Origin of the sequence: Curtobacterium sp. MCLR17_059, from assembly GCF_003234665.1 — a bacterium.
Classification (GTDB): Bacteria; Actinomycetota; Actinomycetes; order Actinomycetales; family Microbacteriaceae; genus Curtobacterium; species Curtobacterium flaccumfaciens.
The window spans coordinates 55,675-171,017 of record NZ_QKSU01000006.1; the positions used below are offsets into that span (position 1 = coordinate 55,675).

Annotated in this window: 100 protein-coding genes and 1 tRNA gene (2 of these 101 only partly in view); 43 read left to right on the forward strand and 58 right to left on the reverse strand. The window is 71.2% G+C overall.

Translation table 11 applies throughout. The features are described from left to right. The 3 genes from DEJ12_RS09935 to DEJ12_RS09945 all read left to right on the forward strand — a co-directional run. Positions 1-324, forward strand: partial view of a MoxR family ATPase gene (locus tag DEJ12_RS09935; RefSeq protein WP_071406487.1) — the 3' end only. 681 nt of this gene lie to the left of the window's left edge; 324 of the gene's 1,005 nt are visible here — the last part of the coding sequence; its start codon lies off the left edge, out of view; its stop codon occupies positions 322-324. 89 nt (positions 325-413) lie between these two features. Next, positions 414-1,655 (forward strand): DUF58 domain-containing protein, encoded by a 1,242-nt coding sequence (locus DEJ12_RS09940; RefSeq protein WP_181433057.1) that lies wholly within the window; start codon positions 414-416, stop codon positions 1,653-1,655. Positions 1,656-1,660: 5 nt separating this feature from the next. Continuing rightward, positions 1,661-4,012 (forward strand): DUF3488 and transglutaminase-like domain-containing protein, encoded by a 2,352-nt coding sequence (locus DEJ12_RS09945; protein ID WP_146245559.1) that lies wholly within the window; start codon positions 1,661-1,663, stop codon positions 4,010-4,012. Positions 4,013-4,490: 478 nt separating this feature from the next. Here the strand turns inward: DEJ12_RS09945 and DEJ12_RS09950 are convergent, their stop codons facing one another. Continuing rightward, positions 4,491-5,093, reverse strand: coding sequence for a TetR/AcrR family transcriptional regulator (locus DEJ12_RS09950; RefSeq protein ID WP_111029886.1), 603 nt, complete (start codon positions 5,091-5,093; stop codon positions 4,491-4,493). A gap of 247 nt (positions 5,094-5,340) precedes the next feature. Continuing rightward, the gene (locus tag DEJ12_RS09955) at positions 5,341-6,102 is read right to left on the reverse strand and encodes a trimeric intracellular cation channel family protein (RefSeq protein WP_071406483.1); all 762 of its coding nucleotides are present in this window, start codon (positions 6,100-6,102) and stop codon (positions 5,341-5,343) included. A gap of 69 nt (positions 6,103-6,171) precedes the next feature. Here DEJ12_RS09955 and efeU point away from each other — a divergent pair, with 69 nt between their 5' ends. The 3 genes from efeU to efeB are packed head-to-tail and all read left to right on the forward strand — an operon-like array spanning position 6,172 to position 10,287. Further along, positions 6,172-7,782, forward strand: coding sequence for an iron uptake transporter permease EfeU (efeU, locus tag DEJ12_RS09960; RefSeq protein ID WP_111029887.1), 1,611 nt, complete (start codon positions 6,172-6,174; stop codon positions 7,780-7,782). After that, on the forward strand, positions 7,769-8,986 hold the full coding sequence (gene efeO, locus DEJ12_RS09965) for an iron uptake system protein EfeO (protein WP_111029888.1): 1,218 nt from the start codon (positions 7,769-7,771) through the stop codon (positions 8,984-8,986). Before efeU ends, efeO begins: the two co-directional genes overlap by 14 nt. Then, positions 8,983-10,287: an iron uptake transporter deferrochelatase/peroxidase subunit gene (gene efeB / locus DEJ12_RS09970; protein ID WP_111029889.1), complete on the forward strand. Its 1,305-nt coding sequence runs from the start codon at positions 8,983-8,985 to the stop codon at positions 10,285-10,287. The genes efeO and efeB overlap by 4 nt, the downstream gene beginning before the upstream one ends. A 334-nt stretch (positions 10,288-10,621) precedes the next feature. On the opposite strand, the gene DEJ12_RS09975 is transcribed toward efeB, so the two are convergent. The 4 genes from DEJ12_RS09975 to DEJ12_RS09990 all read right to left on the reverse strand — a co-directional run bounded on the left by DEJ12_RS09975 (position 10,622) and on the right by DEJ12_RS09990 (position 17,155). Continuing rightward, positions 10,622-13,006, reverse strand: a complete 2,385-nt coding sequence (locus DEJ12_RS09975) for a bifunctional UDP-sugar hydrolase/5'-nucleotidase (protein WP_111029890.1) — start codon at positions 13,004-13,006, stop codon at positions 10,622-10,624. 101 nt (positions 13,007-13,107) lie between these two features. Then, a complete protein-coding gene (locus tag DEJ12_RS09980; RefSeq protein WP_111029891.1) occupies positions 13,108-14,922 on the reverse strand; it encodes a thiamine pyrophosphate-requiring protein in 1,815 nt (604 codons plus the stop codon). Between the two features lie 152 nt (positions 14,923-15,074). Then, positions 15,075-16,001, reverse strand: coding sequence for a sugar phosphate isomerase/epimerase (locus DEJ12_RS09985; RefSeq protein ID WP_111029892.1), 927 nt, complete (start codon positions 15,999-16,001; stop codon positions 15,075-15,077). Next, positions 15,998-17,155: a Gfo/Idh/MocA family protein gene (locus DEJ12_RS09990; RefSeq protein WP_035808774.1), complete on the reverse strand. Its 1,158-nt coding sequence runs from the start codon at positions 17,153-17,155 to the stop codon at positions 15,998-16,000. Before DEJ12_RS09990 ends, DEJ12_RS09985 begins: the two co-directional genes overlap by 4 nt. Before the next feature lie 76 nt (positions 17,156-17,231). On the opposite strand from DEJ12_RS09990, the gene DEJ12_RS09995 reads away from it, so the two are divergent. The 3 genes from DEJ12_RS09995 (at position 17,232) to DEJ12_RS10005 (ending at position 19,651) form a co-directional block, all read left to right on the forward strand. Next, complete coding sequence (locus DEJ12_RS09995) at positions 17,232-18,653, forward strand: glucose-6-phosphate dehydrogenase (protein WP_111029893.1); 1,422 nt, start codon at positions 17,232-17,234, stop codon at positions 18,651-18,653. 29 nt (positions 18,654-18,682) lie between these two features. Further along, entirely contained in the window at positions 18,683-19,468 is a 786-nt protein-coding gene (locus DEJ12_RS10000; RefSeq protein WP_111029894.1) for a dienelactone hydrolase family protein, read from the forward strand. Between the two features lie 110 nt (positions 19,469-19,578). Next, a tRNA-Arg gene (locus DEJ12_RS10005) sits at positions 19,579-19,651 on the forward strand. A 186-nt stretch (positions 19,652-19,837) separates the two neighbouring features. On the opposite strand, the gene DEJ12_RS10010 is transcribed toward DEJ12_RS10005, so the two are convergent. The 5 genes from DEJ12_RS10010 to DEJ12_RS10030 form a co-directional block, all read right to left on the reverse strand. Further along, positions 19,838-20,470 carry a TetR/AcrR family transcriptional regulator gene (locus DEJ12_RS10010; RefSeq protein ID WP_111029895.1) on the reverse strand — a complete coding sequence of 211 codons (633 nt, stop codon included), beginning with the start codon at positions 20,468-20,470 and terminating at the stop codon, positions 19,838-19,840. Between the two features lie 92 nt (positions 20,471-20,562). Continuing rightward, positions 20,563-21,243 carry a gamma subclass chorismate mutase AroQ gene (gene aroQ, locus DEJ12_RS10015; RefSeq protein WP_258370525.1) on the reverse strand — a complete coding sequence of 227 codons (681 nt, stop codon included), beginning with the start codon at positions 21,241-21,243 and terminating at the stop codon, positions 20,563-20,565. Then, entirely contained in the window at positions 21,240-21,461 is a 222-nt protein-coding gene (locus DEJ12_RS10020; protein ID WP_111023582.1) for a hypothetical protein, read from the reverse strand. The genes aroQ and DEJ12_RS10020 overlap by 4 nt, the downstream gene beginning before the upstream one ends. A 29-nt stretch (positions 21,462-21,490) precedes the next feature. Further along, a complete protein-coding gene (locus DEJ12_RS10025) occupies positions 21,491-23,161 on the reverse strand; it encodes a glycoside hydrolase domain-containing protein (RefSeq protein WP_111029896.1) in 1,671 nt (556 codons plus the stop codon). A 172-nt stretch (positions 23,162-23,333) separates the two neighbouring features. Continuing rightward, positions 23,334-25,448: an acyltransferase family protein gene (locus DEJ12_RS10030; protein WP_181433058.1), complete on the reverse strand. Its 2,115-nt coding sequence runs from the start codon at positions 25,446-25,448 to the stop codon at positions 23,334-23,336. 81 nt (positions 25,449-25,529) lie between these two features. On the opposite strand from DEJ12_RS10030, the gene DEJ12_RS10035 reads away from it, so the two are divergent. Next, positions 25,530-26,612 carry a hypothetical protein gene (locus DEJ12_RS10035; RefSeq protein ID WP_111029898.1) on the forward strand — a complete coding sequence of 361 codons (1,083 nt, stop codon included), beginning with the start codon at positions 25,530-25,532 and terminating at the stop codon, positions 26,610-26,612. Between the two features lie 94 nt (positions 26,613-26,706). Here DEJ12_RS10035 and DEJ12_RS10040 read toward each other — a convergent pair whose 3' ends face one another. The 5 genes from DEJ12_RS10040 to DEJ12_RS10060 form a co-directional block, all read right to left on the reverse strand. After that, positions 26,707-27,828: an alkene reductase gene (locus DEJ12_RS10040; RefSeq protein WP_111029899.1), complete on the reverse strand. Its 1,122-nt coding sequence runs from the start codon at positions 27,826-27,828 to the stop codon at positions 26,707-26,709. Between the two features lie 37 nt (positions 27,829-27,865). Continuing rightward, positions 27,866-28,078, reverse strand: a complete 213-nt coding sequence (locus DEJ12_RS10045) for a hypothetical protein (RefSeq protein WP_027466129.1) — start codon at positions 28,076-28,078, stop codon at positions 27,866-27,868. A gap of 51 nt (positions 28,079-28,129) precedes the next feature. Beyond that, a complete protein-coding gene (locus DEJ12_RS10050; protein ID WP_071406464.1) occupies positions 28,130-28,573 on the reverse strand; it encodes a MarR family winged helix-turn-helix transcriptional regulator in 444 nt (147 codons plus the stop codon). Between the two features lie 134 nt (positions 28,574-28,707). Continuing rightward, positions 28,708-31,359, reverse strand: coding sequence for an MMPL family transporter (locus DEJ12_RS10055; protein ID WP_111029900.1), 2,652 nt, complete (start codon positions 31,357-31,359; stop codon positions 28,708-28,710). An 86-nt stretch (positions 31,360-31,445) separates the two neighbouring features. Further along, entirely contained in the window at positions 31,446-32,084 is a 639-nt protein-coding gene (locus tag DEJ12_RS10060; protein WP_027466131.1) for a TetR/AcrR family transcriptional regulator, read from the reverse strand. A gap of 161 nt (positions 32,085-32,245) precedes the next feature. On the opposite strand from DEJ12_RS10060, the gene DEJ12_RS10065 reads away from it, so the two are divergent. Continuing rightward, a complete protein-coding gene (locus tag DEJ12_RS10065; RefSeq protein WP_111029901.1) occupies positions 32,246-33,727 on the forward strand; it encodes a mannitol dehydrogenase family protein in 1,482 nt (493 codons plus the stop codon). A gap of 160 nt (positions 33,728-33,887) precedes the next feature. Here the strand turns inward: DEJ12_RS10065 and DEJ12_RS10070 are convergent, their stop codons facing one another. After that, positions 33,888-34,445 carry a GNAT family N-acetyltransferase gene (locus DEJ12_RS10070; RefSeq protein WP_111029902.1) on the reverse strand — a complete coding sequence of 186 codons (558 nt, stop codon included), beginning with the start codon at positions 34,443-34,445 and terminating at the stop codon, positions 33,888-33,890. A gap of 102 nt (positions 34,446-34,547) precedes the next feature. Between DEJ12_RS10070 and bla the strand changes: the two genes are divergently transcribed. Further along, positions 34,548-35,444, forward strand: coding sequence for a class A beta-lactamase (gene bla / locus DEJ12_RS10075; RefSeq protein ID WP_375334582.1), 897 nt, complete (start codon positions 34,548-34,550; stop codon positions 35,442-35,444). Positions 35,445-35,476: 32 nt separating this feature from the next. On the opposite strand, the gene DEJ12_RS10080 is transcribed toward bla, so the two are convergent. The 4 genes from DEJ12_RS10080 to DEJ12_RS10095 all read right to left on the reverse strand — a co-directional run bounded on the left by DEJ12_RS10080 (position 35,477) and on the right by DEJ12_RS10095 (position 37,687). Then, entirely contained in the window at positions 35,477-36,466 is a 990-nt protein-coding gene (locus DEJ12_RS10080; protein ID WP_111029904.1) for an alpha/beta hydrolase, read from the reverse strand. Between the two features lie 91 nt (positions 36,467-36,557). Continuing rightward, the gene (locus DEJ12_RS10085) at positions 36,558-36,749 is read right to left on the reverse strand and encodes a hypothetical protein (protein WP_111023553.1); all 192 of its coding nucleotides are present in this window, start codon (positions 36,747-36,749) and stop codon (positions 36,558-36,560) included. Positions 36,750-36,804: 55 nt separating this feature from the next. Further along, positions 36,805-37,374 (reverse strand): GNAT family N-acetyltransferase, encoded by a 570-nt coding sequence (locus DEJ12_RS10090; RefSeq protein WP_071414699.1) that lies wholly within the window; start codon positions 37,372-37,374, stop codon positions 36,805-36,807. Positions 37,375-37,450: 76 nt separating this feature from the next. Beyond that, entirely contained in the window at positions 37,451-37,687 is a 237-nt protein-coding gene (locus DEJ12_RS10095) for a hypothetical protein (RefSeq protein WP_111029905.1), read from the reverse strand. 158 nt (positions 37,688-37,845) lie between these two features. Between DEJ12_RS10095 and DEJ12_RS10100 the strand changes: the two genes are divergently transcribed. After that, a complete protein-coding gene (locus DEJ12_RS10100; RefSeq protein ID WP_258370527.1) occupies positions 37,846-39,900 on the forward strand; it encodes a transglycosylase domain-containing protein in 2,055 nt (684 codons plus the stop codon). Between the two features lie 81 nt (positions 39,901-39,981). Here DEJ12_RS10100 and DEJ12_RS10105 read toward each other — a convergent pair whose 3' ends face one another. Genes DEJ12_RS10105 through DEJ12_RS10120 form a run of 4 tightly spaced genes read right to left on the reverse strand, consistent with a single transcriptional unit; the run spans position 39,982 to position 44,196 of the window. After that, a complete protein-coding gene (locus DEJ12_RS10105) occupies positions 39,982-41,001 on the reverse strand; it encodes an ABC transporter substrate-binding protein (RefSeq protein WP_111023547.1) in 1,020 nt (339 codons plus the stop codon). Between the two features lie 11 nt (positions 41,002-41,012). Beyond that, positions 41,013-41,942, reverse strand: a complete 930-nt coding sequence (locus DEJ12_RS10110) for an ABC transporter ATP-binding protein (protein ID WP_111029906.1) — start codon at positions 41,940-41,942, stop codon at positions 41,013-41,015. After that, positions 41,939-43,081, reverse strand: a complete 1,143-nt coding sequence (locus DEJ12_RS10115) for an iron chelate uptake ABC transporter family permease subunit (protein WP_111029995.1) — start codon at positions 43,079-43,081, stop codon at positions 41,939-41,941. The genes DEJ12_RS10110 and DEJ12_RS10115 overlap by 4 nt, the downstream gene beginning before the upstream one ends. Positions 43,082-43,092: 11 nt before the next feature. Continuing rightward, the gene (locus tag DEJ12_RS10120) at positions 43,093-44,196 is read right to left on the reverse strand and encodes an iron ABC transporter permease (RefSeq protein ID WP_258370529.1); all 1,104 of its coding nucleotides are present in this window, start codon (positions 44,194-44,196) and stop codon (positions 43,093-43,095) included. Positions 44,197-44,224: 28 nt separating this feature from the next. Here DEJ12_RS10120 and DEJ12_RS10125 point away from each other — a divergent pair, with 28 nt between their 5' ends. Beyond that, complete coding sequence (locus tag DEJ12_RS10125) at positions 44,225-45,055, forward strand: siderophore-interacting protein (protein WP_111029908.1); 831 nt, start codon at positions 44,225-44,227, stop codon at positions 45,053-45,055. Between the two features lie 818 nt (positions 45,056-45,873). Here the strand turns inward: DEJ12_RS10125 and DEJ12_RS10130 are convergent. From DEJ12_RS10130 to DEJ12_RS10140, 3 genes are all read right to left on the reverse strand, one after another. Next, on the reverse strand, positions 45,874-46,785 hold the full coding sequence (locus DEJ12_RS10130) for a carbohydrate ABC transporter permease (RefSeq protein WP_027466145.1): 912 nt from the start codon (positions 46,783-46,785) through the stop codon (positions 45,874-45,876). A 1-nt stretch (position 46,786) separates the two neighbouring features. Continuing rightward, positions 46,787-47,758: a carbohydrate ABC transporter permease gene (locus tag DEJ12_RS10135; RefSeq protein ID WP_027466146.1), complete on the reverse strand. Its 972-nt coding sequence runs from the start codon at positions 47,756-47,758 to the stop codon at positions 46,787-46,789. Between the two features lie 84 nt (positions 47,759-47,842). Further along, a complete protein-coding gene (locus DEJ12_RS10140) occupies positions 47,843-49,198 on the reverse strand; it encodes an extracellular solute-binding protein (protein WP_111029909.1) in 1,356 nt (451 codons plus the stop codon). 295 nt (positions 49,199-49,493) lie between these two features. Here DEJ12_RS10140 and DEJ12_RS10145 point away from each other — a divergent pair, with 295 nt between their 5' ends. Then, on the forward strand, positions 49,494-50,999 hold the full coding sequence (locus DEJ12_RS10145; protein ID WP_110865198.1) for an alpha-N-arabinofuranosidase: 1,506 nt from the start codon (positions 49,494-49,496) through the stop codon (positions 50,997-50,999). 497 nt (positions 51,000-51,496) lie between these two features. On the opposite strand, the gene DEJ12_RS10150 is transcribed toward DEJ12_RS10145, so the two are convergent. Continuing rightward, the gene (locus tag DEJ12_RS10150; RefSeq protein WP_181433062.1) at positions 51,497-52,522 is read right to left on the reverse strand and encodes a LacI family DNA-binding transcriptional regulator; all 1,026 of its coding nucleotides are present in this window, start codon (positions 52,520-52,522) and stop codon (positions 51,497-51,499) included. Positions 52,523-52,718: 196 nt separating this feature from the next. On the opposite strand from DEJ12_RS10150, the gene DEJ12_RS10155 reads away from it, so the two are divergent. From DEJ12_RS10155 to DEJ12_RS10170, 4 genes are all read left to right on the forward strand, one after another. Beyond that, the gene (locus DEJ12_RS10155; protein WP_071404236.1) at positions 52,719-53,663 is read left to right on the forward strand and encodes a carbohydrate ABC transporter permease; all 945 of its coding nucleotides are present in this window, start codon (positions 52,719-52,721) and stop codon (positions 53,661-53,663) included. Beyond that, the gene (locus tag DEJ12_RS10160) at positions 53,660-54,631 is read left to right on the forward strand and encodes a carbohydrate ABC transporter permease (protein ID WP_220034793.1); all 972 of its coding nucleotides are present in this window, start codon (positions 53,660-53,662) and stop codon (positions 54,629-54,631) included. The genes DEJ12_RS10155 and DEJ12_RS10160 overlap by 4 nt, the downstream gene beginning before the upstream one ends. A 96-nt stretch (positions 54,632-54,727) precedes the next feature. Then, positions 54,728-56,062: a sugar ABC transporter substrate-binding protein gene (locus DEJ12_RS10165; RefSeq protein ID WP_181433059.1), complete on the forward strand. Its 1,335-nt coding sequence runs from the start codon at positions 54,728-54,730 to the stop codon at positions 56,060-56,062. A gap of 87 nt (positions 56,063-56,149) precedes the next feature. Next, positions 56,150-57,979: a beta-galactosidase family protein gene (locus DEJ12_RS10170; RefSeq protein WP_111029912.1), complete on the forward strand. Its 1,830-nt coding sequence runs from the start codon at positions 56,150-56,152 to the stop codon at positions 57,977-57,979. A 99-nt stretch (positions 57,980-58,078) separates the two neighbouring features. Here the strand turns inward: DEJ12_RS10170 and DEJ12_RS10175 are convergent, their stop codons facing one another. Next, positions 58,079-58,543, reverse strand: a complete 465-nt coding sequence (locus DEJ12_RS10175; protein ID WP_111029913.1) for a hypothetical protein — start codon at positions 58,541-58,543, stop codon at positions 58,079-58,081. Further along, the gene (locus DEJ12_RS10180; protein WP_111029914.1) at positions 58,540-58,839 is read right to left on the reverse strand and encodes a biopolymer transporter Tol; all 300 of its coding nucleotides are present in this window, start codon (positions 58,837-58,839) and stop codon (positions 58,540-58,542) included. Before DEJ12_RS10180 ends, DEJ12_RS10175 begins: the two co-directional genes overlap by 4 nt. Before the next feature lie 44 nt (positions 58,840-58,883). On the opposite strand from DEJ12_RS10180, the gene DEJ12_RS10185 reads away from it, so the two are divergent. Beyond that, entirely contained in the window at positions 58,884-59,957 is a 1,074-nt protein-coding gene (locus DEJ12_RS10185) for a spore photoproduct lyase family protein (RefSeq protein ID WP_111029915.1), read from the forward strand. A 16-nt stretch (positions 59,958-59,973) separates the two neighbouring features. Here DEJ12_RS10185 and DEJ12_RS10190 read toward each other — a convergent pair whose 3' ends face one another. Next, positions 59,974-61,074 carry an SDR family oxidoreductase gene (locus tag DEJ12_RS10190; RefSeq protein ID WP_111029916.1) on the reverse strand — a complete coding sequence of 367 codons (1,101 nt, stop codon included), beginning with the start codon at positions 61,072-61,074 and terminating at the stop codon, positions 59,974-59,976. Between the two features lie 122 nt (positions 61,075-61,196). On the opposite strand from DEJ12_RS10190, the gene DEJ12_RS10195 reads away from it, so the two are divergent. Then, positions 61,197-61,790: a nucleotidyltransferase domain-containing protein gene (locus tag DEJ12_RS10195; protein WP_111029917.1), complete on the forward strand. Its 594-nt coding sequence runs from the start codon at positions 61,197-61,199 to the stop codon at positions 61,788-61,790. Beyond that, positions 61,790-62,107 carry a hypothetical protein gene (locus tag DEJ12_RS10200; RefSeq protein ID WP_111029918.1) on the forward strand — a complete coding sequence of 106 codons (318 nt, stop codon included), beginning with the start codon at positions 61,790-61,792 and terminating at the stop codon, positions 62,105-62,107. Before DEJ12_RS10195 ends, DEJ12_RS10200 begins: the two co-directional genes overlap by 1 nt. Before the next feature lie 128 nt (positions 62,108-62,235). Here the strand turns inward: DEJ12_RS10200 and DEJ12_RS10205 are convergent, their stop codons facing one another. Further along, the gene (locus DEJ12_RS10205; RefSeq protein ID WP_111029919.1) at positions 62,236-62,634 is read right to left on the reverse strand and encodes a DUF3253 domain-containing protein; all 399 of its coding nucleotides are present in this window, start codon (positions 62,632-62,634) and stop codon (positions 62,236-62,238) included. Between the two features lie 81 nt (positions 62,635-62,715). Here DEJ12_RS10205 and DEJ12_RS10210 point away from each other — a divergent pair, with 81 nt between their 5' ends. Continuing rightward, positions 62,716-64,056: an alpha-amylase family glycosyl hydrolase gene (locus DEJ12_RS10210; RefSeq protein WP_258370534.1), complete on the forward strand. Its 1,341-nt coding sequence runs from the start codon at positions 62,716-62,718 to the stop codon at positions 64,054-64,056. 102 nt (positions 64,057-64,158) lie between these two features. Here DEJ12_RS10210 and mmsB read toward each other — a convergent pair whose 3' ends face one another. The 3 genes from mmsB to chvE all read right to left on the reverse strand — a co-directional run bounded on the left by mmsB (position 64,159) and on the right by chvE (position 68,110). Continuing rightward, complete coding sequence (gene mmsB / locus DEJ12_RS10215; protein WP_027466160.1) at positions 64,159-65,340, reverse strand: multiple monosaccharide ABC transporter permease; 1,182 nt, start codon at positions 65,338-65,340, stop codon at positions 64,159-64,161. Beyond that, positions 65,327-66,880, reverse strand: a complete 1,554-nt coding sequence (mmsA, locus tag DEJ12_RS10220) for a multiple monosaccharide ABC transporter ATP-binding protein (RefSeq protein WP_027466161.1) — start codon at positions 66,878-66,880, stop codon at positions 65,327-65,329. The genes mmsB and mmsA overlap by 14 nt, the downstream gene beginning before the upstream one ends. 102 nt (positions 66,881-66,982) lie before the next feature. Next, entirely contained in the window at positions 66,983-68,110 is a 1,128-nt protein-coding gene (gene chvE, locus DEJ12_RS10225; RefSeq protein WP_111029920.1) for a multiple monosaccharide ABC transporter substrate-binding protein, read from the reverse strand. 179 nt (positions 68,111-68,289) lie between these two features. On the opposite strand from chvE, the gene DEJ12_RS10230 reads away from it, so the two are divergent. Next, positions 68,290-69,339, forward strand: a complete 1,050-nt coding sequence (locus DEJ12_RS10230; RefSeq protein WP_071404246.1) for a substrate-binding domain-containing protein — start codon at positions 68,290-68,292, stop codon at positions 69,337-69,339. Positions 69,340-69,591: 252 nt separating this feature from the next. Here the strand turns inward: DEJ12_RS10230 and DEJ12_RS10235 are convergent, their stop codons facing one another. From DEJ12_RS10235 to DEJ12_RS10250, 4 genes are all read right to left on the reverse strand, one after another. Continuing rightward, positions 69,592-70,545, reverse strand: coding sequence for a carbohydrate ABC transporter permease (locus DEJ12_RS10235; protein WP_111029921.1), 954 nt, complete (start codon positions 70,543-70,545; stop codon positions 69,592-69,594). 4 nt (positions 70,546-70,549) lie between these two features. Next, a complete protein-coding gene (locus DEJ12_RS10240) occupies positions 70,550-71,518 on the reverse strand; it encodes a carbohydrate ABC transporter permease (protein ID WP_071247863.1) in 969 nt (322 codons plus the stop codon). A 78-nt stretch (positions 71,519-71,596) separates the two neighbouring features. Next, a complete protein-coding gene (locus tag DEJ12_RS10245) occupies positions 71,597-72,904 on the reverse strand; it encodes a sugar ABC transporter substrate-binding protein (protein ID WP_258367200.1) in 1,308 nt (435 codons plus the stop codon). A 5-nt stretch (positions 72,905-72,909) separates the two neighbouring features. Next, positions 72,910-74,985, reverse strand: coding sequence for a glycoside hydrolase family 127 protein (locus DEJ12_RS10250; RefSeq protein ID WP_111029923.1), 2,076 nt, complete (start codon positions 74,983-74,985; stop codon positions 72,910-72,912). 164 nt (positions 74,986-75,149) lie between these two features. On the opposite strand from DEJ12_RS10250, the gene DEJ12_RS10255 reads away from it, so the two are divergent. From DEJ12_RS10255 to DEJ12_RS10300, 10 genes are all read left to right on the forward strand, one after another. Beyond that, positions 75,150-76,148 (forward strand): LacI family DNA-binding transcriptional regulator, encoded by a 999-nt coding sequence (locus DEJ12_RS10255; RefSeq protein ID WP_111029924.1) that lies wholly within the window; start codon positions 75,150-75,152, stop codon positions 76,146-76,148. A 721-nt stretch (positions 76,149-76,869) separates the two neighbouring features. Further along, complete coding sequence (locus DEJ12_RS10260; protein WP_111029925.1) at positions 76,870-78,573, forward strand: xylulokinase; 1,704 nt, start codon at positions 76,870-76,872, stop codon at positions 78,571-78,573. Next, a complete protein-coding gene (locus tag DEJ12_RS10265) occupies positions 78,570-79,280 on the forward strand; it encodes an L-ribulose-5-phosphate 4-epimerase (protein ID WP_071247850.1) in 711 nt (236 codons plus the stop codon). The genes DEJ12_RS10260 and DEJ12_RS10265 overlap by 4 nt, the downstream gene beginning before the upstream one ends. Further along, a complete protein-coding gene (gene araA / locus DEJ12_RS10270; RefSeq protein ID WP_111029926.1) occupies positions 79,277-80,812 on the forward strand; it encodes an L-arabinose isomerase in 1,536 nt (511 codons plus the stop codon). Before DEJ12_RS10265 ends, araA begins: the two co-directional genes overlap by 4 nt. Before the next feature lie 17 nt (positions 80,813-80,829). Next, complete coding sequence (locus tag DEJ12_RS10275; protein ID WP_111029927.1) at positions 80,830-82,104, forward strand: FAD-binding protein; 1,275 nt, start codon at positions 80,830-80,832, stop codon at positions 82,102-82,104. A 511-nt stretch (positions 82,105-82,615) separates the two neighbouring features. Further along, positions 82,616-83,569, forward strand: a complete 954-nt coding sequence (locus DEJ12_RS10280) for a cation-transporting ATPase (protein WP_111029928.1) — start codon at positions 82,616-82,618, stop codon at positions 83,567-83,569. Between the two features lie 204 nt (positions 83,570-83,773). Continuing rightward, the gene (locus tag DEJ12_RS10285) at positions 83,774-85,441 is read left to right on the forward strand and encodes an ABC transporter substrate-binding protein (RefSeq protein WP_110865217.1); all 1,668 of its coding nucleotides are present in this window, start codon (positions 83,774-83,776) and stop codon (positions 85,439-85,441) included. After that, positions 85,438-87,198, forward strand: a complete 1,761-nt coding sequence (locus DEJ12_RS10290) for an ABC transporter ATP-binding protein (protein WP_111029929.1) — start codon at positions 85,438-85,440, stop codon at positions 87,196-87,198. Before DEJ12_RS10285 ends, DEJ12_RS10290 begins: the two co-directional genes overlap by 4 nt. Next, entirely contained in the window at positions 87,195-88,130 is a 936-nt protein-coding gene (locus tag DEJ12_RS10295; RefSeq protein WP_017888404.1) for an ABC transporter permease, read from the forward strand. Before DEJ12_RS10290 ends, DEJ12_RS10295 begins: the two co-directional genes overlap by 4 nt. Beyond that, the gene (locus DEJ12_RS10300; protein ID WP_111029930.1) at positions 88,127-89,131 is read left to right on the forward strand and encodes an ABC transporter permease; all 1,005 of its coding nucleotides are present in this window, start codon (positions 88,127-88,129) and stop codon (positions 89,129-89,131) included. The genes DEJ12_RS10295 and DEJ12_RS10300 overlap by 4 nt, the downstream gene beginning before the upstream one ends. A 154-nt stretch (positions 89,132-89,285) precedes the next feature. Here DEJ12_RS10300 and DEJ12_RS10305 read toward each other — a convergent pair whose 3' ends face one another. The 7 genes from DEJ12_RS10305 to DEJ12_RS10335 form a co-directional block, all read right to left on the reverse strand. Beyond that, entirely contained in the window at positions 89,286-90,275 is a 990-nt protein-coding gene (locus DEJ12_RS10305; RefSeq protein ID WP_111029931.1) for a squalene cyclase, read from the reverse strand. A gap of 177 nt (positions 90,276-90,452) precedes the next feature. Beyond that, positions 90,453-91,772, reverse strand: coding sequence for a GNAT family N-acetyltransferase (locus DEJ12_RS10310; RefSeq protein ID WP_111029932.1), 1,320 nt, complete (start codon positions 91,770-91,772; stop codon positions 90,453-90,455). A 577-nt stretch (positions 91,773-92,349) separates the two neighbouring features. Next, positions 92,350-92,781 (reverse strand): hypothetical protein, encoded by a 432-nt coding sequence (locus DEJ12_RS18025; RefSeq protein WP_111029933.1) that lies wholly within the window; start codon positions 92,779-92,781, stop codon positions 92,350-92,352. Beyond that, complete coding sequence (locus DEJ12_RS10320) at positions 92,747-93,535, reverse strand: signal peptidase I (RefSeq protein ID WP_258370607.1); 789 nt, start codon at positions 93,533-93,535, stop codon at positions 92,747-92,749. Before DEJ12_RS10320 ends, DEJ12_RS18025 begins: the two co-directional genes overlap by 35 nt. After that, entirely contained in the window at positions 93,532-94,428 is an 897-nt protein-coding gene (locus DEJ12_RS10325) for a hypothetical protein (RefSeq protein ID WP_110865287.1), read from the reverse strand. Before DEJ12_RS10325 ends, DEJ12_RS10320 begins: the two co-directional genes overlap by 4 nt. Continuing rightward, on the reverse strand, positions 94,425-95,003 hold the full coding sequence (locus tag DEJ12_RS10330) for a TasA family protein (protein WP_111029935.1): 579 nt from the start codon (positions 95,001-95,003) through the stop codon (positions 94,425-94,427). Before DEJ12_RS10330 ends, DEJ12_RS10325 begins: the two co-directional genes overlap by 4 nt. A 45-nt stretch (positions 95,004-95,048) precedes the next feature. Next, on the reverse strand, positions 95,049-95,603 hold the full coding sequence (locus tag DEJ12_RS10335; RefSeq protein WP_111029936.1) for an alternate-type signal peptide domain-containing protein: 555 nt from the start codon (positions 95,601-95,603) through the stop codon (positions 95,049-95,051). Between the two features lie 393 nt (positions 95,604-95,996). On the opposite strand from DEJ12_RS10335, the gene pnuC reads away from it, so the two are divergent. The 4 genes from pnuC to DEJ12_RS10355 all read left to right on the forward strand — a co-directional run bounded on the left by pnuC (position 95,997) and on the right by DEJ12_RS10355 (position 98,209). Continuing rightward, positions 95,997-96,662, forward strand: a complete 666-nt coding sequence (pnuC, locus tag DEJ12_RS10340; RefSeq protein WP_111029937.1) for a nicotinamide riboside transporter PnuC — start codon at positions 95,997-95,999, stop codon at positions 96,660-96,662. Positions 96,663-96,752: 90 nt separating this feature from the next. Further along, positions 96,753-97,385, forward strand: coding sequence for a hypothetical protein (locus DEJ12_RS10345; protein ID WP_071404264.1), 633 nt, complete (start codon positions 96,753-96,755; stop codon positions 97,383-97,385). Positions 97,386-97,469: 84 nt separating this feature from the next. Further along, complete coding sequence (locus DEJ12_RS10350) at positions 97,470-97,904, forward strand: chemotaxis protein CheY (protein ID WP_111029938.1); 435 nt, start codon at positions 97,470-97,472, stop codon at positions 97,902-97,904. Then, positions 97,901-98,209: a transcriptional regulator gene (locus tag DEJ12_RS10355; RefSeq protein ID WP_111022077.1), complete on the forward strand. Its 309-nt coding sequence runs from the start codon at positions 97,901-97,903 to the stop codon at positions 98,207-98,209. Before DEJ12_RS10350 ends, DEJ12_RS10355 begins: the two co-directional genes overlap by 4 nt. A 10-nt stretch (positions 98,210-98,219) precedes the next feature. Here the strand turns inward: DEJ12_RS10355 and DEJ12_RS10360 are convergent, their stop codons facing one another. The 6 genes from DEJ12_RS10360 to DEJ12_RS10385 form a co-directional block, all read right to left on the reverse strand. Then, positions 98,220-99,440 (reverse strand): ABC transporter permease, encoded by a 1,221-nt coding sequence (locus DEJ12_RS10360; RefSeq protein WP_111029939.1) that lies wholly within the window; start codon positions 99,438-99,440, stop codon positions 98,220-98,222. After that, a complete protein-coding gene (locus tag DEJ12_RS10365) occupies positions 99,437-100,372 on the reverse strand; it encodes an ABC transporter ATP-binding protein (RefSeq protein ID WP_111029940.1) in 936 nt (311 codons plus the stop codon). The genes DEJ12_RS10360 and DEJ12_RS10365 overlap by 4 nt, the downstream gene beginning before the upstream one ends. Positions 100,373-100,613: 241 nt before the next feature. Further along, the gene (locus tag DEJ12_RS10370) at positions 100,614-102,272 is read right to left on the reverse strand and encodes a glycoside hydrolase family 13 protein (protein WP_111029941.1); all 1,659 of its coding nucleotides are present in this window, start codon (positions 102,270-102,272) and stop codon (positions 100,614-100,616) included. 32 nt (positions 102,273-102,304) lie between these two features. After that, the gene (locus DEJ12_RS10375) at positions 102,305-103,219 is read right to left on the reverse strand and encodes a carbohydrate ABC transporter permease (RefSeq protein WP_071405176.1); all 915 of its coding nucleotides are present in this window, start codon (positions 103,217-103,219) and stop codon (positions 102,305-102,307) included. Beyond that, a complete protein-coding gene (locus DEJ12_RS10380) occupies positions 103,219-104,175 on the reverse strand; it encodes a carbohydrate ABC transporter permease (protein ID WP_110865283.1) in 957 nt (318 codons plus the stop codon). Before DEJ12_RS10380 ends, DEJ12_RS10375 begins: the two co-directional genes overlap by 1 nt. A gap of 12 nt (positions 104,176-104,187) precedes the next feature. Next, positions 104,188-105,486 carry an ABC transporter substrate-binding protein gene (locus DEJ12_RS10385; RefSeq protein ID WP_110865282.1) on the reverse strand — a complete coding sequence of 433 codons (1,299 nt, stop codon included), beginning with the start codon at positions 105,484-105,486 and terminating at the stop codon, positions 104,188-104,190. Positions 105,487-105,618: 132 nt separating this feature from the next. Here DEJ12_RS10385 and DEJ12_RS10390 point away from each other — a divergent pair, with 132 nt between their 5' ends. Next, positions 105,619-106,848, forward strand: a complete 1,230-nt coding sequence (locus tag DEJ12_RS10390) for an ROK family protein (RefSeq protein ID WP_111029942.1) — start codon at positions 105,619-105,621, stop codon at positions 106,846-106,848. Here the strand turns inward: DEJ12_RS10390 and DEJ12_RS10395 are convergent. Then, positions 106,760-107,452: a CoA pyrophosphatase gene (locus DEJ12_RS10395; protein ID WP_258370608.1), complete on the reverse strand. Its 693-nt coding sequence runs from the start codon at positions 107,450-107,452 to the stop codon at positions 106,760-106,762. The genes DEJ12_RS10390 and DEJ12_RS10395 overlap by 89 nt on opposite strands. Before the next feature lie 183 nt (positions 107,453-107,635). On the opposite strand from DEJ12_RS10395, the gene DEJ12_RS10400 reads away from it, so the two are divergent. The 4 genes from DEJ12_RS10400 (at position 107,636) to DEJ12_RS10415 (ending at position 112,612) form a co-directional block, all read left to right on the forward strand. Continuing rightward, positions 107,636-108,967 carry an esterase family protein gene (locus DEJ12_RS10400; protein WP_111029943.1) on the forward strand — a complete coding sequence of 444 codons (1,332 nt, stop codon included), beginning with the start codon at positions 107,636-107,638 and terminating at the stop codon, positions 108,965-108,967. 44 nt (positions 108,968-109,011) lie between these two features. Then, positions 109,012-111,471, forward strand: coding sequence for a bifunctional lysylphosphatidylglycerol flippase/synthetase MprF (locus DEJ12_RS10405; RefSeq protein WP_111029944.1), 2,460 nt, complete (start codon positions 109,012-109,014; stop codon positions 111,469-111,471). A 38-nt stretch (positions 111,472-111,509) separates the two neighbouring features. Beyond that, entirely contained in the window at positions 111,510-112,043 is a 534-nt protein-coding gene (locus tag DEJ12_RS10410) for a hypothetical protein (protein ID WP_146245593.1), read from the forward strand. Positions 112,044-112,141: 98 nt separating this feature from the next. After that, positions 112,142-112,612 carry a hypothetical protein gene (locus DEJ12_RS10415; RefSeq protein ID WP_146245594.1) on the forward strand — a complete coding sequence of 157 codons (471 nt, stop codon included), beginning with the start codon at positions 112,142-112,144 and terminating at the stop codon, positions 112,610-112,612. Positions 112,613-112,660: 48 nt separating this feature from the next. Here DEJ12_RS10415 and DEJ12_RS10420 read toward each other — a convergent pair whose 3' ends face one another. From DEJ12_RS10420 to DEJ12_RS10435, 4 genes are all read right to left on the reverse strand, one after another. After that, positions 112,661-113,020, reverse strand: coding sequence for a hypothetical protein (locus DEJ12_RS10420; protein ID WP_111029947.1), 360 nt, complete (start codon positions 113,018-113,020; stop codon positions 112,661-112,663). A 79-nt stretch (positions 113,021-113,099) separates the two neighbouring features. Further along, complete coding sequence (locus DEJ12_RS10425) at positions 113,100-114,350, reverse strand: MFS transporter (RefSeq protein WP_111029948.1); 1,251 nt, start codon at positions 114,348-114,350, stop codon at positions 113,100-113,102. Beyond that, positions 114,335-114,907 carry a transcriptional regulator gene (locus tag DEJ12_RS10430; RefSeq protein ID WP_111029949.1) on the reverse strand — a complete coding sequence of 191 codons (573 nt, stop codon included), beginning with the start codon at positions 114,905-114,907 and terminating at the stop codon, positions 114,335-114,337. Before DEJ12_RS10430 ends, DEJ12_RS10425 begins: the two co-directional genes overlap by 16 nt. A 71-nt stretch (positions 114,908-114,978) precedes the next feature. After that, a protein-coding gene (locus tag DEJ12_RS10435) for an FAD-dependent monooxygenase (RefSeq protein ID WP_111029950.1) crosses the window boundary here: on the reverse strand, positions 114,979-115,343 show its final stretch. The gene runs 763 nt beyond the window's last position; the window shows 365 of its 1,128 coding nt (coding positions 764-1,128); its start codon lies beyond the right edge, outside the window; the stop codon is at positions 114,979-114,981.

Below are 115,343 nucleotides of genomic sequence, written 5' to 3' on the forward strand. Positions count from 1 at the left end.
GGGGTGCACATCGCCCCCGACGTCGAGGCGTACATCATCGCGATCGTCCGGTCGACGCGCACCCACCCCGACCTCGTGCTCGGTGCGAGCCCCCGCGCGACGCTGCACCTGGCGCAGGCGGCCCGTGCGCACGCCGCTCTGCTCGGCCGCCCGTTCGTCACCCCCGACGACGTCGCGACGCTCGCCCCGATCGTGCTCGCGCACCGGCTCGTGCCGGTCGCCCGTGGGCTCGGCGGCACCGGCGAGGACACCGTGCGCGAGATCGTCGTCCGCATCGTCTCCGACACCGCCATCCCGTTCACGGCCACCCCCGTCCGCTCCTGATGGCCGGTCCATCGGCACCGCCGTCGCTGCTGCGACGTGTCGGTGCCGCGCGGTCCACGGCGGCGCGATTCGGCCGCCGGGGGCTGTCGTTGGCCCGACGCACCCCGTTCCCGCGCCCGACGATCCGGGGCTGGACGGTCATCGCCGTCGGCATCGGCCTGGTCGGCGGCGGTCTGGTCGGCACCACGAGCGTGGCCGTCACGGCAGGCCTGCTGCTGCTCGTGCTGGTCGTGCTCGGCATCGGGATGGCGTTCGTCGTCGCCACCCCGCTCCGCGGCAGCCGCAGCACCGTACGGGCGATCGTGCAGGTGGGCGAGGTCTACCGGGAACGCATCACCCTCGGCAGCACCAGCCTGCCGATCGGCCCGCGGGCGACGCTGCTCGTGCGCGAACAGCTCGAGGACGCCTTCGCCAGCCTGGCCGAGGCGGAGACCTACGCCGAGGTCGGGCCGAACCTGCCGCCGGCAGTGCTCGACGTCGAGGCACTCGCGATGCACCGTGGCCGCTCGCTGGTCGGCCCCGTGACGATCCGGGTCGAGGACCCGTTCGGCCTGCTCCGCATCGACCGTCCCGTCGTCCCTGCTGAGGAGGTCGTCGTCGTCCCCGCCTCGGCCCCCCTCGGGGCGATCGACGCCGGGGCGCTCGCCGGTGCGGTCTCGGCCGACGAGGGCCGGGTCGGACAGGGTGGCTCGGCCGACGACAGCGAACTCCGCCCGTACCGACCGGGTGACCCGATCCGCCGGGTGCACTGGGCCCAGAGCGCTCGGCGCGGTGAACTGCACGTCCGCCAGACCACCCAGGCCCAGCCGCCCGAGGCCGTGATCGCCCTCGACGTCCGGCGTGAGTCCTACCAGCGGCTCGGCCGAGAGGACCTCGCCGAGCTCTCCGACCTGGGCGGCGACCAGGCCTTCGAGCACGCCGTCGTGGTGGCCGCCAGTGTCGCCCGCGCGCTCGCAGCCCGGACCTCCCGTGTCGTGCTCGTGTTCGACGGTCCCGAAGGCGCGACCCGGCACGCGGGCGACGTCGGTGGGCTCACCGACGTGCTCGTCGGGCTCGCCGACGTCCGGCTCCGCTCCGACGCCCGCGAAGTCACCGACGTCCTGCCCGAGGTCCGCGGCCGCGACGTGCACGGCATGACCGCCGTCGTGACGGGCACCTGCACCGCGGAGGAAGCCGCCGAGCTCGTCAGCGCGACCAGCGGTTCGAGCCGCGGCATCCTGGCGACGATCGTGCCGCCGGACCCGGCCGTGCGGGGCATCCTCGACCGCGGCGGCTGGCGGACCCTCGTGGTACCGGTCGTCGGCGCGACGCCGTCCGGGGCCGCACGGTGACCGGGGTGAGCGCACCGGCGCGTGGCCGTGCCGACGTGCGCGAGATCCTCGACCGCGACGACGACCTGCGTGACGTCCCGAGCGCCTGGGTCGTGGCCCTCGCGCCGGTGCCCGTGCTCCTCGCCGCCCTCGCCATCCGGCCGCTCGTGCAGGGCATCGCCTGGTGGGCATCGGGTGTCGTCGTCGTCGCCGTGCTCGTCGCCGTGATGCTCGCCGTGCGCCGCCAGACGCCCGGCATCCGCTTCGTCGTCCTGGTCGGCACGGTCATCGCCTGCTCGTGCGCCGCCGCCCTGGTGAACGACATCCAACCGCTCGGGTGGCTCGACGCCGACGGGGCCCTCGGGGAGACGCTCGCCGCGATCCGCCTGAACCCCGCACCACTGCCGCAGACCGACGCGATCCGGCTCGTCGTCACCGCGTCGATCGGCTGGGTGGCGGCGGTCTCGCTGTTCCTCGCCGCCATCGCGCGGATCCCGTCGCTCGCCGCGGCTCCGGCCCTCGTCATCCTGATCGTGCCGGGTGTCATCACCGGGCAGCCCGCCGGCACCCCGCTCGTCATCACCACGGCGGTGGCGTTCCTCGCCCTGCTCTGGCTGTCCGTGCGTCCGGTGCAGCGGGCACTGCCGGCCGCGGTCGTCGGGGCGATCGGGCTCGTCGTCGCCATCGGGCTGCCGACGATCGTGCCGCTCAACGCCAGCTGGTTGTCCGGCGTGACCGGTGCGATCCAGTCGCCGATCCAGCCCGGACGGCCCGGCACCCTGCTCGAACTCGGCAACGACCTGCGCCGTCCGAGCGAGCTCGAGGTGTTCCGGTACCGCTCGTCCGACGGGCAGCCCGAGTACCTCAAGCTCGCCGACCTGGACGAGTTCGGCACGGGGGACTGGGTGCCGACCGTGACGAACGCGGCCGAGGCCGACACTGCCGACGAGCAGCAGTGGGCCGAGGGCGTCAACCCGCGCCTGGCGAGCCGTGGCGACGTCACGGTCCGGATCACCGGGCTGTCCAGCACCTACCTGCCGGTGCCGTCGGGTGCGGTGTCGATCGAGTCGCAGTCCACCAACCTCGACCTGTCGCAGTGGCGGTGGATGGGGAACTCGAGCACCGTCCGGTCGACCGGAGCCGCGACCGCCCGCGGCGCGATGTACGAGGTCTACGGGGCCTCGACGTTCGCTAACGACTACCTCGACGCGGTCGCCGCCTCGGGGGTGCTCGCCCGCTCCGACGGCCGTGGCTTCCGGGAGCCCAGCCGTGAGCAGCTGCGCACCGACCTCGCCCTGCCCGACGACCTGCCCGCCAACATCTCGACCACCGCGACCCGCGTCGCAGCAGCCGCGACCGACGACTACGGGCGGGCGCGGGCACTCGAGCAGTGGTTCCGCAGCGACCTGTTCACGTACTCCGAGACGGCCCCCGTCGAGCAGGGCTACGACGGCGACAGCATGGACGTCGTCTCGACGTTCCTGAAGGTCCGCGACGGGTACTGCGTGCACTTCTCGTCCGCGATGGCCGTGATGGCCCGCACGCTCGGCATCCCCTCGCGCATCGCGGTCGGGTACCGGGCCGGGTCGCCGCAGCCCGACGGCGAGTACTCGGTGTCGAACCGGCAGCTGCACTCCTGGCCGGAGCTGTACATCCAGGGCGCCGGGTGGGTCGCCTTCGAGCCGACGCCCGACTCCGACGAGGCCGCACCGTCCGAGGAGCCCTCGGCCTCGCCGACCGCAGCGGCACCGGAGACCCCGCTGCCGGCGCCCGAGCAGACCACCCCGGCGGACGAATCAGCGTCACCGACCCCGTCGGCGTCCCCGGTTCCGGGTGCCACGGGTGCGTCCGGCACCGGCGGCGGCGGAGGACCGGTCGGGCTGCTCGTGGGCCTGCTGCTCGTGCTCGCGGTCCTCGTCGCCCCGGGCCTCGTGCGTGCGGTTCGCCGCAGGTCGAGGCTGTCGGCGATCGCTGCCGGGCGCTCACCCGCCGTGCAGGCGTGGCGCGAGTTGCTCGACGACGTCGCCGACCACGGGTACGCCCCGGGCCTCGCGCCGCCGGGTGTTGCCGCCGCCGTGGCCCGGACCGCCCGAGCCGTGCTCGGACGCCTGCGTCCCGGGTTGCCGGAGTCGGTCGTGCCGCACCTGGAGGCCGCGGTCGATGCGGTCGATCGCGAGCGCTTCGCCGCCGACGGGGCCGCATCGGTGGACACGGCGGCGTTGGAGCGTCACGTCCGTGACGCTCGGGAGGCGCTCGACGCCTCGGTCCCCACGGTGCGCGTCGTGCGGTCGCGCCTGTTGCCGCCGAGTCTGCTGCCGTCGTCCGCCTGGTCCCACGACGGGCCGAAGCCCCGCCGTCGCGATCGTCGCACGGCCTGACGCGGGCGCGTGCCGGCTGTCGGGTGCTGCACGGTGCGGGGTTCGTCGGGTGGTGCGTGGTTGGTGGCTCGGTGCGGGGCTGTAGGCGGGCACCGGGCGGTCGAGCGGGCACGGGGTCGTGAACCTCGCACGGTGCGGGCTCTGCTGGGCGATGGCTCGGCGGGTGTTGCACGGTGCGGGGTTCGTCGGGTGGTGCGTGGTTGGTGGTTCGGTGCGGGGCTGTAGGCGGGCACGGGGCGGTCGAGCGGGCACGGGGTCGCGAACCTCGCACGGTGCGGGCTCCGTCGGGCGATGGCTCGGCGGGTGCTGCACGGTGCGGGGTTGGTCGGGTGGTGCGTGGTTGGTGGTTTGGTGCGGGGCTGTGGGCGGGCACGGGGCGGTCGTGCGGGCACGGGGTCGCGAACCTCGCACGGTGCGAAGCCCCGCCGCTGCCGCCGCACGCCGCCCGCGCCCGCGCCGCCGAGCGCGGCACCCCGCGTCAGCGCCGGCGGATGACCGCCTCGACCAGGGTCGCGACGAGCTCGCCCGGATCGACCCCGGGCAGCGCCGGCGCGTCGAACACCAGGCCGACGTTCGCCCCGATGAGCACGGTCGCGAACTCCTCCGGGGTCATGCCGACCTCGACCTCGGGGTGGGCACCGAGCCACAGCCGCACCAGCTCGAGCACCCCGTCCTGCAGGATCCGGCGCTGCCGGATGAACTCGGGCAGCAGCTCCGGGTGCCGCACCGCGTACCCGCGGAACGCCGAGAGCAGCGCGAACTGCTCGCTCTGGTCGTTCTGCCCGAACGCGGCGCGCAGGACGTCCCCGACGTCGACCGCGGCGATGTCCGCGTGCACGAGTTCCTGCAGTGAGCCGAGCACGACGTTCGTGGACCGCTGCATGACCTGGGCGAGCAGGTCTTCCTTGGACGAGAAGTTCGAGTAGACCGCACCCTTGCTGAACCCCGCGCGCGCGGCGACGTCGTCGAGCCGTGCGCCGTACACACCCTGTTCGGCGAAGACCGCGGCTCCGGCGGCGAGCAGGCGTTCCCGGACCTCGGCGCGCGGAATGCGTTGGGTGGGGGAAGCGTCGTCGCTCATCGGTTGCTGCTCCGACCTGTGGTGGTGGTCGTCGGGGAGAGCATCGTGGTGGAGACCTGCCGCGCCGCGCGTCTGATCCCGCGCGGCATCAGCGAAGCCCCCATCCCCACGTCTGCTCGGAACCGGCGCGTTCGGGTCGCGTCGGTGCTGTGCGGACAGCGTTCACCGGGACCATCCCCGGCAGAACTGCCAGGACGATACCCGGCGGTACTGATCGTAGCGTCGCGGGGCCGCGGAGGACAGCCCCTCAGTCCTCGTGCTCTTCTCGGACACTGCCGGCACCGGTCCGACGGCCCGGGCGGCGGAGCAACCGGAGCGCGTCCGGCCGCAGGCTCCGACCCCGCCGGAGCAGCGAACCGAGGGTCGACTTCGGCTGCCAGTCGCGGCCGTTCGGCAGCCCCCAGCCCCGCCGGACCGCTCCCCAGCGCAGCCCGAGCGACAGGGTGATCGCGAGCAGGATGCCGAGCGACGGCGACCCGAGTGCCGAGGCGATCACCATCACGGCCGACGCGGCGACGGCCACGGTGGCGTACAGCGCGTTCCCGCCGAACACCGCCGGCACCCGCCGCAGGAGCAGGTCGCGCATGGCCCCGCCGCCGACCGCGGTGATGGTCCCCATGATGATCGCGGCGGGCCAGTCGAGCCCGGCGTCGTAGGTGCGCTGCACGCCGACCACGGCCCAGAACCCGATCACGGCGGCGTCGAGCACGGTGAACAGCCGGTCCCAGGTGAGCTCGGAGAACGACACGAGGAACGCGATGAGTGCCCCGGCGACGGCGACCGGCACGTACAGCGGGTCGACGAGCGCGACGGGTGGTCCGTTCTGCAGCAGGGTGTCGCGGAGCATCCCGCCGCCGAGTCCGGAGACGAACCCGACGACCAGGAACCCGAACAGGTCGAAGTCCATCGCGCGGGCGATGGAGCCGCCGAGCAGGGCGGACGCGAAGACCCCGGCGAGGTCGAGCACGTTCGTGACCGACGCCAGGCCGTCGACGGACAGCAGGTTCATGAGAACCATCAAACATCACGTCGCACGACTGGCGGGCCGTTCGACGGTTAGGTTAGCCTCACCTTCGTCATGCTCGCCACTCTCGTCATCGGTCTCCGTGAAGGCCTCGAAGCCACGCTCATCGTCGGCATCATCGCCGCGTTCCTGCGTCGCAACCGCGTCCCGCTCGCCCCGATGTGGTCGGGCGTCGGGCTCGCGGTGCTGCTCAGCATCGCCGTCGGCTTCGGGCTGCAGGCCGTCGAGCAGGCGCTGCCGCAGGCCCAGCAGGAGGGCATGGAGGCGGTCATCGGCATCGTCGCCGTCGTCTTCGTCACGGGCATGATCGTCTGGATGCGCACGCACGCGCGCACCCTGACCGCCGACCTCGAGGCCAGTGCGACCGCAGCGCTCGGCCGCGGCACTGCGTGGGCCCTCGCCGGCATGGCGTTCCTCGCCGTCCTGAAGGAGGGCTTCGAGACCTCGGTGTTCCTCCTCGCCACGTTCCAGGCGTCGTCGGACACCGGCCTCGCCGCCCTCGGTGCCGTGATCGGCATCGCGGCCGCGGTCGTCGTCGGCTTCGGCATCTACACCGGTGGCGTCCGCCTCAACCTGTCGCGGTTCTTCACCGGCACCGGGGTCTTCCTGGTCTTCGTCGCGGGCGGCCTGGTGCTGACCGTCCTCCGCCGCGCGCACGAGGCCGGCTGGATCGTCATCGGCCAGCAGCGCACCGTCGACCTGTCGTGGCTCGCCCCGAACGGTTCGGTGCAGGGCGCCCTGGTCACCGGCGTGCTCGGCATCCCGCCGGACCCGCGGGTCATCGAGGTGCTCGGCTGGGTCCTCTACGTCGTCCCCGTACTGGCCCTGACGCTCTGGCCGCGCGCCTGGCGTCCCTCGCCGGACCGCGTGCCCCGGGTGCGCGCCGTCGTCGCCGGCGCACTCGCCGTGGCGGCAGCGGCACTCGCGATCGCCGTACCGACGGGCGGGGTCGACCTGCCCCGCACCACCGCGGTCAGCGGCGACGCCAGCTCCGTCTCGGCCAGCGTCGACGGTGCGTCCGGCGTCCTCCGCGTGGCCGGCACCGGAACCGGCCAGGAGGCCCGACTCACCCTGCCGACGTCGGCCCACCGCCGCGTCACCCGCTCGGGCGTGACCGCCGACCGGTGGCGCGTCGTGCAGGACGGAAACACTGAGCAGGGGAGCGGTGCCGACCGTCCGTCGACGCTGACGCTCGACGACCTCGTCACCCTGTTCGGCCGCCTGCCCGTCGGGGTCTCCCCGTCGACGAACCCCGGCCCCTTCGCGGCGCGCTGGGCCGTGCGCGACACGGTGACCCTGTGGACCGTCCGCGGTGGGGTCCTGGACGCGACCCGCGACGAACGCGAGGTGCTGACGCTGAGCGGTGGGGGCCTCCCGTCCGCGCGCACCACGACCCTGGACCGCACCGTCTGGTCCGTCCCCGATGCCCGCGTCGAGCGGTCGGCCGCCGCGGTGGCCGCAGCGGACTCGCGATCAGCCGACCTGCTGCTCTGGAAGGCCTGGCTGCCGATCGCCCTCGGCATCGCGGCCGCCGCGCAGGCGCTGCTGGCCCTCCGTGACCGCCGTCGCCGGCGACTCCCCACCATCCCCACCCCCGAACCCGTCCCCGCTCGTGGCCCTCCGGCCGCGGACCCTGCAAGGAGCACCGACCATGTCCTTCGGTAAGCCCGTCCGACCCCTGATCACCCTGGGCGCCCTCGGCGCCGTCACCGCCCTCGCACTCACCGGGTGCGCCGGCGGGTCCACCGGAGCCGACGGCTCCGGCGACGCGAAGGTCTCCCGCGTCACCATCACGCTCACCAACGACGGGCAGGACGCCTGCGCGGTGTCCTCGACGAAGGTCCCCGCGGGCCCCGTCACCTTCACGGTGAAGAACGAGTCGTCGACCGCGATCACCGAGGTCGAGCTGCTGCAGGACCAGCGGATCCTCGGCGAGAAGGAGAACCTGGCGCCCGGCCTCGACGCCGTCCGCTTCACCGCCACGCTGACCGGCGGGAAATACCAGGTGTACTGCCCCGGTGCCGAGACCGAGCTGACGGACGTCACCGTCACCGGCAAGGCCGCGTCGACCGCGAACAGCAGTGCCTCGACCCTGCTCCGCGACGGGACGAAGGGCTACGCGACCTACGTCGACGGCCAGGTGACCGACATGGTCGCCGCGGTCGAACAGATGCAGGAGCACATCGACGCCGGCGACCTCGACGCGGCGAAGACCGACTACGCGAACGCCCGTCCGTTCTACGAGCACGTCGAGAGCGACGTCGACGGCTTCGTCAAGAAGGGCTTCAAGGCCACCGACAACGCCGGCAACCTCGACTACCTGATCGACATGCGTGCCTCGAACCTCGACCCCGCCGTCGGCTGGAGCGGGTTCCACGCCGTCGAGAAGGACCTGTTCCAGGCCGGGAAGATCACCGCGTCGACGAAGCAGACCGCCGCGGACCTGACCGAGGACGTGCAGCTGCTCGCGAAGCTCGTGCCGACGCTCGACTACAAGCCGGAGGACCTGGCGAACGGTGCCGCGGGTCTGCTCGAAGAGGTGCAGTCGAACAAGATCACCGGCGAGGAAGAGGCGTACAGCCACATCGACCTCGTCGACCTCGCTGCCAACGTCGAAGGTGCCCGTCAGGCCTTCGCGTACCTCAAGCCGGGGCTGACCAAGCTCGACCCGACCCTGACGAAGCAGATCGCGAAGCAGTTCGACGCCACGAACACGCTGATGGACGGCTACCGCGACGCCGACGACCTGGGCGGCTTCGCCACGTGGGACGCCGCCACCAAGAAGTCCGACGCGAACACGATCTCGCAGCAGATCCAGGCGCTGCAGGACCCGCTGTCCCGCCTGGCCGAGAAGGTCGCGACCGCGTGACCGAGCCGGACGAGGCACCCCGCGCGGACGAGGCACCGCGGGCGAACGTCTCCCGCCGCGGGCTGTTCGGCGCCGGCCTGGCCGTGGCCGGCGCCGGGGTCGGCGCGGCTGCGGGCATCGGCGGCGCCACCGCGGCGACCGGCGTGAACCCGTTCACGGCGGCGACGAACGGCGACGAGTCGATCGACCTGTCGCAGAGCCAGCCGTTCTACGCCACCGCGGCCCGGCAGCCGCAGGGCGGGATCCGCACCACCCCGCAGCGGTACTGCGTCTACATGACGTTCGACCTGTCGACGACCGTCACGACCGAGCTGCAGGTGCTCCTCGCCCGCTGGTCGGCCGCGATCGCCCAGCTGCAGGCCGGCAAGACCGTCGGCAGCGTCGAACCCGCGCACGGCAACGGGGTCGGAGCCGACACCGGCGAGGCGCTCGACCTCGGGCCGGCGTCCCTGACCGTCACGGTGGGCCTGGGCCCCGGCGTCTTCGACGAGCGCTTCGGGCTCGCCGACCGCCGTCCGGCCTCGCTCGCCGACATCCCGACGCTGCCGAGCGACAACCTGCAGGAGGGCCTGACCGGCGGGGACCTGTCCCTGCAGGCCTGCGCCGACGACCCCCAGGTGGCGTACCACGCCGTGCGCGACCTGGCACGGATGGCCCGCGGCACCGCGACCGTCCGCTGGACCGTGCTCGGCTTCGGCCGGGCATCGGCCGGGCCGCACCAGAGCACGCCCCGCAACCTGATGGGGTTCAAGGACGGCACCCGGAACATCACGACCGACGCCGACCACGACCGCTTCGTCTGGCTCGACCGCGACGCCGGGTGGATGGCCGGCGGCAGCTACCAGGTGGTGCGGAAGATCCGCATGAACATCGAGACCTGGGACGCGGACGTCGTCAGCGACCAGCAGCGGGTGTTCGGGCGGACGAAGATCCAGGGCGCACCGCTCTCCGGCGGGCAGGAGCACACCACCCCGGACTTCCACGCCAAGGACGACGACGGTGCGACGAAGATCGACGCGACGTCGCACATCGCCCTCGCCGCGCACGAGGCCAACGGCGGCGTGAAGATCCTGCGCCGGCCGTACAACTACACCGACGGGCTCAACGAGTACGGCCAGCTCGACGCCGGGCTGCTGTTCATCGCCTACGTAAACGACCCGGACCACTTCACGCGGCTGCAGCGGAAGCTCGGCGCCTCGGACCGGCTGAACGAGTACGTCTCGCACATCGGCTCCGCGGTGTTCGCCGTGCCGCCGGCACCGCGCAAGGGGTCGTACATCGGCGAGCAGCTCTTCCGATGAGCTGAGTCGCTGACCTGAGGCGCTGACCCGAAGGGGTGGGCGCCCTCCGCCGTTTCCCTGGAGGCGGAGGACGCCCGCGTCGCGGAGTCTCGCCGAACGGAACCACCGTCGACTTGCTGAAAGCGACCCGGCACGACGCGTCGCGGTGCGACAACCCCGAGAGTACCCCGCGGATCCGCGGATCCGCAGTGATCGACCGGGATGGGACAGCAACCGTGACCGCCGGGTCGCGCGAGGTGTGCGCCGGACGTGCTCCGGGCCTCCTGACCGACGCGAACGGGCCGCCTCACCAGGGTGAGACGGCCCGTTCGCGTGTGTGCCCGCAGGCTCGGGGTCAGTCCGTCAGGACCGTCGCGGCACGTCGTGCGCGGTTGCGGCGGAGGACCACGAGTGCCGTGATCCCGGCGAGCAGGAGCAGGCCCGCCGTGATCGCCGGAGCGGTCAGGTCCGCACCCGTGTAGGCGAGGTCGCCACCGGCGCGCGGGTCGTCGTCGGTCCCGCCGACGCCACCGATGCCGGCGTCGTCACCGTCACCCGCGCCGGGGCCGGGGATGACCCCGCCACCCGGGTTCGGGGTCGGAGCCGGGGTCGGGTCGACCGGGTCCGTGGGGTCGGTCGGGTCCGTCGGGTCGGTCGGGTCGACCGCTGCGGCGACCGGGATCGTCACGGCGAGGGTGACTGTCTGGCCACCCGGCAGGGTGACGACGAGCGGCGCGTCCGTCGTGGCGACCGGCTCGGCCACCGCGGCGAGCGAGACGGAACCGGCGGTGCGGGCGGAAGCGCGTGCGGCCGGCGCCTCGATCTCGGGGACCGTGACCGTCAGGGTCGCGCGACCCTGCTCGTCGTTCTTGTCGGTGATCGTCGGGTCGATCGCCGACGTTGCGAGCTCCTTGCCGTCCGCGGTGACCGAGACGGTGCCGGCCTTCTCGGGGTCCTCGCTGCTGAACACGAGCGACGACAGGTCGAGCTCGATCTCGTCACCGGGCTGGAAGCCACCGGCCGGGGTCGGCGTGACCGTGACACCGACGGCGCGCTGGTCCTTCAGGGGCGTGACCTTCGGGTTGGCGAGGAAGTAGTCCACCTGGGCCTGCAGGTCGACCTGGCCGGAGTCGGCGACGTTCGTGCCGGTCGCGAAGGCGGCGAAGTTGTCGCCACCGGTCGACAGGAACGAGTTGACGGTCACCTTGAGGGTGTCGGTCAGCGCGATCGCCTTGCCGTCGAGGGTCATGCCGGTGATGCGCTCGCCGCGACCCTTCGACGGGTCGTAGGTGTACGAGAAGCCGTCCGAGACGCCGAGCTTCAGGAACGGACGCTCGAGGCCGTCCGGCTGCCACTGCTGCTCGAGGGCGTTCTTGATCTGCTGGCCGGTCATGTCCTTCGTCACCAGGGTGTTGGCGAACGGCTGGACGAGCGCGGCCTCCTTGTAGGTGACGGTGCCGTCCGGGTCGCCGGCGCCGCTGGACGCGTAGACCATGTCGGTGCGGAGGCCGCCCGGGTTCATGAAGGCGACCTGCGAGCCGTTCCGCTCGGTGGCGCTGCGCTGGACCTCGGCGATGTAATTGCCCAGGACGGACTCGCCGCCGCGGTTCTCGGCCTTGCGGTCGGACTGCACGGCGCGACGCAGGTCACCCGTGATCTCGCCGAGCTTCTCGCCGCCCTTGACGTCGGCGACGGCCTTCGCGGCGGTCACGATGTCGCTCACGGCGTTGACCGAGGTGGTGTCGGCGGGGACACGCTTGTCCTCGTTGACGGAGGTGACCGAGGACGTGATGCCGGTGAGCTGCTTGTCGGCGTCCACGGTGAGCTGCAGGTGTCCGAGGTTCACCCCGTAGGACCCGGCCTGGATCACCGGACGCTTCGTGCCGTCGGGGCCCGCGATGGAGTGGTTGTACGTCGCGTGGGTGTGCGCCGACACGATGGCCGAGACCTTCGACGAGACGCCCGAGGTGATCTTGCCGAACGCGCCGGTGCCCGTGGCGTCGGAGAGCGCGCTCGTGGTGGCGCCCTCGTGCACGAGGAGGACGAGCACGTCGGCCTCGCCGTTGTCGTCCTTGCCGTCGGTGAGCTGCTCGGCGTACCGGTTGACCTGGCTGACGATCGGGGCCATCGCGAGGCCCTCGACGCCGCCGGGGCTGACGAGCCCGGGGATGAGGTCCTCGGTGGTGGCACCGATGAAGCCGACCTTGACGCCGCCCTTCTCCACGATGGAGTACGGCGTGAAGGCGGGGTCGGTGGTGCCGGCCGTGACGATGTTCGCCGAGACGTACGGCCAGTCGGCGCGGTCCTCGATGCGGCCGGTCAGGTCGTCCTGGCCCTTGTCGAGCTCGTGGTTGCCGATCGCGCTGACGTCGAGGTCCATGGCGTTCAGGGCGTCGATCGTGGGGGAGTCCTGCTGGATGAGCGAGGTGAAGGTCGAGGCGCCCACGTTGTCGCCGACGCTGGCGAAGATCGTGTTCGGGTTGGCCTCGCGGTACGACTGCACGACGCCGGCGAGCTTCGCGGCGCCGGCGGCCTTGTCGGCGGCGGTGCCCTCGGACTCGATGCGACCGTGGAAGTCGTTGACGTCGATGATGTCGATCGTCGTGTCGCCCTCGGCGGCGACGGCTGCGGACGGGACGGACAGTGCGACCAGGACCCCGGCGGTGGCGAGGGCCGCGCCGGCGCCGAGGCGTCGTCGGGTCGTCGCACCGGCGGTTCCGGTGGTGTGGGAAGTGTTCATCGCCGTCGAACCTACGAAGACGCACAGGCGACTCGCCAGACCCCTGCGCAACTCGTCACACGACGTTCACACGGCCGTCCCCTCCGCCCGCCCGACCCGGTTCAGTCGCGGCCGAGGGCGCCCTTCACCCGCTCGGTGACCTCGGTCGCCATCGCCTTGGCGGAGTCCTTCACGACGTCGAACTCGACCGGGTCACCCTTCAGCAGGCTCTTCGCCGTGTTGATCGCGTACTCCTTCGTGATGTGCGGGGGCAACGGCGGGACGCTCCGGCTGACGTACGCGTCGATCAGGGTCACCCCCTGGTGCGCGAACGCGCGCTCGACCGCCGCCTCGACCTCGGAGTCCTCGTGCACCGCGATGCCCTGGAACCCGAGCAGCGTCGCGTACCCGGCGTAGTCGATCGACTCGACGTCCTGCGAACCGCGCCACATCGGGTTGCCGTCCTCGGTGCGCATCTCCCACGACACCTGGCCGAGGTCGTCGTTGTGCATGACCACGATGACGAGCTGCTGGTTCGGCCAGGCCGCCAGGTACTTCTTCACGGTGATCAGCTCGTTCATGCCGAGCATCTGGAATGCACCGTCGCCGATCGTGCACACCGCCGGACGGTCCGGGAACGCGAACTTCGCCGTCACCGCGTACGGCATGGCTGCGAGCATCGTCGCGAGGCGGCCGGACATGTCGCCGCGCATGCCCTCGCGCAGCCGGATGTGGTGGCCGTACCAGTCGGCCGTCGTGCCGGCGTCCGCGGTGACCGTGACGCCGTCGGGCAGCCGGTCGTTCACGGCCTGGATCACCCGGCGCGGGTTCACGCCGTCGTCGTAGGCGACCTCGGACTGCGCACGCATCTCCGACTCCCACTCGCGCATCTCGTCGGCGACGGTCTGCTGGAAGGACTTGTCGGTCTTCTGCTCGAGCAGCGGGAGCACCGCGTCGAGCGTCGAGCCGACGTCGCCCCACAGGTTCAGCTCGGTCGGGTACCGCAGGCCGAGCTGCTCAGGCTTGATGTCGACCTGGATGCCCCGGGCCTGCCCCGTCTTCGGCATGTACTCGCCGTACGGGTAGTTCGTGCCGAGCAGCACGAGGGTGTCGCAGTCGCGGATCTGGTGCAGCGACGGCAGCGACCCGAGCAGCCCGAGCTGCTGCGAGTGGTAGGGCACGTCGGACGGGATCACGTCCTTGCCGCGGAGTGCCGTGATGATCCCCGCACCCGCCTTCTCGGCCGCTGCGAGCACCTGGGCCGTCGCACCGCGCGCGCCCGCACCGACCAGGAACGTCACCTTCGACCCGGCGTTGATGATCTCCGCCATCTTCCGCACCTCGTCGGCGGGCGGCGTGATCCGGGTCGACGCGGGGACGTCGCTCGACCGCGAGGCCCAGTGCTCGAGCGGCGGAGCGTCGTACGCCATCGCCTGCACGTCGTGGGGCAGCACGACGACGGCCGGCTGCTTGCGGAGCGACGCCGTGCGGAACGCGGTGTCGAGCACCACGCCGACGGCTTCGGGCGTGGCCACCGTCTGCACGTAGCAGGCGACGTCGGCGAACACGCGCTCCAGGTTCGACTCCTGCTGCGTGAACGACCCCATCGCCGCGAGCCCCTGCTGGCCGACGATCGCCACCACCGGCTGGTTGTCCATCTGCGCGTCGTACAGCCCGTTCAGCAGGTGGAAGGCGCCGGGACTCGACGTCGCGACGCAGACCCCGACCTCGCCGGTGAACTTCGCGTGCGCGGTCGCCATCAGCGCCGCGATCTCCTCGTGCGTGGGGCGGACGTACTCCAGGCCGTCGCCCTTCGAGGCCGCCTTGCCGAGCGCGCCGTCGAAGGCGCCGATCCCGTCGCCGGGGTACCCGAACACGCGGGAGACCCCCCATGCCTTGATGCGGTCGATGACGAAGTCGCTCACGGTCGTGCTCATGGCACCAGCGTGCGCGGGCGCGCACGGGTCCGTTCACAGGCACCGGTCTGGAGGCCCGGATCACGTGACCGACGTCGGTCACGTGATCCGGGCCTCCAGGCCAGGGCGCCTGTGCTAGCTGGTGCTCGGTGTCGGCTCCTGCTCGGTACCGGCTACGGTTGCTGCGCGATCAGCGGACGCAGCGTGCGGTGCGCGATGCGCAGCCCCTCGAGCACCCGGTCGTCGGTGCCGCCCCAGAGCGGGTCCTCGTGCTCGACGCTCAGCGTGCCGTCGAAGCCCGCCTCGTAGAGGCGGTCGACGACGCGCGGCCAGTCCACGACACCGCGGCCCGGCACCCGGAACCGCCACCAGCCCATGTCCCACGGGTCGTCGCCCTTGTCGACCTTGCCGAAGAACCCGTACTCGTTGCGCCGCTCGGGGAACAGCTCCAGGTCCTTCGCCTGGGCGTGCACGATGTGCTCGGCGAACGGCAGGATCGTCTCGACCGGGTCGATGCCGATCCACGTCAGGTGCGACGGGTCCCAGTTCAGGCCGAAGCCCAGGCCGGTGACCCAGCTCCAGAGCTCGGGGGAGTACGCGATGTTGCCGGGGTACCCGTCGGGGTGCCAGCCCTCCATCACGCAGTTCTCGATGATGAGCCGCACGCCCCGCTCGCCGGCGTAGTCGACGAGCTCGGGCAGGACCCGGTTCCCCTCGGCCATGTTCTCGCGGACGGACTTCGTGGTGTCGCGGCCGATGAAGGTGCCGACGTACGGGATGCCGAGCGTCTGCGCGGTGTCGATGGCGTGCTTGAGGTGGGTCCGCACCGCGGCACGGTGCTCCGGGTCCCGGTGCAGGTTGTTCTCGTAGTACGCGAGCGCCGAGATCTCGAGGCCTGTCCGGTCGAGCAGGGCGCGGGTGGCCAGGGCGTCCTCGTCGGTGAACGTGGCGACCGGCAGGTGCGCCGCCTCGAAGTCGCGACCGCCGGTGCCCGGCCAGACGGCGACCTCGAGCCGCTCGTAGCCCTGCTGCTGGGCGAACCCGGCGATCCGGTCGAGCGACCAGCCGGGCAGGCAGGCCGTCAGCATGCCGAGCTTCACCGGATCTCCCGCCAGGTCGTCTCGGCCGCGCTGCCGATCACGGCCTCGATGATGTCGGCGGAGCGGGCGCCGTCCGCGAACGTCGGCAGTCCGTCGGGGGCCACTCCGGTGCGGACCGCGGTGTAGGTGTCGGCGACGAAGGCCGCGAAGGCGTCGAGGTACCCCTGCGGGTGCCCGGCCGGCACGATCGCCAGCCGGCGCTGGTCCGGGTACCCCTGCGACGGGTCGCGGACCACGATCTGGGCGCCGCGCTCGTTGCCGAACCACGCGGACTCGGGCTGCTCCTGGTCGAACGCCGCGCTGCCACGGGTGCCGTCGACCTCGAACCACAGGCGGTTCTTCCGGCCCGACGCGACCTGCGAGATCACGACGTTGCCGATGCGGCCCGTGGCGGTGCGGAAGGTGGCGACGGCGGTGTCCTCGGTGGTGACCTCGGCACGCTCGGCCGCGTCGGCCACCGGGTCCGGGTCGGGCGAGCCGGAGAACGACGGGCCGGAGGCCGCCGGCCGCGTCGGGTAGACGATGTCGGTCGCGGCGGACACCGAGGCGAAGCGCTCACCCGTGACGAACTCGACCAGGTCGCACCAGTGCGAGCCGATGTCGGCGAACGCGCGGGACAGCCCGCTCGAGGTCGGGTCGACCCGCCAGCTCGAGGCGTCCTCGTCGAGCATCCAGTCCTGCAGGTAGTGGCCGTGCACCGCGAGCAGTCGGCCGAGCTCCCCGTCGGCGATGCGCGCCCGGATCTCGCGGACCATCGGGTGGTACCGGTACACGAACGGCACGGTGGCCACGACACCGGCTTCGGCAGCGGCGGCGACGAGTTCGGCGGCCTGCGCGGGGTCGATCGCCAGGGGCTTCTCGCACACCACGTTGATGCCGGCCGCGATCACCGCGAGCGCCTGCGGGTGGTGCTGGTCGTTCGGGGTGCAGATGTGCACGACGTCGGGGGCGTCGGCGATGACCTCGTCGAGGGAGGCGTAGCCACGGGGCAGGTCGAGCTGCGCCGCCACCTGCTCGGACCGGGCGGCGTTCCGGCCGAGCACACCGAGGACCTCGGCGCCGGAGGCCCGGGCCGCCCGGGCGTGGACGCCGGCGATCATGCCCGTCCCGACCACGGCGACACGGAGGCGTCGCCCTTCGTACCCACTGCTCATGGTGCTCCCTCGCGCCGGAATGACACCACCGTAGCGGCCCGGTCATCCACCGGGGCCGATGAGTACCGTCTGCTGCATGTCGAGCCTCCAGACCAGCCTGCTCATCCTCGGAGCCAGCGGCGACCTGTCCAAGCGCCTGCTCCTGCCCGGCCTCGCCACCCTGCTCCAGGTGAAGGACGACTGGGACGTCCAGCTCGTCGGGGCCGGTGTCGAGGACCTGTCCGACGCCGACTGGAAGGCGCAGGTGCGCGAGTCCTTCGAGAACGCGCAGGCGTCGAAGAACGAGGAGGACGAGGGCGCCTCGGGTGAGACATCGCTGCCGGAGCGGCTGCAGGCCGTGGTCGACGCCTCGACCTACCGGAAGGCCGACGTCACCGACCCGGACGACCTGCGCGCACTGCTCGCCGCGTGCGAGCACGACCCCGCGATCTACTTCGCGCTGCCGCCCGCGGTCACCGAGAAGAGCTGCGAACAGCTCGCCCACCTCGACCTGCCCGCCGGCACCCGCCTGGCGCTCGAGAAGCCGTTCGGAACCGACGCCGACAGCGCCTCGCACCTGAACGACCTGCTGCACTCGTTCATCCCCGAGGAGCGCATCCACCGCGTCGACCACTTCCTCGGCCGCTCCACCGTGCTGAACCTGCTCGGGCTGCGCTTCGCCAACCGCATCATCGAACCGCTGCTCTCGTCGCAGCACGTCGAGCGCGTCGACATCGTCTACGACGAGACCCTCGGTCTCGAGGGCCGGGCGCGCTACTACGACAAGGCCGGGGCGCTCACCGACATGATCCAGAGCCACCTGCTGCAGGTGATGGCCGTCGTCGCGATGGAGGCCCCCGCCTCGATCAAGGCCGACGACCTGCGCACCCAGAAGGAGCTCGTGCTGCGGGCCGTCCGACCGTGGGGCGGCGACGTCGTCACCGCGGGCAAGCGCGCCCGGTACACCGCCGGCACGGTCGGGGACCGCCAGTTGCCGTCGTACGTCGACGAGGACGGCGTGGACCCGTCGCTCGGTACCGAGACCCTCGCCCAGCTCACCCTGGAGATCGCGAACTGGCGCTGGGCCGGCGTCCCGTTCACCCTGCGGTCCGGCAAGGCGCTCGCCGCACAGCGCCGCGAGATCGTCATCACGTTCAAGGACTCCCCGCACGTGCCCGAGGGGCTCACCGGCACCGAGCTGCCCGACCGGCTGCGCATCTGGATCGCCCCGGACGAGATGCAGCTCGAGCTCAACGTCAACGGTGCCGGTGACCCGTACACGATCGACCACACGAGCCTCGAGGTGACGTTCAACCCCGGGCGTCTGAGTGCCTACGGCGAGGTGCTGGCCGGCGTGCTCGAGGGCGACGCCACGCTGTCGGTGCGCGGCGACAGCGCCGTGCAGGGCTGGAAGGTCGTCGGGCCGTTCCTCGACGCGTGGAAGGCCGGCAAGGCTCCCCTCGACGAGTACGCCGCCGGGTCCGTCGGCCCGGACGGCTGGGACAACATCGAGGCCTGAGCCCGAGTGGCGGCGTAGCGTCGGGCGACGTGAACACCACCGACGACGTCCTGCAGACCGTTCCCGAACCCGCCGGCGCCGACATCCGTGTCGACGACGTCCCCTACGACCACGAGGGCACCGAACTGCTCGGTGTGCTCGCGAAGGACGCCGCGATCGCGGGCCGTCGTCCTGCCGTCCTCGTCGTGCACGACTGGCACGGCGTGAACGAGCACGTCGAGGCCCGGGTGACGATGCTCGCCCGGCTCGGCTACGTCGCGTTCGGCGCGGACATCTACGGAGCCGGCGTCCGCCCCGGTGACGACACGGCGGCCCAGGTCGCCGGCGGTTTCTACCAGGACCTGCCCCTGCTGCGGGCCCGCGCCACCGCCGGGCTCGAGCGACTGCTCGCCGACCCGGACGTCGACCCCACCCGTGTCGTGGTGATGGGGTACTGCTTCGGTGGCTCGACCGCACTCGAGCTCGCACGGACCGGGGCCGACCTGGTCGGTGCCGTGGCGTTCCACGGTGGCCTCATCGCGCACGACCCCTCGGACGCCGCGGACATCCGGGCGAAGCTGCTCGTCCTCACCGGGGGTGCCGACCCCGTCGTGCCGGACGACGCCGTGCACGCGTGGCAGGACGAGATGCGGGCGGCGCCGGACGTCGACTGGCAGGTCGTGACGTATTCAGGCGCGATGCACGCGTTCGCCGTGCCGGGCACCGACGCTCCGGACCACGGCGCGCAGTACCAGGAGCGCGCCGACCGCCGATCGTGGCAGGCGCTCCGGGTGTTCCTGGCCGAGGTGTTCGACGAGGAGCCCGCGGCGCTGTGACGGTGCGGCCGTCGGAGACCGTTCGCGACACGCCGAGCACGGGGGCCGGAGGGCCTCGATTGGCGCCCGGGCCGCACCTGTTGTAGAGTCTTCCACGGCCGCAAGGCCACGCGCTCGTAGCTCAATGGATAGAGCATCTGACTACGGATCAGAAGGTTGGGGGTTCGAGTCCCTTCGAGCGCACAGGCAAGCAGAACGACGAAGGGCCCCGGTGGATTCCACCGGGGCCCTTCGTCGTTCCGGCGTTCCGGCCGGCGTGCGCGCACGGGTCCGTCGGTCGCGCGTCAGCTCCGTGCGTCGCGCGTCACGTCCGTGCGACTTCGTGAGCAGGAACGGTCGAGTCCCCGAGACGGACTCGACCGTTCCTGCTCACGAAGTGGCCGGCGTGTACGGCTGGGCCGCCTCGATGACCTCGGACGCACCGGCGATGCCGAACGACGTGAAGAGCGGTGCCCACAGCGCCTTGAGCTGCGCCACGAGCTCGTCGTCGGTCAGCTGCGTCGAACCGTCCACCATGCCCAGCGTCGTGTTGAGGAGCAGCAGGACGGACGGCTGGACCGCGGCCGCGTCGACGTCCGCCGCCGCGACCCCGGCGCTGACGAGCTCGCCCCGCGTCATCTCGAACCAGTCGAAACCGCGCGGCACCGGCACGCCGGCCTTGCCGAGTTCGTGCAGGAGCCGGACCGCGCCGCCCGCGACCGAGCCCCGGCGGACGTCCATCCCGGTGGTCAGGAGGAACACCGTCAGCCGCTCGATGCCCGGCTGCGCGGGGAGTGCGTCGAAGAGTGCACGCCACCGCTGCTGCTGCAGCTCGATGACCGCCGTCGCCAGGTCCTTCTTCGACGGGAACAGGTGGTACCCGATCGCCGACTTCGGCTTCCCCATCGCCTCGGCGACGCGGGAGAACGTGGTTGCCTCGTAGCCGAAGGCCGCGAACTGCTGGCCCGCGGCGTCGATGATGGCTCGTCGAGAGGCCTCCATGGCGAGCTGCCGCTGGTTCATCTGGCGCGGTGTCCTTCCTCGCCCGGAGCTGAGCGATCAGTGAACACCACATCCTAGGGCCGCTCACGATGACGACCCGTCCCCTGCCCGCGTCAGGCGGCGCAGAACGTGTGCCAGGCCACGTCGATCCCCTTCCGGTGCAACGAGTCGAGTCCGACGTCGAGGTGCTTCCGCTCGGCGTCCACCAGGTGTGCGCACCGGTGGTCCTGGGCGACGGTCTGGGCCTGGCCGAGCGCGGTCACCAGGTCCGTGTCGATGGCGTCGAGCTGGGGGCGGATGGTCGTCAGATCCGGGGCTGTCGTGGGTGCGGTCCACGGGTTGTGCGTCCAGTGGTTGATGAGGCCGCGCTGGACGACCTTGCTCGCGGCGATCTGCGCGCGGATCACCCGGGTGACCAGGACGGGGTCGACGCCCTGCTGCTCCGCCAGGGTCACCGCTTCGTCGACGACGGCCTGTTCGCGCACCGGGTCGGCGACCGGCTTGCCGCTGAGCCACTTCGACTCCGCCACCGGGTCGGCGAGCTCCAGCCGTCGGAGGATGAGCGCGCCGATGGTGTCGAGCTCTGCCGTCGACGCCGCGGGACGGGAACCGTCGTGGGAGATGGTCATCGTGGAACCCGTCGGTTCGGCGGACGTGGGCAGGGGGTCGGCGTTCGCCGCCGTGGTCGGCAGGGCGATGCCCGCCGCGAGCAGCCCGAGGGTCAGGGCCGTCGCGGCGGTCCGACGGCTGCGGTGCCGGGCGGTGGTCGGGGTGGTGGGGTGTGCGGTGTTCACGGGGTTTCCTTCCCGAACCGGCGCCGGACGCGTCGGGTCAGATCGTCGATGATCGGTTTGATGACCTCGTCGTAGAACGGGTAGACGCCGAAGTGGTCGGCGCCTTCGTCGCAGTAGCAGTCCATCGAGATCGCCTCCTCGAAGTTCGAGAAGACGTAGGTGGCGCGGTGCGGGAACACGGCGTACGGCTCGTCGTCACGCGGGGTCGTGGTGGTCACGGCGGTGCTCGATCCCGGTCAGCGGCCGGTCAGTCGGCCAGCAGCGCCGCGGGGACGCCCGGGTCGCGCCCGGAGTCCACCACGGCGTCGATCTCGGTGGACCCGTTGCCCGACCCGACCGTGCGGTTCTGGATCTGGTTGAGCGACCAGTTGCCCGGCAGCGGCTCGAGCTGGTTGCCCGCCCAGGCCGGCGACATCCCGGCGACGAACGAGAAGTGCGCGAGTCCGGCGCTGCTCACGGCGGTGCACGTGGCGCGGGAGCCGTAGACGCCCGCCTTGTACAGGTTCCCCCGGTCCCGCAGGCCGGCGGCGACGCCACGGAAGTACGGCACCACGAGCGACTCGTCCTGCGCCGCGGTCGCGTCGAAGTCGGCGGCGAAGTAGACGGTGGTCTGCTTCGGGATCCCGAGCTTCCGGGCCGCGTCGTGGGCGCGGTGGGCGTCGCGGACGCCCTGTTCCTCCGTGAACCACGAGGCAGCGAACCCGCCCTCCTCGAAGATCGGCCACAGCCCGAGGCCGGCGCTCGCCATCACGCGGAGTTCCTCGGGGGTCAGGGCCTTGTCGAGTGCCCCGGAACGCTGGTGGTTCGTGAGGTACCGGCCGACGCTGGTGGCACCGGACGCCCGGACGGCGGCCGCGCGGGCGTCGTCGAGGCGCACCGCGGTGTCGGCACCGGTCGTGGCGCGGTCCGGGTCACCCGTGCTCGCCGCCAGGGCTGCCCAGGTGCCCGCGTCGCACGTCCCGGTCTGCTCGGCCGGTGGGAACGCCTGGAACTGCTGGAACGCACGGACCACCGCGGCGTCCGCTGCCGAGTAGGCACTGCTGAACACGACGCGCTCGCCGTTCAGTACCAGGAGCGCCTTGACGAGCAGCACCCAGGCGCCGGTGGCCCCGACCCCGACGACGCTCGGGCCCGCCGCACGGAGCGCGGCAGCCGTCCCCGGGCCCCAGGCACCGTCGACCGTGACGCCCACTGCGACCTGCACCGCGCGGATCGCCGCCGAGTACGTGCTCGTGTCGACGAGTCCGCTCGTGCTGCCGTACGCGCCGCCGGTCGCCTCGGCGTAGGTGCGGTTGAGGTACTGCTGCACCGCGCGCACCGCTCGGGACCCGCCGGAGGCGAGTCGCACGGGGTCGACGGTCAGGAGCGCTCCGAACAGGTGGGCCGACAGCGGGAGCTCGCCGGGCTCGGCACCCAGGTCGGACCGGAGCGCCTGCACGGCCGCGACGGTGGCCGCGTCGTACTCGCCGGTGAGCGTGACGGTCGAGGCACCCTTGCAGACCAGCCCGGCCTGGACCAGTCGGCGCCAGGTCGCGGCGTCGTCGCCCGTCTCGGCCCCGACATCGCCGTGCTGCTCGAGCTTCCGACGGGTCGTCGGCCCGAACGTCGCGACGACGGGGGAGATGCCGAGCAGCGACTGGGTGGCCTGCACGATCCCGAGCACGGTGCCGCTGCCGGTCAGCCCGTCCTCGTCCACGTGCACCCATCCGTGCAGGTGCCCGAAGGTCGTGTTGAGCCAGCGCTGCACAGCCAGAACGCCCGAGTCGGCGGAGCCGGACGAGCCGGAGGAACCGGTCGACCCGGTGGAGCCGGCCTCGCCGGACTGGGTGGCGGCGTCGGCCGGAGCCGCGAGCGCGGTCGTGACGAGCGGGACGGTGGCGGTGATGCCGATGAGCGCAGTTCGGCGCGAGATGTGCACGGGGGTGCCCCTTCAGTTGCCTCGAGCGTCCGCTGGCCGTTGATCGCACTGTGCGATGCTGATGGCCGCGGCATGGTCCGAGCAACTTCGTCCCTCAACTTGGGACGGTCCTGCAATTCGGCAGACGATCGTCTGATGAAGCGCTCAGTCCGCCCGTTCCGGGGCGTCCGGCTCAGCGCGCGAAGGCCGCCAACCGGTCCTGCAGCGCACGTTCCAGGTACGGCTCGAGCGACGACGCCCACGTCGCCGTGATGTGCGTGCTGTCCCGGTAGACCAGGACGCCTCCGACGACCGCGGGGCACGTGGTGTCGGTGCAGTAGTAGCGGCTCAGGTCGATCGAGGCTGCCCTGCCCCCGGCCGCCCGGAACGCGGCGACGGCCTCGACCGACGAGTCCGTCAGGCCGAGTGCTTCGGCGCGCGACCGGTCGCAGGCGTCCGTCGTAGGCCCGGACATCGTGCTCAGGCAGGCGACGACGTCGGGGCGGGGCACCGGGTTGTCACGGACCGCGATGACGGGCAGCTCGTCACCGGCGGCCTGCTCCCACGCGTCGACCAGGCCGTTGCGGGTGGCTTTGTCGCGGGCCGTTCCGGGCGGCAGGCTGACCGGCATCTGCGTGGTGGAGTGGGTGACGACCAGGGCGTCGGCGTCGCGGTGCTCGCGGACGTAGTCGATGGCGGCGTGCTTCCACGAGTTGCAGCCCCGCATCGACGAGGGGCTCAGCGAGTCCTGCTGCGCGGTGGTGAGGTAACACCCGCCGGCGCCGGCCAGGTCGATCCGCCAGCCGTTGTCGTCGGCGATCTTCTCGTACGCACCGAGCAGTGCGTTGCTGTGCGAGTCGCCGATGACGATGAGGTGCTTCGACCAGCCGGTGGTCTTGCCGAGGACGCAGGGCCGGAACGTGCCGCTCCAGCACTCGGCGCGGTTGTCGTCGTCGTCCTTGGCCACGGCCGGAGCGGGCACACGGACGTCGGCGAGCTCGGGGTCGACGCAGGGGTCGGCGAACCCGATGCGCGCGGCGGCACCGAAGCAGGACTCGTCGTCGTCCTCCTGCTCCGCGGTGACCTGCTTCGTGACCGTGGTCGCGTTGACCTCCTGCACGTAGACGGCGGTCAGGGTGGCTGCCCCGAGCGTCACGACGGTGAAGCTGCAGATGACGGCGAGCGAGACGACACCCCGGGGCTGCAGGTCCCGCAGCCACGTCGAGAACCGGACCGGTTCCTCGAACCAGATCGTCGTCACGGTGGCCAGACCGATCGCGACGAGCAGCACCGCCGAGCTCGTCGCCCAGTCGAGCGGACGGCCGAGCATGATCGGCAGGATGACGACGAGGGGCCAGTGCCAGAGGTAGAGCGCGTACGAGATCCGACCGAAGAAGGCGACGGGCCGCAGCGCACCGACGTCCTCGAACTCGGTCCCCGCGCCGAACAGCAGCACGAGTGCCGCACCGGCGACCGGCAGCAGCGCCGCGATCCCGGGGAACGCCGTCTCCGGGGTGATCACGACGAGGGACAGTGCGAGGGCCACGACGCCGATGCCGGTGGCGACCAGGCGGACCCGTCGGGCGACCTCGGTGCGGACCTCGGGCAGGTGCACGGTGGCGACGAGACCGCCGAGTGCGAACTCCCACGCGCGGGTGCCGGTGGAGAAGTAGGCGACGCCGGGGTCGGTGGACGTCTGCACGATGCTCCACACGAGGGACAGCACGACGACGCTGCCGAGCAGCAGCCGCGCGGTCGCCAACGGCGTGAACCGACGGCGTGCGAGTGCCCCGACGCCGAGCAGCAGGAGCGGCAGGAGGATGTAGAACTGCTCCTCGACCGACAGCGACCAGAAGTGCTGGAACGGTGAGGGGGCGTCGGCCGACGCCAGGTAGTCGACGGCATTCGCCGCGAGCTCCCAGTTCTGCAGGTACACCGTCGAGGCGATCAGCTCACGCCCGTACTGCCCCCACAGCGCGCTCGGCACGGCGACGAGCACCGCGATGCCCGTGACCACGATGGTGAGGAACGCGGCCGGCAGCAGGCGTTTGGCCCGGCGCGACCAGAACCGTCCGAGCCGGATCGTGCCCGTCGCGAGCTGTTCCCGCAGCAGCAGCCCGGTGATCAGGAAGCCGGAGATCACGAAGAAGACGTCGACGCCGACGAACCCGCCGTGCAGGGCGCCCGGCCACAGGTGGTAGACGACGACCGCGAGGACGGCGAACGCGCGGAGGCCCTGGATGTCCCACCGCGTGGTGTCGCGCGCTCGGTGCGCGGGGCCCCGCTCGCCCGGCGTTGCTGTACTCACTGCGTCGATCCTAGGAGACGAGGACGGCTCCGCCGGGCGTTCTCGGCGCGGACGCTACGATCCTTCTCCAGAGGGGGGCCGATGGACCTGCGCTGGTTGACCGCGTCCGACGACGAGTTCGCGGCGGAGACGGCGCGACGACCGCGGATGCGCCGCCCGCGACAAGCCCCGTGGTGGTGGAACGCGCTGCTCCTGGCGATCGAGGTCCCGCTCGCGTGGCTCGCGTCCGCGCTCGTGATCTGGGGCACCGGGCTCGTCCACAACGGTGCGGGTGTCGGGGACGTCGTCCGCTGGGCGGCCTGGTTCGTGGTGCTCGTCGCCGGCGTGGTCGGGCTCGTCGTGCTCCTGGTCCGGGGCGAACGACCTCGGACCCTGCGTCCGGACGAGGCTCGGGCAGTGCTGACGGGGGAGGCCAGTGGGTACCCGGTGCGTCCGGTCCGTCCGAAGCCGCTCGACTCGATGATCACCCCGCGCTACTCCGGCATCCGCGTCCACCCCCGGTTCGGCACCGCCCCCGTGCACGTCGACGGCGTCCCGGACGTCGAGTTCGGCTGCGTCCTGCGGCGCTGGATGGTCTCGCGGGACTGGACGTACCTGACCGTCCGGCTGCCCGGCACGTTGCCGCACCTGCTCCTCGACGCCACGGCGAACGACGGTCGTCGCAGCGACCTCCCGGTGGTGCTCCGCCACCGGCAACGGATGTCGCTGGAGGGTGACTTCGACCGGCACTTCCGGGTCTGGGCGCCGGAGGACTACGGCCAGGACGCGCTGTACGTCCTCACCCCTGACGTGATGGCGGCGCTCGTCGACCACGCGGCCGGCTGGAACGTCGAGATGGTCGACGACCGGCTGGTCTTCTCGGCGCCGGGGACCGCGGACTGGTCGCGCCCTGCGCCAAGGATGCAGGTCGAGGCAGTCCTGGGCGAGGTCGTGCCCCGTGTCGTGCGCGCCGCCTCCCGGTACCAGGACGACCGTTCGTTGCTCGAGGACGGGCACGCCGACGCGATCGCCGCCGCGGGGCGTCGCCTGGTGCTCCGCGACCGGCGGAAGAGCCGTCTGCGAGCGACGTGGGCGGGGGCCGTGTGGATGGGCGTCGTCTGCGTGTCCTACAGCGGACCGTTGGCCGTCGCGGTGGTCGGTTCGCTCTCGGTCCTCGACCACTGACCGTCGGCGCACGCCTGCGACGTGGCCCCGGTACGGACGGGAGGCCCGTGGCGGTGTCGCCACGGGCCTCCCGTTTGACCTGTCGGTGCCTCGACTACGCGACGGTCGCGCGCGCCTCGGCCAGCGACGGGTAGTCGGTGTAGCCCTCGGCGGTCGCGCCGTAGAAGAGCTCCGGACGCGGCTCGTTGAGCTCGGCGTCGTGCTCCCAACGGTGCGCGAGGTCCGGGTTGGCGATCGCGGCGCGGCCCACGGCGACGGCGTCGGCGTGGTCGCCGTCGACGATCGCGATGGCCTCGTCGCGCGTGGTGAGCGACGAGAAGCCCGAGTTCACGATGAACGGCGCGCCCGCGGTACGGCGGACGTGCTGCACCAGGTCACCGGTCGGCTCGGCGTGCAGGACGTCGACGAAGGCGAGGCCCAGCGGCGCGAGGCCCTCGGCGACGGCGGTGTAGGTGGCGCGCACGTCGGCGGCGTCGTCCTCGATGACGCCCTGGATCCCGTGCTCGGGCGACAGGCGGATACCGGTGCGGTCGGCGCCGATGGCCTCGGCGATGGCGGTGGTGACCTCGATCGCGAAGCGTGCGCGGTTCTCGGGTGAGCCGCCGTACTGGTCGGTGCGGGTGTTCGACACCGGCGACATGAACTCGTGCACCAGGTAGCCGTTGGCGCCGTGGACCTCGACGCCGTCGAGCCCAGCGGCGATCGCGTTGCGGGCGGCCTGCACGAAGCCCTGCACGGCCTCCTGCACCTCGGCGGTGGTCAGCTCGTGCGGGACGGGCATGTCGGCCTTCGAGCCGTCGGCCAGGTGCGTCTGCCCGGGGGCGGCGATGGCGGACGGGGCGACGATGCGCGGGGTCTGCGAGATGTCGGTGTGCGAGACGCGGCCACCGTGCATGAGCTGCATGACGATCGTGCCGCCGGCGGCGTGCACGGCCTCGGTCACGCGGCGCCAGCCGGCGATCTGGTCGTCGGTCTCGATGCCGGGCTGCCCGGGGTAGGAGCGACCCTCCTGCACGGGCCAGGTGCCCTCGGTGATGATCATGCCGAGGCCGGCGCGCTGCCGGTAGTGCTCGACGAGCAGGTCGTTCGGGACGCCGTGCTCGCCGGCGCGGGTGCGCGTGAGCGGGGCCATGACGACGCGGTTCGACAGGGACAGGGCGCCGATGGAGGCGGGTTCGAAGAGCTTCACGTCAGGGCGAACGACGAGTTGTCCCATGCAATTCCGCCTCCGAGCACTTCTTCAGGCAGTGCGGTCAGTCGCGTGGGCACACCAGCGTCGACGAGCGCACCTGGCCCTCGGGCCGGATCACCTGGTGCTGCGAGAGGGGCTTGCCGCAGAGGGGGCAGCCCCGGTCGATCGTCCGGTCGTCGATGCCCTCGGGGCGACCGGCGCCGATCTGCGAGGGGCCCATCTTGTTGATGAGCGTCGTGTTCCACCGTTCGTACCACTGGCCGAAGCGTCCCACGGTGCATCCTTTCGTTCGTGCACGAACCATTATGGCACTGATGGCCGCGGATCACACCTGGTCGACGCGCTCCAGCAGCTCGGTCAGCTCGTCCTTCAGGGACTCGAGTCGGGCGAGTGGCCACCCGAGCCGGTCGGCGACGGCGAGCGGGACCGCCTCGGCTCGGTCGCGCAGGGCGTGCCCGGCGGTCGTCAGGGACACCTCGAGCTGTCGTTCGTCGGCGGCGCTGCGGGTGCGGCGGACGTAGCCGGAGGCCTCCAGTCGCTTGAGCAGTGGGCTCAGCGTGGCGGAGTCGAGTCGCAGTTCGCCGGCGATCTCGCGCACCGACCGCGGGTCCCGCTCCCACAGGGCGAGCATGACGAGGTACTGCGGGTGGGTCAGGCCCATCGGCTCGAGCAGGTCGCGGTACAGCCCGATGACGCTGCGGCTCGTCGCCGCGAGCGCGAAGCAGAGCTGCCGGTCGAGCGCGAGCGGGTCCGGTGCGGTCTGGGTCATGCCCTCAGGGTACTTCGTTCGTGCACGAAGTGGTGTGGTCGCGACCCGGGGCGGTGGGCGCAACGGCCTGGAGGCCCGGTGCCGGTCTCATGGACCGGCACCGGGCCTCCAGGGTGGTCGCGCTGGTGCGTCGACTACGCGCGGTGCGCGGGCGGGTGGCCCGAGTCGTGCGCGTTCGCGTCCGGCTCCACGGGGAGCGCGTGGGTGCCGGTGTGCGTGTCCTCGTGGCCGGCGACCGGGTGGGTGCGCTCGAGCTTCGCGCCCTCCACGTCGACGTCCGGCACGATGCGGTCGAGCCACTTCGGGAACCACCAGGCGCTCTTGCCGAGCAGGTGCATCGCCGACGGGATGAGCAGCATGCGGACGACGAAGGCGTCGATCAGCACACCGAACGCCAGCCCGAAGCCGATCGGCTTGATGGTGGACGAGTCCGAGAAGATGAAGCCCGCGAACACGGAGATCATGATGATCGCCGCCGCCGTGACCACCGCGCGACCCGCGTGCAGACCGCGCTGGACGGCCACCTTCGCGCTCGCGCCGTGGGCGTAGGCCTCACGCATGCCGGACACCAGGAACAGCTGGTAGTCCATCGCCAGACCGAACAGGATGCCGATCTCGATGATGGGCAGGAAGCTCAGGATCGGTGCCGGGTCGTGCACACCGAAGACCGAGCCGAGCCAGCCGAACTGGTAGATCGCGGTCAGGCCACCGAACGACGCCAGCACGGACAGGATGAACCCGGCGGTGGCGGTGATCGGCACGAGGAACGACCGGAACACGATGATCAGGATGATCAGCGACAGCCCGACGACCACCACGAGGTAGAGCGGCAGCACGTTCGACAGCTTCTCGGACACGTCGATGTTCGCCGACGCGTTGCCGGCGACGCCGAGGGTGACCTTGCCGTCGTCGGTGGAGACGGTCTGCTCGCGCAGGTCCTTCACGACGTTCTCGGTGGAGACGCTGTCCGGGCCGCCGGCGGGCTTCACCTGGAACGCGACGATGTCGCGGTCCTTCGAGGCGCCGATGGGCAGCACGGCCTCCACGTCGTCGTTCTTCGCGATGGCCTGGCCGATCGTGACCTCGGTCGCGGTGACGTCGCTCTTGCTGATCGACTCCGGCAGGGTCGCCACGACGAGCAGCGGGCCGTTCTGCCCGGCGCCGAACTCCTTCTCGAGCGTCTTGTAGGCCTTGTACTGGCTCGACTCGACGGCCTCGGACGAACCGCTCGGCAGGCCGAGGCGCATCTGGGTCGCGGGCAGGGCGATGGTGCCGAGCACCGCGACGCCGAGGACGAGCGTGATGACCGCGCGCCAGCTCGACATCGGCTTGTTCGGGATCCGCGTGGAGTCGGTGTTGCCGATCTTCGCGCGCTCCTTCTTCCGCAGGATCCGCATGCCGATGAGCGACAGCAGGGCCGGGGTGAACGAAGTCGCGATGAGGATCGCGAAGAGCACCGCGACCGCACCGACCGTGCCCATCAGGCCGAGGAACGGGATGCCCGTGATGTTCAGCGCGAGCAGCGCGACGATGACCGTCGCACCGGCGAACACCACGGCGTTGCCCGAGGTGCCGTTGGCGAGCCCGATCGACTCGTGCACCTGCATCCCCTGCTTCAGCTGGGTCCGGTGCCGGTTCAGGATGAACAGCGAGTAGTCGATGCCGACCGCCAGGCCCAGCATCACCCCCAGGACCGGCGTGACCGAGATGAACTCGACGACGCTCGAGAACGACAGGGCGGTGAGCGAGGCGACGCCGACGCCGAGCACGGCGCTGACGAGCGGGACCGCGGCGCCGATGACCGTGCGGAGCATCAGGAGCAGCACGATCGCGGCGATGATGACACCGCCGATCTCACCCGGGCCGAGGATCGACGGCACACCCTGTGCGATGTCGTTCGAGACGTACACGTTGACGCCCTGGATGTCGGCCGACTCGGCGTCGTCCGCGATGGCGGTCTTCGTGTCCGCGGGGACCTCGTAGGTCGACGTCGTGAACTGCACGGTGCCGATCGCGGCGCTGCCGTTGTCCGACACGAAGCGGATGTCCTTCGACAGGTCGAGCAGGTCCGAGCCCTGTTCGAGCTCCTGCTCGTTGTCGTCGAGCTTCTGCTTGTTCGTGTCGATCGTCTTCTGGGCGTCGGCGATCTGCTGCTCACCGGCGTCGATCTGGGCCTGCTGGGCGTCGATCTGCGCCTGCGCCTGCTGGAGCTGGGCGGCCGCTGCCTGCGCCTGTGCGGCGGGGACGGCTGCGCCACCGGCCGCCTGCGCCTGGGCCTTCTGCGCGTCGAGCTGCGCCTGGGCGTCCTCGATCTTCTGCTTGCCGGACTCGAGCTGCGCCTTCTGGGCGTCGAGCTGGTCCTGGCCGGTCTCGATCTTCGCGCGACCGGACTCGATCTGGTCACGGCCGTCGACGATCTTCTGCCGCTGGTCGTCGAGCTGGTCCTGGGTGGCGAAGCCGCTCGTCGTGCCCTTGACGCCGTCGAGCTTCTCGAGGCCGGTCAGGAAGTCGTCGATCTCGGACTGCTGCGACGACGAGAACGCCTTGCCGTCCTTCGTCTCGAAGACGATCGTGCCGTTGCCGCCGTTCGCCGACGGGAACTTGTCGGCGAGCTGGTCCTGCACCTGACTGGTCTTGGTGTTCGGGATCGTGATCGACGACGAGATCGTGCCGGCGAAGAGCGTGTACGTGACGCCCGCGACGGCCATGATCACGACCCACGTGATGATCACGAGCCAGTGGCGTCGTGCGGAGAACCGTCCGAGACGGTAGAGGAGACCGGCCATGCGGTTGCCTGCGGTCCTTTCGTGTCAGGTGCTGGTGGTGCGGGGTGCGCCGGTGGACCCCTGGGGGATGAGGAGGTGGAGCGGTGTCAGTCGTCGGCCATGTAGCCGCTGCGGACGCTGTGCACGAGTCGTGCGAGCAGGTCGTCCCACGCGTCGAGCGCCGGCTGGTCGAGCTCGGGGCCGGACGTCGCCAGCCAGTGCTCCGCGATGACGACGATGCCGCTCATGAGCGACTCGACGAGCAGTGCGGCGTCCAGGGGGTCGGCGGCCGGGTAGCGCCGGGCGACCTCGTGCCGGAGCCGTTCGGTCACTCGCGAGAACGCCGTCTGGGTCAGCACCGCCGCCTTCGGGTCGTCCTTGCCCGGGTCGCCGAGGATCCGGTACATGCTGGCGATCGCCGGAGCGAGGTCGGCACCGCGGGCGGCGGACTCGAGCTCGTCGAACATCGACGCCCGGCTGCCGTCGCCCACCGGGGTCCGCGCCATGTCGGCGAGGAACCGGTCGATGATGACGGACAGCTCCTGCTCGCACACGGCCAGCAGGACCTCGTCGAGCGAGGCGAAGTGGTTGAACACGGTGCGCCGGGCGATGTCGGCCCGGGCGGCGAGGTCGTCCACGCTGAAGTCGCGGCCGCCACGCTCGTCGATCAGGTCGCGAGCGGCCTGCAGGATCGCCGCACGGTGCTTCGCCTTGAGGGCAGCACGGCGGTCGGTCGCGATGGTCACGAGATGGAACACTAGGTGCATCGATGCACTCGGTGCAACGAGGTTGGGTGCATCCCCAGGTTCGTCCCCCGGTGCAGAACGTCTGTGCTGCACCACTGTTCAGTCGAAGGTGTCGGGTGCCAGACTGGCCGGACGAACCGCTGCCGTACGAAGGAGTACCGATGCCCGTCCGCCTGTCCCCGGAGACCCTCGACGAGATCGCCGCGAGCGGTGTCGCCGTGCCCACCTACGACCGCGACGGCATCACCGCCGGCATCGTCCACTTCGGCGTCGGCGGGTTCCACCGCGCGCACCAGGCGATGGTGATCGACCGACTCCTGCAGCGAGGCGAGGCCCGCGAGTACGGCATCTGCGGCGTCGGCGTGCTCGAGCAGGACCGTCGGATGGCGACCGCGATGGCCGAGCAGGGCGGCCTGTACACGCTCGTCCTCAAGCACCCGGACGGCACCCGTGAGTCACGCGTCGTCGGCAGCATCGTCGAGTACCTGCTCGCCGTCGACGACCCGGACGCGGTCGTCGAGAAGATGGCGCACCCGGACACCAGGATCGTCAGCCTGACCATCACCGAGGGCGGCTACAACTTCGACCACGTCACCGGCGAGTTCGTCGCCGACGAGCCCGGCGTCGCGGCCGACCTGCGCGGCGACGGCCCGCCCCGCACGGTGTTCGGCCTGGTGGTCGAGGCACTGCGCCGCCGACGGGACCGCGGCCTCGACCCGTTCACCGTGATGTCCTGCGACAACATCCAGGGCAACGGGCACGTCGCACGGTCGATGTTCACCGCCTACGCCCGGCTGCAGGACCCGGCCTTCGCGGACTGGATGGACGAGCACGTGGCGTTCCCGAACTCGATGGTCGACCGCATCACCCCGGTCACCGCCGACGAGGACCGCGCCTGGGTCCGCGACGAGCTCGGCATCGACGACGCCTGGCCCGTCGTCGCCGAACCGTTCTTCCAGTGGGTGCTCGAGGACGACCACCCCGCCGGCCGGCCGCCCTACGAGGACGCCGACGTCCAGCTCGTCGACGACGTCGAGCCGTACGAACTCATGAAGCTCCGGCTCCTCAACGCCAGCCACCAGGGGCTCTGCTACTTCGGGTACCTGTCCGGGTACCGCTACGCGCACGAGGCCACGCAGGACCCGGCGATCGCGACCTTCCTGCGCCGCTACATGGACGAAGAGGGCACGCCGACACTGCACCCGGTGCCCGGCATCGACCTGGAGGACTACAAGTCGACCCTGATCGAGCGCTTCCAGAACCCCGAGGTGCGCGACACCCTCGCCCGGCTCTGCGCCGAGTCGAGCGACCGGATCCCGAAGTGGCTGCTCCCCGTCGTGCGCGAGAACCTGGCCGCCGGCCGGCCGGTCACGCTGTCCGCCGGCATCGTCGCGTCCTGGGCCCGCTACGACGAGGGCACCGACGAGTCCGGTGAACCCATCGAGATCGTCGACCGGCTCGCCGAACCCCTGCACCGCATCGCCCTGACCCAGCGCGAGGACCGCCTCGCCTTCATCGCGAACCGCCAGGTCTTCGGCGACCTGGTCGACGACGAACGGTTCGTCGCCGCGTACCGCGACGCCCTGGACGGGCTCATCGCGGACGGCGCGCACGCCACCGTGGAGCGCCTGTCACGGTCCTGAGACGCGACCGACCGACGGACGGGAGGCCCGTGGCGGCGCCGCCACGGGCCTCCCGTCCGCCTGTTGCCCACGAGACGGGCGCGGGACGGCGGTTCGTGTCCGCGCGATGACGGTTCCGGTTCACGAACCCCGAGGATCGTGAAGCAGAACCGTCAGCCGCTCACAGCGCGACGTCGTCCCACGGCACCGGGGTGGTCTCGCCCGTCTCCCAGTCGCGGCGCAGCACGCCGTAACCGACCGACCCGACGGCCGGGCCGCCGTCGACGGGCCACGCCTCGCGGTAGTGGGCCTCCTGCACCCACCCGGCACGGACGAAGACCCGGCGCATGGCGGTGTTGTCCTCGCGGGTCTGGCCCTCGAAGCGCGTGATCGCCGGCAGCGTCGTGAACACGTGGTCGGTCACCGCGCGCAGGGCGGGGACCCCGAGGCCCCGACCCCGGAACCGACCGGCCAGGCGGAGGTCGAACAGGGGGACGGGGTCCGCCAGGTCCTCGAGGCGGACCAGTCCGATGCGCCCGAGGTCGTCGTGGTCGAGCCAGGAGGTGTCGTGCTCGTCGTCGCGGTAGGCGCCGGAGTCGACGGCGCTCGCCGCGTCGGCCGCGCTGATGCGCCGTCGGACGTGGAACGGGAACTCCTCGGACGTCAGGAACGCGAGCAACTCCTGGCGGTCGGCGCCGGTGGGGTCCAGGCGGGTGAGGCGGACGGCGGGAGCTGGCATGCCGCTCAGGGTAGTTGCACGGTCGTCGGGCAGGCTCGGGGCGTGCGAGGTGGGACGAGGACGACGGCCGCGGCCCTGACGGCGCTGGTGCTGGTCGGGCTGGTGGGGTGCTCCGGTGGGCCGGGTGGTGCGACGACCGGGCCGACGTCGTCCACGTCAGCGTCTGCGTCTGGGTCGGTTTCGGTGGCGCCGTCGACCGACCCGGCGACCGACCCCGCCACCGCGCGGGCCTTCGCTGCGCTGGAGCGGCGGTACGACGCACGGCTCGGGGTCGCCGCGATCGACACCGGGAGCGGTCGGACGATCGCGCACCGTGCGGGGGAGCGGTTCGCGTTCGCGTCGACGATCAAGGTGTTCATCGCGGCGGCGGTCCTCGATGCCTCGTCCGACGCCGACCTGGCGACCGTCGTGCACTACGACCGCGGCGACCTGCTCGAGTACGCGCCCGTGACGAGCGAGCACGTCGACACCGGGATGACGGTGCGCGAGCTCGTCGACGCGGCGCTCCGCTCCAGCGACAACACCGCGGCGAACCTGCTGGTGGAACGGCTCGGCGGGCCGCACGCGGTCGAGCGGTGGCTGCGCGGCATCGGGGACCGGACGACGAGGGTCGACCGGGTCGAACCCAACCTGAACCAGGCGATCCCGGGTGACCGGCGGGACACGACGACGCCGGAGCGGTTCGCGGCGGACCTCCGGACGGTGCTGCTCGGAGACGCCCTCGACGCTGCCGACCGTCGGGTGCTGCGCGAGGCGATGCTCGGCAACACGACCGGGGACGCGACGATCCGTGCCGGGGTGGACCCGACGTGGCGGGTCGCCGACAAGACCGGCACGGCGTCCTACGGGGTCCGGAACGACATCGCGGTCGTGACGCCGCCGGGGCGCGACCCCGTCGTGCTCGTGGTGATGACGAGCCGCGCCGATCCCGGTGCGGAGCCGTCGGACGCGCTTGTCGCCGCGGCGACCCGCACCGCGGTGGCCGGGCTGTCCGACTGAGTCGCCAGCGTCGCGGGACTGTCGTCGCGGGACTACCGGAGGGTGCTCGCCCAGCGCCCGATGGCGTCGTACGCCCGTTCCCGCACCTCCGGCGCGGACAGCACGACGTCGTGCAGGGCGCCTTCGAGTCGGCGGACCGTGACCTCCTCGCCGAGGGAGAGCGAGCGGTGCGCCACCGTGTCGACGTTCAGGGCGACGTCGGCCCGCGCCATGCCCGGGTCCCACCGCGGCTGGAGCATGCTCTTGTCGCTCAGCATCACCAGGGTCGGGACCCCGATGCCGAGCCCCTTCTCGACCTGTGCCTGGCCGTCGAAGACCGCGGCGAGCCATCCGGGGTGCAGGGGGAAGCCACGCTCCGGCCGCCACTGCTGCTCGTAGGTCCACGACCCCTCGCCCTCGGCCGAGACGGTGCGGGTGTAGAAGCCGGGGTCGACGGCGGGCATCGGCGCGAGGGGGTTCCGACGGGCACCGAGCTTGATGACCGGTGCGACGATGGCCCGGCCGACCGAGGTGGCCTGGAACTCGAGCCACGGGCTGTTCAGCACGAGGCCGTGCACGAGCTCCGGGTGCCGGGCTGCCCAGAGCGACAGGGTCAGACCGCCGGTGGAGTGGCCCATCGGGACGAGTCGGCGGCGGTCCGAGCCGGGGTGCTCGGCCGAGATCGCGTCGAGCGCCGCGGCGATGTCCTCGTCGTACACCGCCAGGTCGTCGACCATGCCCGGGGTCTGGTACGGGCGCAGGCTCCGACCGTACTTCCGCAGGTCCAGCGCGTGGAACCGGGCACCGAGCCGCTCGAGGCGTTCGGCGAGCTCCACCTGGAAGAAGTAGTCCGACCAGCCGTGCACGTAGAGCACGTCGACCCCGTGCAGGGGCCCGCGACCGTGCAGCAGCAGGTCCGTCGGGGTGTGCCGGCGGCGGACCAGGGTGGCGACGACGGGGCCCTCGGAGTCGGTGCCGAGCGGCAGTTCGAGCCGCTCGTACGGTGCTCCGAGCACGTCCTCGTGCCACCCCTGGTCCGTCATGCGCCGAGCGTATCCGGCGCTGCTGCGGGCGGTGCTGGTGCGGGGATGTCGCGCGGCACGCCAGATCGTCGCGCTGGCCGTGGCTCGCGGCCTAGCTGCGGGGCGCCCGCACCAGGAACAGCGTGATGGCGCCGAGGACGACCGCGGCGACGATGAGCGCCCAGGCGAGCACGATGACCGGCCCGTCCCAGGGGGTGAAGAGCAGTCCGACCCCGATCACCAGGGCCACGGCGGCGCCGATGAGGGCGAGGCGGTGCGGTCGTACCGGAGCGGTGCGTGTCACGGTTCCCACGGTACGCGCGCCGGGCTGGCAGCGCGGCGTCGAGCGGGTACGCCGGTCACACCGTCGTGCGCATCACCCACCGCCACTTGGCGATGCGGCGGTCGCGCACGAACCCGAACTGCGTGAACAGTTCTTCCGGCCCGGTGTGCAGGTAGGCCCCGCGCTGCGGCTTCCGCTCGACCGTCTGCTCCGGGTAGGCCTCGACCGTCCCGCCGCCGGCACGCCGGATCTGGTCGAGTGCGGTCGTGACCGCGGCACGTGCGACCCCCTGACCCCGGTGTCGGGACTCCACGAACACGCAGCCGATCCGCCAGTCCGGCGGCGTCGAGGCGTCGCGGGCGTACGCGCCGGGGTTCAGGATCGTCGGCAGCTCGACCGGCCGACCGAACTGGCACCAGCCGACCGCCGTCCCGTCGGCGTAGACGAGCACCTGGTGGTTCGTGCCGTTCCGCACGTGGCGGTGCTTCGCCTCCTGGTGGGACACCGTCGGGTCGGGCGTCCCGCGTGGGCCGTCCGGGTGGAAACCGATGCACCAGCACCCGCCCCACACGCCGTTGCTGCGAGTCACGAGCGCCGCGAAGTCGGGCCACGTCTCCTCGGTGAGCATCGCCGTCGAGTACTCCATGGGTCGATGATCCTCCGGTCCTGGCGATCCCGCCACCACCGCGACCGTGGTGCTCCGAACGGCGCGCGACCGGTGGTCAGGCCGCGCTGCGCCGGGCGGCGACGAGGCCGGAGACGAGCGCCACGACGCCGAGCCCGATGCCGACCACGCCGGCGAGTGCACCGAAGAACATCAGCGCCCCGGCACCGATGTTCGCGCCGCCCTCGCCGGAGTCGTTCGCGTTCGCGTACCCACCGACGAACGATGCCAGGAACGCCACGACGAGGAAGGCCGTGCAGAGGATGTGCAGCACACGTGGCGCGATCGGGGTCATGCCCGGATCGTAGCGCGGCGGCGGGGAGCGGATCGCACCGGCACTTTCCCAGCGGACACGACGGTGTTCCGCGGGGAAGTCACGGCGACCGCCCGAGCAGGACTGCGAGCCTCTCCGGACCGCGCCGATGGCGGTGCGACCGAGGGGGAACGGACGACATGACGATGCGACGTGCAGGGGGAGCCGCGCTCGGCTTCGTGGGTGGCAGTGTGCTCGCCGGGTTGCTGGTGAGCGTCGGCGTGACGCCGGTGATCGCGGTCGCCGGCGTCGGCACGACCTCGGCGATCGGGGTGTTCGAGTCGCTGCCGGAGGACATCGAGATCGGGCAGCTGCCGCAGCGGAACCAGATCTGGGCGTACCGCGGCGGCGAGCCGGTGCACCTGGCGAACGTGTGGGACCAGGACCGGCAGGAGCTCACGCTCGACCAGATCAGCGACCACCTGGAGCACGCCGCGGTGGACGGCGAGGACAAGCGGTTCTATGAGACCGGCGGTGTCGACGCGACGTCCGTCGTCCGGTCGCTCGTGAGCGTCGCCACGTCCGGGACCGAGGGCGGGTCGGGTGGTTCGACCCTGACGATGCAGCTCGTGCGGAACATCAAGATCCAGCAGGCGAGCGAACTGCCCACGGCCGAGGAGCGCGAGGCCGCGTACGAGGACGCGACCCGGCGGACACCGCAGCGCAAGCTCGCCGAGATGAAGCTCGCGATCAGCCTGGCGAAGCAGTACACGAAGCAGCAGATCCTGGCGGCGTACCTGAACATCGCCTACTTCGGCGACCAGACCTACGGGGTGCAGTCGGCGGCGCAGCACTACTACGGCAAGTCGGCGACCGACCTGACCCCGGCCGAGGCGGCGTCCCTCATCGCGATCGTGCAGTGGCCGGAGCGACGGGACCTGTCGACGCCGGACCACCACCGCGACAACGCCGCGCGGCGGAACGTGATCCTGCGGTCGATGCACGAGCAGGGGCACCTGTCGACCGAGGAGTACCGCACGGCTCGGCTGTCCCGTGTCGCCGACTCCGTGCACCTGACGGCACCGCAGCAGGGGTGCGAGGCGGTCGAGGTGGGCGCGGAGTTCTTCTGCGACCACGCGGAGACCATCGCCCAGCGGCTCCCGCAGCTCGGCGCGACGAAGCAGCAGCGGGCGGACGCCTGGCGCACCGGCGGGTACCGGATCCAGACCACGCTCGACCTCGACCTGAACGCGGAACAGAAGCGGCTGCTCGACCGGTACGACCCGAAGACCGAGACCCGGCTGGCGCTGGGGGCCACGTTCAACACGGTCGAGGCCGGGACGGGCCGTGTGCTGACGATGGCGCAGAACACCGACCACGACCGGTCGTCCGACGCGCCCCGCACCGCGACCTCGCTGAACTACGCCACCGACCAGGCGGACGGCAGCTCGACGGGGTTCCAGACCGGGTCGACCTACAAGATGTTCACCCTGCTGGCGTGGATCGAGGCCGGCCGCAGCCCGGACACCGTCGTCAACGGCACACCGCACCCGCACAGCGAGTGGACCGCCTGCGGTGGACCCGCCTCGGCGTTCTGGCAGCCGAAGAACGACTCACCCGGGCAGCGTGGTCCGTACTCGGTCCGGTCGGCGACGGCGCAGTCCGTGAACGCGGCGTACCAGTCGATGGCCGAACAGCTCGACCTGTGCGACATCCGCGACGTGGCCGAGCGGCTGGGGGTGCACCTGGCGACCGGTGGCGAGCTGCCCTGGAACCCGGGGTCCCTGCTCGGCACCGAGAGCATCGCCCCGCTCACGATGGCGTCGGCCTACGCCGGCATCGCGAACGGCGGGCGGTTCTGCGCGCCCGTGGTGATCGACCAGGTCATCGCCCCCGACGGCGAGGAACTCGGCGGACAACCCCGCACGTGCACGCAGGCGGTGTCGCCGCAGACCGCGGCCACCGCGTTCGACGTCATGCAGGGCGCGTTCCGCGGCGGCACGGCGAGCGGCGGGCAGACCCCCGACGGCGCGACCCTGTTCGGCAAGACCGGCACCACGGACGCTGCCGACCAGGTGTGGCTGGTGGGCGGGACCTCGCGTGCCGTCACCGCCTACTGGCAGGGCAACACGGACGGCGCGAAGCACAACCTGCGGTCGTTCTCCAACGGTCAGGGCGGCACCTACGCGGGGTCGCGCGCGGCCGTCTGGCGCGACGCGCAGACGGCGGTGAACGCGGCGCTGCCGGCCGGCTGACGGCCCGGAACGGAACCACCAACGGCCTGGAGGCGCGGTGCCAGCTGGCACCGCGCCTCCAGGCCGGTTCTCGGTTGCGTCCTACGACAGCTTCTTGCTGTCCTCGAGCCAGCCCGCGAGCTTGGTCATGTAGTCGGCCTGCGACGCGTAGTCCAGGGCCGGGAACGTCCAGCTGTGGACCTGGCCCGCCTCGAGCGCGGCGTTGTCGGCGAAGGTCGGCTGCTTCTCGAGGTCGGCGACCTGGTAGCCCTGCTGCGACAGCAGCAGCACGTCACCGGTGATCTGGCCGGCGTTCTCCCACGAGTAGATGCCCCAGTAGAAGCCCTCGGGCTTCGGGTTGACGAAGTCGACCCCGTACGACGCGTACATCTGCAGCGACGGCTCGTCGGTCGGGCGGGTGACGTACGCGCCGTCACCGTCGGCGTACATCGAGACGACCGACAGGTCCTGCTCCTTCGAGACCTTCTCGAGCTCGTCGGCCGCGGTGTCGAAGCGCTCCTCGGCGGCGTCGACCGTCGACTCCTTCGCACCGAGGGACTCGGACAGTTCGGCGATCTTCTCGATGACGTCCTCGCCCTTGCCGCCCCACTTCACCTGGACGACCGGCGCGATGGCCTCGATCTGCTTCTCCTGCGCCTTGTCCTTGAAGCCGTAGCCGGGCTGCTTCGTGTCGAGCGTGCCCTTGGCGTCGGTCGGGTAGACCGAGGTGACGACGAGGTCGGGCTTGAGCGCGGCGAGCTGCTCGAGGTCGATGTCGCCGTAGGCGGTGCCGAGCTGCGTGATGCCGTCGGTGTCGAGACCCTTGAACCGGGCGTCCTTCGCCATCGTCAGCTGCCCGAAGGTGCCGACGGGCTTCAGGCCGTACTCGATGAACGACAGGGCGATGTCGTTCAGCACGACGACGCGCTTCGGCGTGTGGTCGACCTTCACGGTGGCGCCCGTGGCGTCCTCGTACGACCACGCCTTCGACGCGGCGGTGCCGCCGTCGGAGTCGGAGTCGTTCGAGTTGCCGGTGCTCGAGCAGCCGGTCAGGAGGAGTGCCGAGACGGTCACGGAGGTCAGGAGGGCGGCGCGCAGGTGGCCACGTCGGGAGGTCTTCACGTTAGGAGAGGCTAACCTAAGTTCGCGGTACTCGCCAGCACGTCTTCGGTTTTCGTCGGGACCGTGCGCTCGGTCGTGGCACTCGGGACCGTGTGCCCCGTCGTGGCACTCGGGACGGGGTCGTGCTCGTCCGCCTCGGGCACGATCATCGGTGCACCGGTCACCGGGTCGGGGAACACCCGGGCGTGCAGGCCGAACGCGTGCTCGAGCAGTGCCGGGGTGAGGACGTCGTGGGGGGTGCCGTCGGCCACGACCCCGCCGTCGTGCAGCACCACGAGCCGGTCGGAGTACCGCGCCGCGAGCGACAGGTCGTGCAGCACCATGACGATCGTCGACCCCTGCTCGCGGTTCAGCCGCCGGACGAGCCGCAGGACCTCGAGCTGGTGCGCGAGGTCGAGGTAGGTGGTCGGCTCGTCGAGCAGGAGCGTCTGGGCCTGCTGCGCGACGACCATGGCGATCCAGGCACGCTGGCGCTGCCCGCCGGACAGGCTCGTGACGTCGCGGTGGGCGACCTCGGTCAGGCCGGTGGCGGCGATGGCCTCTTCGGCGACGGCGGCGTCCTCGGCGGTCCACGGCTTCGCCCACGACTGGTGCGGGTTCCGGCCGCGCATCACCAGGTCGAGCACGCTGGTGCCAGCGGGGGCGACGGGGGACTGCGGCAGGATCGCGAGCTTGCGGGCGACCTGGCGGTTCGGCTCCTTGCGGATCGGGGTGCCGTCGAGCAGGACCTCGCCGGCCTGCGGCTTGAGCACGCGGCCGAACGCCTTGAGCAGGGTCGACTTGCCGCAGCCGTTCGCGCCGAGGAACGTCGTGACGGTGCCGCGTTCGATGCGCAGGTCCAGGTCGCGCAGCACGGGCTGGCGGTCGTAGCCGACGGACAGGCCCGTGGCTTCGAGGACGGGGGTGTCGTGCTCGTGCTCGTGTTGGTGCGATGTTGTCATCGGGACATCTCCTTGCGGTGACGGACGAGGAGCCAGATCAGGTACGGCGCCCCGATCACGGTGGTGATGATGCCGACCGGCACCTGCCACGGGAACGCGGAACGGGAAAGCAGGTCGGCGGCGAGCACGAGCACGGCGCCGAGGGCACCGGCGAGCAGCAGCGGCGGCCGGTTCGTCCCGGCGAGCCGGAGCCCGACCTGCGGGACGACGAACGCGACGAAGCCGACCGGTCCCGCGGCGGCCACGGCGGCGGCGGTGAGCACGACCGCGAGCGCGATGACGAGCAGCCGGTGCCGCTGGACGCCGAGTCCGACGCCCGTCGCGACCTCGTCGCCGAGCTGCCCGATGCCGAGCGCGGCACTCGTCGCGAGCGCGATCGGCACCGCGACGACGGCCACCACGAGCAGCGGCCAGACGCTCTCCCACGAGGTGCTCGACAGGCTGCCGACGAGCCACTGGGACGCCGCGGTGGCGACGGTGATCTTCGCGCGGACGAGCAGGTAGCTCGTCACCGCGTCGAGGGTCGCGCTCACGCCGATGCCGACCAGCACGAGTCGGTAGCTCTGCACGCCGCCGCGCCAGCCCAGGCCGTACACCAGGACCGCCGCGACCAGGGCGCCGATCGTGGCCGCCACCGGGATCCCGCCACCGAGCACCAGGGACGACACCGAGTACGTCCCGCCGCCGAGGACGATCGCCGCGACCGCACCGACGCTCGCGCCCGCCGTGACACCGATGATGTCCGGGGTGCCGAGGGGGTTGCGGGTGAAGGTCTGGGTGAGCGCGCCGGCCACCCCGAGCGTCAGGCCGACGAGTGCGCCGGTGAGCACGCGGGGCAGGCGCAGGGTGGTGATGATGAAGGCGTCCGGCCCGGACTCCAGGCCGAGCAGGGACCGGATGACGACCCCGGGGGCGATCCACGTCGAGCCGACCGCCGTGCCGAGGACGATGAGCACCAGGACGGTGGCGAGCGACCCGACGGTGTACCAGAACACCCGGGGGCGCCAGGCGAGGCCGACGGGGCCGATGCGGATGCCGGCGCGGCCGGGCGTGCGGGCAGCGGGGGCCGGCGTGCCCGGCGTGGTGGTCTCGGGCGTGCTGCTGGGCGTGCTGCCGGGCGCGCTGCCGGTGCTGCGCACCGCTGCCCCGCTCACAGCGACACCAGCGATCGGCGACGGGCCACGGCGACGAACACGGGGCCACCGATGACGGCGAGCACGATGCCGACCTCGACCTCGGAGAACCCGCCGATCAGGCGACCGATGACGTCGGCGAGCAGCACGAGGGCGGCGCCGACCAGACCGGACACGGGCAGGGTCCAGCGGTGTCCGGTGCCGACGAGCGCGCGGGCGACGTGCGGCACGGTCAGGCCGACGAAGCCGATCGGGCCGGCCGCAGCGGTCGCCCCGGCGGCGAGCAGCGTGATCCCGCCCAGGCCGACGAGCCGGGCGACGAGCACGTTCTCGCCGAGCCCCTTCGCCAGTTCGGACCCGAGCCCGAGGGCGTCGAGGGCGCGGACGTTCAGGACCGCGAGCACGAGCCCGGCGGCCAGGAACGGCCACACCGCCCCGAGGATGTCGAGCTGCCGTGCCGCGAGGGACCCGACGACCCAGAGCCGGTACGCGTCGAGCGAGGCCTGGTCGGTCAGCACGACGAAGGAGGTCAGGGCGGCGAGCAGCGCCGAGACCGCGGCCCCGGCGAGGGCGAGTGGCACCGGACTGGCGGTGCCGCTGCCGGCGATGGTCACCGAGAAGACGACGACGCTGGCGACCAGGGCCCCGACCAGGGCGAACCACACGGTCGCGCTCGTGCTCGTCACTCCGAAGACGTAGACGCCGAGCACCACCGCGAGTCCGGCACCAGACGAGACGCCGAACAGGCCGGGGTCGGCGAGTGGGTTGCGGGTGTGTCCCTGCATGAGGAGCCCGGCGATGCCGAGGGCCGCCCCGACCGCAGCACCGATGAGCGTGCGCGGGATGCGGGAGCCCCACACGATCGCCTCGTCGGTGCTCGATCCGGAGCGGGTGACCCCCGCCCACACCTCGGCGACACCGATGCGGTTGCTGCCGAGCAGCATGCTCGCCACGGCGACGAGCACCAGGGCGACGACGAGGCCGATGATGACCGCGGTCCGTCGCCGCATCGCGGTCCGGTGGACGCCGAGGGCACGGGACGCGTCGCCGTCTCTGGCGCTGGACGCGACGGGTTCGGGGGCCTCCGGACCGGAAGCCAGAACGGGATTGGGGGCTGGCACGGAAGTCATCTTAGGTTAGCCTTGCCTCATGGCGAAGACCCCGCGGCTCCTGCCGACGAACCCCCGGCTCTTCCGCGCCCGTGTCCTCCGGACCCAGCGGGTGACCCCCTCGATGCAGCGCGTCACCGTCACCGGGGACGACCTGCACGAGTTCGGCTACCTCGGTTTCGACCACTGGTTCCGCCTGTTCGTCCGGCGCCCCGACCAGGACGCCTTCCGGATGCCCGACCTGGACGGCAAGAAGTGGTGGCCGACGTTCCTCGGCATCCCCGAGGACATCCGTCCCCACTGCGCGAACTACACCGTCGCCGCGTACCGGCTGCTCGCCGACGGCACCGCCGAGCTCGACATCGACTTCGTCGTGCACCTGGACCACCGCGGAGAGCTCGAGGGCCGCGCCGCGATCTGGGCCTGCGCCGCACGCCCCGGCGAGGAGCTCGCGATGCTCGACCAGGGCTGCATCTTCGACGTCCCCGCCGGCACCAGCGAGGTCATCGTCGCAGCGGAGGAGACCGGCCTGCCCGGCATCGTCGGCATCGCCGCGTCGTTGCCGCGCGACACCGTCGGCCGCATCATCCAAGAGGTCCCGACCCCCGCGGACATCCGCGACCTCGACGCCCCCACCGGCGTGCAGGTGACCTGGATCGTCCGGCAGCCCGGCGCCGTCCCCGGCAGCGGCGCCCTCGCCGAACTGCAGCGGCACGTGCCGTCCGACGACCAGGGGTACGCGTTCGTCGTGGGGGAGTCGAAGCTCGCCACCGAGGGCCGTCGCCACCTGCACCGTGCGGGCCTGCCGAAGTCGCGCATCACGTTCTCCGGGTTCTGGAAGCACGAGACGAAGGTCTCCGTCCCCGCCTGACCCGCGCGCTGCCTGGCAGGCATGCCCGTTCACCCCGGGTACGCCCGTTGCCGCCAGGTACGCCCGGTCTTTCCCCTTGCGCGCGCGATGCCTGGTCCTTTCGGGCATACCACCACGGAACTTCCGACCGGGTCTGCCCGGTTCCGCCAGGTATGCCCGGTTCGGCCAGGTGCGCCCGGTTCTTCCCCTGGCGCCCGCGATGCCTGGTGCTTTCGGGCATACCACCACTGAACTTCCGACCAGGTATGCCCGGTTCGGCCAGGTGTGCCCGCTCTGCACAGGTACGCCCGTTCCCGCCAGGTACGCCCGGTTCTGCCAGGTACGCCCGATGCTTCCCCTGGCGTGCGCGATGCCTGGTGCTTTCGGGCGTACCACCAAGGAACTTCCGACCGAGTACGCCCGGTTCCGCAAGGTGTGCCCGCTCTGCACAGGTACGCCCGTTCCCGCCAGGTACGCCCGGTTCTTCCCCTGGCGCCCGCGATGCCTGGTGCTTTCGGGCATACCACCAGGGAACTTCTGCCCAGGTACGCCCGGTTCCGGCAGGTATGCCCGGTTCCGCAGGGTGTGCCCGCTCTGCACAGGTACGCCCGTTCCCGCCAGGTACGCCCGGTTCTTCCCCTGGCGCCCGCGATGCCTGGTGCTTTCGGGCATACCACCAAGGAACTTCTGCCCAGGTACGCCCGGTTCGACCAGGTACGCCCGGTTCCGCCAGGTACGCCCGAAAGCGCCAGCCGCGCCGCGCCCGCGACGCGACCAACGGACGGACGGGAGGCCCGGTGCCAGCTGGCACCGGGCCTCCCGTCCGTGGTGGGGTCGCGTCAGCCCTTGAGGCCCGAGCCCGTCACGCCCTCCACGATCTGCCGCTGGAAGATCAGGTAGAGGATGATCAGCGGCAGCGCCGCGAGGATCGCACCGGCCTGGATGTCGGCGTAGCGCTGCCCGAAGCTGCCCTGGACCGTGGCGAGCCCGACCGGGATCGTCATGAGGTCCGGGTTGGACAGCACGAACAGCGGCAGCAGCAGGTTGTTCCACACCCCGACGAAGGTCAGGATCGTCACAGCTGCGATCACCGGACGCGACAGCGGCAGGATGACCGACCAGTAGACCTTCCAGATGCCGGCGCCGTCGATGCGCGCCGCCTCTTCCAGCTCCTTCGGGATGCCGTCGAAGAACTGCTTGAAGATGAACACCGCGATCACGGCGGGCACCTGCGGGAAGATCACCGACCAGTAGGTGTTGAGCAGGCCGACCGCGTTGAGCTCCTGGAAGATCGGGATGATCAGCACCTGGGTGGGGATCATGATCCCGAGGATGATGAGCAGGAACGCGATGTTGCGGCCGCGGAACACCAGCCGCGACAGGGCGAACGCCGCCATCGACGCGAACAGCACGGTGAGTGCCGCCGTGACGACGCTGGTGATGGCGCTGGCGAGGTACCAGTTCCAGATGTCGCCGGCCTGGAACAGCGACGAGTACGAGTGCAGCGTCGGGTTCCAGTTCGACAGGATCGCGTTCGCGCCGAGTGCGGCGACGCCGTTGTCGGACAGCGACGTCTTCAGGGCGAACACGCTCGGGATGAGCCAGATGATCGCGAAGATCGTCAGGACGATCCCCGACGCGATCGTGAAGCCGCGACCGCTGACGCCGATCTTCGCGGCGCTCGTCGGAGCGGCGGACGAGACGCCGGTGCGGAGCTTGCGGCCGGTGGTGATGCTCTCGGTGGCGGTCATGTCAGGCCCCGATCTCTCGCTTGGCGGCAGCGCGCTCGACGAGCTGCCGGATGACCGCGATCGCCACGATCACGATGAACAGGAGGACCGACGCGGCCGATGCGGCACCGAGCCGGTTGTCGGTGAAGCCGACGCCGGTGATGAGCTGCAGCGAGACCTGGGTCGAGATGCCCGGCCCGCCGTTCGTCATCAGGTAGACCTGGTCGAAGATCTTCAGGCTCGCGATGATCTGCAGCAGGACGACCAGCGTCGTCGTGCGGCCGAGCAGGGGGAGCGTGATCGACTTGATCTGCTGCCAGTTCGACGCACCGTCGACGGCGGCTGCTTCGTACAGTTCGCGCGGGATCTCCTGCAGACCGGCCAGGTAGAGCACGAAGTTGAAGCCGAGGGTCCACCACACGGTGGCGATCGCGACACCGATCATGGCCGTGTTCGGGCTCGACAGCATGCCGGAGCCGGGGGTCATGCCGATCGCCGACTGCAGGCTCGCCCACAGACCGGTGCTCGGCGTGAAGATGAACACCCAGATCAGCGAGATCGTCGCCGACGGCAGGATGAACGGCAGGAAGAACGCCAGACGGAAGAACCACTGCCCGCGGTTCATCCGGTTCGTCAGCACGGCGAACACGAACGCCAGGATGACGAGCGGCGGGGTCGTGTACAGCGTGAACTGCAGCGTGTGCCAGAGCGACGACCAGAAGTCGCTGCGCCCGAGCATCTCGGCGTAGTTCGCGAACCCGGCGAAGCTGCCGAGCCCGGTGCGGACGGTCGAGGTGTTGAAGAAGCTCGTGACGATCATCCAGACCGTCGGGCCGAGCAGGAAGGCCACGTAGAACAGGCCGAACGGGGCGAGGAACAGCCAGCCGCTGCGGCCCTGGCCGCGGTTCACGCTGGAGCCGTAGGAGCGGTTCCGGCGGAGACGCGGCGCGGTGGCCGCGTCGGTCGGCCGGTCGAGGACAGGTGCTGTGGTCACGTCATCGTGCCTTTCGCGCGGTGTTCACGGCGATCGCGGGGGTCGTCTGCCCGGCGTGGTCCGGCCGGGCTGTTGCGTGCCGGGTCACAGGGGGCTCGGGGTGTTGAGGTACGTCGCGAGCTGCGACTTGATGGCGCTGAGGGCCTGCGCGGGGGACGAGCTGCCCTGCTGCACGAGGGCGAGCTGGGCGCCCACCGTGCCCTCGAACGTCGAACCCGAACCGCCGTACCAGGCGGCGTCGTCGAACACGGCGGTCTCGGCTGCGGCCGCGTAGTTCGACTGGGGCGTGAGCTTCTTGTACGCGGCGCTGTCGAACGTCGGGATGTAGGCCGGCACGTGCCCGCCCTCGGCCCACGTCAGGCTCTGCTCGAGCATCTGCTTGATGAAGAGCATGTGCTGCTTGCGCTGCTCCGGCGTGCGGGCCTTCTTCGGCAGGACGAACGTGTGCGAGTCCGCCTGGGTCGCCGGCTTGTCGTAGAGCTGGGGGATCGGCGCCATGCCGAAGTTCAGGCCCTTGATCGACTGCGCGGTGCTGATCTCCCACTCGCCCTGCATGAAGAAGCCGGCCTTGCCGTCGAACATGAGCGACTGCGCGGTGGCGTAGTCGAGCGCCTTGTTCAGCCAGCCCTCCTTCACCCACTTCTGGGTGCGGCTCGTGACCTCGTTGTAGGCGTCCTCGTTGACGGTGAGCTTCGACCCGCCGTCGCTGATGAACGGGGTGGCGTCCTTCAGCTGGTTGTACATGGTCCAGAAGAAGCGCCACGGGGTGGCCGTCTCCGGCACCACGTTCGCGACGTTGAGCGCCGTGCCGCCGGTGACCTTCGCGACCGCGGCGAGGGCCTTCTCGAAGTTGTCCATGCCGTTGAGGTTGACGAGGTTGCCGTCGCCGTCGATCAGGCCGGCCTTCTTGCAGACGTCGACGTTGTAGAAGAGGACGAAGGGGTGGGTGTCGAGCGGGACCGCGATGTTGTTGCCGTCGGTCTTCTGCGCCGCCCAGGCCTTCTGGTTGAAGTCGGCGGCGCTCAGGCCGACGCTCGCCAGGTCGTCGGACGTGATCGGGTCGAGCAGGTCACCGTCCCAGAGCGGCTTCGCGCGGGTCAGGTGCGCGACCGCGACGTCCGGCGGCTTGTTCCCGACGGTCGCCAGTGTCAGCTTCGAGTAGTACGGGTTGCCCCACGCGAACGTGGTGCCCTGCAGCGCGCTCGAGCCGCCGTGCTGCTTCGCGTAGCCGTCCTCCATGGCCTGCATACGGACGCCGTCGCCGCCGCCGAACAGGTTCCAGAAGACGAGGGTCTCGGGGTTGAGTGCGCTGCCGGCGAGGCCGGCGGCGAGGGGGCTCGAGCAGGCGGCGAGCGGCAGGACGGTCGCGGCCGCTGCACCGGCGGCGAGGAAGCCCCGGCGCGAGAGGCGCGACGCGGGTGTTGCGGGTGGGATCGGCATGGCATCACTCCATCGGGATGGGCCGGGCTCGGGAACAGGGTCGGTGCTCCCGCCGGAGCATCGCTGCTCCGGACCCGGAGCACTGCTGCTCCGGACACGGAACGACCTTCCGGTGCTCCGTGAGCGCTCACATTAGCGCTCGCTCCCGGCATCCGCCACCCCTTTCGCGACGGCGTGGAACCCGGTAGCGTTTCGGTCAGGTGAGCGCTCACTTTCGTGACGGCCCGCTTCGGTTCCCGTCCGTGGCCCCACCCGCTCCCCGCACGAACCGCACTGCCACGATCGAAGGAGATCCATGCCCCGCACACACCTCGTCCTCGACGCCGCGTTCACCGTGGGGCCGGTGCGACGTCGCCTGTTCGGCGGGTTCGTCGAGCACCTCGGCCGCCACGTCTACGACGGCATCCACGAGCCCACCCACGAGACCGCCGACGAGCACGGCTTCCGCAAGGACGTCGTCGAACTCGTCAAGGAACTCGGCGTCTCCGCCATCCGCTACCCCGGTGGCAACTTCGTCTCCGGGTACAAGTGGGAGGACGGCGTCGGCCCCGTCGAGCAGCGCCCCCGCCGCCTCGACCTGGCCTGGCACTCGACCGAGACCAACGAGGTCGGCCTGCACGAGTTCCAGCACTGGCTCGACCAGGTCGGCTCGGAGCTCATGCTCGCCGTGAACCTCGGCACCCGCGGCACGCAGGAGGCCATCGAGCTCCTCGAGTACGCGAACATCGACGCCGGGACCGCACTGTCCGAATACCGTCGTTCGAACGGTCGCCAGGAACCCTTCGCCATCAAGATGTGGTGCCTCGGCAACGAGATGGACGGCCCGTGGCAGCTCGGCCACAAGAACGCCGACGACTACGGCAAGCTCGCCGCCATGACCGCCAAGGCCATGCGGCAGATCCAGCCCGACCTCGAGCTCGTCGCCTGCGGTTCCTCCGGGGCGTCGATGCCGACGTTCGGCGAGTGGGAGCGCACCGTCCTCGAGCACACCTACGACGACGTCGACTACATCTCCGCACACGCCTACTACGAGGAGGACGACGACCTGCCGTCGTTCCTCGCCTCGGGCGCCAACATGGACCACTTCATCAAGACGGTCACCACGGCCGCCGACCACGTCCAGGCGCAGAAGAAGTCCGACAAGCGCATCGACATCTCGTTCGACGAGTGGAACGTCTGGTCGATCAAGAAGTGGGAGGCGAAGGCCAAGACCTTCACGCTCGACGAGTGGCCCGTCGCCCCGCGTCTGCTCGAGGACGTCTACACCGTCGCCGATGCCGTCGTCGTGGGTGGCCTGCTCATCTCGCTGCTCCGCCACGCCGACCGCGTCGCCTCGGCCTCGCTCGCCCAGCTCGTCAACGTGATCGGCCCGATCATGACCGAGCCCGGTGGCCCGGCCTGGCGCCAGACGACCTTCTTCCCGTTCTCGGTCACCTCGCGCCTGGCGCAGGGTACCTCGCTGCAGGTCAAGGCCTCTGGTGACACGGTCGACGGCGGCAAGCACGGTGAGGTCCCGGTCGTGGACTCCGCCGCCACCGTGTCCGAGGACGGCAAGGCCGCGGTCTTCCTGATCAACCGCCACCCCTCCGAGCCGACGACGGTGACGATCGACCTGGCCGGCATCGGTGCGACGGGCGACGTCCACGCCGAGGGTGTCTGGGACGACGACCTGCACGCCGTGAACGACCTGGAGAACACCTCGCGCGTGGGGCTCCGCACGAACGAGTCGGTCCGCCGTGAGGGCGACACCGTCACGATCGAGCTCCCGCCGGTCTCCTGGACCGCCGTCTCGATCGGCTGACAAGGCGCCTCGGCGCACGCCACGGCGGGCGTCGAGTGAGCACAGAGGACGTCGGGCGCTCGCGCCCGACGTCCTCTGCTCGTTGCGGGGGCGCGGCGGGCGGCGCGAGCCGGGCGCGACTTCACGTGCTGGGCGACAGTTCACGCGGTGACGGGCGCGTGGACTGTCGCTGGGCCCGTGACGTGGCCCGCGCGGCGGCCGGGAGGGCCGTGGCGGCCTGGCACCGGGCCTCCCGTCCGGCATGTGGTTGCCAAAGCGACAGGTGGTCGGCAGTTAGCCGGGTCAGGTCCGCGAAACCGACAGTTCTCCACGGACGTTCGGCGCGGTTCTGTCGCTTTCGCGGAAAGGGCCGTGGCGTCGCGGCGCGGCGGCCGGGAGGCCCGTGGCGGCCTGGCACCGGGCCTCCTGTCCGGCGTGTGCGCGAGTTCACGTGCTGGGCGACAGATCACGGGGGCGTGCAAGCGTGAGGTGTCGGTGAGCGCGAAACGCGCGCCGCGTCAGCGCGCCGGCGGCGCCGCCGTGCTCGCGCGCTCGACGAGCCGCACCGGCACCAGGTCGGCCGCGACGCTGACCCGCTCGCCGTCGATCTGGGCGAGCAGGTTCGCGACCGCGCGGCGGCCGACCTCGTCGAAGGACTGGTGCACGGTGGTGAGCGGCGGCCAGAACGAGTCGGACTCGGGGGAGTCGTCGAACCCCACCACGCTGAGCGACGACGGCACCGGGCGACCGGACTCGTGTGCGGCGCGCAGGACACCGAGGGCGGTCTGGTCGTTCGCGGCGAACACCGCGGTGATCTCCGGCCGTGCGGCGATCTCGAGCCCGGCCTCGTAGCCGTGCTCGGTCGTCCAGCCGCCGCGGAACACCGGTGGGACCGGTCGACCGGCGCGTTCCAGCGTGTCCTGCCATGCGGCGAGGCGACGGGCGGCCGAGTACGACGACTCCGGACCGGCGACGTGCCAGACGGTCTCGTGGCCCAGGTCGAGCAGGTGCTGCGTGGCCTGCCGGGCACCGTCGGCCTGGTCGGTGTCGATCGCGGGGTGGTCGGTGCTGCCCGTGGAGTCGATGATGACCATCGGCACGCCGTCGGGCAGCACGACCTCGGCGGTGTCGATGATGTGCGACTCGATGATGATCACGACGCCGTCGACGGCCTGTTCGTGCAGGCGCGAGAACGCGGAGCGGACGCCCGCCTCGGTGCGCGACGCCATCGGCAGCAGGGTGATCGTGAAGTCGGCGACCCCGGCGGCGTCGGCGATCGCCTCGAGCGTGCGCATGTTGCCGAAGGACGCGAGCGTGAACATGATCACGCCGATGGTGCGGAAGCGGCCGGAGCGCAGGGCACGGGCGGCACGGTTGGGCCGGTAGCCGAGGGACTCCATCGCGCGCTGGACGCGGTCGCGGGTCTCCGGGCTGACGTTGTCGAAGCCCCGGGCGACGCGCGAGACCGTCTGCATCGACACTCCGGCGGCGTCGGCCACGGCGGCCATCGAGGGGGCGCGGCGGGTGCCGGCGGGGGACTCCATCGTCACGCTGGCGCTCCTTCCGGATCGAGGGGCCGAGCGGTCGGCCTCCCCGGACGCTAGCGCATGTTGACGTTGCCATGCTATCGTCGCGTCGTTCGATGTTGACGTCAACATCGGTGACCGCCCGGACACCCTGATCCGGCCCGGGCCGAGCCGCCGACATCGACCACCCGAACGCAGCAGACGAAGGAGTCACATGAGCACGCTCGCAGCGCGCCCCGGTGAGGCAGCACCGCGCCCCACCGCCGAGCGCCCGGCCGGCCGCCGCCCCAAGCCGCGGGGACGGCTCACCGGATGGCTGTTCGTCGGCCCGTTCGTCGTCGTCCTGGTCCTGATGCTCATCGTGCCGATCGGATACGCGCTCTGGCTCAGCCTGTTCCGCGACCAGCTCATCGGCGGCAACCAGTTCGTCTGGTTCGCCAACTACGTGCAGCTCTTCCAGGACGCCAAGTTCTGGTCCGGGTTCGGCCGGGTCGCGATCTTCCTGGTCGTCCAGGTGCCGATCATGCTCGGCCTCGCGCTCGTCGCCGCCCTCGCCCTGGACAGCGCCCGACTGTGGGGGACGAGCTTCTTCCGCATCGCGGTGTTCCTGCCCTACGCCGTCCCCGGTGTCGTCGCCGCCCTGATCTGGGGCTTCATCTACGGCAACCAGTTCGGTCTGACGGGCGCCGCGAACGACGCGCTCGGCATCGACCTGCTGCAGCCGTTCAGCCCGAGCTGGGTCCTGACGTCGATCGGCAACGTGGTCACGTGGGAGTTCCTCGGCTACAACATGCTGATCTTCTACGCCGCACTCCGCACCGTCCCCGGTGAGCTGTACGAGGCGGCCGAGCTCGACGGCGCCGGCCCGATGCGCACGGTCTTCTCGATCAAGCTCCCGGCGCTCCGCGGCCCGATGGTCATCGCCACGATCTTCTCGATCATCGGCAGCTTCCAGCTCTTCAACGAGCCGAACCTGCTCAAGACGCTCGCCCCGAACGTCATCGGCAGCGCATTCACCCCGAACATGTACGCCTACTCGCTGTCCTTCAGCGGTCAGCAGTTCAACTACTCCGCCACGGTCGCGATCGTGATGGGCGTGATCACCGCGGTGATCGCCTACGTCGTCCAGGTCCGCGGCACCCGCGAGGAGAACCGATGAGCACCATCCAGCACCCCGCCGGGCCCGCAGCGGCCACGGTGACCGAGGCGACCACGACGCAACGTGCGCCGCGCACCCGCTCGATCCGCGCCTCCAGGAAGGCAGACCAGCACGTCGACGGACGCAAGCCGAAGCGTTCCGGCCTGCTGACCGCGGTCATGGTCGTCTTCGTCGTGTACTCGTTCGCGCCGCTGTTCTACCTGCTCGTGAACAGCACGAAGACGCAGGCGTCGCTGCTCTCCACGTTCGGTCTGTGGTTCGGCGGGGACTTCAACCTCTGGCAGAACATCGTCGACACGGTGACGTACAACGACGGCATCTTCCTGCAGTGGTTCGGCAACACGCTGCTCTACGTCGTCGTCGGTGCCGGCGGGGCCACCCTGCTCGCCACCGTCGCGGGCTACGGCATGGCGAAGTTCCAGTTCCCCGGTCGCCGCGCGGTCTTCGCCGTCGTCCTCGGTGCCATCGCGGTCCCCGGCACGGCCCTGGCGGTCCCGACGTTCCTGCTGTTCTCGCAGGTCGGCCTGACCAACACCCCGTGGGCGATCATCCTGCCCTCGCTGATCAGCCCCTTCGGCATGTACCTGATCTGGACCTACGCGGTCGACGCGATCCCGGCCGAACTGCTCGAGGCCGCCCGCATGGACGGCGCCGGTGAGTTCCGGATCTTCTTCACCATCGCGCTCCGCCTGCTCGCGCCCGGTGTCGTCACCGTCCTGCTGTTCGCGGTCGTCGCCACCTGGAACAACTACTTCCTGCCGCTCATCATGCTGAGCGACCCGAAGTGGTACCCGCTGACGGTCGGCCTGAACCAGTGGAACGCGCAGGCCACCGGGTCCGGCGCGCAGCCGATCTACAACCTCGTCGTCACGGGATCGCTCCTCACGATCATCCCGATCGTGGTCGCGTTCCTCTTCCTCCAGCGCTTCTGGCAATCCGGCCTCGCGGCCGGGTCGGTCAAGGCCTGACCCCTCGGACGGGAGGCCCGTGGCGACCCCGCCCCTGTCCTCCGGTCCGGCACACAGCAGCACCACCCCCTCCACGAAGAAGTGAAAGGCACACCCATGAACAAGCGTCTCCGGCGCGGGCTCAGCGCCCTCGCCATCGGCGTCACCGCCGCGATCGCCCTCGCCGCGTGCGCCTCCGGCGGCTCCGGCTCCGGCGGATCGGCCGACGACATCGACAAGGCCCTGAAGGACGGTGGCACCCTGACCTACTGGTCGTGGACCCCGTCGGCGAAGGCCCAGGTCGCCGCGTTCGAGAAGCAGTACCCCAAGGTGAAGGTCAAGCTCGTCAACGCCGGCACCGGTGCCGACCAGTACACGAAGCTGCAGAACACGATCAAGGCCGGCTCGGGCGCCCCCGACGTCGCCCAGGTCGAGTACTACGCCCTGCCGCAGTTCGCCCTGTCCGAGTCGCTGCTCGACCTGTCGAGCTACGGGTTCGACTCGCTCGAGAAGGACTTCGCGAAGAGCACCTGGAGCTCGGTGTCGATCGACGGCAAGGTCTACGGCCTGCCGCAGGACTCCGGCCCCATGGCGCTGTTCTACAACAAGAAGGTCTTCGACAAGCACGACATCGCCGTGCCGAAGACGTGGGACGAGTACGTCACCGCGGCCAAGAAGCTGCACGAGGCGGACCCGAAGGCCTACATCGCGGCGGACTCCGGCGACGCCGGCTTCACCACGAGCATGATCGCCCAGGCCGGTGGCACCCCCTTCACCACCGACGGTGACAAGGTGACCATCAACCTGCAGGACGAGGGCACCAAGAAGTGGACGAGCACCTGGAACGAGCTCGTCGAGCAGGGCCTGCTGTCGAAGACGGTCGGGTGGACCGACGACTGGTACAAGCAGCTCGGCAACGGTGAGATCGCCACGATGATCACCGGCGCCTGGATGCCCGGCAACCTGGAGTCCGGCGTCGCCCAGGCCTCGGGTGACTGGCGCGTCGCCCCGATGCCGACCTACGACGGTGGCACCGCCCAGACCGCGAACAACGGCGGCAGCGCCCAGGTCGTCATGAAGCAGTCGAAGAACCCGGCCCTCGCCGCGGGCTTCCTCAAGTGGCTGAACTCCTCGAAGGAGTCCACGAAGGTCTTCATGGAGTCCGGCGGTTTCCCGTCGACCACCGCTGACCTCGACTCGTCGGCGTTCCTCGACGAGAAGCCGGAGTACTTCGGCGGCCAGCAGATCAACAAGGTGCTCGTCGACGCGTCGAAGTCCTCGGACAACGACTTCACCTACCTGCCCTACCAGGTGTACGCGAACAGCGTCTACGCCGACACCGTCGGTCAGGCGTACGAGAACGGCACCTCGCTCGACGCCGGCCTCGAGGCCTGGCAGAAGGCCCTCGCCAAGTACGGCAAGGACCAGGGCTTCACGGTCTCGTCGAAGTAGTTCGACAGCATCCCCGCGGGGCCGTGCGGACACGTCCGCACGGCCCCGCTCCACGCCCGGCCGGGCCGGCAACGAAAGAATGACACCATGCGCTTCGCCATCGGCGACACCGACTTCCTGCTCGACGGCGAGCCGCACCGGGTCCTGTCCGGCGCGATCCACTACTTCCGCGTGCACCCCGACCTGTGGGCCGACCGGATCCGCAAGGCGAAGCTGATGGGCCTCAACACCATCGAGACCTACGTCGCCTGGAACGCGCACGCGCCGTCGCCCGGGGTGTTCGACCTGTCGGGTGGACTGGACCTCGGCCGCTTCCTCGACCTCGTCGCCGCCGAGGGCATGCACGCCATCGTCCGCCCCGGCCCCTACATCTGTGCCGAGTGGACGAACGGCGGCCTGCCGTACTGGTTGTTCGCGGACGGCTCCGTGGGTGTCCGGCGCAACGAGCCCGGCTTCCTCGCAGCGGTCGAGACGTACCTGCAGCACCTGGCCCCCGTGCTGGTCCCGCGGCAGATCGACCAGGGCGGGCCCATCGTCCTGGTGCAGGTCGAGAACGAGTACGGCGCCTACGGCTCCGACCCCGAGTACCTGCGCGCACTCGAGCAGATGCACCGCGACATCGGGCTGACCGTCCCCTTCACGAGCGTCGACCAGCCGATGGGCACGATGCTCGAGGACGGCTCCCTGCCCTCGCTGCACAAGACCGGGTCGTTCGGCTCACGGTCCGCCGCCCGCCTCGAGCGCCTGCGGCAGGCCCAGCCCACCGGGCCCCTGATGTGCTCGGAGTTCTGGGACGGCTGGTTCGACAGCTGGGGCGAGCACCACCACACCACGCCGGCGTCCGCCAGCGCGGAGGACCTGGACGTCCTGCTCGCCGCCGGCGGCTCGGTGAACATCTACATGTTCCACGGCGGCACGAACTTCGGCTTCACGAACGGCGCGAACGACAAGGGCGTCTACCGCCCGATCGCGACGTCGTACGACTACGACGCCCCGCTCGACGAGGCCGGCCGACCGACGGAGAAGTTCCACGCCTTCCGTGCGGTGATCGCGCGCTACGCGTCCGTCCCGCCGCTGCCCGCGACGATGGAGCCGGGTGGGTCGGGTCGCCTCGGTCCCGTGGCCGCGTCCGGCGACGGCCTGGAGGCCCGGATCACCCCCGCCACGGACCTCGCCGTCCGTCTGGACCGCGTCGCGTCGCTCCGCTCCCTGCTGCCCACGCTCACGGCGTGGTCCGCGCACGACGAGCCGCCGACCTTCGACGCCCTCGGAGCCGCGAGCGGCTTCGTCGCCTACCGCGCCGAGGTCGACCTGCCCGCCGGAGGGGTACTGACCGTCGGCACCGAGGTGCGCGACCGAGCGATCGTGTCGGCCGACGGCGTCGTGGTCGGGCTCCTGGAGCGCGAGCACCACGACCGCGCCATAACCCTGCCGCCGGTGACCGGCACGCTCGAGCTCCTCGTCGAGGACCAGGGCCGCGTCGACTACGGCGTCCGCATCGGCGAGCCGAAGGGCCTGATCGGCGGCGTCTCCATCGACGGCGTCCCGGTGGCCCGGTGGACGGCGTCGCCGCTCGCCCTCGACCCCATCGCACCGGCCACCGTGACCGCGCTGTCCGAGGTCGCTCCGACCGGCGGCGAGGTGCTCGCCGGGCCGACGTTCGCAGCTGGCTCGTTCGACCTCGACACCGTGGACGACCGGTACCTGTCGCTCGACGGGTTCCGCAAGGGTGTCGCCTGGGTCAACGGGTTCTGCCTCGGTCGGTACTGGTCGCGAGGCCCGCAGCGGACCCTGGCGATCCCGGGGCCGGTGCTCCGCCACGGTCGCAACGAGCTCGTCGTGCTCGAACTGCACGCCGCCGCGTCCCGCACCGCGTGCCTGCTCGTCGAGCCGGACCTGGGTCACACCGAGGCGTAGTCGCGCGCCCTGGTCGAACCGGGCGTCCCTGGTCGAATCGGGCGTCCCTGGTCGGAAGTTTCGACCAGGTACGCCCGATTCTGCTTTCCACCGCGGGCGTCATGGGACGTTTCGGACCTCGCGAGCCGCCGCCCACGCTCGAACTTCGAGGAGTGCCTCGCGTCGCCACCGCCAGAGCGGAGCGAACTTCGTGCCGTCGTCCTCCCGTGCCCGGGTCAGCAGCCAGATCTGCCGTCGGTGTTCGGCCCCGTGGTCGTCGCGCCACTCGACGAACGCGTCGTCGAGCACCGCGGTGATCCCCGCACGCGGGGCGGTCCAGGACGAGAGGAAGCCGGAGTACCGGAGGGTGTCGTCGCACAGGTGCACGGCGACGCGTCGGAGCCTGGCCGTGGCCCAGGTCCCGCCGGCGATGAAGGCGACACCGAGGATGAAGACGAACACCCGCGCCGATGCTCCCGGTACGAAGGCCACGCCCGCGAGTGCGACTCCGGTCCCGATCATCACCGGGCCGAACACGATGAGGTTCAGGATGCGATCCAGGCGCGGTGGACGGATCGTCGTCACGGCAGAGCGTCCAGGTCGGCGAGGGCCTGCTCAGCATCGGCGATCCGGTCGGCCTCGGGGCGGGTCCACCACTCGGGGCCGCGTTCGCCCAGGCCGTGCTTGGCCAGGCCGTTCCGGTGCCGCGCCGCCGCCAGGGCCTCGTCGTCGCCCGCGCGCTTCGCGGTCTTCACGGCGTTGCGCCCGCGCCCCAGGTGGGAGCGGAGCGCGGCGGCGAGTTCCTCGGGCAGGACGGGGTCGGTGCGGCGCCAGCGTCGGCCGTCCACGACGAAGAAGTGGTCGTCGGGTTCGGCGGTCATGGTCCGAGTCTGCACCGTCGGTGGTTCCGGGTAGACAGGAGCCGATGAGCCACGAACGCGTCCGCCCGATGCTCGACGTCCGACGCATCTACGCCGAGCCGGCCGCCCTCGAGCTGCAGCGTGGGCAGGAGATCGTCGGGCGCTGGCCGGACGCCGAGATCGTCCCGGTCGAGTCGCACTGGAACATCCCCGAGGTGCACGGCGACGAACGGAACGTCCAGCGCTGGGTGCGGATCAAGACCGAGGCGCTCGTGCTCGGCGTGAAGAAGTCGTTGGTGACCCGGCCGAACGGTCGCTCCGCCGACTTCATCGCACCGTCCACCGCGAACGGCTGCGCGATGGCGTGCGCCTACTGCTACGTGCCGCGGCGCAAGGGCTACAGCAACCCGGTCACCGTGTTCGCGAACATCGACCAGATCACCAAGCACGTGGCGCGAAACATCGCCAAGCAGGGGCCGAAGACCGAACCGAACCAGTGCGACCCGGAGTCCTGGGTCTACGACATCGGCGAGAACAGCGACTGCTCGGTCGACGCGATGATCAGTGACAACGTCCGCGACCTCTGTGACCTGTTCCGGATGACGCCGACGGCCAAGGCCTCGTTCGCCACCAAGTACGTCAACCGCGATCTGCTCGACTGGGACCCGATGGGCCGGACCCGGATCCGCTTCTCACTGATGCCGCACGAGACCGCGAAGGTCACCGACATCCGTACGAGCGCGATCGCCGAGCGGATCGCCGCGGTGAACGACTTCGTCGACGCCGGGTACGAGGTCCACCTGAACTTCTCGCCGGTCATCCTCACGCCGACGTGGGAGTCAGACTGGGCCGAGATGCTCCGGCAGGTCGACGACGTGCTGTCCCCGGCCGCCAAGGCGCAGCTCGCGGCCGAGGTGATCTTCCTGACCCACAACCAGCCCCTGCACGAGGTCAACCTCGGGTGGCACCCCAAGGCCGAGGACCTGCTGTGGCGTCCGGACCTGCAGGAGCAGAAGGTGTCCCAGAACGGTGCCGTGAACGTGCGCTACCGGTCCGGCATGAAGGGGCAGCTCGTCGAGCGCTTCCGCGAACTCGTGGCCGAGCACCTGCCGTCCTGCCGGATCCGGTACGCCTTCTGACCGGCGGCCTGCCCGATCAGGGGATGAGCCGGTCCGCCCGGTACCGGGCGAACAGGTCCGCGAAGGCCTGCTCGGTCCGGCGGAACGCCGTGAACCCGGCGTCGCGGCTCTTCCCCATGTCGGTGACGACCTCCATCGCACGACCGAGGTCTGCGTCGGTGTGCCACCACGAGGCGAGCCGGGAGATGTCGGCCTCGGCGAGACCGTGGCGCTCGGCGATGCCGGCCCACTCGGACTCGTACGGCGCCATCTGCTCCTCGAGCGGTCGCGGAGCGTCCTCGTACCCCACGACGCGCGCGGGGTCGACACCGAGGTGCGCGGCCAGGCGCGGCCACATCCAGCGCCACCGGAAGACGTCACCGTTGACGATGTTGAACGGCTCGTCCGCACCCTCGGGTGACGTCGAGGCCCACACCATGTGCTCGGCGAGGATGCCGGCGTCGGTCATGTCCGTCAGGCCGTTCCACTGGGCCTCGCTTCCCGGGAACACGAAGTCCAGGTCGAGTTCCTTCGCCAGCGTGGCCTGCACGGCGAGTGTGAGGCCCATGTTCATGGCGTTGCCGACCGCGTGCCCGATCACGGTGTGCGAGCGGTGCACCGACCAGGTGAACCCCTGGCGCTCGGCTGCGGCGAAGAGCTCGTCCTCTTGCGCGTAGTAGAAGTTCGGGGTGTCGAGGCGCGGCTCCTCCTCGTGGAAGGGGGTGTCGGGCATCTCGCCGGCGGCGTACGCCTCGAACGGGCCGAGGTAGTGCTTCAGGCCGGTGACCAGGGCGACGTGCTCGAGCGGAGCGTGCGACAGCGCCGCGAGCAGGTCGCGGACCATGCCGCCGTTGACGCGGATGTTCTCCGCCTCGGTGTCCTGCCGCTGCCACGCGGTGAAGAAGACGTGCGTCGGGCGTTCGTCGGCGAGTGCGGCCGCCAGGCTCTCGGGGTCGCGCAGGTCGGCCGCGACGGTCCGGACACCCTGTTCGGCGAGCGGTCGGCGGGAGAGCGCCGTCACGTCCCAGCCCAGGTCGAGCAGGTGGCGCACCAGGGCGGAACCGGTGATGCCACTGGCTCCGACGACCAGGGCTTCGCGGCGGGCAGAGGTCTGTTCGGTCGATCCGGTTGCAGTCATCCCTCGATGCAACCGACGTTGGACGACACGTGTTCCCTCCCCGCGTCCCGGCGACTGGCCTGTGTACACAAAGACGCACCACTTGTACCGTTGAGCGGTACACTCCTCGCGGAGGAACCAACATGCAACTCGTGCAACCACTCGCCACGCTGCTGGGGGCCACGCAGGCCGACGCGCTCCGCGTCCTCGCCCGGACCGATTCCGGCTTGACCGGACGCCAGGTGGCGCGGGTCGCGGGCGCTGCGCAGCACACCGGCATCAAACGCGCGCTCGACAAGCTCGAGGCAGCAGGGCTCGTTCAGGTCGAGCGTGGTCTCCAGCACTCTGCCTACCGGGTCAACCGGGAACACCTGCTCTGGCCAGCGGTGGAACTCGGCCTCGAAGCAGGCGACGAACTCGAACGTCGGATCGGCGCCTACGTCGAGTCGGCGGAGGCCGGGGTCCTCTCGGTTTCGATCTTCGGGTCAGTCGCGCGGGGCACCGCGACGCCGGCGTCCGACCTGGACCTCCTCGTCGTCTTCGAGCAGACCGTCGACACCGACGTCGTCGTCCGCCTCGGTGACCTCGTCCGGCGGTGGACCGGCAACGAGTGCCAGGTCTTCGACGTGACCCGCGCTGATCTCCGTCGGTTCGTGGCCGAGGGAGACCCGCTCGTCGGGTCGTGGCGAGAAGAAGCCCGAACAGTCTTCGGCGAGGAGATCAGGACGTACATCTGATGGGCGCCCGCGTGCGCGCCGTCGACCGGGCCGCAGTCGCGATGCGCCGCGACGAAGCGCAGGCCTACCTCGAGGTCGCGCTCCTCTCCGTCGAGTCCACGAGTCACGCGGACTGGAAGGCCGCCTGTGCGAACGCTGTGCTCGGCGGGATCGCGGCGTCGGACGCGATCTGCGGTGCGATCCTCGGCCACCACCACCTCGGCGACGACCACGCCGCCGCTCGTCGGCTGCTCGACACGGCCTGCGCACCGGACACCCGACCCGGCCTGCGCACCGGACACCCGACCCGGCCTGCACTTCAAGCGCCTGACCGATGAGAAGACGAACTTCCAGTACTCGACGTCGCGTGTGACCCAGGAGAAGACACGGGCGCTGGTGACCGCGCTCGAACGGCTCATCCGAACGGTTCACGAGCACACCTGAAACAGGCGCGCCGCGACCCGGATCACCGCGGACGGCGGATGCGGATCGGGCCCTTGGCGGTCGACGGCTCGACGACGGACCCGCCCTGGGTGATCTCGACCTCGCCGCGCGCGACCATGCGGCGGGCGGCTCGACGTGCGGGCTCCATCAGCGGTCGCCAGTCGTCCGGGTCGAGTGAGCGTGCGACCTCGGACGGGCAGATGCTCGAGGTCCGTGCCCGTGCCGCGAGCAGTTCGTCGATGCGCTGCTCGAGGGCCCGGTCGGTGTCGTCGAGACCGTGTCGGCGGCAGGCTGCCGAACACCACTTCGCCTCCGGCGCCGCCGAGGACGGCATCCGTCGCCCGCACGAGGCGCAGGTCCGTTCGGCGTGTGCCGACTCCGATGCCGACGCGTCGGCTTCCGTCCTGATCGCCCGTCCCATGGCCCCATCCTCGTCCTGCTCGGCAGGGCGGCACACAGCGACCACGCACACGGTCCAGGTGCGCCTGGCAGCATCGGAGCGGTGAACCCCGACACCGCCCCCGCCCGTCCGTCCGAGCCGGCCTGGGTCCAGCACGTGATGTGGTGGCACGTCTACCCGCTCGGCTTCGTCGGCGCCGAGGTCCGCCCCGCGTCACCGGTGGGGGAGCGTCCGCTCGAGCACCGTCTCGACCGCCTGACCGGGTGGCTCGACCACGTCGTCGACCTCGGTCTGAACGGTCTGTTGCTCGGCCCGGTGTTCGCGAGCTCCACCCACGGGTACGACACGGTCGACCACTTCCGCATCGACCTGCGCCTGGGCGACGACGCCGACTTCGACGCCCTGGTCACCGCGGCGCACGAGCGGGGCGTGCGGGTGCTGCTGGACGGGGTGTTCAACCACGTCGGGCGTGAGCACCCGGCGTTCCGTGCGTTGTCGGACCAGGGCCCGGAGGCGCCGACCGCCGACCTGTTCGCCATCGACTGGTCCGGGTGGCAGCCGGGGCAGCCCGTGCCCGTCGGACTGTTCGAGGGCCACGACATCCTCGTCGCGCTCGACCACGACAGCCGTGCCACCGAGGACCTCGTGGTGCAGGTCATGACGCACTGGCTGGCCCGCGGCGTCGACGGTTGGCGGCTCGACGCGGCGTACGCGGTGCCGCCGGCGTTCTGGGCGCGGGTGCTGCCGCGGGTGCGGGAGCGGTTCCCGGACGCCTGGTTCAGCGGCGAGGTGATCCACGGCGACGCGGCGGCGATCGCGCGCGACTCGACGATGGACTCGCTGACCCAGTACGAGCTGTGGCAGGGGATCTGGCACGGCATCGCGGACCGCAACGGCCACGAGCTCGCGCACGCGATCGAGCGGCACGACGCGCTGCTGGCCACCTTCGCCCCGACGACGTTCGTCGGCAACCACGACGTCACCCGGATCGCGAGCGCGGTGGGGGAGCGGTTCGCCGGGCACGCCGCCGCGGTGCTGTTCACGGTGGCGGGGACCCCGGTGGTCTACGCGGGCGACGAGTACGGCTGGACCGGGGTGAAGGAGGAACGCGAGGGCGGCGACGACGCGGTCCGCCCGGAGTTCCCGGCCGAGGTGCCGGAGCCGACGGACCTGACCCACGCGTACGAGGCGCTCATCGCCCTGCGTCGCCGGAACCCGTGGCTGCACCGCGCACACACCGACGTCGTGCACCTGACCAACACCGCCGTGGTGCTGCGGACCGCGACGGCGGATGCCGCCGTGGTGACCGCCCTGAACCTGTCGGACGAACCCGTCGAGGTGCCCGTGGCCGACGCGACGCAGGTCGAGGCGGGCGGGGCCGATCTCGGGGACGGGACCCTGCGCCTCCCGGCCGGGGGTTGGGCCGTCCTGTCGCGTTCGTGAGCAGAAACGGTCGGGTCCCCATCGAGGACCCGACCGTTTCTGCGCACCAAGCGAACGCGCGAGCACGCGAACGCGCGCACGCGCACGCGCACGCGTACGACGCTACTTGCGCGCGGACGCCGCCCGGCGCTTGTTGAACACGTCGAACGCGACGGCGGCGAGCAGCACCAGACCCTTGATCAGGGACTGGAACTCGGTGCCGACACCGAGGATCGACATGCCGTTGTTCAGCAGACCGATGATGAGACCACCGACGATGGCTCCCGGCACCGTGCCGATGCCACCGGTGACGGCCGCGCCACCGATGAACACGGCGGCGATGGCGTCGAGCTCGAAGCCGTTGCCAGCGCCCGGTGCCGCCAGGTTGAGCTGGCCGGTGAAGACCACACCCGCCAGGGCCGAGATGACACCCATGTTGACGAAGAGCAGGAACGTGACGCGCTTCGTCTTCACACCCGACAGCTGCGCGGCCAGGGCGTTGCCACCGATCGCGTAGATGTGGCGGCCGAACACCGCGCTCCGCATGACGACCGAGTAGATCACCACGAGGGCGCCGAGCACGACGAGCACGATCGGGGTGCCGTTGTAGCTGGCGAGCAGGAGCGCCACGTAGATCACGAGCACGGCGCCGAACGCCGTCTTCACGATGAACCAGGCGAACGGCTCGCTCTCGAGCTGGTACTTGCGACGCGTGATGCGACCGCGGAACGCGGCGATCACCATGACGGCCGCGGCGGCGAAGCCGAGGATCATCGTGAGCGGCTCGTACCCGGTGGTGCCGAAGGACGGCAGGAAGCCGGAGCCGAGCGAGCGGAAGCCGGCGGGGAACGGCGAGATCTGCTGGTTCTGCAGGACGATCTGGGCCGCGCCGCGGAACGCGAGCATGCCCGCCAGCGTCACGATGAACGCCGGGATCCCGAAGTACGCGATCCAGAAGCCCTGCCAGGCGCCGACGAGTGCACCGACCACCAGGCAGAGCACGACCGCGATCGGCCACGGGATGTTCCACTGCGTGATCATCACGCCGGCCATGGCACCGGTGAAGGCGACCACCGACCCGACCGACAGGTCGATGTGGCCGGCGATGATGACCATGACCATGCCGATGGCCAGGATGAGGATGTAGCTGTTCTGGACGATCAGGTTCGAGACGTTGATCGGGGCCAGCGTGATGCCGTTCGTGGTCACCTGGAAGAAGATGACGATGACGATCAGCGCGATGAACAGGCCGATCTGTCGGAGCTGCCCGGTGAGGTAGCCGACGGCGGACTTAAGCGCGTTCATTGACAGGGGTCTCCCGTTCCTGGGTCATGTACTGCATGAGGACCTCGGGCGTCGCCTCGGCGCGCGGGACGTCGGCCGTGATGGTGCCCTCGGAGAGGGTGTAGATGCGGTCGCAGATGCCGAGCAGTTCGGGGAGCTCGGAGGAGATCACGATGACCGCCTTCCCCTGGTCGGCGAGCTGGTTGATGATCGTGTAGATCTCGTACTTCGCGCCGACGTCGATGCCGCGGGTCGGCTCGTCGAGGATGAGCACGTCGGGGTCGGCGTACATCCACTTCGACAGGACGACCTTCTGCTGGTTCCCGCCGGAGAGCTTCCCCGTCACGACGTCGACGTTCGGCGCCTTGATGTTGAGGCTCTTGAGGAACTGGGTCGCGACGGTGGTCTCCTCCGAGGAGTTCACGAAGCCCCAGTTGGCGAGCTTGCCGAGTGCCGACCCGGAGATGTTCCGCTTGATGTCGTCGATCAGGTTCAGGCCGTACCGCTTGCGGTCCTCGGTGACGTAGGCGATGCCGTTGTCGATGGCCTGCGAGACGGTGTGCGTCTTGATCGGGGTGCCGCGCTTGTAGACGGTGCCGCTGATGCCGGTGCCGTAGGACTGGCCGAAGACGCTCATCGCGAGTTCCGTGCGGCCGGCGCCCATCAACCCGGCGATGCCGACGACCTCGCCGGCGCGGACGTTGAGGTTGGCCTGGTGGATGATCTCGCGCGACGAGTCGAGCTGGTGGTGGACGGTCCAGTCCTCGATCCGCAGCAGTTCCTCGCCGATGACGGGGTTCTCGCGCTCGGGGTACCGGTTCGACAGGTCACGGCCGACCATCCCGCGGATGATCCGGTCCTCGGACACGTCGTCGGCCCGCATGTCGAGCGTCTCGATGGTCTTGCCGTCGCGGATGATCGTGACCTTGTCCGCGATCGCCTTGATCTCGTTGAGCTTGTGGCTGATGATGATCGCCGTCATGCCCTCGGCCTGCAGCGAGCGGATGAGCTCGAGCAGGTGCGCGGAGTCGTCGTCGTTCAGCGCGGCGGTGGGCTCGTCGAGGATGAGGAGCTTCACCTCCTTCGAGAGCGCCTTCGCGATCTCGACGAGCTGCTGCTTGCCGACACCGAGGTCGACGACCTTGGTGACGGGGTTGTCCTTCAGCCCGACGCGCTTGAGCAGCTCGGCGGCCGTCAGGTTCGTCTTGTTCCAGTCGATGAAGCCGCCCTTGGACTGCTCGTTGCCGAGGAAGATGTTCTCGGCGATCGACAGGAAGGGGCTGAGCGCCAGCTCCTGGTGGATGATGACGACGCCCGCAGCCTCGGAGTCGTTGATGTTCGCGAACCGCACGGGCTCGCCGTCGAGCAGGATCTCGCCGTCGAAGGAGCCGGCCGGGTAGACACCCGACAGCACCTTCATGAGCGTCGACTTGCCCGCGCCGTTCTCGCCGCAGATCGCGTGGACCTGGCCGCGCTCGACCTCGATCGAGACGCCCTGCAGGGCCTTGACGCCGGGGAACGTCTTGGTGATGTCCCGCATCTCGAGGATGGTGTCCGCCATGTGGACGCCTTTCCGTCGTGCGCGCGTGCGCGCGCTGGTGGAGACGGACTGGAGGCGCGGTGCGGGCTGGCACCGCGCCTCCGGTCCGTGAGATGGGCCTGACTACTTCAGGTCGGCTTCGGTGTAGTACCCGGAGTCCACGAGGACTTCCTTGTAGTTGTCCTTCGTGACGACCGTCGGCTGGAACAGGAAGGTCGGGACGACCTTGACCTTGTTGTCGTAGCTCTTCGTGTCGTTGACCTCGGGGTCCTTGCCGGTGAGCAGGTCCTCGGCCATGGTGACGGACTGCTTGGCGAGCTTGCGCGTGTCCTTGTAGATCGTCGAGTACTGCTGGCCGGCGATGATCGACTTGACCGAGGCGGCCTCGGCGTCCTGGCCCGTGACCGTCGGGAGCGGACGGTCGCTCGTGCCGTACCCGGCGCCCTGGAGCGCCGAGATGATCCCGATCGAGATGCCGTCGTACGGCGAGAGCACGCCGTCGAGCGTGGTGCCGCCCGAGTAGGACTTCGCGATCAGGTTCTGCATGCGGGCCTTGGCCGTGGCCGGGTCCCACTGCTGCGTCGCGGCCTGGGACAGCTCGTCCTGGCCGGACTGGATCTTCAGCGTGCCGTCCTCGAGGTACGGCTTGAGCGTCTTCATGGCGCCGTTGAAGAAGAACCCGGCGTTGTTGTCGTCGAGCGAGCCGGCGAAGACCTCGATGTTGAAGGGGCCCTTCTCGCCGGTCTTCTTGCCGTCCGCGTCGAGCACACCCAGGCCGGTGAGCAGGCTGTTCGCCTGGTCGACGCCGACCTTCTCGTTGTCGAAGGACACGTAGTAGTCGACGTTCTTGTTGCCCGTGAGCAGGCGGTCGTACGAGATCACCTTGATGCCGGCCTTGGCGGCGGCGTCGAGCTGGTCGGAGAGCGCGCCACCGTCGATCGACGCGATGATCAGGACCTTCGCGCCTTTGGTGATCATGTTGCTGACCTGCTGGGCCTGCTGCTGGACCTTGTTGTCGCCGTACTCGAGGTCGACCTTGTAGCCGGCCTTCTCGAGGTCGCTCTTGACGGCGTTGCCGTCCTTGATCCACCGCTCGGAGACCTTGGTGGGCATGGCGACGCCGACGAGGGCGCCCTTGTTGTCGCCGCTGCCGCCACCATCGGTGGACGCACGGCCGCCGGCCGAGCAAGCGGCCAGCGAGATCGCGATGCCGACGGCTGCGACGCCCGCGATGATCCTGCGCTTCATCATCGAAGTACCTCTGTTCCTTCGCGTCGTCCTCGACGCGGTCGGGTGCCGGGGCTGCTGTGCCCCGTGGGATGCGCTCGTGTGAGCGCTCACATCTTGTGGGTTCCGTGACGGGGTGTCAACTCAACACCGCCGTTTCGTGATCTTGCCGCGGCGACCGGACCGAGCGGTACGGTTGGCGCGTGAGCACCACGACCGCCCCCGAGGGCAGGGGCGGCAAGCGCCGGAAGGCCCCGACGATCTTCGACGTCGCCGAACGCGCCGGCGTGTCCCACCAGACCGTCTCCCGCGTGATCAACGGCGATCCGACCGTCCGCGAGCAGTTCCGGACGCAGGTCACCGACGCCGTCACCGAGCTCGGGTACCGGCCCCGCGCCGCCGCCCGGGCGCTCGCCGGTGGGCGGAGCAAGGCGCTCGGCATCATCACGGCCGGCGACGCGCTGTACGGCCCGTCGAGCACCTCGATCGGCTTCGAACGGGCGGCCCGCTCCGCCGGGTACCACGTGCTGCTGTCGACACTGCCCGAGGAACCGCGGCCGTCCGACCTGTCCGGGGCGCTCACCACGCTGCTCGCGCAGGACGTCGCCGCGATCGTGCTCGTCGCCGCCGACAACCGGGTGCTCGACGCCCTCGCGTCGCTCACCGTGCCGGTCACGGTGCCGGTCGTGGTGTCGAACGCCGTGCAGCGCGACGCCGTCCGGACCCCGGTCGCGCCGAGCGTCGCTGCCGTCGCCATCGACCAGGCGGCCGGCACCTCGCTCGTCATGCAGCACCTGTTCGACCGCGGACACCGCCGGATCGTGCACATCGCCGGGCCGCACGTGTCGCAGGAGTCCGAGGTGCGCCGCGCCACCTACGTGCGGATCATGCAGGACGCCGGGCTCGAACCCGTCGTGCTCGAGGGCGACTGGACCCCGGCGAGCGGCTTCGCGGCCGCCCGGCACATCGACGTGGGGACGGTCGACGCCGTCTTCGCGGGCAACGACCAGATGGCGCTCGGGGTGCTGCACGCCTTCGCCGACGAGGGGCTGCGGGTTCCCGACGACATCGCGGTCGTGGGGTTCGACGACGTCCCCGAGGCGGCGCACTTCACGCCGCCGCTGACCACCGTACGGCAGGACTTCCGGGCGATGGGGGAGCGGGTGCTCGACACCGTGCGGGCCCTGGTCGAGGGAGAGCCCCGCGATGAGACGCTGCTCGCGCCCGAGCTGGTGGTGCGGCGCAGCACGTAGCGCCCCCTCGCACGGTGCGGCGTTGTGCAGGTGGTGCGAGGTTCTTCCGTGCGCGGGCCCGCGGCGCACGGTGCGGCGTTGTGCGGCCGGTGCGAGGTTGATCGCTCGGTGCGGCGCTACAGTCCCGCACCGAGCGGCCAACCCCGCACCGACCGAGCGGCCGCGCACGGTGCGAGGCCGCGGCCAACCCCGCACCGGCCGAGGGGCCGCGCACGGTGCGAGACCGTGCACGACCCCGAGCTGACCCGACCGTCAGCCCTTCAACGCCCCGGACGACAGCCCGGCGACGTAGAACCTCTGCAACCCGACGTACAGCGCGATGCACGGGATCATCGCCACCACCGACCCGGCGACGAGGTTGCCGTACGACACCTGCCCGTACGCGCCGGTCTGCAGGTTGAGCAGCGCGACCGGCAGCGTGTACAGCGAGTCCTTCGTCAGGAACGTCAGGGCTCCGAGGAACTCCGTCCACGACGCCAGGAACGCGTAGAGCGCCGCGGTCGCCGCCCCGGGCAGGAGCAGCGGGCGGAGCACCGACACGACGACCCGGAAGCGCGAGGCCCCGTCGACGAAGGCCGAGTCCTCGAGCTCGGTGGGGATCGACTCGAACGCGTTGCGCATCACGAACACCCCGAACGGCAGGTTCACCGTCGTGTAGAACAGCACGAGCCCGAGCAGCGAGTTCGTCAGCCCCATGGCGTTCATCTCGAGGTACAGCGGCGTGAGGATGGCCTGGAACGGCACCATCATCGTCAGCAGCACCAGGCCGAACACGAGCCCGGCGCCCCGGAACCGGAAGCGTGCGAACCCGTAGCCGGCCATCGTCGCGATCACCGCGGTCAGCACCGCCGTGGCGATCGACACGATGAGCGAGTTCACGACGCCGGTGAGCAGGTGCGATGACGAGGCGAACACGGCGGCGAAGTTCTGCCACCCGAGCTGGAAGAACGTCGCCGGGTCGGGGGCCTGCGTGATGACGGCCTCGGACTGGAACGCCCGCAGGATCGACCAGATGAGCGGGACGCCGAACACGAGCGCCGAACCGATGCCGGCGATCGCGTACAGGGTGCGCTTGACAGTGGTGTCGCGGGGGTGCTGAACGCTGCCCTGCTGGTGGCGCCGACGTCGGCCGTCACCCGTGGTGGTCAGGGTCCTGGTGGACAGGTCCGGCGCCGCGAGGGCCGCACGGGAGGCCGTGGTGCTCATGGCGTCAGTCCTTCTCTCGCAGTGCCCAGAACTGGAACACCGTCACGGCGGCGATCACCACGACGAGGGCGATCGACTGGGCGGTCGCGGCCCCGAGCTGCAGGTTCACGAACCCGCGGTTGTAGATCGCGTTCACGATCGTGGTGGTCTCGGTGCCCGGCCCGCCCTGGGTCAGGATGTAGAACTGGTTGAAGGCGAGCAGCGATCCGATCACCGAGATGATGACGCTCAGCGCGACGGTGGAGCGGATCATCGGGAACGTGATGAGGCGTTCGGTCTGCCACCAGGACGCCCCCTCGAGCTGCGCCGACTCGTAGACCTCGTCGGGGACGCCCTGCATCGCCGACATGAGCAGCACCATGGTCAGCCCGGACACCGCCCAGACCACGAGCACGCAGATGAGCAGCGTCGCCAGCGGGCCGTTCACGAGCCACGCGGTGCTGCCGTCGGTGATCCCGAGCCAGCGGAGCACCATGTTGACGGCCCCCGAGTTCGGCTGCGCCTCGAGCACGAGCATGAACGAGAGCGTCGTCAGCCCGACCACGTACGGCAGGAAGAACACCGTCCGCAGGATCGTGCTGCCACGGCGTCGTGCGCGGACGAGCACGGCGAGGAAGTACCCGAGCGCCAGGATCGGCAGGGTCACGATCGCCGTGTACAGCAGCGTGTAGCCGATGGCGTGCACGAACGTCGGGTCCTGGAACAGCGTCAGGTAGTTCTGCAGCCCGATGAACCGGTACGGGCCGATCAGGGGCCAGTTCGTGAACGAGATGTAGAGCGCGAACACGAGCGGCACGAGCACGAAGACGGCGACGAACAGGATCGCCGGGGCGACGAGGACGGCGCCGGTGCGCGGCGGGTGGGTGAGCGAGTTGCGGGTCCGGACGGAGCCGCCACGCCCCGGGCCGCGGCCCACGGTGGGACGGCCCGGGCCGGTCCGGCCAGCGGGGCGCCGGGTGGAGATGGTCGACATGCGTGCACCTCTCTGTGCATCAACAAGAGCGAGACGAGCGAGACGAGCGGGACGAGCGGAGAAGACAGGCAGGCAGGCTCAGGCCTGCACCTGGTCGAGGATCCGCTGGTAGTCGGACTGCGCCGTCCGCATGGCGGCAGCGCTCCCCGACCCGAACACGGCCTCGCGGAACATCGCGAAGTACGGCGACGACGGCTGGTTGTTGAGCAGGTTGTACGCCAGCGTCTGCGGTGCGTAGCCCTTGTCGATGGCGTCGAGTGGCCCGTACGCCAGTGGGAACCGCTTGCGGTACTCCGGGGTGGCGGCGTCGGACCGCGTCGGGAAGTACCCGCCGTCCGGCAGTGCCTGCTGCTGCTGGAGCCCGTTCGCGTACTGCATGAACGCCCACCCACCGGACGGGTTCGCTGCCCCGTTCGGGATGCACATGTTGTCGCCGCCGTCGAAGAACGACCGCTGGCCGTCCCACGACGGGATGAGCACCGTCTGCATCTTCGCCCGCATCGCCTTGGTGGCCGCGGGCACGGTCGCCCCGTACGAGGTCGGGAAGATCCCCACCTTGCCGGCGCGGAAGTCGGCACCCCACGTGGTGCCGGCATCGGAGTACGTCGCCTTCGACAGCACGCCGTCCTTCCACAGCTGCCGGTAGAACTCGAGCATGCGTTCGAGGGCCTCGTTGCCGGTGATGTTCGCCCGCTGGGATCCCACCTCGCCGGTCATCATGTCGACCCCGGTCGCCCAGACGTGCGGCTGCGTGACGAAGCCGATGATGCCGGCGGCGTTGCCGGAGATCGACCAGCCGTAGACGTCGTCGTCGAGCTTCCGGATGGCCTTCGCCGCGTCGAGCAGCGTGGACAGGTCCTTCGTCGACTCCTCGACGTCGAGGCCCGCACGCTCGAACAGCTCGGTGTTCACGAACAGCTGCGAGTTGTCGGCCAGGTAGGGCAGACCGTAGTACCGGTCGCGGTACTCGAGCAGGCGCAGGTGCCCCGGCGAGATCGCGTCGAAGTAGTCCAGGTCCTTCACCACGTCGGTCAGGTCGGCGAACGCCTCGCGGAAGATGAACAGCTGCGAGTTGATGTCGTCGATGTCGACGACGTCCGGCGGCTCACCCCCGCGGATCGCGGTCGCGAGCTTGGTCACGTACTGCGCGTCCGGCACGGGCGTCAGCTGGACCTGCAGCGCCGGGTTCGCCTTGTTGAACCCGGCGACGGCCGACGTCAGGCCGGCCTGGGTCGCCGACCGGCACCACACCTGCACGGTGCCGGTCGCGTTCTTCCCGAAGCTCGCGGGCTTCGCGACGACCTTCGGCAGGGTGCCGGAGCACCCGGCCAGGGCGAGGGCTGCCCCGCCGGCGACGCCGCCGACGAGGAACGCTCGGCGGTCCATGCCGGTCACCGCGCCAGCGGGAGCCAGACGCGCATCGGCGCGGCTCCACGGTTGGCCCACGCGTAGTACGGGACGGCGATCGCGGCGACGTCGCGACCGGCCTGGAGGCCCGTGGTGGCGCCCTGTGGACCGGCCACGTCGTCGACGCTGGTCGCGTCTCCGGCGTGATCCGCGCCTCTCCCCACGTGCTCGGCCGCCACGTCGCTCCGCAGGCTCCGCGACGCGTCGGAACCGGCACGCGTGGGCCCAGACCGGGTCGCGTCCAGCCGCTGGTACGGCCAGGCCGGCTGCACGTGCTCGGCCGGGGCGTGCCCCGGGACCCGCAGCGTGACGACGCCGTCGAGCAGGTCGTCGCGGCGCTCCTCGGTGATCGGCGCGTCCGCGTCGACCGTCAGGTCGTCGACCGTGAAGCCCCGCTGGTCCGCCTGCTCGACCGCGTACACGAGCGGGCCGCGCTCGATCGCGACCTGCCCGCGAGCGGCGTCGATGCGGGCGTCGGCGACGTAGCGGTGCGGCGTCGTGTCGAAGACGAGCTCGACGGTGTCGCCCGCCGACCACTCGCGGTCGACGACGTGCAGCGTCCCCGCTGTCGGACTCGCGGACCCGTCCGGACCCGTGACGGTCGTGGTGTCCGACCAGGCCGGGATCCGCAGGCCCAGGGCGAGCGGGCCGTCCTCGGTGACCGTGACGCGGACGCGGCCGTCGTGCGGGTAGTCGGTCTCGACCCGCACCGGACCGAGGTCAGCGGTGGCGTACTGGTGGACCTGCAGGCCGCCGTCGGTTGCGGTCGCCAGGTAGCCGTCGAGGCTCGCGAAGGTGCGCATGATGTTCGGCGGGCAGCAGGCGCAGTCGAACCAGCCGCGGCGCCCGTGGGCGGGGGAGCGGTTCTCGTCCTGGTGGGCGTGGTCGCGCTGCTGCAGCGGGTTCACGTAGAAGTACTCGGTGCCGGCCAGGCTCACCCCGGCGAGGAACGCGTTGTAGAGCAGGCGCTCGATCGCGTCGGCGTAGACCGGCTTGCCGGTCGCGAGCAGCAGCCGCCAGGCCCACTGCACGCCGCCGATGGCCGCGCAGGTCTCGGCGTAGCCGCGGTCGGTCGGCAGCTCGTACGGGTCGCCGAACGCCTCCCAGTCCCAGCGGGCCCCGAGTCCGCCGGTGATGAAGGCCTTCGTCGCCATCATGTCCGCGAACTGCGTCTCGCTCGCGGCGAGGAGCTCGGTGTCCCCGGTCTCGATCGCGACGTCCACGGCACCCGCCGCCAGGTACACGGCGCGCACGGCGTGCCCCTCGACGGTCGTGGCCTGCCGGCTCGGCACCCGGTCGGAGAAGTACGTCGGTTCGCCGCCGGCGCGCTCGATGATCCCGTGCCCGCGGGCGTCGACGAACCAGTGCGCCAGATCGAGGTAGTCACGGTTGCCGGTCTCGCGGTACAGCTCGACCAGGCCCATCTCGACGACGGGGTGGCCGTCGACGTCGCGCGTCTTCGGCGTACCGTCCGGTGCGGTGCCGTCGCCGAACGTGCGGACCAGGTGGTCGGCGTTCTTGATCGCGACGTCGAGCAGTCCGGTGTCGCCCGTCGCACGGTGCTGGGCCACGGCCGCCTGGTACAGGTGCCCGGCGCAGTACATCTCGTGGCTCCACTTGAGGTCCGTGTACCGCTCGCCCTTCCCGCGGACCTGCTGGACGGAGTCCAGGTACCCGTCGTCGGCCTGCGCCTGGGCGTACAGGGCGGTGACCTCGCGCTGCAGGTCGAGCAGGTCTTCGGCGGGCGCGCGGCCGTACTCCCACGCCACGGCCTCGAGCCACTTCGTCACGTCGGAGTCCATGAAGATCGGGCCGACGGCCTCGCCCTCCTCGAGTCCCGCGGCGATGCGGAGGTTGCGGAAGTTGCCGGCCGTCTCGAGCTGCTGGTAGCCGCTGCGGACGGCATCGCGGCCGTTGCGCTCCTGGCGGAGCGCCCAGAAGCCGCCGGTGATCCGGGCGCCGCCGGTCGGCAGCGGCCGGAGCGTCAGGCGGGCGTCGGCGGTCGGGAGGACCGGGGTCGCGGTGTGCGCGCCGCGATCGGTCGCGAGCGTGGTGGTCATGTCGCCTCCTTGCGATGTGACTGGCACCGTCCGGATGGAGCTGGCCATCCGGAAAACGGTTTCTGCGGTGGACGTTACGACACGGGGCGCACGCCGCGCAAGAGCATTCCGGCGTTTTTGTGTAAGGTCATCGGCACGCCCTGATCGTCGGAAAGGTGGTTGCCGTGACGCTCGAACGCACCGGACAGCCGATCCGGATCACCGACGTGGCGGCGCTCGCCGGGGTGTCGATCGGCACCGCGTCGAAGGCGCTGAACGGCACCGGGCAGCTGCGGGACGCCACCCGGCTGCGGGTGAAGGAAGCCGCCGAGAAGCTCGGGTTCGTCGGCGATGCCCGGGCCCGCGCGCTGTCCTCGGGGCGGACCTACACCGTCGGCATGATCACCACCGACTCGTTCGGACGGTTCTCGATCCCGGTGCTGCTCGGTGCCGAGGATGCCCTGTCCGCCGGACGGATGGCCGTCCTGCTGTGCGACACCCGCGACGACCACGTCCGCGAGGCCCACTACCTGCGCTCCCTGGCGGCCCGCGGCGTCGACGGCATCATCGTGACCGGCCGCTCCGCCGACGCCCGGCCCCCGATCGACGTGTCGATCCCCGTCGTCTACGCCTTCACACCCTCGACCGACGACGCCGACGTGTCGGTCACCCTGGACGACGCCGCCGGGTCGGCGCTGGTCGCCTCGCACGTGCGCTCGCTCGGGCGGCAGCGGGTCGCGATCGTGACCGGGCCGGCGCGACACCGGTCCGCCGCGCGACGGGTGGCCGGTGCCTCGTCGGTTCTCGGGCCGCACCTGGTCACCGATTCGCTGTACGGCGAGTGGTCGGAGCGCTGGGGACGGCAGGCCGTGGACGTGCTCGCACGGGAGTCGCCCGACGTCGACGCGATCGTCTGCGGCAGCGACCAGATCGCCCGGGGCGTGTGCGACCGGCTGCGGGAGCTCGGGCGTTCGGTGCCCGGAGACGTCGCGGTCACGGGGTTCGACGACTGGGACGTGATGGCGCTCGCCTCGAGGCCGCCGCTGACCACCGTGGACCTGCGGCTCGAGGAGCTCGGACGCGTCGCGGGGCAGGCGCTCCTCGCCCTGATCGACGGCGGGACGGCGTCGTCGGCGGCCGTGACCCCGTCGCTCGTCATCCGCGAGAGCACCGTCGGCGCGTAGGGCGCGTTCGGCGGTCTGGGCTCGGCGGTCGGGGCTCGGGGTTCGGGGCTTGCGAGGTCGCGCGAACTGCCGCGCGTCGTGCCGTCGGGCGGCAGCTCGTGCGACCTCGGCGGACCGGTTGCGGCGTGTCGTGCGACCTCGGCGGCGCTGGTGTTGGTGCTGGTGCTGGTGCTCGTGGTCGAGCGGTCACAACACCCCGTCCGCCGTGGTCGAGCGGTCACGACTCGTCGCTCGACGCCCCTCCAGTCGACACTTCGTGACCGCGCGGAGGGGAGGCAGCGGGGTGTCGTGACCGTCCCGAGCGCCGCAGTTCGGGGTGCCGCGGGTTCGGAGAGTCGGTGGTCGGGACGTGCGCGGGTGTGGGGCGGCGGGTGGTCGGGACGTGCGCGGGTGCGGGCGGCGGGTGGTCGGGACGTGCGCGGGTGCAGGGTGGCCGGTGGTCGGGACTTGCGCGGGAGCGGTGTTGCGGTGGTCGCACGTCGTGGTCGACCTCGTGCGTCGCGCGGTCACGACCCGTCGCGCGTGGGACGTCGAGTGGTCAGGAATGGTCGGCTGGCGATGCGATGGACGACGGTTCGTGACCGGTCGGGGGAACTGAGCGGGGTGTTTCGACCGCTGGCGGGACGGGCGCACCGGCGGCGCGCCGCGGCGTTGCACGAGTGAGCGCTCACGTGCCAGGATGTGAGCGCTCACTGAGGACGACGAGGTTCTGGAGGAACACATGGGTGACGACCGCCGACAGCGGATCGTGGACGGCCGCACCACACTCGGGATCGAGCTCGGTTCCACCCGCATCAAGGCCTGCCTGGTGGACGAGGACCTCGTGCCCATCGCTGCCGGTTCCCACGAGTGGGAGAACGAGTACGTCGACGGCCGCTGGACCTACTCGCTCGAGGCCGTCGAGACCGGACTCCGTGCCGCGTACGCCGCCCTGGTCGCCGACGTCGAGGCGCAGTACGGCGTCGCCCCGAGCACCTACCGCGCAGTCGGCGTGAGCGCGATGATGCACGGCTACCTGGCGTTCGACGCCGCGGGCGAGCTGCTCGTGCCGTTCCGCACCTGGCGCAACACCTCGACCGGCCCCGCGGCCGAACGCCTCAGCGAGGCCCTCGGGTTCAACATCCCGCTGCGCTGGTCGATCGCGCACCTGTACCAGGCGGTCCTCGACGACGAGCCGCACGTGGCCGAGATCGCCGGCGTCACGACCCTGGCCGGCTACGTCCACCGTCGTCTGACCGGTCGGAACGTGCTGGGCGTCGGTGACGCGAGCGGCATGTTCCCGATCGAGGGCGGCCCCGTCGACAGCGGCCCCGGCGACCCGGGCGCGAAGGACTTCGACCACGCCATGCTCGCCACCGCGCAGGACCTGATCGGCGTGCCGGACCTGCGGTCCCTGCTGCCCGAGGTCCTCGTCGCCGGTGCCGAAGCCGGCGAGCTGACCCCCGAGGGTGCGGCCTGGCTCGACCCGACCGGCACGCTCGAACCCGGCGCACCGCTCTGCCCGCCCGAGGGCGACGCCGGCACCGGCATGGTCGCGACGAACGCCGTCGCTCCGCGCACCGGCAACGTCAGCGTCGGCACGAGCATCTTCGCGATGGTCGTGCTCGAGCAGCCGCTGACCACCGCGCACGAGGAACTCGACGTCGTCACCACCCCGGCCGGTGACGCCGTGGCCATGGTGCACTGCAACAACGGCGCGAGCGAGATCGCGAGCTGGGCCCGGGTGTTCGGACGCTTCGCCGAGGCCTCGAGCGAGCGGACCGGCGCGACGCCGATCGGCATCGACGATGTCTACGCCACCCTGCTCGCCGAGGCCGTCGCCGACGACACCGACCCGGACGCCGGCGGTCTGCTCTCCTTCAACTACCTGGCCGGCGAACCCGTCACCCACGTCGAGGACGGCCGACCCCTGCTGCTCCGCACCCCCGGTGCACGCTTCACGCTCGGCAACCTGGTGCGCTCCGAGGTGCACGGCGCCTTCGCGACGCTGGCCATCGGCATGGACGTCCTGCACGGCGAACAGGTGCAGGTGGACCGGATGACCGCGCACGGCGGGCTCTTCCGCACGCCGGGCAGCCCGCAGCGGCTCCTCGCGGCGGCGTTGCGCGTGCCGATCGCGCTCGAGGAGACCGCGGGCGAGGGCGGCGCGTGGGGGATCGCGGTGCTGGCCGCCTACCTCGAGCACACCGACCAGCAGCTCGCCGACTACCTGTCCGACACCGTGTTCGGCGGGGACGCCGTGCACGTGGCCGAACCCGAGCCGGCGGACCTCGCCGGGTTCCAGACGTACCTGGAGCGCTACCGGGCCGCACTGCCCGTGCAGGACGTCGCCGCGGCGGCGACCCGCCCCAGCGCGACCACAGGACCGACCGAAGAGACCGACGGCGCCGACCCGCGCCTCCAGACAGAGGAAGTGACCCGATGACGGACGCGATCGACGAGACCACACGCCAGGCGGTGGCGACGACGCGGGAGCGCGTCGCGCGCCTGCACGGCGAACTCGTCCGCTACGGCCTCGTGATCTGGACCGGCGGCAACGTCTCCGAGCGCGTGCCCGGCACGGACCTGTTCGTCATCAAGCCGAGCGGGGTGTCGAGCGACGACCTGACGCCCGAGAACCAGGTCGTCTGCACCCTCGACGGCGTGCCGGCCGAGGGCTGGGGCAACGAGCACGGCCCGTCCAGCGACACCGCCGCGCATGCCTACGTGTACCGGAACATGCCCGAGGTCGGCGGTGTCGTGCACACCCACTCGACGTACGCGACCGCCTGGGCCGCCCGCGCCGAGGCGATCCCGTGCGTGATCACGGCGATGGCGGACGAGTTCGGCGGCCCCATCCCGGTCGGCCCGTTCGCCATCATCGGCGACGACTCGATCGGCCACGGCATCGTCGACACCCTGAGCGGCCACCGCAGCCGCGCGGTCCTGATGCAGAACCACGGTGTCTTCACGATCGGCAAGGACGCGAAGGACGCCGTCAAGGCGGCCGTGATGTGCGAGGACGTGGCACGGACCGTCCACATCGCGAAGCAGGGCGGCGAGGTCGTCCCGATCCCCGAAGCAGACATCGATCGACTCTTCGATCGCTACCAGAACGTCTACGGACAGAACCCCGAAGGAGCCATGCGATGACGCAGGACACCACCGTCGCCCCCCAGGCCACGCTCGACAGCTACGAGGTCTGGTTCCTCACCGGCTCCCAGGGGCTGTACGGCGAGGAGACCCTGCGTCAGGTCGAGGAGCAGAGCAAGGCGGTCCACGCGGAGCTCGCCGGGCACCTGCCGGTGAAGCTCGTCTGGAAGCCCGTGCTCAAGGACGCCGACGGCATCCGCCGGGCGCTCATCGAGGCGAGCGCCGACGACAAGGTCATCGGCGTCACCACGTGGATGCACACGTTCAGCCCGGCCAAGATGTGGATCGGCGGCCTGCAGGCGCTGACCAAGCCGCTGCTGCACCTGCACACGCAGGCGAACGTCACGCTGCCCTGGGCGGACATCGACTTCGACTTCATGAACCTCAACCAGGCCGCGCACGGCGACCGTGAGTTCGGCTACGCCCTGGCTCGCCTGGGCGTCCGGCACGCGACGGCCGTCGGCCACGTCTCGGACCCCCGCGTCCAGCAGCGCGTCGCGAACTGGACCCGTGCCGCCGCCGGCGCCGCGGCCGTCCGCGAGCTGAAGCTCACCCGCTTCGGCGACAACATGCGCTACGTCGCCGTCACCGAGGGCGACAAGACCGAGGCCGAGATCGAGCTGGGCGTGCAGGTCAACACGTGGGCCGTCAACGAGCTCGCGGCAGCGGTGGACGCCGCCGCAGCGGACACGGCAGCGGTCGACGCGCTCGTGGCGACGTACGAGCGCGACTACGACGTGGACCCGTCACTCCGCAGCGCCGGCGGCGAACGGCACGCCGCGCTCCGCGACGGTGCCGCCATCGAGATCGGCCTCCGCACCCTGCTCGCGCAGAACGGCAGCGCCGCGTTCACCACGAACTTCGAGGACCTCGGCTCGCTCAAGCAGCTGCCGGGCCTGGCGGTGCAGCGCCTGATGGCCGACGGCTACGGCTTCGGTGCCGAGGGTGACTGGAAGACGGCGGTCCTGGTCCGCGCGATGAACGTCGCCGGCGCCGGCCTGCCCGGTGGTGCCTCCCTGATGGAGGACTACACCTACGACCTCACCCCGGGCGCCGAGAAGATCCTCGGGGCGCACATGCTCGAGGTCTCGCCGACGCTCACCACCACGAAGCCGACGCTCGAGATCCACCCGCTCGGCATCGGCGGCAAGGACGACCCGGTCCGCCTGGTCTTCACAGCCGATTCCGGCGAGGCCGTCGTCGTCGCGCTGTCCGACACCCGCGACGGCTTCCGCCTCACCGCGAACGTCGTCGACGTCGTGCCCCCGACCGAGGCCCTGCCGAAGCTGCCCGTGGGCCGCGCGGTCTGGGAGCCCCGGCCGTCGTTCCCCGTCGCCGCCGAGGCCTGGCTCACCGCCGGCGCCGCCCACCACACCGTGATGACGACGGCGGTCGGTCTGCAGGTCGTCGAGGACTTCGCGACCATGGTCGGCACCGAGTTCCTGGTGATCGACGAACACACCACCGCACGCGGGTTCCGCGACGAGCTGCGTCTCCAGCAGACGTGGCACCGTCTCGACCGCGGCTTCTAGAGGAGTCAGGACCCACGATGGACGACGTGATCGCGGCCGAGCGCACCCGCACCAACTGGGCGGGCAACGTCACCTACCGCGCCTCGGCGCTGGCCCGGCCGACGTCGGTGGACGAGCTCCAGCAGCTCGTCGCCTCGACGCCGCGCCTGACGGCGCTCGGCTCGCGACACTCGTTCAACACCATCGCCGACACCGATGCCGTCCAGGTCTCGTTGTCGGACCTGCCGCCGGTGCTCGAAATCGACACGTCGCGTCGCGTCGTGCGGGTCGCCGCCGGCATGACGCACAGCCAGGTCGCGGCCGGTCTGGAGGCCCGTGGCTGGGCACTCGGGAACCTCGCGTCCCTGCCACACATCTCCACGGCCGGGGCCGTCGCCACGGGCACGCACGGCTCCGGTGTGCGGAACCCGTCGCTCGCGCAGGCGGTGGTCGGCCTCGACGTCGTCCGCGCCTCCGGTGAGATCGCGCACGTCGACGCCTCGTCACCGGACGGGCTGCTCGACGCCCACCGGGTGGGGATCGGCGCGCTGGGCGTCGTCACCGCGGTGGAGCTCGCGATCGAGCCGACGTTCCAGGTCGCCACGACGGTGCACCTCGACCTGCCGTGGGACGCCGTCGCCGCGCAGTTCGACCAGGTGATGTCCGACGCGTACTCCGTGTCGATGTTCACCTCGTTCGACGACCGCGGTGCCCGGCAGGTCTGGGTCAAGCACCGCGTGGACGAGGCCGCACCGACCGTCGACCTCGTGGCCCTCGGAGCCCGTTCGGCCTCGGGGCCGGTGCACCCGGGGGAGAACGACCCTGCCGGGGTCACCGAGCAGGGCGGCGTGCCGGGGCCGTGGTCGGAGCGACTGCCGCACTTCCGGTCCTCGTTCACCCCGTCGACCGGGGCTGAGATCCAGGCGGAGTACCTGATCCCCGCTGCCTCGGCGGTGGCGGCACTCGAGGCGCTCCGACCGCTGGCGTCGCTGTTCGCCCCGATCCTCATCGCCGCCGAGGTCCGCACCATCGCCGCCGACACCGCGTGGCTCGCGCCCTCGTCCGGACGACAGTCGGTCGGCCTGCACTTCACGTTCCGCCGGGACGCCGCCGCCGTGGCCGCGGCGGTCGCCCGGATCGAGGACGTCCTGGCACCGTTCGACCCGCGGCCGCACTGGGGCAAGGTCTCCGCCGCGAGTGCCGAGCGGCTGCACGAGGCGTACCCGCGGCTGTCCGACTTCGCCGCACTCGCCCGGGACCTCGACCCCACGGGGCGGTTCCGCAACGCGTTCCTGGCCCGCATCCTGTCCTGACGCGATGGACAGGTGTCCCGCACCACCGGCTGTGGTGCGGGACACCCGGGTCCTCAGTCCTTGCGGGACAGGTCGATCAGGAGCCTGACCACGGTCACGAGCAAGCTCGCGATCCCCAGCCAGGGCACCCGACGCCTGGACCGATCATCGGTGTCGTTCGACATCGCTGACCTCCTGGTGTCGTCGCCGGCTGACACGAGGAGCTTCGGCCGAGGGATGCGTCGCCGAGCGGGCTCGGCTACCATCGGTTCCGAGCGTTGGACTCGGGATGGTTGACGCATCCCTTGGCTTTCCACTCGGAAGGCGAATCGAGGCCCGGAACTGTTGTCGCAGTCCCGGGCCTCACGCTTTCGCCCAGGTCGCGCTCCGGCGGTGACGCGACCGGAGCCAGCCTACGTGCATGTGTCCGCTGATATGCAGATCGACTCTCACAGGGGATCCCCATCGGATGCCCTGGCGAACCCCCGCCTCGGTGCCGGTCGTCCACATGTGAGGACGCAAAGGTGGGGACATGGCGAACCTCAACCGCATCATCGGCATGGCCTCCAAGGTCATCGACAAGCAGCTCCAGAAGCGTGGGCAGGGGGGAACCGCGCCCGGCGCCGGATCGCAGCAGGGCGGGACCGACTGGCGCGGCATCGTGCGCAGCGCCGCGGACAAGCTGACCGGCGACGACCGGAACCAGCAGCAGCAGCCGCAGCAGCAGTCCGGCCAGCAGCCGTCGCAGCAGTACGGCCAGCCGCAGCAGTACGGCCAGCAGCCACAGCAGTACGGCCAGCAGCCGCAGCAGCACGCCGGCACGCCGCAGCACGGGGCCGACGCCGACAAGGTCGCCCTGGCGAAGTACGACTACCTGCTCCGCACCTCGTCGCCGGAGCAGCTCGAACAGGTCCACCACGACGCCTTCGCGCGGCTCACCCCCGCGCAGCGCCAGCAGGTCCGCGACCGCCTGAACTCCGAGCTCCCGCCCCACGAGCACCTTCGCGACGACTCGGCGGGCGGCATGGCCCGTGCGATGACCCGCGGAGAGATGTCGCGTCCGGGTCTGGTCCGACGGGTCCTCGGCGGTTCCGGCCGCTCGGGCAACGGCAACGGCAACGGCAACGGCAACGGCCGCGGCCGCGGCGGGGCATTCGCCGGTGGTGCAGCGGTCGGCGCCGGCGCGATGGCCTTCGGTGGCCTCGCCGCCGCGGTGGCCGGGGGAGCGGTGCTGAGCGCTGCCGCCGGTCCGGTCCTGGCAGGGGCGGCCGACCTCGGCGTCGACTTCGAGGGCATCGCCTCGGGCATGGGCGACCTCGGGCTCGGTGACCTCGGCGGTGGCGTCGAGGGACTCCTCGGCGAGGGCGAGCAGCTGCTCGGCGGGTTCGGTGAGCAGGCCGCGGGGTTCGGTGAGCAGGCGTCCGGGCTCGGCGAGCAGGCGTCGAACCTCGGGAACGACTTCCTCGGTGGGCTCTTCGACCGCTGACGCACTGCGGTGCGAACGCATCGGGAATAGCGGGACGGCGTCCGGCGCTTGCAATGTTTCGTCGTGCGTCGTCCGACGCACGCGAGATTCGGACGGGCCACCGTCGCGGTGTCAGGATGGACGCCGCCCGGCGGGTGAACCGTTCCGCCGTCGCAGCGACCGCCACCGCGATCGCGACCCCCTTCCCCGAGGAGCAGCACCGTCATGAGACGCCCCAACCGCCTGACGATCACCGCGGCCGTCGCCGCAGCAGCAGCCCTGGTCCTGACCGGCTGCTCGGGTGGGGGTTCGTCCGACGACGGCGCCGAGGGCACGGCCAAGGGCGGCACGCTCAACATCCTGACGCCGCAGACCTCGTTCCACCTCGACCCCGCGACCAGCCAGAGCCTCGGCATCACGTCGATGGGCCTCGTCGCCCGACGGCTCACCACGTGGGACGTCGAGCCGGGCAAGACGGCGAAGGTCGTCCCCGACCTGGCGACCAACACCGGGGTCTCGAGCGACGACGGCAAGACCTGGACCTACACGCTGAAGGACGGCGTCGAGTTCCAGGACGGCACGCCGATCACCACGAAGGACATCAAGTGGGGCATCGAGCGCTCGTTCGCGCCGACCCTCAGCGGTGGCCTGAGCTACCACAAGTCGCTCCTGGTCGGTGGTGACTCCTACAAGGGCCCGTTCGACGGCAAGTCGCTCGACAGCATCGAGACCCCGAACGACAAGACCATCGTCTTCAAGCTGAACGACGCGTACGGCGACTGGCCGTGGCTCGCGTCGATGCCCGCGTTCACCCCGGTGCCCGAGGGCGACGGCAAGGACACCGGCGCCTACGACCTGAAGCCGGTCGCATCCGGTCCGTACCAGGTGCAGTCGAACACGCAGGGCTCGCAGGTCACGCTCGTCCGCAACAAGAACTGGAGCGCGAAGACCGACGAGGTCCGCACCGCCGGCCCGTCGAAGATCGTCTTCAAGGAGAGCCAGGACCAGTCCACGGCGACGCAGACGCTGATCGCGGACAACGGCGACGCCAAGAACTCCTTCGGCGCCATCTACCTGGGTGCCGCCGAGCTCAACCAGGTGCGCAGCAACCCGGCCGCCCAGGACCGCCTCGCCACCTCGAAGGCCGGCCCGATCAGCTACATGGCGATCAACACGCAGCGCGGCGAGCTCAAGGACCTCAAGGTCCGCCAGGCGCTGCAGTACGCGGTCGACCGCAAGTCCTTCCGGATCGCCGCCGGCGGCGCGATCGCCGGCTCGTACGCCTCGACGCTCATCACCCCGGGCATCGCCGGGCGCCAGGACTACGACCTGTACAAGACGAAGGCCACCGGCGACGTCGACAAGGCGAAGGAGCTGCTCAAGGAGGCCGGCGTCAGCAACCTGAAGCTGACCCTGGTCACCCAGAACGACCCCACCTACCTCGCCCAGGCGCAGGCGCTGCAGTCCGGCCTGAAGCGTGCCGGCATCGCCGTGACGCTCAAGCCGCTCGACTACGACTCCTTCACCCAGGCGACCACCAACGGCACCGACTTCGACTTGTCGCTGTCGAGCTGGCAGCCGGACTTCCCGAGCGCGAACGCCAACCTGCAGCCCCTGTACGACTCGTCGCAGATCGGTGGCGGCGGCTACAACGTCTCGAAGTACAGCAACCCCGAGGTCGACGCCCTCATCGCGAAGGCCAGCTCCACGGTCGACCAGGACGACGCGCAGAAGCTCTGGGCCCAGGCGGACCAGAAGATCATGGCCGACGCCCCCGTCGTGCCGCTGATCTACGCGAAGCAGTCCTTCCTGGCCGGTTCGAACGTGCAGAACTTCCAGATCGCGGACTTCCCCGCGTACCCGAATTACCTCAAGGTCTCGCTCAAGCAGTGACCGAACCGATCCTGCAGGTCGAGGGGGTCCGCGTCGCGTTCGGCGACGCGGAGCCCGTCGTCCGTGACGTCTCCTTCGACCTGACGCCCGGCCGGGTCCTCGCCCTGGTGGGGGAGTCCGGCTCGGGCAAGTCCGTCAGCGCCATGAGCGTGCTCGGGCTCCTGCCGCCGCAGGCCTCGGTGTCGGGCAGTGCCCGGTTCCGTGGCGAGGAACTCATCGGTGCCCCCGTCGAGACGGTCCGCGCTGTCCGGGGTGCGGGCATCGGCGTGGTGTTCCAGGAGCCGATGAACTCGTTCACGCCGGTTCTGTCCATCGGCGCCCAGATCGCCGAGGCCGTCCGGGCACACCCCACCGGGCTCGACCGTGCCGGCGTCCGGGCACGCGTCGACGAACTGCTCCGTGACGCCGGGCTCGCCGACCCGGAGCGCATCCGGAAGGCCTACCCGCACGAACTGTCCGGCGGCCAGCTCCAGCGCGCGATGATCGCGATGGCCCTGGCCGGCGACCCGGTCGCACTCTTCGCCGACGAGCCCACGACCGCGCTCGACGTCACCGTGCAGGCCGGCATCCTCGACCTGCTGCGGCGGCTCGGCCGCGAGCGCTCCCTCGCCGTGCTGCTCATCACCCACGACATGGGCGTGGTCGCGGACGTCGCCGACGACCTGCTGGTGCTGCGGCGCGGGGACCCGGTCGAGCACGGGACCGTCGCCGAGGTCTTCGCCCACCCGACCGCCGACTACACGCGCGAGCTCCTCGCGGCCGTCCCCAGCCTGGAGGCGCGCCCCGCGTCCGCAACGCCGGCTGCGGACCCGGACGCCCGGGCCGGCGATCCCGGCTCACGCGCCCAGCGACAGCTCACGGCTTCGGGCGCGCGTGAGGTGTCGCCCAGCGCGAAGACCGCTGCGGTGACCGACGAGGCGGACGCGAGTCACGCCTCCCGGCCGCTCGTGGCGCGCCTGCGCGACGTCGCCGTGCGGTACTCGCGCCGAGGCGGACCGACCGTGTCCGGCATCGACCTCGACCTGCACGCCGGCGAGACCGTCGGCCTGGTGGGCGAATCCGGTTCCGGCAAGTCCACGATCGGGCGCGCGCTCGCGGGCCTGGTGCCCGTCGTCGCCGGCTCGGTCGAGGTGGACGGCAGCGACCTGCGCACCGCTCGCGGACGACGACTGCGCGACCTGCGCAGTCGGGTCGGCATCGTGTTCCAAGACCCGGCGTCGTCGCTCAACCCGCGGCAGACCATCGGCTGGAGCATCGCGGAACCGCTGCTCGTGCACGGCACCGACTCCGCCGCCGGCCGGGCCGAGCGGGTCCGTGAACTGCTGACCGCCGTGCAGCTCGACCCGACGTGGGCCGAGCGGTTCCCGCACCAGCTGTCGGGCGGCCAGCGGCAGCGCGTCGCCGTCGCGCGTGCGCTCGCACTGCGGCCGGCACTCGTCATCGCCGACGAACCGACCTCGGCACTCGACGTGACGGTGCAGGCCGCCGTGCTCGACCTGCTCGCCGGGCTGCAGCGGGAGTTCGGCTTCGGCATGCTGCTCATCAGCCACGACCTCGCGGTCGTCCGCCAGCTCGCCGACCAGGTGATCGTGCTGCGCGACGGCCGGATCGTCGAGCGGGGGAGCACCGACGCCGTGCTCGACGACCCGCAACAGGACTACACGCGCATGCTCCTCGCCGCAGCGCCCGTCGCCGATCCCGTGCGACAGGCCGCTCGCCGCGAGGCGTGGCGCGCGTGGGAAGGAGTGGCCTCGTGACGGCCAACGTCGTCGACCGACCGGTCGCACCGTCCGGCCGGACCACCGGCTTCCGGGCCGTGGTGCGACGCGTCCGGCAGGACCGCTGGGCGGTGGCCTCGGCCGTCGTCATCGCGGTGTTCCTGGTGGTCGCCGTGGCGGCCCCGCTCATCGCGAAGGCGTCCGGGCAGGACCCGTACTCGTACGACATCGACGCGCTCAACTCGTTCGGTGCGCCGCGCGGTCCGGGTGGCGGCATCAGCGGCGAGCACTGGTTCGGTGTCGAGCCCCTGACCGGGCGCGACCTGTTCTCGATCGTCACGTACGGTGCGCGGACCTCGCTCGGCATCGGACTCGCCGCGACCCTGGTCTCGATCGTCATCGGCGTGCTCGTCGGCGTCACGACCGGGTTCTTCGGTGGCTGGTACGACCGGGTGCTCTCGCGGGTCGTCGACGTGATCTTCGGGTTCCCGTCGCTCGTGTTCATGATCGCCCTCACCGCGATCGTGCCGTCGTCGTTCCCGAAGCCCGTGCTCGTCGTGCTCGTCATCGGGTTCTTCGGCTGGCCGGCCGTGGCCCGTGTCGTGCGGGGACAGACGCTGTCGCTCGTCAGCCGGAACTACGTCGTGGCCTCCACCGCGATGGGTGCCGGCCGGTGGCACGTCATCCGCACGCAGCTGTTGCCGAACCTCGCCGCGACGATCACCGTCTACGCCACCATCTCGATCCCGTCGATGATCGGTGCCGAGGCCGCGCTCTCGTTCCTGGCCGTCGGCGTCAACCCGCCGACGCCGTCGTGGGGTCGCAGCATCGGCGACGCCATCGGCTGGGTGCAGACCGATCCCATGTACCTCGTGTTCCCCGGAGCCGCACTGTTCCTCATCACCCTCGCCTTCAACGTGCTCGGTGACGCCCTGCGCGACGCCCTCGACCCGCGAGGGGGCACCGCGTGAACGCCGCCACCCTGCGCTTCCTGGCGATCCGCGTGCTCGGGGCCGCCGTCGTGCTGCTCGTCGTCGCGGCCATCACGTACGCGCTCTTCATGCTCCTGCCGACCAACCCGGCCCGGGCGATCTGCGACAAGCCCTGCACGCCGGACCGGCTGCGAGAGGTCCAGGCGTTCCTCGGCACTGACAAGCCTTGGCTCGCGCAGTTCGGCGCCTACCTGGCCGGTATCTTCACCGGCCGGACCTTCGGCAGCGGCAACAGCGTCATCGAGTGCGCGGCGCCGTGCTTCGGGTACTCGTTCCAGCTGCACGAGAGCGTCACCGAGCTGATCCTGGCGCGTCTGCCCGTCACGGCCTCGATCGCCGTGGGCGCCGCCGTGCTGTGGCTCGTCGCCGGGGTGTTCGGCGGCACCGTCTCGGCGCTGCGCCGCGGCACCTTCGTCGACCGGGCCGTGATGACGGTCGCGGTCGCCGGTGTCTCGTCTCCGGCGTACCTGGTCGGGCTGCTCGGCATCCTGCTGTTCGGCTTCGTGCTGGGGGTCCTGCCGACGAGCGGGTACGTGGCCTTCGGCGACGACCCGGTCGGCTGGTTCACGCACCTGATCCTGCCGTGGTGTGTGCTGGCCTTCATCAGCGCGGCGATCTACGCCCGGTTGACCCGTGGCGAGATGCTCGAGTCGATGTCGCAGGACTTCGTCCGGACCGCCCGGGCCAAGGGGCTGCGGGAGCGACAGGTCGTCGTGCGGCACGGGCTCCGGACCGCCATCCTGCCCGTGGTGACGCTGTTCGGGCTCGACCTCGGGTCGCTGCTCGGTGGTGCGGTCATCACCGAGAAGGTGTTCTCGATGCAGGGCCTCGGCGCGCTGCTCATCGACGCGGTGCACACGCTCGACCTGCAGGTGGTCGTCGGCTTCACGCTGTTCTCGGCGCTGCTCATCGTCACGGCGAACGTGATCGTCGACGTGGTCTACGCGTTCGTCGACCCGCGGGTGCGGCGCCGGGCGTAGGGGCGCCCCCGCTCGTGCCGAGCCTCGCACCGTGCGAGGTCAGGTGCCCCCGCCGCTGTTGTGGTGCGAGGTTCCGTACTCCGTGCGAGCGCATCCGCCTGCCACGGAATCGGGAACCTCGCACTAGAGCGCCCGCCCCTCGCACCGTGCGAGGTCAGCCGGCCGTTGCCGCGCCGTCCCACCACCGCAGGACCCGCGTCCCCATCAGGGTGAGCCACTTCGAGCGTTCGCCCGCCGGGACGTCGACCTCGAACCACTGCCGCCCTGGTGCACGTTCACCTTGGGTCCAGGTGCCGTCGGCGTTGCGAGCCGCCCGGACGAGCTCGATCGCCTCGGCAGCACGTGGGTCCGGCGGGGTCCCGTCCTGCAACCCGGCCGCCCGCAGGTGATCGGTCGCCCGAAGCGCGGTGTAGATCCATCGCGACGGGTACGCGAAACGGTGCACCCAGGAGCCGACGAGCTCGCCGTCGGACTTCCGGTACAGCAGCCGCCGTTCGAGCAGGTACTCGGCTCCGCGGTGTCGGGCGGCGCGGAGCTCCGTGGCGCGCGGGTGCGATCCCTCGGACAGCTGCTCGTGCTGCAGCAGCCCGTCGAGCACGTTGAGGGTCGAGTGGAACGACGACACGGTGGACCCTTCGACCCACTCGCAGTTCCAGCCACCGTCGGCGAGCTGGTGCTCGAGGATCCACTCGGCGATGTCATCCACGTCAGCACCGAGCCAGGTGCCGTTGGCGAGCGTGAAGGCGTTGATGCAGCAGTCCACTTCGCCGCCCCAGTACGGCAGGTCGTCGTAGTCCCACCGACTGTTCTCGGCGAGGCGCACGGCGGTGTCCCCGAGCACAGCGGCGTCGAGCCCCCAGTCGCGCAGCGTGTTGAGCGACCAGGTCGTCGCCGTGTAGGGCTGTCCGGCGGCCTGGGCCTCGGGACCGTCGGGGTCGAAGTCGGCGGGGAAGTACGAGCCGCCAGCCCACTGTCCGTCCGGGTCCTGGTGAGCGAGGAGCGCTGCGCCGAACCCCTCGGTCGCGACCCGGGCACGGGTGGCCTGCCACGTCGCGGCGGGGGCGTCGACGAGGTCCCGCTCGACCTGCCAGCGCAGTGCCGGGTCGGAGGCGACGAGCCAGTCGACCACCGTGTCGTCCGTCATGGCGGGGAGACTACTCGCTGCTGCGCGCCCGGGGCGGCGATCGCGCGAGGGGAGGCGCCCGGTGCGAGGTTGTTCACCCCGTGCGGCGGAACAACCTCGCACCGTGTGACCGACCTCGTACCGACCGACCTCGCACCGACCAACAGACCGCGCGCCCCACCACCCGGGCGACGTCCATCAGAAGTACGTGATGCCGTGCGGCGTCCGCGGCGGCAGCAGCATCGCGCGGAACAGCTCCACCGACGCTGGGTCCGCAGCGCGGACGAGCCCCGCGGCTGCCAACGTGACGGGGGATACCGAGCCGATCAGCAGCGCACCGAGCTCCGCGACGTCGAGCTGGACGTCAGACCCGGCCACGTCGACGTCGTCGGTGATGCGCGTGACGGTGCCACGGGCCTCCTGGACGTCGAGGCGGTACGTACCGGTGGTGAAGCCGAGCGCGTCGGTGACCCCGAGTGTCAGCGACCCGTCGACGGCGAACGGCCGCGAGGCCAGCACCGCGGGCACGTCGAGCACGCGCAGCCAGACGTGGTCCTCTTCGTGGTCGACGTCGTACGCACGGTTGTCGCCGAGCGCCGCGACGATGGGGTCGTCGAGGCGGGAGCGGTTGTACTTCACGACGTCGTTGAGGTCGACCGAGAGCAGGAACTCCCACAGGGCGGTGTAGGCCTGGTCGTCCGCGTAGACCAGGTCGACGATCTCGAGCGCGGTGTCGGAGCCGCGGTCCTCCTTGACGCGCCAGGTCACGTAGCCGTCGATCTCGTCGGAGCCGTCGGGACGGTGCACCGCCGCGCGGACGTCCTTCGCCTTCTGCCCGTCGTGGCCGAGCAGGCCGAACGCGATCGGCCAGGTTCCGGTGTTGCGGACCATCGAGCCGGGGGTGCGGACGTGGAACCGGTCGAAGACCGCCTTGCCCGGGCCGTCGGCCAGCCACTGCGGCGTGACGACCGACACCGTGCCGGAGGTCGGGGCGAGCAGGGGGAGCGCGCGCTCGCGGCGGACGTGCACGGCACGCTCGCGGATGGCGCAGCCGAAGCCGAAGCGGCGGTAGATGGTGCCCTCGGACGCCGTCAGCGACGCGACGGCGTAGCCCTCGGCGACCCCGCGCTCGAGCGCGTGCGTCATCATCCGGCGCAGGATGCCGCGGCGACGCTCGGTCGGGCGGACGGTGACCGCGGAGATCGCCTGCGTGTCGACGGAGGACCCGTCGCCCCAGCTCAGCGCCTTGCGGAACCACGTGAAGGTGCCGGCCGGCCACGTCTCGTCGACGGACCCCGGGAACGGCTCGCGCACGTAGACCCCGAGGAACGTCTCCTCGTCGGCGATGAAGTGCGACGCCATGCGGGCTGCGCCCTCGGCGTCGGGGTCGGCTTCGTGGAAGCCCATCCCGACGGCCTGCATCCACGCTGCCGTCTCGGCGTTCGGTGCCCCCTTGTCGTCCGTCCCGGGCGCGAACTCGCGCAGCTCGTAGCGGTCGTCGAATGCCTCGTTGCTCACGTTCCGACACTATCGGGACCGGGTGACGTCGCGACAGGCGCGTGGTCGGTCCGGTCGGACTGGAGGCCCGGAACGCGTCCGGCGGACGGGCTGCGGGGTGCGGGTGGCCGGTTCGGGTGCCGGGTTCGGGTGCCGCGGACGCTCGGTGCGGGATGCAGGGCGGGCCGCACGGTGCTGAGTTCGTGGGTCGGGGCGGTGGAGGTGGCTCGGTGCGGGGTCGTGGCGGGGCACGGGGCGGGCAAGTTCGCACGGGTCGGGAGATCCGGCACGGTGCGGTCGTGCGGCTCTGGGCACGAGCTCGCACCGGGAGCGGGAACGCGCACGGAGTCGCCGCCGCTGCACCGTGCGCATGCTCGAGGAACCGGCACGAATGACGAACCCGGCACGGTGCGGCTCCGTGGTCGCGTCCTTGGGGCTCACCCGGAGCCGCACGGTGCGGGGTTCGTGGGTCGGGGCGGCGGAGGTGGCTGGGTGCGGGATCGTGGCGGGGCACGGGGCGGGCAAGTTCGCACGGGTCGGGTGACCCGGCACCGCACGACGAACCCCGCACCGTGCGATTCCGTGGCCGCTGGCCGCCTCAGTCGGTCGCGCCCCGAGGGGGATCGACGAGCAGCCCGACGCGGTCGTCCAGGTAGTCGGCGAGGGGGACTGCGGCGCCGGCGGTCGGGGACCACCGAACCGACGGCACGTCGTCGATGACGACGAGTACGCCCTCGGCGCCGACGAGGGAGTCGTCGACGGGGATCGGGACGGCTCCGTGGTTCACCGTGTCACCGGCGCCGAAGTGCCCCTTCGCGGCGGCGGCTCGGTAGGCGCGGCGGACCTCGGCGGAGACCGACTGGTACTGCGACCGACCGGGTTCGGTGACGCGGGTGATCGACCCGGTGGCCCAGACACGGCCGGCGGTCTCGGGGGACGACCCGATCAGGAGTGCTCCGACCCGCCACACCCGGCCGAGGGGTCGCATCGTCGGGTCACGACGGATCCCGAGGACCGCCTTCGGCTGCACGTACTCGCCGAGTGCTTCGTCCGGGACGTCCGCGTCGCGGAGCCGTCGTGCCGCTGCGTCGAGGAGCTCCCGCGCCCGCTGCACTCCGTCCGTCACGTCCACCGAGCCTAGACCGGGTGGTGGTCGTGTTCTCGGTGGTGGTCCGCTCGACGTGGTGCGCTGCGCTGCGGCGTCCGTGGCTGGTGCCGGCGCGGCTCGTGCCAGCGCGGCGACGACGTGCGGCGCTCACGAAGCCCGCGGTCATCATCACCGCCCCGTACGTCAGGAGCACGCCGGCGACCGCGGGGATGAGCCAGCTCCGCGACCCGTTGACGACCTGGTTGACGATGCCGATCTCCGGCACGGAGTACCAGACCACGCCACGGATCTGCACGGCGGTGACCGGTGCCGGGTCGGCCTCGGCGTTGTTGTCGCCCTTGAGCACGAAGGTCCGCTCACCGTCCGACGACGACGACACCGAGACCACGCGGTGGCTGACGACCGCGGGCTGGCCGGACACGATCTGGTAGGTCACGACGTCGCCGACCCGGATGTCGTCGATCGGGGTCGGACGGACCACGAGCAGCGTCCCCGGGGGCAGGGTCGGCTCCATCGACTGCGTCAGGACGGTGAGCGGCATCGCGCCCGTGGCCTTCGGCACGACGATCAGCACGACCGCCAGGGCCGCGACGAGCAGCAGGAGTCCGGTACTGAGACCGAGCACGACGGCGTGGACGACGGCGCGCCAGCCGGAGCGCGGGGTGGGGGTGCTCATGCGCCGCATCGGATCGCCGCCCCGTTGTCCTGCGTGAAGAGCGTGACCTTGCCGGTGCCCGCGACGGTGCTCGTGGGGTTGCCGGCGCTGTCGAGCACCTTGACGGTGACGGTCAGCGTGCCAGCGGTGCCGGCGCTCGCGGGGACGTCCGGCGGGGCGATCGTGATGAACGCGGAGTAGTCCTGCGCCTTCTGCCCGACCGGGGTCGAGCCGACGAACGCGCCGTACCAGGTGTCCATCGGCCGGTTCGCGGCGTCCCACCGGATCTCGACGTACCAACCGCCGTGGTCGGTGCAGACCAGCGAGGGAGTGGTGTCGACGGTCGCCGCCGGGGTGGTCAGGGTGAAGCCGCCGGCGACGACGCCCGAGGTCCAGGTGCCGCTCGTGACGGTGAGGTTGACGTTCACCTTGGCGGTCGAGCCGGCCGGGGCCGATGACTGCAGGGTGCTGCGGGTGCACCAGACGGCGGAGGCGCCGGCGGCCAGCTTCGCGCTCATGCTCGGCAGGGACGCCCAGGTGCCGGTGACGGACCCGGTGCCGACGGCCGTGCTCGTGGTGCAGCCCGCGGTCGAGGCGACCGGCCAGGCGACGACGGTGACGGCCTTGGCGAGCGCGGTCGAGCTGCCGGACACGACGGAGACCGTGGTGGTGGCGGTGCCGGCGAGGGTGCCCGAGTCGGTCAACGTGATCGGCTTCGTCGTCGAGGTGACGCTCGACGAGAACGCCGTAGTGAGGGCGCTCGTGCCGCTGATGGACGCCGCGACCGTGCCGACCGTGGTGCTCGCCGCGGTGGTGCCCGACGCGCTCCACAGTGCCCACGCGGCGCTCGAGGTGCCACCGACGAACACGGCGGTGAGGAGCACGGCGACGAGGAGCCGGAGGCGGCGGTTCATGCGGAGACCTGCGTTCCGGTGACGGTGAGGGTGAAGTCGGTGGTGGCGCCGGCGACGGTCTGCGGGGCGTCGGCGTCGAGGGCCATCTCGAGGCACGCGATCCCGCTGACGCCGGCCGGCAGGGTGAATGCCCCGGTACCGGTGTCGAAGGTGGCGACCCGACCGCTCGTACCGGTGAGCCCGGGCACGCACTTCGCGGCCGAGGACACCATCGCGAGGTGGAGCGTCAGTTCACCGGTCGCCGCCGCGACGGAGGAATTCGAGGCCGTCGTCGTGACGCGCATCGACAGGGGGATCGACCCGGTGTTCCGCACCGTGAAGGTGCCCGTGGTGCTCGTGCCCGGCCCGAGGACCGCGGTGTTCATCGCCGTGGTGCTGCCGACGGTGACGGTCGCCGTGGCGGAGCGCACCGTGGTGCTGGCCGTGCTGGCGGTCCCGTTCCAGAGTGCGTACGTGCCGCCGGCGCCGAGGAGTGCTGTTCCGACCGCGACGACCAGGGCGATCGCGACCGGCCACACCCAGCGGTACCGTCGGGCTGCGCGGTGGCGTCCCGTCGTCCGCGGTGTGGCGGTCATGTGCGTGCTCCTGGTCGTCGTGGTCGGTGGGGTGCGATCGGGGGATCAGGAACCGATCGCGGTCTGGGTCAGCGTGAAGGCCAGCGCGCTGAGGTTGATCGAGCCGCCCTGACCGGTGGTCGCCGACGAGGGGAGCGTCACCGTGAAGACGACCTTGACGGTCGACGTGGACGAGGACGGCGAGACCACGAAGGTGTTCGTGTTCGACGAGGACTGCACGACCGAGGCGCTCGTCGACGTGACGGCCAGCGTCTTCGTCGTGGCGGCGAGCAGCGCGGCGTCACCGGTGATGCTCTGGTTGGCGTAGGTCAGGTTCGCCTTGAGGTCCTGGCCGGTCGCGCCGATGTTCAGCGTCTGCGTGAACTGGAACGTGTTGCCCGGGACAATCAGGGCCTTCGTCGGGTCGATCGCGGTGGAACGACCGTTCGTGATGTCCGTCCACGCGCCGTCGTTGTTGGCGCTCAGCGTCAGGGTGCCGGCGCTCACGGCGGACGCGGCGCTCGAGGCGCTGGCGTTCCAGAGGGCGAACGTGCCCGCACCGCCGAGGAGGAGTGCGACGCCTGCTGCGCCGGCGATGGCACCGGTGACGATCTTGTGCATGGGGTGGTTCCGTTCCTGCGTGCTCGGGGCACGCTGAAGCCCACCGGGGACATTCGGGCGTCGTGTCCGGTGGGGAGGTTGTCATCGACCCAGTGGTTGGAGGGGGTCGCGGCTGACCGGTGCCGAGAACGGTCGCCGGGCCTCGGAGCGCATGTGCTGCTGCTCGGGCGGGCTGGACTCGATCTGGCGTCGACGTTACCTGTCCCCCAAAGTGCCGACAAGCGAGAACGAGCGTTCACCCGGACCCCAGAACAGGGGTCATTTTTGTCCCCGCTAGGGAGGACATGGTTTGTACCCCGGTTTCTGGGTGTGCGCTTCGTGTCCGCAGAGCGATCACAGAAGGAATGCCGGTACGCACGGCGTCGTTGCACCGTCCGGAAACGAGGAGGGCCCATGGACATCGTGCGCTGGTTGTTCGACGCGCAGATCGTCATCGGCGACCAGACGGTGCTCTGGCGCGAGGTGATCGGCAACGTCTTCGGGCTGCTCAGTGCCCTCGGTGGCATGCGCCGGAAGGTCTGGGCCTGGCCGGTCGGACTGGTCGGCAACGCCCTGCTCTTCACCGTCTTCATGGGTGCGCTCTTCGACACCCCGAACCCCGTCAACCTGCTCGGGCAGGCTGGCCGCCAGGTCATGTTCATCATCGTGAGCATCTACGGCTGGTACCGGTGGACGCACCGCCCCGAGGACGCGACGACCGTGATCGAGCCGCGCTGGGCCTCCTCGCAGACCCGTCTGCTGCTCGTCGTCGGCATGGTCGGCGGCACCGCCCTGCTGACCCCCGTCTTCCGCGCGCTCGGGTCGTACGAGCCGGTGTGGAGCGACGCGTGGATCTTCGTCGGATCGCTGCTCGCCACCTACGGCATGGCGAAGGGGTGGGTCGAGTTCTGGCTCATCTGGGTGGCGGTCGACCTGGTCGGCGTGCCGCTGCTGTTCTCCGCCGGGTACTACGCCTCCGGGTTGATGTACGTCTTCTACGGCGTCTTCACCCTGACCGGGTTCTTCGTGTGGATGCGCCAGCGGGTCCGGCCTCCGGCGGCGCCCGTCACCGTCGGCTGACCGCTGTGATCACGACGCGCTGACGCGGCCCGGAGCACGGCCCCCGCTCTGGGACGAGACAAACGGCCCGGAATGCGCTGCAATGGTCGGATGGAACCCCTGCACGGCGAACGCGTCGAGGACGACGAGTCCCTCGCAGAGCGCACGGTGCGCGCGGCCATCCGTGCCTACCGGCTGCACCCGTTCGACACCGTCGACGCGGCTGTCGTCGCCGAGGTGGCCGGTATCCCGCTCGAGACCGTCGAGCGGCTGTTCCCGACCTGGCACGCCCTGCTCCTGGTCACCTACGACCGGTGGGCGCAGCTGCGGGGGACCCGGCGGAAGAACCCGCCGACGTGCACGATCGAGCACGTCCGCCTGACCCTGGCCGAGGACGTCGCCGACCCCGGGCTCGTCCGGGTGCTCGCGGGGCTGATCACCGTGGCCAGCTCGGAGTCCGGGTTCGCCGAACTGTTCCGCAAGCGGTTCGAGGAGTACGCCGAGCAGCTGACCGTCGGGCTGCAGCGCGACTTCGACAAGGGCTCGGAAGAGGCCGGCATCCCCGCGTACCAGGCTGCGACCCAGCTGCTCTCGGTCTACGAGGGGCTGCAGATCCAGATGCTGGTCCGCCCGCACATCGACGTCCTGGTCGAGTTCGACCGCGCGGCGAACACCCTGCGCCAGGGATGGAAGCGGCACGCCGTCCCGTCGTGGGACCTCGACGAGGCACCCGTCCGCGTCTGAGCGCAACGGCAAGCTCTCCGGCTTGGAAAGTGCTTGCCAAACTGGAAAGTCCTTGCAACACTGGTGTCAACGAGAGGGGACACTATGGAGGACACCACCGCACGACCCGGACCCGCCGAGGCGGCCCGACTGCTCGACCAGGCGGACCGGATCGGCCGACGTGCGCACGACGCCGTCCGCTGGCCGTACGTCACGTTCATCACCGCGCTCGGCGTCGCGACGTCGCTCGGCACGCTCGGCATGGGGCTCACGACCGGGGACGCGTTCGCCGCCGTCTACGTCGGCACCCTCGTGGCCCTGTTCGCCCTGGTGGTGTTCTTCATGGTGAGCATCCGCGGCCGCTCGGCCTTCGCCCGGAGCCGCCGCTGGACCGTCTACATCGCCAGCTGGGCGGTCACCTACCTGGCGGCGATCGCCGTGGTCGGGTGGGTGCACGGCTCGGTGCTCTGGTCGGGCATCACCTCGGGGCTGGTACTGCTGGTCGCCCTGGTGTGCGCGGCGCGCGAGGCCCGCTCGTGAGCACCACCGACCGGGTGCACCCGCGGCACGAGCTCGACGACCTGCTGCAGCACCCCGTGCGCTTCTCGGTGATCGCCGCCCTGACCCGTGCCGGCACCCTGGGGTTCCGCGAGGTGCGGGACGCGGTCGAGGTCAGCGACTCGGTGCTGAGCAAGCAGGTCTCCGCGCTCGAGGCGGCCGGCTACGTGTCGGTGGGGAAGGGGTTCGTGGGCAAGACACCCCGCACGTCGATCACCCTGACGGCGTCGGGTCGGGCCGTCTGGGCCGCCCACCTGGACGCGCTCCGCCGCATCGCCGCCGGCTGATCGGTGGGGATCAGCCCCGCCGCCCCCGCCGCCACGACAGCATCTGCCGCACCGTCACCTTCGACCCGTACTGCGCGACCGAGTGCCGGAACAGGTACTCCGCGAACCACAGCAGCAGCCCGGCGACGACGAACACCTCGACGATGCAGACCACCGACTCTGTCACGGTCAAGGCCCCGACGGCGTTCCGCACCATCGCGGTGATCGGGGTGAAGGTCGGGAAGTACGTGAAGAACTGCGCGACGGGCGACGTCGGCGTCGTCATCACGAAGAACGCCGCGTACAGGGGGATGATCAGCGCGAAGATCGCTGCCGACTGCAGGGCCGAGGCGTCCTTGATCGACGGGACGGCAGCCCCGACGGCGACGAACAGCCCGGACGCCAGCAGCACCCCGCCGACGAGCAGCAGCGCCCCGGTCACCATCCGCCACGGGTCGACCGTCAGCCCACCGAGCTGCGACGACACCAGCGGCAACGCGACGAGCAGCCCGACCAGGCCGGGCACGACGAACACGCTGACCTGCACGAAGCCGACGAGCAGCATCGCGATGACCTTGCCGCGGATCAGGTCGCCCGCGGTCACCGTGGTCAGGATCATCTCGGAGATCCGGTTCTCCTTCTCCTCGACCACGACGGTGACCATCCGGGCAGCGAGCAGGATGACGAGCCCGAAGAACGCGGCGACGAACAGGAACGGCGGCACGACGGACAGCCAGCCCGGGGCAACCCGGCCGTCCGCGTAGGTGGTGACGTCGGTGGCGGGCGGACTGCGGAGCAGCTGCACGGTCTCGGGGTCGTCGACCGAGGCGGCGACGCTCTGCTCGAGCACCCGCTCGGCCAGCGACGAGTAGACCCCGTTCGCGAAGAGTCCGCGGTCGGCGGCGTCGACCCGGATGGCCGTCGTGGACGGCGACGACGGGAACGCGATGAAGGCATCGAGGTCACCGGACCGGACGGCGGCGCGGTCGGCTGCGGCGTCGGTGGAGGGGGTCCCGCCCCACTTCGCGGCCACCGACTCCGACACCAGGCCGGACTCGTCGACGTAGTGGAACGGGGTTTTCGTGGCCGACGACCCGGACACCACGGAGTTGGTGCCGGCTGCCTGCCCGATGCCCACGAGCAGCGAGACGACCACGATGACGACCGGCAGCGCGAGGGTGCCGATCCAGAACGCGGGCTTCTTGACCGCGCGGACGAACTCGAACCGGACGACCGTGCCGAGGTTGCTCATGCCGCTGCCCCGTCGGTCGACGCCGCAGCCAGGGCATCGTGCCCGTAGACCTGCACGAAGATCTCGTCGAGCGGGATCCGGCGCATCTCGAACGCGGTGACGTGCACCCCGGCCGCGACCAGTTTTGCCAGGACGTCCGCACCGTCCGGAGCGGCGGCCTGGGTCGGGACCAGGTACGCGACGTGCCCCTCGTGACGGGCGAGCCGGTACAGCGGTGACTTCGGTACGGGGCCGTCGAGCCCGACGCGGGCGACGGCGCCGCCGAAGGCGTCCTGCACGTCGGGCACGGATCCGTACGCGGCGGCCCGCCCGTCCTTGAGCAGCAGGATGCGGTCGCAGAGCCGCTCGACCTCGTCCATGTGGTGCGTCACGAGGACCACGGTCGCCCCGTCGGCCTTCCGTTCGTCGACCAGGTCGAGCAGGAGCCGCCGGTTCACGGGGTCGAGCCCCTTGGTCGGTTCGTCGAGGATGAGCAGCCGCGGCTGGTCCATGATCGTGATGCCGAGCTGCACCTTCTGCTGCTGCCCGCCGGACAGCTTGTCGACGCGCAGCTTCGCGCGGTCGGCGAGCCCCACCCGGGCCAGGTAGTCCATGCTCCACGCGGTCGCCTCGGCACCGCGGAGTCCGCGCAGGCGCCCGAAGTAGGTCATCACGTCGATGACGGACTCCTTGCGGTACAGCCCGCGCTCCTCGGGCAGGTAGCCGATGCCGCCGGTGGCCGGTCGGTAGGGACGGCCGTCGATCGTCAGCGTGCCCGCCGTCGGGGTGGTGATGCCGAGCAGGGCCCGGATCGTCGTGGTCTTGCCGGAGCCGTTGCTGCCGAGCAGCCCGAACGTCTCCCCGGGGGCGACGTCGAACGACAGCCCGTCGACCACGTTGCGGTCCCCGAACCGCATCACGAAGTCCTGCACGCTGATGCTCGCCCCGCTCATGCGGCGACCCTACCGGGACTTCCTTCCCAGAACGGCCGCGATGGGATGCGAGAACGGGCGTACCTGGTCGGAACTCTCGACCCGGTACGCCCGTTTCCGGCAGGTACGCCCGCTTCCGCCGGGCACGCCGGGTGCGCCGGGTTCCGCGGGCAGACGCGGGAGACGACGGACGGGAGGCGCGGTGCCAGCTGGCACCGCGCCTCCCGTCCGTCGTCCGGTCGCGCCCAGGGCGCGGGTCGCGTCAGGAACGCAACCAGGCCGTCCCCACGCCCGACAGGGCGCCGTCGACCACGGGGGCCGAGGCGAGCAGCAGCTCGCCGGCCGGCAGCGCGAAGGGCTCGTCGCCGAAGACCGTCACGCTCGTCCAGCCGTTCGGCCGACGGAACGCGAGCACGTCGTCGCGGCCGGTCTCGATCCACTCGAGCTGTTCCTCGGACTGCAGCTGGCCACGCAGACCGAGCGCCTTCCGGTACAGGTTCAGGGTGGAGTCGGGGTCGGCGTCCTCGGCCTCGACGCTGGAGTCGGCGAACCACGCCGGCTGCGGCAGGTGCGAGCCGTCCGGACCGAAGCCGAACGACGAGCCGGTGCGCGTCCACGGGATCGGCACGCGGCAGCCGTCACGACCGACGTCGACGCCCGGGTTGCGGAAGAACGCCGGGTCCTGGCGGTCGGCGTCCGGGATGTCGCCGACCTCGTGCAGGCCGAGCTCCTCGCCCTGGTACAGGTAGGCAGAGCCGGGCAGGGCGAGCTCGAGCAGCGTCGCGGCCTGTGCGCGACGGAGGCCGAGCGACCGGTCGAGCGCGTCCTGCGAACCACCGGCGAGCAGCCAGGCGCTGCCCTGCTTGTCGGTGCCACCGGCGCGGGGCGGCAGGGCGTAGCGGGTGGCGTGCCGGACGACGTCGTGGTTCGAGAACACCCACGTGGTCGACGAGCCGGACTGCTCGGCGAGCCCGAGGTTGAACTCGATGATCGTGCGGAACTGGCCGGCGTCGAAGTCGGCCTCGAGCAGGTCGAAGTTGAACGCCTGACCGAGCCCCTCGGCGCTGGCGTAGCGGGCGCGGCGGTGGGCGGGGACCCAGGCCTCGGCGACCGCGGTGCGGGCCGGCGTGTACTCGTTGAAGACCGTCCGCCACTCGGCGTAGATCTCGTGCACGTCGTCGCGGTCCCAGAGCGGGTGCGTGCCGTCCTTCGGCATCTCGGCGAGCTCGGCCCAGGTGGGCAGGGTCTCGCCCAGGTCCTTCGCCAGGCCGTGGGCCACGTCGATGCGGAACCCGTCGACCCCGCGGTCGGACCAGAAGCGCAGGGTGCGCAGGAAGTCGTCGCGGACCTCGCGGTTCGCCCAGTTCAGGTCGGGCTGCTCCTTCGCGAAGCTGTGCAGGTACCACTGACCGTCGCCGACGGCGGTCCAGGCCGGGCCACCGAAGATCGAGATCCAGTCGGCGGGGGCGTTCTCGCCGGACGGCCCCGTGCCGTCGCGGAACACGTAGCGGTCGCGGGCTGGGGAGCCCTTGGGCGCTGCGAGTGCCTCACGGAACCACTCGTGCCGGTCGCTCGTGTGGTTCGGGACGACGTCGACGATCACCCGGATGCCGGCGGCGTGCAGTGCCTCGACCATCCGGTCGAAGTCGTCGAGGGTGCCGAGGCGCGGGTCGACGCCCCGGTAGTCGTCGACGTCGTAGCCGCCGTCGGCCAGGGCGGACGGGTAGAAGGGGCTGAGCCAGACGGCCTCGATGCCGAGTGAGGCCAGGTACGGCACCCGGTCGGTGATGCCGGGCAGGTCGCCGATGCCGTCGCCGTTCGCGTCGGCGAACGAGCGGGGGTAGATCTGGTAGACGCTGGCCTGGCGCCACCAGGTCTCGTCGTGCGAGGTGGCGGCGGGCTGGGTGAGGGTGTCGGTCACGTCGGGCCTTTCGTTCGAGGGGTGTGTGTCGGTCACTTGATGGCACCCTGCGTCACGCCGGCCATCACCCACCGCTGGGTGACGAGGTAGACGATGATCGCCGGGGCCATCGCCATCAGGTACGAGGCGAACGACACGTTGTAGTTGTTGCTGAACTGCGTCTGGAACATCTGCTGCAGCACCGGCAGGGTCTGCAGCGCCGGGTCGGAGGTGATCAGCGACGGCATCACGAAGTCGTTCCAGGACGCGAGGAACGCGAAGATGCCGACGGTGGCGCTCATCGGTGCCAGCAGCGGGAACACGAGTCGCCAGAACACCTGCCCCGTGCTCGCACCGTCGATGCGTGCACTCTCCTCCAGTTCCGCCGGGATCGACCGCAGGAAGGCGGTGAAGAGCAGCACGCTGAAGGACAGCTGGAACATGACGTGCAGGATCGCGACGCCGAGCGGGTTGTCCAGGTGCGCGAGTCCGGTGAGCTTCACCTGCGACAGTGCGAGCACCGGGAACGGCAGGAACATCGCCGCGAGCAGGTAGAAGAACGACCAGCGGAACAGCCGGCGGTCCCAGTTCCGGGCGATCGCGTAGGCCGTGAACGAGGCGAGCAGGATCGTGCCGACGACGGTGATCGCGGCGACGAACACCGAGACCCCGAACGCCCGTGGGAAGTCGGTCAGCTGCCACGCCTGCACGAAGCCGTCGACACTGAACGGTGCCGGTAGCGAGAACGCGTTGCCGTCGACGGCCTGGCCGGTGGTCTTGAACGCCATCGTCAGGGTGACGTACAGCGGCACGAGCACCGACAGCGCGCACAGCACGAGGACGACGGTGACGGGCCAATTGGAACGACCGCGGCCGGCCTTGCCCGAGCCGGAGGACCGGTCGGCGTCGACGGAACGGATGCTGCCGGTCGCGGTGGTCCCCGGTCGCAGGGGTGCTTGCAGGGACATCAGAGCGCTGCCTTCCCGCGGGTCGCCCGCAGCTGGATCACGGCGATGACGACGGCGATGACGAAGAAGATCGTGGCGTTCGCCATCTGGTAGGCGTAGTCGCCGCCGTTGAAGCCCTTGAAGATCGACATCGCGACACTGGTGGTCGAGGTGCCGGGGCCGCCGTCGGTCAGGCCGACGATGATGTCGTACGAGTTCAGGAAGTTCTTGAACCCGATGACCAGGTTGATCAGGATGTAGCCCGCCGTCAGCGGCGCGGTGATCGAGACGAGCTGCCGCCAGGCGCTGGCACCGTCGAGGGCTGCCGCCTCGTACACCTCGCCGGGGATCGAGAGGACGCCGGCGATGTAGATGAGGAGCGTCGACGGGATCGCCTGCCATGCGGTGACGACCACGATCGCCAGCCAGGCCAGGTCGGGGTTCGCCAGGATGCTCTGCTCGAGCGGCCCGAACCCGATCGCGGTGGCGAAGGCCGGCAGGCTGTTCGCGAACAGGAACGAGAACACGTAGGCGATGACGATGCCCGAGATCACCATCGGCAGCACGAACACCGCACGCAGCGCGATCTTGCCGCGGATCTTCGACGTCAGCGCGATGGCGAGCAGGAACGCGATCGCGTTCACGACGATCACGGTGACGAGCGAGAACCCGAGCGTGAACAGGTACGCCTGCAGGATCGCGGGGTCGGAGAACACCGCGATGTAGTTGGTGAGCCCGGTGAACCGGAACTCGCCGAAGCCGACGGAGTTCGTGAAGCTCAGCACGATGCCCATCACGGCCGGCAGCGTGATGGCGAGCGTGAAGAGCACCAGGGTGGGCAGCAGGAACGCCAGGAAGAGCGGGTCGACGCGGGGCTTGCGTCGTCCGTCCCGTCGTCCGGCCTGGAGGCCCGGTGCGGCCCCGCCACGGCGGCGGCGGTCCGCCGTCGTGATGGATTCGGTGGTCGTGGTTGCCATTCGGACGTCTCCTTACGCGGCCGTGCGGAGCGCGAGACGCGCCCAGTCGGCGTCGAGGGTGCGGAGCTGGCGCTGCGGGTCGCCGCCGAAGGCGATCGACTGCGCGTAGTTCGCGACCGGGATCTCGGCGGGGATGAGCTGCGAGGCGCCGAGGTAGAAGGCTGCGTCGTCGTAGTACGACTGCATGCCACGGAGGGCGGGGTTCGACGCCGGGGGAGCGTCCTTGCGCACCCCGAAGCCGTTGTTGTCCGCGTTGTACTTGTCGTTGACCTGCTTGGTCATCAGGAACGACAGGAACTCGCGGGCGGCCTCCTGCTTGCGCGACGCCTCCGGGATCCAGAGCGCCAGGTCGACGTTCACGCGGACCTTGCGGTCGGCCGGGTCGTCGGTGACGGGGAGCGGGAAGGTGCCGAGGTCCATGTCCTTCGTGGTCTTGGCGATCTCGCCGAGGGCCCACGGCCCCTGCAGGTACATGCCCGCCTTGCCCTGGGCGAAGGCGAGGTTGCCGTCGCCGTACCCGCGGCTCGCGGCGCCGTCCTGGTGCCAGGCGCGGAGCTGCACCATGCGCTCCATCGGCTTCCGCAGGTCGCGCTCGAACGAGACCGCTGACCCCTTGCCGACGTTCGTACCCTCGCGCCGGAGTGCCTCGAAGGTCGCCGGGGTGTCGATCATGCCGCCGATCGAGTAGTCGAACATGCCCTGGGCGATCGTCCAGTTGTCCTTGAACGTGCCGTAGATCGGCGCGATCCCGGCCTTGGTGAGGCGCTCGCACACGTCGGCGAACTCGCTCCACGTCGTCGGGACCTCGAGCCCCTGCTGTGCGAAAAGCGCCTTGTTGTAGATCACCGACGCCGCCGTCACCGAGTACGGCAGGGCGCTCTTCCGGCCGGGGTAGTCGGCGGTCTGCTCCATGAGCGGCCACAGGTCGGGGTTGATGGTGTCGGCCTGCGGCAGGTCGGACAGGTCGGTCAGCGCGCCGTGCTCGACGAACGGGACGACCGAGAAGTTGTAGTTCCAGCAGCCGAGGTCCGGCGGCCGGTTCCGCACGAAGTTCGCGGACATGCTCGAGGTCGAGTCGCGCACGACCCGGACCTTCGACTGGCTCTGGTGGAACTGCGCGATGACGTCGTCGAAGTAGCCGATGACCTCGGGCTTCGACACGTAGAACGTGATGGTCTCCGGCTTGGCGCTCGAGGACCCGATCGGGGCGCATCCGGCGAGCGCGAGGCCCGCCCCGATGCCGCCCGCTCCCAGCAGGAACCCGCGTCGGCTGACCGATGCTGCGCTCCTGGCGGTGGCGTGTGCTTGCACGTCGTCTCCGTCCGTCCGGACCCGGCGTCCCTGCCGTTCCGTCCCGCGAGCGGCTCCGATGCTGCCCGCGGAACTAAATGTAGCGAGAAAATCTAATTCCGCAAGGAACTCCTCGCGCGATAGGGTCACGACATGCCGCCACCCCGTGGAACGAGCGCAGAGACGCTGCTCGCGTACGCCTTCGACTCGTCGGCGTTCACCGCGACCGAGGCGATCGACGCCACCGGCCTGACCCGGTCGACCGTGCTGGGCGCGGCCGAGGAACTCGTGCGGCTCGGCTGGCTCCGCGAGCTCGACGATGCCCGGGCCGCGGGGGAGTACCGGATGGGACGCCCCGCCCGCCGCTACGAGCTCGACACGGTCGCCGGGGTCGTCGTCGGTGTGGACGCCGGCCAGCACCGGGTCACCGCCTTCGTCGCCGACCTGCGCGGCACGGTGCTCGGTCGTGCCGAGGGGTCGCTCGGAGAATCAGGCCTCGACGTGCCCGTTCGACTCGGGGTCCTCGCCGACACCGTGGCCGCCGCCCTCGCCTCGGCCGACGTCGACCGCACCCGGGTCCTGGTCACCGTCGTGGGCATCCCGGCGCCGGTCGACGCCGCCGGGGCCTCGCCCGACGACGGCGGCTTCTGGGTCCGGATGAACCCGGGGTTCGTCGACGCCGTTCCGGACGGGCGGGTGCTCGTCGAGAACGACGCGAACCTCGCCGCGCTCGCCGAGCGGCCGTCCTCGGGTGACGCCTCGTTCGCGGCGCTGCTGTCCGGCGAACGCTTCGGCGCGGGCCTCGTCGTCGACGGGGTCCTGCTGCGCGGTGCCCACGGTGGTGCCGGGGAGATGCGGGTGCTCGAACTCGTCGAGGGTGTCGGCTCCTCCGACGGCATCGGCGCGGTCGCCCGCACCTTCGTGGCCGACGCCGTCGCCGCCGGGCACATCCCCGCGGACGCCGCGCTCGCCGCGGACGCCGCCCTGGTGTTCGCGGCCGCACGGAGCGGTGATCCGGTCGCGCGCACGATCGTCGACCGTCTGGGGGACCGCTTGGCCCGGGTCTGCATCCTGCTCGCGAGCCTGCTCGACATCGACCGCGTGGTGGTCGCCGGCGCGATCGCCCAGCCCGCGGTCGCCGTGATCGACCGCGCGCGCGACCTGCTCGCCAAGGGGCACTTCGACCCGGTGCCCGAACTCGTCGCGTCGTCGCTCGGGGCCGACGTCGTCGTCATCGGGGCCGTGGCCCACGCGGTCGACGCGGTGCGGGCCGACCCGCTGTCGTTCCCGCTGCTCAGCCGGGCAGCGGCACCTCGTGGTTCCGGTCCCACGGTTCCGTCCAGCCGAGTCGGTCGAACAGTGCATCCAGCAGCATCGCGGTGAAGCCCCACACCAGGTGCTCGTCCCCGTCGGCCTCGATGGTGAACGCCGGCCCGCGCCACTCCTGACCACTGCGGCGGATCACGGTCACGCCGCGGTTCGCCGGGTCGAGCAGGTCGGCCACGGGGACCCGGAACACCGCCGCCGACTCGTGCTCGTCGACGACGCGGATCGGTGAGGGGTCGCGCCACCAGCCGATGACGGGCCGGACCAGGTGGTTCGAGAACGCCAGGGGCACGGCCGGCAGGGTGCCGAGCACCTCGACGCCGGCGGGTTCGAGCCCCGTCTCCTCCTGTGCCTCGCGGAGCGCGGCGGCGACGGCGTCCGCGTCACCGGGGTCGATGCGTCCGCCGGGGAACGCGACCTCGCCGGCGTGCGCGCGCAGGGTCGTGGCCCGGGCGAGGAGCAGGACGTCGAGGTCCCGCGGGACGCCGGGCGCTGCCGCCGGTCGGTCACTCGGCGTGTGGTCGAGCGCGCCGAAGAGCATCAGGACCGCGGCCCGACGTGGTGCAGCCGTGCCGCCGGGTTCGACGAGCGGCCCACCGTCACCCCAGCCGTCCGCTGCGACCGCCGCGAGTGCAGCCCGTACCGATCCGTCGTGCGTCACCCGTTCACCCTAGGTGCGCGCCACCGAGAGGCCCGGCGGCGGCACCGCACCGGACGCTTCGCTGGGTGTTGGTCGAGTGGGGTCTGGGAGCCGCACAGGTGGGAACTGTGCGAACCGGAAGCGCCTCGGTGCCCCGTTCGCAGCGGGCCGCCGCCACGATTGCACCGTCCGCCGGGAGGCCCCATGTTCCACGATCTGCTCCGACCCCTGTTCCACGTCGCCGTCGTCACACCGTCCGTGCTCGTCCCGGTGGACGTCGCCGCGGGGCTCCTCACCGTCGCCGCGCTCCTGCCGGCGTTCGGTCGTCACTCCCGGCATCCGGTCCGGGGCCTGCTCTGGCGGCTCGGCGCCGTGGCTGTCGGCGCCGTGATCGGCCTTGTCGCGGTGTGGTGGTTCGGGGACGTGCAGGACCTGTACGGGGTGTCGTTCACCCCGATCACCCGGATGTGGGTGGCCCTTGCGTTCGGCGGTGTCGGGCTCCTCGTCGTGACGGTCGTCCAGGGCGGCTGGCTCCGCCGCGTGCTCGGCGTGCTTGCGGCGGTGGCGGTGGCCCTGGCCGCCGTCCTCGGCGTCAACGTCGACTTCGGGGCGTACCGCACGATCGAGCAGGCCGTGACGACCGATCCGTACCCGTCGGGTCCGCTGGGACACGAGACGGGCGTGGGGCGCGCCTCCAGTCCGGTGGTCGACCCGGCCACCTGGCGGGCGCCCGCCGACATGCCGCGACGCGGGAAGGTGCTCTCGGTCACCATCCCGTCGACCGTCTCCCACTTCCACGCACGACCGGCCGTCGTGTACCTGCCGCCGGCCGCCCTGACCGAGCGACCACCGACCCTGCCGGTCCTCATCAGCCTGGCCGGGCAACCCGGGCAGCCGAGCGACATGTTCCAGGCCGGTCGGCTCGGCGCGGTGATGGACGCGTTCGCCGAGGCCCACCACGGACTCGCCCCGATCGTCGTCGCGCCGGATCAACTCGGAGCACCGGACCGGAACCCGATGTGCGTCGACTCGTCCCTCGGCCGCTCCGCGACGTACATCATGACCGACACCACGAACTGGATCCGGCAGCACCTGCGCGTCGGAGCGTCCCCCTCCGCCTGGGGCATCGTCGGGTTCTCGCAGGGCGCGACGTGCGCCATGCAGTTCTCCACCGCCCACCCCGGCGTGTTCGGCACGACCTTCGCCATCTCGAGCGAGCTGGCACCCCTGAACGGCTCCGTCCAGCACAGCATCCGGTACGGGTTCGGCGGCTCGGCCTCGCGGTACGCCGCAGCGGCACCGCGGGCGATCATGCGTGCGCACGGTCCCTACCCCGGGCACCTGACGGTGTTCGCCTACGGCAGCGACGACGCCCCCTACGTCGCCTCGACCACCGCGCTCCGCACGGCTGCGGAGGCCGCCGGCATGCGGACCCGGCTGTTCGTGTCCGAGGGCTCCGCCCATGACTGGAACACCGTCCGCTACGCCCTGCGCGTCGGGATGCCCGGCGTCATCGCGCACCTGGGCCTGCGGTGAGCGCGGTGGTCGCGGCTCTCGCGTGGGCGCATCCGAGACGGCTCGTGCCGGCAGCTCGTCGGTACCCGCTGACGAGCGTCGTCTCGGCCCTGACGATCGTCGCCGGCATCGCTGCCGTGGTGCTCCGATGCCTCGGCACGAAGGACGGTCGAACGCCCGACACCCTGGGCGGGACGATGGGTCCGCTCGGCGTGGTCGCGGTGACGAGCAGCGTCGTCGGGTTCCTCGTCACCTTCGTCGCCGTCGTGGTCTGCACCGCGGCGTCCGAACGGCTGCTCGGCTGGCGGCGCACCCTGCTCGCGATGGTCGTCACGACCGTGGTGGGGACCGGGCTCGGCGCCCTGCTGCAGCTGTTCGACGGCGCCCCGGCGAACCGCGGCTTCCTCGTGCACCTGGGACACGTCGGCCCCTGGACCTGGATCGTCGGGACCATCGTGACCGCGAGCGCGTTCGCCGGCGCGCTGTGGCGACGCCGGATCCGGGTGGTGTCGATCGCCGTCGTCGCGGCACTGCTGCTCTACGCCGGACACGCGTCCGACCTGCACGCGGCACTCGCTCTGCTCGTCGGCCTGGTGCTCGGCCGCGTGCTGCGACGGTCGCCGGTGCGGAGCGGCTGGACCCGGAGTTCATCACGCGAGACCCGGGTGCTGCTCGTGGCCGCGGTGACCGTGTCGGCCGTCGGACCCGTCCTCGCGCTCGTCACCGGTGCCCAGTTCGGGCTGCTCGCCCCGCTCGCCGTGGTGCTCGACACCGGGCCGACCGGACGGATGCCGCACTGCTCGGTGACCGGGGTGACCGCCAGCTGCGTCCGGGCGCTCGCCGAGGTGCACCCGCACGGCCTGTTCCACTCGCTGCTGGCCGTGATGCCGCTCGTGGTCCTGGCGGTCGGCGCCGTGGGTCTGCGGCGTGGGAGCCGGTTCGCACTGTGGCTCGTCGCGACCGTCGACCTGGTCTCCGGCGTCGCGACCGCCGTCTCGTACGGGGTGCTGCCCGAACGCCACCACGCCGTCGTGCAGCGCCTGGCGTCGGACCACCTCGCGGTCTCGCTCTCGATCGCCGCGTCGGTGCTGGTGCCGATCGCGACCGCCGTGGTGCTCGTCCTGCGCCGCGCGGACTTCCCGGTCCGGACCGACCAGCGACGACTCCGGACCTTCGTCCTGACGGTCGCGGGTTCGGCCGTGGTGCTCGCGGTCGTCGTCGTCGGTGTCGCCGTGGCTTCGGGCGACAGCGTGCGCGAGCCCCTCCACCTGGCGCTCGCCGTGCTCGGCCCGATCGCCCCCGTGACCCTGCCGACGCACCTGGCGCAGGCCGACCCGGCGCTGCGGTTCGTCGTGGGTGTCTCCGGCCCGCTCCTGTGGCTCGCGGTGGCGATCGCCGCGGTCCGGCCGACCGGGGCCGGACGCTCGGACAGCGACCTCGACGGGCAGGACGCCGCTCGGGTGGCCGCTCGGGCCCTGCTGGTCGCGGGCGGTGGTGACACCTTCGGGTGGATGACCACCTGGCCCGGCAACGAGTACTGGTTCACCGAGGACGGCCGCGCCGGTGTCGCCTACCACCGCACCGGGAGCGTCGCCGTGACGACCGGTGGCCCCTTCGGACACGAGGACGCGCGGCTGGCGGCACTCGAGGGCTTCGCACGGGCCGCGGACGACCACGGCTGGACGCCCGTCTTCTACGGCATCGACTCCACCCTCGGCGCTGCACTCGCCCGGCTCGGTTGGACGACCCTTCCCGTGGCCGAGGACGCCGACCTCGACCCGCGCACCTGGACGACGACGGGCAAGCGCAAGCAGGACGTCCGCACGGCCGTCAACAAGGCCGCACGGTCCGGCACCACCGCGCTCTGGTCGGACTGGGCCTCGCTGCCCGGCTCGGTCACCCGCCAGATCGAGGCGATCTCGGAGGAGTGGGTCGCCGAGCGCGAACTGCCCGAGATGGGGTTCACCCTGGGCGGGATCGACGAGATGCGCGACCCCGCCGTCCGGACGCTCGTCGCCCTGAGCGAGGACGGCACCGTCCTCGCCGTCACCAGCTGGCTGCCGGCGTACCGCGCCGGGCAGGTGGTCGGATGGACGCTCGACGTGATGCGCCGCGCCCCGGACGCTCCGAACGGTGTGATGGAGTTCCTGGTCGCGAGTGCAGTCGACCGGATGCGCGCCGACGGTGCCGAGCGGCTCAGCCTGTCCGCCGCCCCGCTCGCCTCGTCGGCCGAGCCGCAGGGGGCCGGGCGGAGCGGCGTCGAATCGGTCCTCGACGTCGTCGGCGGTGCGCTCGAGCCGGTGTACGGGTTCCGCTCCCTGCTGCGCTTCAAGGCGAAGTTCGGTCCAGACCTGCACCCCCTGGTGATGGCGTACCCGGACCCGGTGGCGCTGCCCACGATCGGCGTCGCGATCGTCCGTACCTACTTGCCAGGGTTGTCGCTGCGCCAGGCGGTCGCGATCGTGCGGGAGCGGCGTCCGGCGCACGGGGTCCGGGCCGAGAAGCCGGGTGAACGAGTGGGCTGACCCGGACGGTTCCCCAGCGCCGTCGGTACGTTCGGAGCATGGGAACCGAACGGTCCGACAGACCGGCCGTGGACGAGCACGATCCGTACGAACGCCGCCCCGGTTACGTCACGAGTGCCGACGGCCGGACCGACCGGATGACCACGGACATGTTCGTGGGCATCGCGGTCGGCTTCGTCCTGGTGATGGTCTTCGGGTTCTTCCAGCTCGTCGAGTGGATCGCGATCGGAGCGGCCGTCGTCATCGGCGGGGCGGTCTGGTTGGTCCTGCGCAGCCGGCGACGGCGTGCAGATCGCCGCGCTGGTCGGTCGCCAGACGCCGTCCCGCGTGCTCGGGACCGGGCGATCGCCGAAGCGAACGGCGGTCGCCGGTTCTTCGTCGCCCAGAACCCGGTCGTCGTCATCGTGATGGGGGCGATCTTCATCGGTGTCGCGGTCGCCCCGCTGCTGTTCGGAGGATTCTCCATTGGCCGGATCGTGACCGGGGTCATCGTCGTCGCGAGCGGCGTCGTCTGCATCGTGCAGGGGATCGGCACGCTGCGGGTGCGTCGTCGGGAGCGCAGCGGGGGCTGAACCTGTTCGTGGTGGAGGCCGCTGTCGGTGTCAGGATCCGTCGTTCCACGACATCTCTCAGTGAGCGACCTCTGCTCCGACAGAAGGAGAGACCACCGATGAACACCCGAACCCGCGTCAGCGTCACAGCTTTGGCCGCCTGCGTCATGGTCGCCGCCCTCAGCGGTTGTGCTGCGAGCACCGCGACTCCGCCGCCGTCCGCCACTACGGCGAAGACCGGGGACAAGACCCCGGTGCCGTCCCAGTCTCCGACCGCGACCGACGCCGCGACCCCGGTGAACCAACCTCCGTCGACTCCGTCGTCGTCGCCGTCGCAAGACCCCGGGACGTCGGCGCTCGCGCAGCACATCTACGACGAGTGCAGCAAGGGGGCCGCGGATGCCGGGGTCACCCTGACGTTCACGAACGACCCGTCGGGGTACCCGGGCAGCGACGGGACCTACCAGCTCATCTACCCCTTCACCTTCGACGACGGGCACACCGACCCGTACGCCGTCTACAACTGCACGCTCACCGACGACACGGTCAACTCCTCGTACGTCAGCAGCGGGATGACCGACAGTCACTGACCCCGGTCGGTGACGGCGCAGGCGTCAGGTGACAGCCCCACCCGCCGGTCACGGTGGGAGTTCGCGCGACCAGTAGTCCGCTCGGACCACGAGAAGTTCGCCCTGGACCTCCGACGTCAGATTGACGACGCGGGGATCCCACAGCGTCCCGGGCAGCTTTGCGAACGGCTCGGTGCCCAACGTCGTCGACAGTTCGGACGGGCTCACTCCCGTCGGCGGCTGCACGGACACGACCGACCAGCATCCACCGGATGCGCACTCCTCGTCCTCGTGGACCACCCTGCTTCCCGCAGGCAGGGGGATCGACGACGACGTCGGCACGTCGCCTTCCGTCGCCCCCGCGAACAGCAGTGCGGCGCGCAGACCGATGAACAGGACGGCCGCGGCAGCCAAGACCAGAACGGTCACGACGATCGCTCGTCGGGTGTCCGTCCGGTGCCTGGTCACCTCCGCAGCCTAGGCGGCGGTTCGGGCGGACCACCGGACGTCAAGCCGCCGACACCGTGACCGAGCGGCGTTCCATCAGCCGCCATGATCCGCCGAGCAGCGGCGTGAGCGTCACGACCGTGTACACGACCGCGACGACGGCGAAGGTGGCCTCGACCCCCACACCGTCGGCAGCGAGCCCGGCGAGCAGGCCGCCGACGGGGATGCCCGCCCACGCGCCGGCACCGAGCAGGCCGAACACCCGCGCGCGCATGTGCTCCGGGATCCGCTCGAGCTCGACGGCTCCGAGGATCGGGTTGATCGACCCGGCCGCCAGCCCGGACAGCGCAGCCGAGGCGAGCATCCACGGCAGGCCGAGCCCGAGCGCCGGGACCACCAGGGACGGCCCGCCGGCGAGCACGAAGCACAGGGCGAAGACCAACCGCCGTGGCACGCGGTGCGCCACGTACCCGAAGGCGACGGAGCCGAGGAACGCCGCACCCCCGAAGACACCGGTGACGAGCCCGAGCGCCTGCGCGCCGCCGAGCTGCTGGTCGGCGTAGAGCGGCAGGAGCGTGGTCGAGCGTGCGGCGTCGAGCAGGTTCGTCACGAGCACCAGCGCGACCACGAGCCGGAACAGGGGATCGCGGACGCAGAACCGGAACCCGTCGGCGATGTCGCGCCAGTACCCCTGCGACTCCACGGGCTCGCCGGACGCGACCGGCGCCACCGCACCGCGGACCGTCAGCGCCATGAGCATCGCGGCTGCCCCGAAGGCGATCGCCACGCAGGCGAGACCCGGCATCGGACCGAGGACGGCGACCAGGGTCCCGCCGAGGGGCGCACCGATCAGCACCGACAGCCGTGACGACGCCTCGAAGTGGCCGACGGCACGTTCGAGCGGCACGCCTGCCGCGGTCGCGAGCCCCGGCAGGAGCACCCGTCGGGCGGACTCACCCGGGGTGTCGAACAGCCCGCTGACGAACACGAGCGCGAGGAGCGCCCAGAACGGCAGACCGACGGTCCAGGCGAGCACCGGCATCGCGAGCAGGGTGAGCCCGCTGACGACGTCGGACGCGACACTCGAGCGGACGAAGCCGACCCGCTCCACGATGGCACCGCCGAACGGGCCGCCGAGCACGATCGGCACCGTCGCCATGAACGCGGCGATGCCGACGTCGGTGGCGGAGCCGCCACGCGCGAGGACGGCGAACGGCACGGTGATGGTGGTGATGACGTTCCCGATGCGCGACACCACCTGCACCGCGAGCAGTGCGCGCAGTTGCGCCCGGGGGCTCAGCCGCGAGGCCATCGGTATGCCTGGTTCAGCACGAAGACCTGCTCGGAGCCGTCGCCGGCGTGGTGCTCGGCAGCGACACCAGCCCAGCGGTCCACGACGCCGCGGAGTTCCTCGCCCATGTCCTGGAGCTCGGCTGCCGTCAGGCGGAGCACGCGGTCCGAGCTCGAGGACGCCGACACCCACTCGCGTCCGAACGTCGGCGCGAGGTCGACGAACGCCTCGTAGTTCGCGGCGTACACGCGGGCGACCGCGTGGTCGAGGGTGTTGGTGGCGAGCAACCGCTCCGGGTCGTCGAGCGCATCGGCGAGCTCCCACACGGAGGCGTCGTGCGCGGCTCGCCACCAGCGCTCACGTCGGTCCGTGCCCGCGTCGGGAGCGGGTTCGATGAAGCCCGCGGCGGCGAGTCGGGTGCAGTGGTAGCTGATCGTGCCGGGCGCTTCGTCGATCACCTCGCCGATCGTCGCGGCGGTTTGCGGGCCGTTCGCACGCAACAGGCCGAGGATGCGCAGGCGTGTCGGGTGAGCGAGGGCGCGCATCTGGGCGGGGTCGTCGATCCGTCCTTGGGTCATGGTGCGACCCTATATGCACAAGAAGTCTTGTGGAATTGTTTCGAACAGGCGCAACCGCGGGGCGTCCGTACTCAGCGGTCGAGCAGCATCCTGTTGCGCGCATCGATCTGGTCTGCGGTCGCGGGGAAGTAGCTGCTGACACCGATGTGCTCGGCGTCGTGCTGTACCGCGTCGACGACCGGCCGGAGCGCGCGCTCGTAGTCAGCGAATGCCTGCTCGACGTCGCCGTCCGCGTCCCGAAGAGCGTCGTGGAGTGCAGTGGCGCCGATGATGGCGAGCGAGCCGCCCATCCCGGCGGCCGGGGAAGGGCAGTAACCGGCGTCGCCGACGAGTGCGACGCGGCCGGACGTCCACGCCGGCATCTTGATCTGGCTGAGCTTGTCGAAGTAGAAGGTCTCGGCGCCGATGGCCTCGTCGACGTGGTCCGAGAACGGCG

Coding starts and splice junctions, on each gene's coding strand:
- DEJ12_RS10140 (WP_111029909.1), bottom strand. CDS start 49,198: ATGCCGATCCCACCCGCAACACCCGCGTCGCGCCTCTCGCGCCGGGGC.
- DEJ12_RS10180 (WP_111029914.1), bottom strand. CDS start 58,839: ATGACCGCCGAACCCGACGACCACTTCTTCGTCGTGGACGGCCGACGC.
- DEJ12_RS10265 (WP_071247850.1), top strand. CDS start 78,570: ATGACGGACGCGATCGACGAGACCACACGCCAGGCGGTGGCGACGACG.
- DEJ12_RS09955 (WP_071406483.1), bottom strand. CDS start 6,102: ATGAACCTGCTGTCCGTCGACGGCCTGGCGTCGGTCACGAACGTGCTC.
- DEJ12_RS10330 (WP_111029935.1), bottom strand. CDS start 95,003: ATGACCGCCACACCGCGGACGACGGGACGCCACCGCGCAGCCCGACGG.
- DEJ12_RS10360 (WP_111029939.1), bottom strand. CDS start 99,440: ATGAGCAACCTCGGCACGGTCGTCCGGTTCGAGTTCGTCCGCGCGGTC.
- DEJ12_RS10200 (WP_111029918.1), top strand. CDS start 61,790: ATGGGCGCCCGCGTGCGCGCCGTCGACCGGGCCGCAGTCGCGATGCGC.
- DEJ12_RS10195 (WP_111029917.1), top strand. CDS start 61,197: ATGCAACTCGTGCAACCACTCGCCACGCTGCTGGGGGCCACGCAGGCC.
- DEJ12_RS10275 (WP_111029927.1), top strand. CDS start 80,830: ATGGACGACGTGATCGCGGCCGAGCGCACCCGCACCAACTGGGCGGGC.
- DEJ12_RS10325 (WP_110865287.1), bottom strand. CDS start 94,428: ATGAACCGCCGCCTCCGGCTCCTCGTCGCCGTGCTCCTCACCGCCGTG.
- DEJ12_RS10145 (WP_110865198.1), top strand. CDS start 49,494: ATGCCCCGCACACACCTCGTCCTCGACGCCGCGTTCACCGTGGGGCCG.
- DEJ12_RS10400 (WP_111029943.1), top strand. CDS start 107,636: ATGTTCCACGATCTGCTCCGACCCCTGTTCCACGTCGCCGTCGTCACA.
- DEJ12_RS10345 (WP_071404264.1), top strand. CDS start 96,753: ATGGAACCCCTGCACGGCGAACGCGTCGAGGACGACGAGTCCCTCGCA.
- DEJ12_RS10065 (WP_111029901.1), top strand. CDS start 32,246: ATGCCCGTCCGCCTGTCCCCGGAGACCCTCGACGAGATCGCCGCGAGC.
- DEJ12_RS10285 (WP_110865217.1), top strand. CDS start 83,774: ATGAGACGCCCCAACCGCCTGACGATCACCGCGGCCGTCGCCGCAGCA.
- DEJ12_RS10250 (WP_111029923.1), bottom strand. CDS start 74,985: ATGACCACCACGCTCGCGACCGATCGCGGCGCGCACACCGCGACCCCG.
- DEJ12_RS10245 (WP_258367200.1), bottom strand. CDS start 72,904: ATGGACCGCCGAGCGTTCCTCGTCGGCGGCGTCGCCGGCGGGGCAGCC.
- DEJ12_RS10080 (WP_111029904.1), bottom strand. CDS start 36,466: ATGACGGACCAGGGGTGGCACGAGGACGTGCTCGGAGCACCGTACGAG.
- DEJ12_RS09990 (WP_035808774.1), bottom strand. CDS start 17,155: ATGAGCAGTGGGTACGAAGGGCGACGCCTCCGTGTCGCCGTGGTCGGG.
- DEJ12_RS10150 (WP_181433062.1), bottom strand. CDS start 52,522: ATGGAGTCCCCCGCCGGCACCCGCCGCGCCCCCTCGATGGCCGCCGTG.
- DEJ12_RS10130 (WP_027466145.1), bottom strand. CDS start 46,785: ATGACCGCCACCGAGAGCATCACCACCGGCCGCAAGCTCCGCACCGGC.
- DEJ12_RS10160 (WP_220034793.1), top strand. CDS start 53,660: ATGAGCACCATCCAGCACCCCGCCGGGCCCGCAGCGGCCACGGTGACC.
- mmsB (WP_027466160.1), bottom strand. CDS start 65,340: ATGAACGCGCTTAAGTCCGCCGTCGGCTACCTCACCGGGCAGCTCCGA.
- DEJ12_RS10280 (WP_111029928.1), top strand. CDS start 82,616: ATGGCGAACCTCAACCGCATCATCGGCATGGCCTCCAAGGTCATCGAC.
- DEJ12_RS10110 (WP_111029906.1), bottom strand. CDS start 41,942: ATGACAACATCGCACCAACACGAGCACGAGCACGACACCCCCGTCCTC.
- DEJ12_RS10010 (WP_111029895.1), bottom strand. CDS start 20,470: ATGAACCAGCGGCAGCTCGCCATGGAGGCCTCTCGACGAGCCATCATC.
- efeO (WP_111029888.1), top strand. CDS start 7,769: ATGTCCTTCGGTAAGCCCGTCCGACCCCTGATCACCCTGGGCGCCCTC.
- DEJ12_RS10090 (WP_071414699.1), bottom strand. CDS start 37,374: ATGGAGTACTCGACGGCGATGCTCACCGAGGAGACGTGGCCCGACTTC.
- DEJ12_RS10100 (WP_258370527.1), top strand. CDS start 37,846: ATGACGATGCGACGTGCAGGGGGAGCCGCGCTCGGCTTCGTGGGTGGC.
- DEJ12_RS10050 (WP_071406464.1), bottom strand. CDS start 28,573: ATGACCCAGACCGCACCGGACCCGCTCGCGCTCGACCGGCAGCTCTGC.
- DEJ12_RS10430 (WP_111029949.1), bottom strand. CDS start 114,907: ATGACCCAAGGACGGATCGACGACCCCGCCCAGATGCGCGCCCTCGCT.
- DEJ12_RS10260 (WP_111029925.1), top strand. CDS start 76,870: ATGGGTGACGACCGCCGACAGCGGATCGTGGACGGCCGCACCACACTC.
- DEJ12_RS09950 (WP_111029886.1), bottom strand. CDS start 5,093: ATGAGCGACGACGCTTCCCCCACCCAACGCATTCCGCGCGCCGAGGTC.
- DEJ12_RS10235 (WP_111029921.1), bottom strand. CDS start 70,545: ATGAGCACCACGGCCTCCCGTGCGGCCCTCGCGGCGCCGGACCTGTCC.
- DEJ12_RS10165 (WP_181433059.1), top strand. CDS start 54,728: ATGAACAAGCGTCTCCGGCGCGGGCTCAGCGCCCTCGCCATCGGCGTC.
- DEJ12_RS10055 (WP_111029900.1), bottom strand. CDS start 31,359: ATGGCCGGTCTCCTCTACCGTCTCGGACGGTTCTCCGCACGACGCCAC.
- DEJ12_RS10095 (WP_111029905.1), bottom strand. CDS start 37,687: ATGACCCCGATCGCGCCACGTGTGCTGCACATCCTCTGCACGGCCTTC.
- pnuC (WP_111029937.1), top strand. CDS start 95,997: ATGGACATCGTGCGCTGGTTGTTCGACGCGCAGATCGTCATCGGCGAC.
- DEJ12_RS10375 (WP_071405176.1), bottom strand. CDS start 103,219: ATGTCCCTGCAAGCACCCCTGCGACCGGGGACCACCGCGACCGGCAGC.
- DEJ12_RS10155 (WP_071404236.1), top strand. CDS start 52,719: ATGAGCACGCTCGCAGCGCGCCCCGGTGAGGCAGCACCGCGCCCCACC.
- DEJ12_RS10415 (WP_146245594.1), top strand. CDS start 112,142: ATGAACACCCGAACCCGCGTCAGCGTCACAGCTTTGGCCGCCTGCGTC.
- DEJ12_RS10190 (WP_111029916.1), bottom strand. CDS start 61,074: ATGACTGCAACCGGATCGACCGAACAGACCTCTGCCCGCCGCGAAGCC.
- chvE (WP_111029920.1), bottom strand. CDS start 68,110: ATGATGAAGCGCAGGATCATCGCGGGCGTCGCAGCCGTCGGCATCGCG.
- DEJ12_RS09975 (WP_111029890.1), bottom strand. CDS start 13,006: ATGAACACTTCCCACACCACCGGAACCGCCGGTGCGACGACCCGACGA.
- mmsA (WP_027466161.1), bottom strand. CDS start 66,880: ATGGCGGACACCATCCTCGAGATGCGGGACATCACCAAGACGTTCCCC.
- araA (WP_111029926.1), top strand. CDS start 79,277: ATGACGCAGGACACCACCGTCGCCCCCCAGGCCACGCTCGACAGCTAC.
- DEJ12_RS10035 (WP_111029898.1), top strand. CDS start 25,530: ATGGACCTGCGCTGGTTGACCGCGTCCGACGACGAGTTCGCGGCGGAG.
- DEJ12_RS10390 (WP_111029942.1), top strand. CDS start 105,619: ATGCCGCCACCCCGTGGAACGAGCGCAGAGACGCTGCTCGCGTACGCC.
- DEJ12_RS10365 (WP_111029940.1), bottom strand. CDS start 100,372: ATGAGCGGGGCGAGCATCAGCGTGCAGGACTTCGTGATGCGGTTCGGG.
- DEJ12_RS10350 (WP_111029938.1), top strand. CDS start 97,470: ATGGAGGACACCACCGCACGACCCGGACCCGCCGAGGCGGCCCGACTG.
- DEJ12_RS10205 (WP_111029919.1), bottom strand. CDS start 62,634: ATGGGACGGGCGATCAGGACGGAAGCCGACGCGTCGGCATCGGAGTCG.
- DEJ12_RS10380 (WP_110865283.1), bottom strand. CDS start 104,175: ATGGCAACCACGACCACCGAATCCATCACGACGGCGGACCGCCGCCGC.
- DEJ12_RS10185 (WP_111029915.1), top strand. CDS start 58,884: ATGAGCCACGAACGCGTCCGCCCGATGCTCGACGTCCGACGCATCTAC.
- efeU (WP_111029887.1), top strand. CDS start 6,172: ATGCTCGCCACTCTCGTCATCGGTCTCCGTGAAGGCCTCGAAGCCACG.
- DEJ12_RS10070 (WP_111029902.1), bottom strand. CDS start 34,445: ATGCCAGCTCCCGCCGTCCGCCTCACCCGCCTGGACCCCACCGGCGCC.
- DEJ12_RS10170 (WP_111029912.1), top strand. CDS start 56,150: ATGCGCTTCGCCATCGGCGACACCGACTTCCTGCTCGACGGCGAGCCG.
- DEJ12_RS10410 (WP_146245593.1), top strand. CDS start 111,510: ATGGGAACCGAACGGTCCGACAGACCGGCCGTGGACGAGCACGATCCG.
- DEJ12_RS10040 (WP_111029899.1), bottom strand. CDS start 27,828: ATGGGACAACTCGTCGTTCGCCCTGACGTGAAGCTCTTCGAACCCGCC.
- DEJ12_RS10305 (WP_111029931.1), bottom strand. CDS start 90,275: ATGACGGACGACACGGTGGTCGACTGGCTCGTCGCCTCCGACCCGGCA.
- DEJ12_RS09995 (WP_111029893.1), top strand. CDS start 17,232: ATGTCGAGCCTCCAGACCAGCCTGCTCATCCTCGGAGCCAGCGGCGAC.
- DEJ12_RS10240 (WP_071247863.1), bottom strand. CDS start 71,518: ATGTCGACCATCTCCACCCGGCGCCCCGCTGGCCGGACCGGCCCGGGC.
- DEJ12_RS10125 (WP_111029908.1), top strand. CDS start 44,225: ATGGCGAAGACCCCGCGGCTCCTGCCGACGAACCCCCGGCTCTTCCGC.
- DEJ12_RS09980 (WP_111029891.1), bottom strand. CDS start 14,922: ATGAGCACGACCGTGAGCGACTTCGTCATCGACCGCATCAAGGCATGG.
- DEJ12_RS10320 (WP_258370607.1), bottom strand. CDS start 93,535: ATGAGCACCCCCACCCCGCGCTCCGGCTGGCGCGCCGTCGTCCACGCC.
- DEJ12_RS10425 (WP_111029948.1), bottom strand. CDS start 114,350: ATGGCCTCGCGGCTGAGCCCCCGGGCGCAACTGCGCGCACTGCTCGCG.
- DEJ12_RS10335 (WP_111029936.1), bottom strand. CDS start 95,603: ATGCACAAGATCGTCACCGGTGCCATCGCCGGCGCAGCAGGCGTCGCA.